Annotated in this window: 100 protein-coding genes (2 of these 100 only partly in view); 28 read left to right on the forward strand and 72 right to left on the reverse strand. The window is 44.0% G+C overall.

Translation table 11 applies throughout. The annotated features are described in order from the left end of the window. From rpoN to H509_RS0120200, 3 genes are all read right to left on the reverse strand, one after another. Nucleotides 1-971: the 5' portion of an RNA polymerase factor sigma-54 gene (gene rpoN, locus H509_RS0120190; RefSeq protein WP_028546675.1), read on the reverse strand. The gene continues 367 nt to the left of window position 1, outside the view; the window shows 971 of its 1,338 coding nt (coding positions 1-971); it begins with the start codon at nucleotides 969-971; the stop codon falls past the left edge of the window. A gap of 83 nt (nucleotides 972-1,054) precedes the next feature. Beyond that, nucleotides 1,055-1,804, reverse strand: coding sequence for a YEATS-associated helix-containing protein (locus H509_RS0120195; protein ID WP_028546676.1), 750 nt, complete (start codon nucleotides 1,802-1,804; stop codon nucleotides 1,055-1,057). A gap of 340 nt (nucleotides 1,805-2,144) precedes the next feature. Continuing rightward, nucleotides 2,145-3,737: an FAD-dependent oxidoreductase gene (locus H509_RS0120200; RefSeq protein ID WP_036698245.1), complete on the reverse strand. Its 1,593-nt coding sequence runs from the start codon at nucleotides 3,735-3,737 to the stop codon at nucleotides 2,145-2,147. Between the two features lie 255 nt (nucleotides 3,738-3,992). Between H509_RS0120200 and H509_RS28650 the strand changes: the two genes are divergently transcribed. Then, nucleotides 3,993-5,030, forward strand: a complete 1,038-nt coding sequence (locus H509_RS28650; RefSeq protein WP_036698248.1) for a collagen-like protein — start codon at nucleotides 3,993-3,995, stop codon at nucleotides 5,028-5,030. A gap of 181 nt (nucleotides 5,031-5,211) precedes the next feature. Here H509_RS28650 and H509_RS26145 read toward each other — a convergent pair whose 3' ends face one another. The 25 genes from H509_RS26145 to H509_RS0120335 form a co-directional block, all read right to left on the reverse strand. Beyond that, a complete protein-coding gene (locus H509_RS26145) occupies nucleotides 5,212-6,462 on the reverse strand; it encodes a Kelch repeat-containing protein (RefSeq protein ID WP_036698251.1) in 1,251 nt (416 codons plus the stop codon). A gap of 249 nt (nucleotides 6,463-6,711) precedes the next feature. Beyond that, nucleotides 6,712-7,059, reverse strand: coding sequence for a hypothetical protein (locus tag H509_RS0120215; protein ID WP_028546678.1), 348 nt, complete (start codon nucleotides 7,057-7,059; stop codon nucleotides 6,712-6,714). Between the two features lie 388 nt (nucleotides 7,060-7,447). Further along, on the reverse strand, nucleotides 7,448-7,891 hold the full coding sequence (locus tag H509_RS0120220) for a hypothetical protein (RefSeq protein WP_157277853.1): 444 nt from the start codon (nucleotides 7,889-7,891) through the stop codon (nucleotides 7,448-7,450). A gap of 484 nt (nucleotides 7,892-8,375) precedes the next feature. Further along, nucleotides 8,376-9,704, reverse strand: coding sequence for a type I glutamate--ammonia ligase (gene glnA / locus H509_RS0120225; RefSeq protein WP_028546680.1), 1,329 nt, complete (start codon nucleotides 9,702-9,704; stop codon nucleotides 8,376-8,378). Between the two features lie 33 nt (nucleotides 9,705-9,737). Further along, a complete protein-coding gene (locus H509_RS0120230; protein WP_028546681.1) occupies nucleotides 9,738-10,148 on the reverse strand; it encodes a MerR family transcriptional regulator in 411 nt (136 codons plus the stop codon). A gap of 236 nt (nucleotides 10,149-10,384) precedes the next feature. Next, on the reverse strand, nucleotides 10,385-11,641 hold the full coding sequence (locus H509_RS0120235; protein WP_028546682.1) for a methionine gamma-lyase family protein: 1,257 nt from the start codon (nucleotides 11,639-11,641) through the stop codon (nucleotides 10,385-10,387). 62 nt (nucleotides 11,642-11,703) lie between these two features. Continuing rightward, nucleotides 11,704-12,993 carry a GTPase HflX gene (gene hflX, locus H509_RS0120240; RefSeq protein ID WP_028546683.1) on the reverse strand — a complete coding sequence of 430 codons (1,290 nt, stop codon included), beginning with the start codon at nucleotides 12,991-12,993 and terminating at the stop codon, nucleotides 11,704-11,706. 122 nt (nucleotides 12,994-13,115) lie between these two features. Continuing rightward, entirely contained in the window at nucleotides 13,116-14,123 is a 1,008-nt protein-coding gene (locus H509_RS26150) for an AAA family ATPase (protein WP_051287470.1), read from the reverse strand. A 159-nt stretch (nucleotides 14,124-14,282) separates the two neighbouring features. Continuing rightward, nucleotides 14,283-14,942 carry a YdcF family protein gene (locus H509_RS0120250; RefSeq protein WP_028546684.1) on the reverse strand — a complete coding sequence of 220 codons (660 nt, stop codon included), beginning with the start codon at nucleotides 14,940-14,942 and terminating at the stop codon, nucleotides 14,283-14,285. Nucleotides 14,943-15,039: 97 nt separating this feature from the next. Continuing rightward, nucleotides 15,040-15,750 carry a peptidylprolyl isomerase gene (locus tag H509_RS0120255; RefSeq protein WP_245596204.1) on the reverse strand — a complete coding sequence of 237 codons (711 nt, stop codon included), beginning with the start codon at nucleotides 15,748-15,750 and terminating at the stop codon, nucleotides 15,040-15,042. A 39-nt stretch (nucleotides 15,751-15,789) separates the two neighbouring features. Continuing rightward, nucleotides 15,790-18,531, reverse strand: a complete 2,742-nt coding sequence (locus H509_RS26155) for a PBP1A family penicillin-binding protein (protein WP_245596205.1) — start codon at nucleotides 18,529-18,531, stop codon at nucleotides 15,790-15,792. Nucleotides 18,532-18,884: 353 nt separating this feature from the next. Continuing rightward, nucleotides 18,885-19,124, reverse strand: a complete 240-nt coding sequence (gene hfq / locus H509_RS0120265) for an RNA chaperone Hfq (RefSeq protein ID WP_028546686.1) — start codon at nucleotides 19,122-19,124, stop codon at nucleotides 18,885-18,887. Nucleotides 19,125-19,173: 49 nt separating this feature from the next. Further along, complete coding sequence (miaA, locus tag H509_RS0120270; protein WP_051287472.1) at nucleotides 19,174-20,127, reverse strand: tRNA (adenosine(37)-N6)-dimethylallyltransferase MiaA; 954 nt, start codon at nucleotides 20,125-20,127, stop codon at nucleotides 19,174-19,176. Continuing rightward, nucleotides 20,111-20,896, reverse strand: coding sequence for a class I SAM-dependent methyltransferase (locus H509_RS0120275; protein WP_028546688.1), 786 nt, complete (start codon nucleotides 20,894-20,896; stop codon nucleotides 20,111-20,113). The genes miaA and H509_RS0120275 overlap by 17 nt, the downstream gene beginning before the upstream one ends. An 80-nt stretch (nucleotides 20,897-20,976) precedes the next feature. Beyond that, nucleotides 20,977-23,256, reverse strand: coding sequence for a DNA mismatch repair endonuclease MutL (gene mutL, locus H509_RS0120280; RefSeq protein ID WP_028546689.1), 2,280 nt, complete (start codon nucleotides 23,254-23,256; stop codon nucleotides 20,977-20,979). A gap of 143 nt (nucleotides 23,257-23,399) precedes the next feature. Further along, on the reverse strand, nucleotides 23,400-26,222 hold the full coding sequence (mutS, locus tag H509_RS0120285) for a DNA mismatch repair protein MutS (protein WP_028546690.1): 2,823 nt from the start codon (nucleotides 26,220-26,222) through the stop codon (nucleotides 23,400-23,402). A 203-nt stretch (nucleotides 26,223-26,425) separates the two neighbouring features. Further along, on the reverse strand, nucleotides 26,426-27,961 hold the full coding sequence (locus tag H509_RS26160) for a putative amidoligase domain-containing protein (protein WP_051287474.1): 1,536 nt from the start codon (nucleotides 27,959-27,961) through the stop codon (nucleotides 26,426-26,428). Nucleotides 27,962-28,106: 145 nt separating this feature from the next. Beyond that, nucleotides 28,107-28,667 carry an outer spore coat protein CotE gene (locus H509_RS0120295; protein ID WP_028546691.1) on the reverse strand — a complete coding sequence of 187 codons (561 nt, stop codon included), beginning with the start codon at nucleotides 28,665-28,667 and terminating at the stop codon, nucleotides 28,107-28,109. A 332-nt stretch (nucleotides 28,668-28,999) separates the two neighbouring features. Next, nucleotides 29,000-30,331, reverse strand: coding sequence for a hypothetical protein (locus H509_RS26165; RefSeq protein ID WP_245596206.1), 1,332 nt, complete (start codon nucleotides 30,329-30,331; stop codon nucleotides 29,000-29,002). Between the two features lie 103 nt (nucleotides 30,332-30,434). Then, nucleotides 30,435-31,430, reverse strand: a complete 996-nt coding sequence (locus H509_RS0120310) for an aromatic acid exporter family protein (RefSeq protein WP_028546692.1) — start codon at nucleotides 31,428-31,430, stop codon at nucleotides 30,435-30,437. 119 nt (nucleotides 31,431-31,549) lie between these two features. Next, entirely contained in the window at nucleotides 31,550-32,188 is a 639-nt protein-coding gene (locus tag H509_RS0120315; protein WP_028546693.1) for a GTP pyrophosphokinase, read from the reverse strand. A 140-nt stretch (nucleotides 32,189-32,328) separates the two neighbouring features. Then, the gene (locus H509_RS0120320) at nucleotides 32,329-32,832 is read right to left on the reverse strand and encodes a GNAT family N-acetyltransferase (protein WP_028546694.1); all 504 of its coding nucleotides are present in this window, start codon (nucleotides 32,830-32,832) and stop codon (nucleotides 32,329-32,331) included. 144 nt (nucleotides 32,833-32,976) lie between these two features. Then, complete coding sequence (locus H509_RS0120325) at nucleotides 32,977-33,810, reverse strand: ABC transporter permease (protein ID WP_028546695.1); 834 nt, start codon at nucleotides 33,808-33,810, stop codon at nucleotides 32,977-32,979. Beyond that, complete coding sequence (locus tag H509_RS0120330; protein WP_028546696.1) at nucleotides 33,803-34,597, reverse strand: ABC transporter ATP-binding protein; 795 nt, start codon at nucleotides 34,595-34,597, stop codon at nucleotides 33,803-33,805. Before H509_RS0120330 ends, H509_RS0120325 begins: the two co-directional genes overlap by 8 nt. A 36-nt stretch (nucleotides 34,598-34,633) precedes the next feature. After that, on the reverse strand, nucleotides 34,634-35,647 hold the full coding sequence (locus H509_RS0120335; RefSeq protein WP_028546697.1) for an ABC transporter substrate-binding protein: 1,014 nt from the start codon (nucleotides 35,645-35,647) through the stop codon (nucleotides 34,634-34,636). 284 nt (nucleotides 35,648-35,931) lie between these two features. On the opposite strand from H509_RS0120335, the gene H509_RS0120340 reads away from it, so the two are divergent. Beyond that, nucleotides 35,932-37,014 (forward strand): nitric oxide synthase oxygenase, encoded by a 1,083-nt coding sequence (locus H509_RS0120340; RefSeq protein WP_028546698.1) that lies wholly within the window; start codon nucleotides 35,932-35,934, stop codon nucleotides 37,012-37,014. A 121-nt stretch (nucleotides 37,015-37,135) separates the two neighbouring features. Here H509_RS0120340 and H509_RS0120345 read toward each other — a convergent pair whose 3' ends face one another. Next, on the reverse strand, nucleotides 37,136-38,647 hold the full coding sequence (locus H509_RS0120345; RefSeq protein ID WP_028546699.1) for a carboxypeptidase M32: 1,512 nt from the start codon (nucleotides 38,645-38,647) through the stop codon (nucleotides 37,136-37,138). Between the two features lie 124 nt (nucleotides 38,648-38,771). Here H509_RS0120345 and H509_RS0120350 point away from each other — a divergent pair, with 124 nt between their 5' ends. Together H509_RS0120350 and H509_RS0120355 are read left to right on the forward strand one after the other, a co-directional pair. Further along, nucleotides 38,772-39,119, forward strand: coding sequence for an iron-sulfur cluster biosynthesis family protein (locus H509_RS0120350; RefSeq protein WP_028546700.1), 348 nt, complete (start codon nucleotides 38,772-38,774; stop codon nucleotides 39,117-39,119). A gap of 11 nt (nucleotides 39,120-39,130) precedes the next feature. Next, complete coding sequence (locus H509_RS0120355; RefSeq protein WP_028546701.1) at nucleotides 39,131-39,760, forward strand: beta-class carbonic anhydrase; 630 nt, start codon at nucleotides 39,131-39,133, stop codon at nucleotides 39,758-39,760. Between the two features lie 334 nt (nucleotides 39,761-40,094). Here the strand turns inward: H509_RS0120355 and H509_RS0120360 are convergent, their stop codons facing one another. Beyond that, nucleotides 40,095-41,216, reverse strand: coding sequence for a CobW family GTP-binding protein (locus H509_RS0120360; protein WP_051287476.1), 1,122 nt, complete (start codon nucleotides 41,214-41,216; stop codon nucleotides 40,095-40,097). Between the two features lie 214 nt (nucleotides 41,217-41,430). Here H509_RS0120360 and H509_RS0120365 point away from each other — a divergent pair, with 214 nt between their 5' ends. Beyond that, entirely contained in the window at nucleotides 41,431-41,973 is a 543-nt protein-coding gene (locus tag H509_RS0120365) for a PadR family transcriptional regulator (RefSeq protein ID WP_028546703.1), read from the forward strand. Between the two features lie 86 nt (nucleotides 41,974-42,059). Here the strand turns inward: H509_RS0120365 and H509_RS0120370 are convergent, their stop codons facing one another. Then, nucleotides 42,060-42,602, reverse strand: coding sequence for a DUF309 domain-containing protein (locus tag H509_RS0120370; RefSeq protein WP_028546704.1), 543 nt, complete (start codon nucleotides 42,600-42,602; stop codon nucleotides 42,060-42,062). A 130-nt stretch (nucleotides 42,603-42,732) separates the two neighbouring features. Between H509_RS0120370 and H509_RS0120375 the strand changes: the two genes are divergently transcribed. The 4 genes from H509_RS0120375 to H509_RS0120390 all read left to right on the forward strand — a co-directional run bounded on the left by H509_RS0120375 (nucleotide 42,733) and on the right by H509_RS0120390 (nucleotide 44,650). After that, nucleotides 42,733-43,176: a hypothetical protein gene (locus H509_RS0120375; protein ID WP_028546705.1), complete on the forward strand. Its 444-nt coding sequence runs from the start codon at nucleotides 42,733-42,735 to the stop codon at nucleotides 43,174-43,176. Continuing rightward, nucleotides 43,176-43,466 (forward strand): YxcD family protein, encoded by a 291-nt coding sequence (locus H509_RS0120380; RefSeq protein ID WP_028546706.1) that lies wholly within the window; start codon nucleotides 43,176-43,178, stop codon nucleotides 43,464-43,466. Before H509_RS0120375 ends, H509_RS0120380 begins: the two co-directional genes overlap by 1 nt. 227 nt (nucleotides 43,467-43,693) lie before the next feature. After that, nucleotides 43,694-43,927 carry a hypothetical protein gene (locus H509_RS0120385; protein WP_028546707.1) on the forward strand — a complete coding sequence of 78 codons (234 nt, stop codon included), beginning with the start codon at nucleotides 43,694-43,696 and terminating at the stop codon, nucleotides 43,925-43,927. Nucleotides 43,928-44,320: 393 nt separating this feature from the next. Beyond that, nucleotides 44,321-44,650, forward strand: coding sequence for a helix-turn-helix domain-containing protein (locus H509_RS0120390; protein ID WP_028546708.1), 330 nt, complete (start codon nucleotides 44,321-44,323; stop codon nucleotides 44,648-44,650). Between the two features lie 24 nt (nucleotides 44,651-44,674). Here H509_RS0120390 and H509_RS0120395 read toward each other — a convergent pair whose 3' ends face one another. After that, nucleotides 44,675-46,717, reverse strand: a complete 2,043-nt coding sequence (locus H509_RS0120395) for a sensor histidine kinase (RefSeq protein ID WP_245596207.1) — start codon at nucleotides 46,715-46,717, stop codon at nucleotides 44,675-44,677. 170 nt (nucleotides 46,718-46,887) lie between these two features. On the opposite strand from H509_RS0120395, the gene H509_RS0120400 reads away from it, so the two are divergent. The 4 genes from H509_RS0120400 (at nucleotide 46,888) to H509_RS26175 (ending at nucleotide 50,654) form a co-directional block, all read left to right on the forward strand. Beyond that, nucleotides 46,888-47,580 carry a response regulator transcription factor gene (locus tag H509_RS0120400; RefSeq protein WP_028546710.1) on the forward strand — a complete coding sequence of 231 codons (693 nt, stop codon included), beginning with the start codon at nucleotides 46,888-46,890 and terminating at the stop codon, nucleotides 47,578-47,580. A gap of 142 nt (nucleotides 47,581-47,722) precedes the next feature. Continuing rightward, nucleotides 47,723-48,586, forward strand: coding sequence for a class I SAM-dependent methyltransferase (locus H509_RS0120405; RefSeq protein ID WP_028546711.1), 864 nt, complete (start codon nucleotides 47,723-47,725; stop codon nucleotides 48,584-48,586). Between the two features lie 5 nt (nucleotides 48,587-48,591). Continuing rightward, nucleotides 48,592-49,326, forward strand: coding sequence for an RluA family pseudouridine synthase (locus H509_RS0120410; protein WP_028546712.1), 735 nt, complete (start codon nucleotides 48,592-48,594; stop codon nucleotides 49,324-49,326). Nucleotides 49,327-49,346: 20 nt separating this feature from the next. Then, nucleotides 49,347-50,654: a CapA family protein gene (locus tag H509_RS26175; RefSeq protein ID WP_245596208.1), complete on the forward strand. Its 1,308-nt coding sequence runs from the start codon at nucleotides 49,347-49,349 to the stop codon at nucleotides 50,652-50,654. A gap of 81 nt (nucleotides 50,655-50,735) precedes the next feature. Here the strand turns inward: H509_RS26175 and H509_RS0120420 are convergent, their stop codons facing one another. Next, a complete protein-coding gene (locus H509_RS0120420; protein WP_028546713.1) occupies nucleotides 50,736-51,203 on the reverse strand; it encodes a MarR family winged helix-turn-helix transcriptional regulator in 468 nt (155 codons plus the stop codon). A gap of 215 nt (nucleotides 51,204-51,418) precedes the next feature. Here H509_RS0120420 and H509_RS28060 point away from each other — a divergent pair, with 215 nt between their 5' ends. Next, on the forward strand, nucleotides 51,419-51,586 hold the full coding sequence (locus H509_RS28060; protein ID WP_169450970.1) for a hypothetical protein: 168 nt from the start codon (nucleotides 51,419-51,421) through the stop codon (nucleotides 51,584-51,586). A gap of 57 nt (nucleotides 51,587-51,643) precedes the next feature. Here H509_RS28060 and parC read toward each other — a convergent pair whose 3' ends face one another. From parC to leuC, 15 genes are all read right to left on the reverse strand, one after another. Beyond that, a complete protein-coding gene (gene parC / locus H509_RS0120430; protein WP_028546714.1) occupies nucleotides 51,644-54,076 on the reverse strand; it encodes a DNA topoisomerase IV subunit A in 2,433 nt (810 codons plus the stop codon). Nucleotides 54,077-54,089: 13 nt separating this feature from the next. Continuing rightward, on the reverse strand, nucleotides 54,090-56,081 hold the full coding sequence (gene parE / locus H509_RS0120435) for a DNA topoisomerase IV subunit B (protein ID WP_028546715.1): 1,992 nt from the start codon (nucleotides 56,079-56,081) through the stop codon (nucleotides 54,090-54,092). 146 nt (nucleotides 56,082-56,227) lie between these two features. Beyond that, complete coding sequence (locus H509_RS0120440) at nucleotides 56,228-57,217, reverse strand: ABC transporter permease (protein ID WP_028546716.1); 990 nt, start codon at nucleotides 57,215-57,217, stop codon at nucleotides 56,228-56,230. Continuing rightward, nucleotides 57,210-58,190: an ABC transporter ATP-binding protein gene (locus tag H509_RS0120445; protein WP_028546717.1), complete on the reverse strand. Its 981-nt coding sequence runs from the start codon at nucleotides 58,188-58,190 to the stop codon at nucleotides 57,210-57,212. The genes H509_RS0120440 and H509_RS0120445 overlap by 8 nt, the downstream gene beginning before the upstream one ends. Before the next feature lie 114 nt (nucleotides 58,191-58,304). Next, entirely contained in the window at nucleotides 58,305-59,114 is an 810-nt protein-coding gene (locus tag H509_RS0120450) for a GDSL-type esterase/lipase family protein (RefSeq protein WP_028546718.1), read from the reverse strand. A gap of 193 nt (nucleotides 59,115-59,307) precedes the next feature. After that, a complete protein-coding gene (locus H509_RS0120455) occupies nucleotides 59,308-61,128 on the reverse strand; it encodes an ABC transporter ATP-binding protein (RefSeq protein WP_028546719.1) in 1,821 nt (606 codons plus the stop codon). A gap of 50 nt (nucleotides 61,129-61,178) precedes the next feature. Beyond that, nucleotides 61,179-62,954, reverse strand: a complete 1,776-nt coding sequence (locus H509_RS0120460; RefSeq protein ID WP_028546720.1) for an ABC transporter ATP-binding protein — start codon at nucleotides 62,952-62,954, stop codon at nucleotides 61,179-61,181. Nucleotides 62,955-63,225: 271 nt separating this feature from the next. Next, on the reverse strand, nucleotides 63,226-67,098 hold the full coding sequence (locus tag H509_RS0120465) for a dynamin family protein (RefSeq protein ID WP_084159313.1): 3,873 nt from the start codon (nucleotides 67,096-67,098) through the stop codon (nucleotides 63,226-63,228). A 75-nt stretch (nucleotides 67,099-67,173) separates the two neighbouring features. Next, nucleotides 67,174-67,446: a hypothetical protein gene (locus H509_RS0120470; RefSeq protein WP_028546722.1), complete on the reverse strand. Its 273-nt coding sequence runs from the start codon at nucleotides 67,444-67,446 to the stop codon at nucleotides 67,174-67,176. 27 nt (nucleotides 67,447-67,473) lie between these two features. After that, the gene (gene nth, locus H509_RS0120475) at nucleotides 67,474-68,142 is read right to left on the reverse strand and encodes an endonuclease III (RefSeq protein WP_028546723.1); all 669 of its coding nucleotides are present in this window, start codon (nucleotides 68,140-68,142) and stop codon (nucleotides 67,474-67,476) included. 129 nt (nucleotides 68,143-68,271) lie between these two features. Beyond that, nucleotides 68,272-71,034 carry an S-layer homology domain-containing protein gene (locus H509_RS0120480; protein ID WP_028546724.1) on the reverse strand — a complete coding sequence of 921 codons (2,763 nt, stop codon included), beginning with the start codon at nucleotides 71,032-71,034 and terminating at the stop codon, nucleotides 68,272-68,274. A 138-nt stretch (nucleotides 71,035-71,172) separates the two neighbouring features. Further along, entirely contained in the window at nucleotides 71,173-71,781 is a 609-nt protein-coding gene (locus H509_RS0120485; RefSeq protein WP_028546725.1) for a GerMN domain-containing protein, read from the reverse strand. 66 nt (nucleotides 71,782-71,847) lie between these two features. Continuing rightward, a complete protein-coding gene (locus H509_RS0120490; RefSeq protein ID WP_051287483.1) occupies nucleotides 71,848-73,293 on the reverse strand; it encodes an N-acetylmuramoyl-L-alanine amidase family protein in 1,446 nt (481 codons plus the stop codon). Nucleotides 73,294-73,697: 404 nt separating this feature from the next. Beyond that, nucleotides 73,698-74,312 carry a 3-isopropylmalate dehydratase small subunit gene (leuD, locus tag H509_RS0120495; RefSeq protein WP_028546727.1) on the reverse strand — a complete coding sequence of 205 codons (615 nt, stop codon included), beginning with the start codon at nucleotides 74,310-74,312 and terminating at the stop codon, nucleotides 73,698-73,700. Nucleotides 74,313-74,327: 15 nt separating this feature from the next. After that, the gene (leuC, locus tag H509_RS0120500; RefSeq protein WP_028546728.1) at nucleotides 74,328-75,752 is read right to left on the reverse strand and encodes a 3-isopropylmalate dehydratase large subunit; all 1,425 of its coding nucleotides are present in this window, start codon (nucleotides 75,750-75,752) and stop codon (nucleotides 74,328-74,330) included. A 130-nt stretch (nucleotides 75,753-75,882) separates the two neighbouring features. On the opposite strand from leuC, the gene H509_RS26180 reads away from it, so the two are divergent. Next, nucleotides 75,883-76,866 carry a LysR family transcriptional regulator gene (locus H509_RS26180; protein ID WP_051287485.1) on the forward strand — a complete coding sequence of 328 codons (984 nt, stop codon included), beginning with the start codon at nucleotides 75,883-75,885 and terminating at the stop codon, nucleotides 76,864-76,866. A gap of 20 nt (nucleotides 76,867-76,886) precedes the next feature. Here the strand turns inward: H509_RS26180 and H509_RS0120510 are convergent, their stop codons facing one another. Together H509_RS0120510 and H509_RS0120515 are read right to left on the reverse strand one after the other, a co-directional pair. Beyond that, on the reverse strand, nucleotides 76,887-78,869 hold the full coding sequence (locus H509_RS0120510) for a glycoside hydrolase family 3 protein (protein WP_051287488.1): 1,983 nt from the start codon (nucleotides 78,867-78,869) through the stop codon (nucleotides 76,887-76,889). 21 nt (nucleotides 78,870-78,890) lie between these two features. Further along, on the reverse strand, nucleotides 78,891-79,721 hold the full coding sequence (locus H509_RS0120515; protein WP_028546730.1) for a carbon-nitrogen family hydrolase: 831 nt from the start codon (nucleotides 79,719-79,721) through the stop codon (nucleotides 78,891-78,893). 207 nt (nucleotides 79,722-79,928) lie between these two features. Between H509_RS0120515 and H509_RS0120520 the strand changes: the two genes are divergently transcribed. Both H509_RS0120520 and H509_RS0120525 read left to right on the forward strand, forming a co-directional pair. Continuing rightward, nucleotides 79,929-80,336, forward strand: coding sequence for a type IV secretion system protein VirB6 (locus H509_RS0120520; protein ID WP_245596209.1), 408 nt, complete (start codon nucleotides 79,929-79,931; stop codon nucleotides 80,334-80,336). A gap of 109 nt (nucleotides 80,337-80,445) precedes the next feature. Beyond that, nucleotides 80,446-81,636: a pyridoxal phosphate-dependent aminotransferase gene (locus tag H509_RS0120525; protein ID WP_028546732.1), complete on the forward strand. Its 1,191-nt coding sequence runs from the start codon at nucleotides 80,446-80,448 to the stop codon at nucleotides 81,634-81,636. Between the two features lie 31 nt (nucleotides 81,637-81,667). Here the strand turns inward: H509_RS0120525 and H509_RS27830 are convergent, their stop codons facing one another. Further along, on the reverse strand, nucleotides 81,668-82,084 hold the full coding sequence (locus H509_RS27830; protein ID WP_157277855.1) for a hypothetical protein: 417 nt from the start codon (nucleotides 82,082-82,084) through the stop codon (nucleotides 81,668-81,670). Between H509_RS27830 and proB the strand changes: the two genes are divergently transcribed. The 6 genes from proB (at nucleotide 82,076) to mtnB (ending at nucleotide 88,130) form a co-directional block, all read left to right on the forward strand. Beyond that, nucleotides 82,076-83,176, forward strand: coding sequence for a glutamate 5-kinase (gene proB / locus H509_RS0120530; RefSeq protein WP_028546733.1), 1,101 nt, complete (start codon nucleotides 82,076-82,078; stop codon nucleotides 83,174-83,176). The genes H509_RS27830 and proB overlap by 9 nt on opposite strands. Nucleotides 83,177-83,263: 87 nt before the next feature. Next, entirely contained in the window at nucleotides 83,264-84,511 is a 1,248-nt protein-coding gene (locus tag H509_RS0120535) for a glutamate-5-semialdehyde dehydrogenase (RefSeq protein WP_028546734.1), read from the forward strand. 136 nt (nucleotides 84,512-84,647) lie between these two features. After that, complete coding sequence (gene proC, locus H509_RS0120540; protein ID WP_028546735.1) at nucleotides 84,648-85,523, forward strand: pyrroline-5-carboxylate reductase; 876 nt, start codon at nucleotides 84,648-84,650, stop codon at nucleotides 85,521-85,523. Then, nucleotides 85,520-86,734 carry a 2,3-diketo-5-methylthiopentyl-1-phosphate enolase gene (locus H509_RS0120545; RefSeq protein WP_028546736.1) on the forward strand — a complete coding sequence of 405 codons (1,215 nt, stop codon included), beginning with the start codon at nucleotides 85,520-85,522 and terminating at the stop codon, nucleotides 86,732-86,734. Before proC ends, H509_RS0120545 begins: the two co-directional genes overlap by 4 nt. Further along, entirely contained in the window at nucleotides 86,734-87,408 is a 675-nt protein-coding gene (locus tag H509_RS0120550) for a 2-hydroxy-3-keto-5-methylthiopentenyl-1-phosphate phosphatase (RefSeq protein WP_028546737.1), read from the forward strand. The genes H509_RS0120545 and H509_RS0120550 overlap by 1 nt, the downstream gene beginning before the upstream one ends. A gap of 83 nt (nucleotides 87,409-87,491) precedes the next feature. After that, nucleotides 87,492-88,130: a methylthioribulose 1-phosphate dehydratase gene (gene mtnB, locus H509_RS0120555; RefSeq protein ID WP_028546738.1), complete on the forward strand. Its 639-nt coding sequence runs from the start codon at nucleotides 87,492-87,494 to the stop codon at nucleotides 88,128-88,130. Nucleotides 88,131-88,373: 243 nt separating this feature from the next. Here mtnB and H509_RS0120560 read toward each other — a convergent pair whose 3' ends face one another. The 4 genes from H509_RS0120560 to thrS form a co-directional block, all read right to left on the reverse strand. Further along, a complete protein-coding gene (locus H509_RS0120560; RefSeq protein ID WP_028546739.1) occupies nucleotides 88,374-89,546 on the reverse strand; it encodes a sensor histidine kinase in 1,173 nt (390 codons plus the stop codon). Further along, nucleotides 89,539-90,231 carry a response regulator transcription factor gene (locus tag H509_RS0120565; protein WP_028546740.1) on the reverse strand — a complete coding sequence of 231 codons (693 nt, stop codon included), beginning with the start codon at nucleotides 90,229-90,231 and terminating at the stop codon, nucleotides 89,539-89,541. Before H509_RS0120565 ends, H509_RS0120560 begins: the two co-directional genes overlap by 8 nt. Nucleotides 90,232-90,355: 124 nt before the next feature. Continuing rightward, entirely contained in the window at nucleotides 90,356-90,742 is a 387-nt protein-coding gene (locus H509_RS0120570; RefSeq protein WP_028546741.1) for a hypothetical protein, read from the reverse strand. A gap of 246 nt (nucleotides 90,743-90,988) precedes the next feature. Next, the gene (thrS, locus tag H509_RS0120575) at nucleotides 90,989-92,905 is read right to left on the reverse strand and encodes a threonine--tRNA ligase (protein ID WP_028546742.1); all 1,917 of its coding nucleotides are present in this window, start codon (nucleotides 92,903-92,905) and stop codon (nucleotides 90,989-90,991) included. Between the two features lie 651 nt (nucleotides 92,906-93,556). Here thrS and H509_RS0120580 point away from each other — a divergent pair. Continuing rightward, entirely contained in the window at nucleotides 93,557-93,757 is a 201-nt protein-coding gene (locus H509_RS0120580; RefSeq protein ID WP_028546743.1) for a hypothetical protein, read from the forward strand. Nucleotides 93,758-93,879: 122 nt separating this feature from the next. Here H509_RS0120580 and H509_RS0120585 read toward each other — a convergent pair whose 3' ends face one another. The 7 genes from H509_RS0120585 to H509_RS0120615 form a co-directional block, all read right to left on the reverse strand. Then, a complete protein-coding gene (locus H509_RS0120585) occupies nucleotides 93,880-94,332 on the reverse strand; it encodes an SRPBCC domain-containing protein (protein WP_028546744.1) in 453 nt (150 codons plus the stop codon). 425 nt (nucleotides 94,333-94,757) lie between these two features. Continuing rightward, nucleotides 94,758-95,225, reverse strand: coding sequence for a nucleoside-diphosphate kinase (locus H509_RS26185; RefSeq protein ID WP_051287491.1), 468 nt, complete (start codon nucleotides 95,223-95,225; stop codon nucleotides 94,758-94,760). Nucleotides 95,226-95,330: 105 nt separating this feature from the next. Then, nucleotides 95,331-96,221 carry a radical SAM protein gene (locus H509_RS0120595; protein ID WP_028546745.1) on the reverse strand — a complete coding sequence of 297 codons (891 nt, stop codon included), beginning with the start codon at nucleotides 96,219-96,221 and terminating at the stop codon, nucleotides 95,331-95,333. Nucleotides 96,222-96,446: 225 nt separating this feature from the next. Then, a complete protein-coding gene (locus tag H509_RS0120600; RefSeq protein WP_051287492.1) occupies nucleotides 96,447-97,178 on the reverse strand; it encodes an ABC transporter permease in 732 nt (243 codons plus the stop codon). Nucleotides 97,179-97,242: 64 nt separating this feature from the next. Continuing rightward, a complete protein-coding gene (locus tag H509_RS0120605; RefSeq protein ID WP_028546747.1) occupies nucleotides 97,243-98,022 on the reverse strand; it encodes an ABC-2 family transporter protein in 780 nt (259 codons plus the stop codon). 5 nt (nucleotides 98,023-98,027) lie between these two features. Continuing rightward, nucleotides 98,028-99,041 carry an ABC transporter ATP-binding protein gene (locus H509_RS0120610; RefSeq protein WP_028546748.1) on the reverse strand — a complete coding sequence of 338 codons (1,014 nt, stop codon included), beginning with the start codon at nucleotides 99,039-99,041 and terminating at the stop codon, nucleotides 98,028-98,030. 88 nt (nucleotides 99,042-99,129) lie between these two features. Next, nucleotides 99,130-100,665 (reverse strand): nucleotidyltransferase family protein, encoded by a 1,536-nt coding sequence (locus H509_RS0120615; protein ID WP_028546749.1) that lies wholly within the window; start codon nucleotides 100,663-100,665, stop codon nucleotides 99,130-99,132. Between the two features lie 293 nt (nucleotides 100,666-100,958). On the opposite strand from H509_RS0120615, the gene H509_RS0120620 reads away from it, so the two are divergent. After that, complete coding sequence (locus H509_RS0120620; RefSeq protein WP_028546750.1) at nucleotides 100,959-101,741, forward strand: Cof-type HAD-IIB family hydrolase; 783 nt, start codon at nucleotides 100,959-100,961, stop codon at nucleotides 101,739-101,741. Nucleotides 101,742-101,917: 176 nt separating this feature from the next. Here H509_RS0120620 and H509_RS0120625 read toward each other — a convergent pair whose 3' ends face one another. The 6 genes from H509_RS0120625 to H509_RS0120650 form a co-directional block, all read right to left on the reverse strand. Then, nucleotides 101,918-102,598, reverse strand: a complete 681-nt coding sequence (locus tag H509_RS0120625; RefSeq protein ID WP_028546751.1) for a DnaD domain-containing protein — start codon at nucleotides 102,596-102,598, stop codon at nucleotides 101,918-101,920. Between the two features lie 186 nt (nucleotides 102,599-102,784). Next, nucleotides 102,785-104,080, reverse strand: coding sequence for an asparagine--tRNA ligase (gene asnS, locus H509_RS0120630; RefSeq protein ID WP_028546752.1), 1,296 nt, complete (start codon nucleotides 104,078-104,080; stop codon nucleotides 102,785-102,787). A 60-nt stretch (nucleotides 104,081-104,140) separates the two neighbouring features. Then, nucleotides 104,141-105,358 (reverse strand): acetate/propionate family kinase, encoded by a 1,218-nt coding sequence (locus H509_RS0120635; RefSeq protein ID WP_028546753.1) that lies wholly within the window; start codon nucleotides 105,356-105,358, stop codon nucleotides 104,141-104,143. After that, nucleotides 105,355-106,227: a 3-hydroxyacyl-CoA dehydrogenase family protein gene (locus H509_RS0120640; protein ID WP_028546754.1), complete on the reverse strand. Its 873-nt coding sequence runs from the start codon at nucleotides 106,225-106,227 to the stop codon at nucleotides 105,355-105,357. The genes H509_RS0120635 and H509_RS0120640 overlap by 4 nt, the downstream gene beginning before the upstream one ends. A gap of 143 nt (nucleotides 106,228-106,370) precedes the next feature. Continuing rightward, nucleotides 106,371-107,894 carry an AAA family ATPase gene (locus tag H509_RS0120645; RefSeq protein WP_084159316.1) on the reverse strand — a complete coding sequence of 508 codons (1,524 nt, stop codon included), beginning with the start codon at nucleotides 107,892-107,894 and terminating at the stop codon, nucleotides 106,371-106,373. Then, nucleotides 107,866-108,426, reverse strand: a complete 561-nt coding sequence (locus H509_RS0120650; RefSeq protein ID WP_028546756.1) for a hypothetical protein — start codon at nucleotides 108,424-108,426, stop codon at nucleotides 107,866-107,868. Before H509_RS0120650 ends, H509_RS0120645 begins: the two co-directional genes overlap by 29 nt. Before the next feature lie 352 nt (nucleotides 108,427-108,778). Here H509_RS0120650 and H509_RS0120655 point away from each other — a divergent pair, with 352 nt between their 5' ends. From H509_RS0120655 to H509_RS0120665, 3 genes are read left to right on the forward strand one after another with little or no spacing between them, the layout of a single operon-like run. Further along, entirely contained in the window at nucleotides 108,779-109,036 is a 258-nt protein-coding gene (locus H509_RS0120655) for a FeoA family protein (protein WP_036698264.1), read from the forward strand. After that, nucleotides 109,033-109,764 carry a FeoB small GTPase domain-containing protein gene (locus H509_RS0120660; protein ID WP_028546758.1) on the forward strand — a complete coding sequence of 244 codons (732 nt, stop codon included), beginning with the start codon at nucleotides 109,033-109,035 and terminating at the stop codon, nucleotides 109,762-109,764. Before H509_RS0120655 ends, H509_RS0120660 begins: the two co-directional genes overlap by 4 nt. Continuing rightward, nucleotides 109,742-111,148 carry a nucleoside recognition domain-containing protein gene (locus H509_RS0120665; protein WP_028546759.1) on the forward strand — a complete coding sequence of 469 codons (1,407 nt, stop codon included), beginning with the start codon at nucleotides 109,742-109,744 and terminating at the stop codon, nucleotides 111,146-111,148. Before H509_RS0120660 ends, H509_RS0120665 begins: the two co-directional genes overlap by 23 nt. 143 nt (nucleotides 111,149-111,291) lie before the next feature. Here the strand turns inward: H509_RS0120665 and H509_RS0120670 are convergent, their stop codons facing one another. The 4 genes from H509_RS0120670 to H509_RS0120685 form a co-directional block, all read right to left on the reverse strand. Next, nucleotides 111,292-112,263: an ETX/MTX2 family pore-forming toxin gene (locus H509_RS0120670; protein WP_028546760.1), complete on the reverse strand. Its 972-nt coding sequence runs from the start codon at nucleotides 112,261-112,263 to the stop codon at nucleotides 111,292-111,294. A 238-nt stretch (nucleotides 112,264-112,501) separates the two neighbouring features. Further along, complete coding sequence (locus H509_RS0120675; RefSeq protein WP_028546761.1) at nucleotides 112,502-114,055, reverse strand: HAMP domain-containing sensor histidine kinase; 1,554 nt, start codon at nucleotides 114,053-114,055, stop codon at nucleotides 112,502-112,504. After that, the gene (locus H509_RS0120680) at nucleotides 114,036-114,725 is read right to left on the reverse strand and encodes a response regulator transcription factor (RefSeq protein ID WP_028546762.1); all 690 of its coding nucleotides are present in this window, start codon (nucleotides 114,723-114,725) and stop codon (nucleotides 114,036-114,038) included. The genes H509_RS0120675 and H509_RS0120680 overlap by 20 nt, the downstream gene beginning before the upstream one ends. Before the next feature lie 351 nt (nucleotides 114,726-115,076). Beyond that, nucleotides 115,077-115,343: the 3' end of an SDR family oxidoreductase gene (locus tag H509_RS0120685; protein ID WP_036698269.1), read on the reverse strand. Its footprint extends 651 nt past the window's final position; the window shows 267 of its 918 coding nt (coding positions 652-918); the start codon falls outside the window, past its right edge; its stop codon occupies nucleotides 115,077-115,079.

A 115,343-nucleotide genomic window follows, 5' to 3' on the forward strand; every position in this document is an offset into this window, starting at 1 on the left:
AAAAATAAAAGCTGTTCCTCAACGATGCTCTGCGCTACTCGCAGCAGCGTCTGCTTGCGCTGCTTAATACTTCTTAGCAGCCATAGGGCACTAGCTCGTTGATGACGAATATATTCATGTTCCCCCTGCAAGTACAGTCCCTTCTGTACGCCTGCTGCTGCATATGCAGGTTGGAGACTAAGCATCGGGGCTGCCCAATCGTGCATAACGACAATATAACGACTGCCTACTTGTTGAATGGACATATCAGGTCTAACAACAGGGACGGCAGTATGGAAAAATAAATTTCCAGGTTTAGGATTAAAACTTTTAATGATTGAGATCGCTTTCATTATTTCTGGTGTGGATGTCCTTAATTGTCGTGCAAGGGCCGTTATTTTTTGTGCAGCAATGTCGGGTAGATGATCCTTAATAAGTTTAATGACTAACGGATGAAGATCCGGTATCGTATTTGCTTGAATTAGTAAGCACTCTTGCAGCGTACGAGCTCCTACTCCGGAAGGTTCAAGTGTATGGATAAGTAGCAGCGCTTGCTCCACTTCTTCAAGCTTAACCTTTAGCTGATCAGCAATCCAGCTTAATGACAACTGCAAATATCCTTGCGGACTAAGATTGCCGGCTATATATTTCATAATGGCACGAAGGTTGTCGGACAAGTGAGCTATCATATTCATTTGATGAGACAAATAATGCTCTAAAGTCATTTCACGTTCCAGGTCATACCACGGCGTGTGCGTATTCTCACTTCTGCTGTCCTTCGCCCTTGTACGCGTATAACTAAAGTCCCATTCATCTGTTGTATGCATCGGATGACCTTCGACATTCAGTTCTAGCAGTGGGTTGGTCTCTACTTGTTCCTGTACATACTCCCACAGTTCCAATGAGGACATTTGAAGAACATTTAGCGATTGCTGCATCTGCGATGTCATCTGTAACGTTTGTCTCTGATGAAGTCCGTACCGATAATTCATCCTTTTCACCACTTTACTTTTCAAAATTGAAATGAAAGGTGTACTACCTGCTACGTTATGCTGATATGGCATAATATGAAGCTTTAAGAAATCTGCTCTTCTTTTTGCGATAACCCATCCATCCTCAACTGATCATGATGGGCTGTATATTTGCGACCGGCGGGTGTAATGTGATATCGGATACCGGCTTCCCGCTCTGTGCGAACTACGTTTCCCAGTTGTATTTGCTCTTGCAAAATACGAAGGATACAGCTTTCCTCTAATTCAGTCTCTTTACAAATACCGGTCACTGTACGGAACACATAATCCCCCTCCTGAAGCGCCTGAAGAACTTTTAAGCTTGGGTCCGCGTGTAATACGGGAGATTGCTCAAGCTGAATTGCATCTGATAACGTGCCGCGATGCAGCATTCGAATTTCATAAGGATCAGCAGAAACAACGGAGTCTTCCGCTTCCGTGTTTTTTTCTGTCAAAGCTTCGACGTCTTGCTTTACATGGTCCACCTGATGCTGAACGTCATGTAATTGTTGCATAAATTTATCCGAAACGGACTTAATAAATCGATTGGAGGAAATGGAGGCAATAAGACAGAAGCCTGCAAATACAAATAACTGGGTGCCGTCTTGTTTGCTTTCGAGAAGAAGATTGCTAGATATCGTATTTAAAAATAGTGGAACGAGGAACGAGGCCGCGATGCCAACAAAGACCGCCTTATAGAGCATCCTATCTTTGTAATACACCGTTTCATACTTCCCTACAATTAAATAATTAACTCCTCCACCCATAATACCTGCTGCTAGCATAATCAAAAACAAGGTCAGTCCATGTGACATGTAAGAAACCTCCTTTTAAAGGTAGTTACATTATCCAATATACTTCATCGCTGCTACTATTCTTTTATAACTATCCTGATTAATAGTGTACGGCTTTTGCTTTGCATAAGCTGTCTAACGATGTCAGTCGAACGCTAAACGTTGGTGTAAAGGTTTGTCACAGTAATTGTCATACATTTGTCCAAGCAGGCTATGCATCTGTTTTCTCTTAAAGCGACAAAAAGCATCTCCACACCCACTACATGCAATGGATATGGAGACGCTTGAGTACGATTATACTATCTTTGATATTGGCAATTCATGAACAAGCAGCATGCTGATCCCCACTAATAGCGGTTTCTTACGGTAGCTGTATGTCCTCTGGCCAGTGAAGCTGCACGCCTCGCTGCTCTAGCAGATGTTGATAAGCTTGCAAATGGACTGGATCTTCCCTGACATCATGTGGATCAAGTTGATTTTCAAGCGCATAGGCAACCAAATAACCTACCGATTCACCAATGTTCCACTCTGTTGGATGAAGGCGGTAACATCCATTTGAAATTTGAGTCGTACCGATATTTTTACAAGCAGGCAAAATATTTTTGACACGTATCGGCAGCAATGCGCCCAGTGGAATCTCGTATGGATATGTGGGCACATACAAGCTCCGAAACGACACCGTAGTCATATGCAGATCTAAATAGTAACTGCCTACGCCTACACTGTCTTCATACGTCCGAATGCCTTGATCACCACGTATTTCCTTACTGACATCGTGCTCGGTAATCCGGTATAACGACTGTATACGTCTGGATTCCCGAATGTAAGGTGCTTTGGCAAAGCCGTCATCAGTGCCAAGCGCATCCTTTCGCAAACGAAGGCCTGGATATCCTTTGCCACCGTCAAGTCGCGGCGCTTCTGTTTGCAGCCAGTACAGCAAGCAGAGGCTGAGCTGACGTGCACCTCTTAAATGCTTTCGTCTCTCATGACTCGATACGCCGTAAATAGCACCAAGATGGTAGTCATTTTGTGGCCAGTTAATAAGTGAGATATCGCTCTTGTAAAGTTCGTTCTGAAATAGAGACTTATCGATTATCCGGCGGTAATTAAACAACGATTCCCACCATTCTCCGCGTTTACCGCGAAATAACCCATACTCTTTGATCGTGCCGTTTTTGCTAATTTCTGGTACAAACCAGCCTAGTAGTGGCAATTGCTCATAATTTTGAGGGACGTATTGTCTCCAATAATCGTATTGGGCTGGACGATCAATCGTATGATCTCCACCGTCTTCATACTCCAGCGCAAATACATGCGTGATCGATTGCATATCTAACGGATCCGCGTTGTCAGCTGCGTGAGGTTCATTTGTATCTGATCTCGCTTCAGCGCCCATAACATGCTCTACTCCAGCAAGCGGCAGCACATCCCCACACTCTGTAGCATCCGCAAAATAATGGCCTTGCAATGTAACTAACTCGTCATCTTCATTGATCACTTTTACACTGACGCAACGGTCGCCTTCCATATCGGATGATACAATTCGATGTTGATATAAAATGTGGATACGACCGCTGTTCGTGTAGGCTGCAAGCATATCTATTAACACTTGTAGCGCTACTTTAGGTTCATGGCACAAGCGGCTGACCCAACCATTACCAGGGTTAAGAAACTCATTTTTCATAGCTGCATCGACCAGTGGATAATTCGACTTATAATAGTCCCGCACTCGACGACGAAATTCAGCATAACTTCGCGTACACCCGAATTGCTCAATCCAACGATGTTCGTCTGGTGGAACAGCCTGGGCTGTGAGCTGCCCGCCAATCCAGTCCGTTTCCTCCGTCATAATGACAGTCAAGCCTGACTTCGCCGCTGCTAAAGCAGCCATACAACCGCCGAGACCTCCACCTAACACAATAAAGTCTGCTTTGAGTTTACGATTTGTTCGCAAAATACCACTTCCTTTCCTATGGAGTTAAGTGAGTTGTCTTACATTAGTACTTACCCCTTATTAATAGAAATGTCGTGGTTAATTTCGTATTGTTAAGGAAAATTTTAGAATTGGAGTTCAACGGTCATTAACAGTACGCTCATCCCAATGACGTCAGGACGTAAGCTAGCAGATGAATCAAATCTTACTCTACCTAGAACCTTCTGCAAAATAAATCATATATTAAATTATTACTAGATTTGGAGGTGCCGAGAAATGTCTCAAGCAAACCTACCTAACATCACACCTAGCATTACTCTTACTAGAGATGATGCATTAAACCTACTTTTATCGTCAATTGCAATTGAAGAACTTGGATTAGGTCATATCATTAACGCTGAAGCCGAAAAAATTCAGTATGCTGTCGGAACCTTACCAGGGCTATCCGTCCCAGCAACGATAAGTGATCTTCTAGCTATAGATGCAAGCGTCAAAAGTACACTGCAAGATATCGTAAAAAAAGAAATGCTGCTGCAATTTAAGCTGGAAAACATATTAAACGCACCTTCTCTTACAGGTGCTACCGGTGTCACAGGCCCTACTGGTCCTTCTGGCGGACCTATTGGTCCTACAGGTCCGACTGGAGCAGTTGGAGCTGACGGGCCTTCTGGTCCTGCGGGTGCAACCGGTGCCACAGGAGCAACTGGCATTGGAATTACTGGACCTACTGGTCCTTCTGGGGACACAGGACCTACTGGTCCTTCGGGCGGCCCCCCTGGAGCTACCGGTGCAACAGGACCTACTGGTCCTTCTGGCGGTGCAACAGGGGCTACAGGAGCAACTGGTATTGGAATTACTGGACCTACTGGACCGACAGGGCCTATTTTGCAACCATTTGCCAACCCAAACATTTCACCTCAAACGATTGCTGTAGGTGGTTTAGTCCAATTCCAACCACCTGTTGGTACTAATGGAATAACTTATAATGGCGCAGGCACGTTCACTATTGTTTACCCAGGGCTTTATTTCTTAGAATGTGTATTAAACTATGCACCAGGAACACCAGCCAGAAGTGAATTTGCTGTCTTATTAAATGGCACTATAATTGCAGCTCCATCAGCCAATGCGGATACAGTAGGCCAAATATCGGTAATTCGTGTCAATAACTATGCCGCTGGTGCAACGATCGCAATTGTAAACAATTCACAAAATGCAGTTACCTTGCAAGCGGGTATTAATTCTAATGGAGCAGTAGATAATTCTAGTGGAGGGCACTTTATCCTCTTTAGATTTGCAGATGGTCCGCTCGTGTAACCCCGTGCAGAGCAGCCATTAGCGTAAATCAAATCTTCATAGACCGTACGCACAATGAGCCAAACCTTAAATCAGTGGCTCATTGTGCATTTTATGCGCAATGGACCACAAGCCACTTGGATAAACAGGCTCTATTTCATATAAAATTAAAAAACCGCCCCAAACAGGAGCGGTCATAACGCTATTTAGTTGAATATTCGCTTACTTCAAAGGTTAGAATTTTATCGAAAATAACATAATCTTTACGACTGCTGAATGGCCCTTTGTTATTGTTGTGCTTGTTTATTGCATAGGAAGCGGTTCCTGATCCAGCTTGTTTGTTTTCATACCAGGTGATGAATGCATTGACTTCTTGCATGCTAAGGTCAAACTCTTTTTCGAGACCCGTATTCATTGTGACAACTAAAATTGCCCGTTCTCCTTGTGGTTGCTCTGGCACTTCAGGTTTGGGAACTTCTTTATTTTCAAATGTATACATCTCTACAGTAGTAATTATCTTTTCACTAGTTGTTCCCCCGATGATATACAAATTATTGTTAACAACAGCAGAAACAGCCTGAGTTCTAGGGAATGTTAATTTATCAAAGTTAGTAAGTGTATTGGATTGGGGATCGTACACCTCGATTTTATCTACCGCACCGGAAGAACCATTTGTTGACCCACCTAAAACGTATATCTTCCCCTCGACTACTGCAATGCTCATAGCATTTCGAGCAACTGAACTATGCTTACTTTGAGTCCACACATCTTGGACAGGATCATATTTTAAGATTACACTAGTAGAATCAGTAAAATCCCAACCACCAAATGCGTATATTTTCCCGCCTACTTCAGCAGCTATTATTCCATTACTTGTAATAGGCATGCTCGCTTTTTTGCTCCAAGTATTTGTAATTGGATCGAAGGATTCAGTTACAGATAACGCATTTGTGTTATCTCCGCCTCCGATCACATATATTTTGTCACCAATGACAATGGAAGACGCCCATGATCTTGGTGTAGGCATATCTGCCGCTTGACTCCACGAGTCTAATTTAGGATCATAAACCTCAACTTTATTCGTTCTTTCCACTTTACCATTTAGATCATAATACCCACCGAATACATAAATCTTTCCCTTAAATACAGAGGCTGTTGCACCAGCCCTTATTGACGGCATGGCTTTCTTTTCTAACCAATTATCCGGCGCAGTATCATAAACATACGTATTGTTTCGTTTTATTCCTCCATAGGCTGCCTTACCATCAGATGAACCACCAAACACGTATATTTTCCCTTCCGTTGTTGCTACGGCTGCACCAGCTCTCGGCTCTGGCAAATCACTTTTTTTGACCCAATTCATACCATCAGTTGCAGAAACAGAATTTGTCGGTAATGCAGCTAAAAAAATGGTTAGAACGAAAAAGATAGTACTAAACTTAAATTTATTCATTCTAGTTAGCCTTCACTTATGTTGTGTCTTAAGCAAGACTACAACATAAGTGACGGATTGTCTAAACATTAATAAACATATTTTTCAATATATTATAATGGATTCTATTTATCTCAATTCTTAGACAACTTAGCTTTTTTTGATCACCTGCTCCGCCTCCGTTCTATTCTGATTGGTCTTCTCTTGTCTTTGAATGGTCCCACACCGTCTGTAGTATCAATTTTAAATTAGTTATTTAATTAGTTATTTTTAGTGTTCACTGCCCCTTTTATAAATGTATCCTTCATAATACACAGTAATTTCTCGACCACCTTTTATTTCTTTTGTTTTTGTTTTATCACGGTTCTGTTCCAATCTACCTGACCAATAGTTTCCTTGTGAATCAGTTTCTTCATACTCATGGTAACCTATGCCAGTAACGCAAGGGTCGTTACCTTTACACGTATACTTTTTTGAGACACTTTTCCATTTCTTTGTTGATAGAACTGTAATGTTAGTACTTTGTTTTTGCTGAGCATCAATTGGCTGCGCTGTAATATATGACGCTGATGCAAATAAAATTAAAGCAGATGCCATTGTGACAATAGTTTTTTTCATTGTTTTCCCTCCTACTTAATTTTTGTGTTAAATACAGCCCAAATGTATGATTTTGTATTGAAATTTTAATAACTTAATTTGGTGGTCTCATGACTTTTTGATAAATGAACCCTTTGACACACCACATCTAGTGAGTCTAATGAACTATTATTTTCCGGATTTAGGTTCTCTTCGCACCCTCTCATCGATGGCAGCCCTAATTATAGTGCGCTTTCTGATAGGTAATTTGACAAAACTAGTTGGGCAAGATACGGAGTTTGTGTAGCGCATAAGGAATTTGGTAGTCAAAAATGTGAAGGGGCTCTATCCCTACGATATCCGATCTATAAGCGAGGCACAAAGGCAAATTGAACAATAAATTAGTTGAATTGCAAAGAGTATTTTATCTTCAGTTAGCTTCAAAGAAATCAATAGTATAATCGAAGGAAGTATCATGCATAGTCTCTACGCCGATATAATAAACCTGATCTTTAGTTAATTGATAGTCAAATCTCAGCTCGTTTCGAGAATTCAATTTTTTGCTTTTCAAGACCGCTCCCGTCTTGGAATAGAGTACAACCTCCAATTCCCCAGCAGGAACATCTTGCAATATGCCACAATCGATTGTAAAGGTTCCGGTATTGGGAGCTTGAAACCTAAAATAATCGAAATCAGATTCACTAGACATCTGACCATCAAGAATAACGTAATCTACAAAACTAAAGTTTGTAGCTTTTGTGAAACTGTCATTCGGTTCAATTTCGTTAACCCGCTTAATTTCTGCATAAGCTGATGAGGACATTCCAACTGCCATTACAAGTGTTAAAATACCGGCTACGATCTTCTTTTTCATACAAAGCACACAAAACCCTCCTAGTATATGGGATATAGTTGTCCTGCAATATCATTATTTAACATAGACAATTACTCAGCAATAGATTTGGGTTAAATAGTAATCAAAGCACTAAAGAAAGTCATCATCCTACCATAAAAAACTACTAAACAGTAAACATTTTATCTCCTTTACAATCAGTCATTTTTCGTATTCTCTGTGTAACCCCTATAAACATGCCTGATCTAATGATAGCGCTTCTAAACGCTCAATTTTATTTAACAAAATTTCAAATCTTATTCATGGCCCCATACGCTTAACTTCATGTATTTGTCATACGGATGTGTGTGGATAAGTATGAAAATTGAATCCATTAAATATTTCTTGGAATACAAAAAATAGTTGGGCATTTGTTGGGCGAGCAGCAGATCAACTCCTCATTAATAATCATGCACCCACAAAAAGAAAAACCCCAGAAGCCTTATGGCTCCTAGGGTTCTAGGTACTAGTACAACGTCATATATTGATCGCGTTCCCATTGGTGAACTTGCGTTCTATACATATCCCACTCAATCTCTTTCAGCTCCAAGAAGTGCTGCAACGCGTGCTCGCCCAACGCTTCGCACATCGTCTCATCGCTCAGCAACGCTTCCAGTGACTCCTTCAAACTGGATGGCAAGCTTGGAATGCCTTCAGATACGCGTTCCTCTTCTGTCATCACATAGATGTTACGGTCTGTTGGAGCAGGCAACGCTGTACGGTTCTTAATTCCATCAAGTCCTGCTTTAAGAATAACAGCCAGTGCCAAGTAAGGGTTAGCGGATGGATCTGGGTTCCGTACTTCAACGCGTGTACTCAAACCGCGGGAAGCTGGAATACGGATCATCGGACTACGGTTACTCGCGGACCAAGCTACATAACATGGAGCTTCATAGCCAGGTACAAGGCGCTTGTAAGAGTTAACTGTTGGATTCGTAATTGCCGCAAAGCCGCGCGCATGGTTCAATACACCTGCCATAAAGGAGCGTGCATCCGCACTAAGACCACTTGCATCCTGCTCATCCACAAATGCATTTTCTGATCCGTTAAACAGAGAAATATTACAGTGCATACCAGAGCCATTTACGCCAAACAATGGCTTCGCCATAAATGTAGCATGCAGACCATGTTGACGAGCAATCGTCTTCACGACCAGCTTAAACGTCTGAATTTGGTCAGCCGCTTTAATTGCATTTGCGTATTTGAAATCAATCTCATGCTGACCTGGTGCAACCTCATGATGGGAAGCTTCGATTTCAAAGCCCATTTCTTCCAACTTCAACACGATTTCACGACGGCAGTTTTCACCCAAATCAGTTGGTGCAAGGTCAAAATATCCACCCTGATCATTTAATTCCATTGTTGGGTTGCCCTTCTCATCTGTCTTAAATAAGAAAAATTCAGGTTCAGGACCGACATTCATCGCTGTGAAACCAAGCTCTTCCGCTTCTTTCAGCGCACGCTTTAAAATACCACGTGGACAACCAGCGAATGGAGTACCGTCCGGCATGTACACATCACAGATCATTCGTGCTACACGATCTTCAGTCACCCAAGGGAAGATGACCCAAGTGTCAAGATCAGGAACAAGATACATATCCGACTCCTCGATCCGTACATATCCTTCGATAGAAGATCCGTCAAACATCATCTTGTTGTCCAACGCCTTCTGTAATTGGCTCGTTGGAATTTCTACATTCTTGATCGTTCCAAGCAAGTCAGTAAATTGCAAACGAATGAAACGAACATTTTGCTCTTTAGCGATACGGATAATATCTTCTCTTGTGTAACCCACGTGTAACCTCTCCTTTATATTCATGTATGATGCTTATTTCGTAAAGAAACGGGACAATTCTCCTTGAATTAACGAGACTTGCCCAGGTCTCTTGCCGGCCATTAATTGTTGCTTAAGCATACGATGCAGTTGAGCATCGGACATTTCCTTGCGCTTAGACTCCGAGTCAGCGCTTAACACCGTTGCTTCGCTAGATTCCTTGGACATAGGATTAAGCACTTGCTTAATTCCTGCAATGTTAACCCCCTTCTCAATGAGGGCTTTAATCTCTAACAGTCGTTCAACATCGTTAAATGAAAATAAACGCTGGTTTCCCGAGGTACGAGCCGGCATAATGAGTTCATGTTGCTCATAGTACCGAATTTGACGAGCCGTCAAATCCGTTAACTTCATTACGATGCCGATTGGAAACAACGCCATGTTTCTGCGAATGTCATCACCCATCGTTCATCAACCTTCCTCATCGTAATACCGAATTAGGTTTATTCTAACCTTCGGAAGCAAAGGTGTCAACCCATGTAAGCTAAACTAACAACAAAAAAACGCAGGTTGATGAAAAAAAGACCTCATCCTAACTAACCTGCGTTTTTGGCTATTCTATTCTTACTGAATAAGACTGTTCTACAACAAAAAACTATCAGTCATCAGTACATATAAACTAAAAAATGAAGGCTAAGAGACTACACACTCAATAAGCCACGATCAATCATCGTTTGTAAAGCCCGTAACGCCCCCAGCTTAGCATGCGCGTACGTAAGCCCACCCTGCATGTAGGCCGTATAGGGCTCACGTATTGGCGCATCGGCGGACAATTCAAGGCTCCCCCCTTGAATAAAGGTGCCCGCAGCCATAATAACAGGATGCTCGTATCCTGGCATGTCCCACGGCTCGGGTACGACGTGGGCATCTACCGCTGACGCTTGCTGCACCCCTTGCACAAAGGCAATCAAATGCTCTGCTGCATGAAAACGTATCGCCTGAATGAGATCCGTCCTTGGCTTAGACCAATGCGGCGAAGTCTCAAAGCCAAGTTCTTTGAATAACGCTGCTGCAAACACACTTCCGCGCACAGCCTGTCCAACAGTCGTTGGCGCCAAAAACAAGCCTTGATACATGGCTCGTGTCATTCCAAGCATAGCGCCTACTTCTCCGCCAATTCCAGGCGCAGTTAAACGTTGTGCGGCAAGCTCCACATAGGCTTTATGACCTGCAATGTATCCGCCCGTGGAAGCAATGCCGCCACCAGGATTTTTGATTAAAGAACCCGCAATCAAATCTGCACCGACTTCGGTTGGTTCTAACAATTCCGTAAACTCACCATAACAATTATCTACAAATACGATCAGATCAGCGCGAATCTCTCGAATACGCTTAACCATCTCCCCGATTTGATCAACCGTAAATGATGCACGCCAGTCATAGCCGCGCGAACGTTGTATCCCGATAACTTTCGTATCCTTCGTAATGGCAGCAGCAACTGCCTCCCAGTCCACTGCGTCCTGCGCGGTTAATGGCACTTCATTATAGGATATGCCGAAGTCGCGCAATGAACCTGTTCCATCCCCCTCTTTACCAATCACCTTGTGTAAGGTATCGTAGGGTGTCCCTGTAATATACAACAATTCATCTCCAGGGCGTAATACTGCAAATAAAGCCGTTGCAATAGTATGTGTGCCCGACACAAAGTGTGGACGAACTAATGCTGCCTCTGCACCAAAAACAGTCGCATACACCTCGTCCAGCACTTCACGACCTCGATCATTATAGCCATAACCTGTGGAACTGGCAAAATGATAATCACTTACACGATGGGTTTGAAAAGCATCGATCACTTTCCATTGATTACGTTCTGCAATACGCTCAATATCACGTACGCTGCCTGCTATTTTAATTTCGACTTGTTGTTCAAGCTGCTGTAAAGCGGATGACAAATTCATTTGTGCTCGTTTCCCCTTGCTGATCATGTTATTAAATATATTAAAGAGATACCTAATCCAGACTAGTCCTGCTTCTCGAACGCTCTCAACTTATGACCATGAACTTCAGCCGCCGCGCGGTCCAGCCGTACACGCAGCAGCAATTGTTCGTCATCTGTCTGTTGGTCTATGACTTCGCCCATTCGATAAACAAGCGCAGCCAGATCCCCACGCGAGACTGGAATCGAATACGTAACCGTCTGTCCGATCAGATGCTCCTGCACTACAGTACGTATCCGTTCCATATCCTGCTTTTCATAAGCGCTAATGAGGAAATGCGTACCATCTTGATGAAGCAATTGCAATTGTTCTGCTGTGCAAAGATCCTTCTTATTGTATAGCACAATTTCCGGCTTCGCTCCTGCGCCCAGCTCCTGCAAAATATTGGCGACCACACGCATTTGATCGTCGCGCATCGGCGAAGAAGCATCGACGACGTGTAAGATCAAATCTGCTTCATTTACTTCCTCTAACGTCGCCCGAAACGACGCTATTAAATCATGAGGCAAATTTTGAATAAACCCTACCGTATCTGTTAATACCACTTCCTTGCCGTTTGGCAGCTCCCACGTTCGGGTCGTCGGATCTAACGTAGCGAACAACTGGTTTTCGATATAGACGTCCGCAGCTGTCAATTGTTGAAGCAGTGTTGATTTGCCAGCATTTGTGTAACCTACAAGCGCGATCTGAATGACTCCGCTCTTCTTTCTACGTTCCCGATGGAGATGGCGATGCTTTACGACTTCTTCCAATTGGCGCTTCAGCTCCGCGATACGGTTACGAATGTGACGCCGATCCGTTTCCAGTTTGGATTCACCTGGACCTCTTGTCCCTATGCCTCCCCCTAATCTGGACAAATTTTTCCCATGACCAGAAAGACGGGGCAGCAAATAAGAGTGCTGTGCCAGCTCTACCTGAATGATACCTTCTCTTGTTTTGGCACGCTGCGCAAAAATATCAAGAATGAGCTGGGTCCGATCTATAATTTTAGCATCCAGCGCTTGTTCCAGGTTACGTACTTGCGCACCTGACAATTCCTGATCAAATATAGCAGTATTGGCTGCTAACTCATCCATAACAGCCTTTAGCTCCTGAACTTTACCCTTGCCAATAAACCACTTCGGGTCCCGCGTATCACGCGCCTGTGACATCGTAGAAACCACTTCCACACCTGCTGTCTCAGCCAGCTGCACAAGTTCATCCAACGAATACTGGGCATCGATGCCGCTTCTTTTTACTTCATCCGTTATGAGAGTAACCAAGACAGCGCGATCTGGAATCGCCTCGGTTGTGTTGTATGTAGTCGTTCCCATGTAACAGCGTAAGCTCCTTCGTCTGACAGTATCCATTTAACGGACCTATTTTGCAGTGCAATACGATATACAGTATACCTCATTTTGGCTCGCAATTTAAATGTGCTGCTCTTTGTGTCTCTCTATTCCTTCGTGAGCAAATGAATATACCGATCAAATGGATCAACCGACTGGCTAGGAGCTGGTTCATTCTTTTCAAAGTAATGAAAATCTTCGTTCGTCAAATTTATCAAATTGGATTTATTTATTTTGCTTGAGGACCACTTTCTAGTTAGTCTTACAGCATGGTTTCGTATTGCTTTTTCTAACATATTTCTAATAAATCGAGCGTTACTGAAATTTTGCTTTATCTCTTTTTCTTTCACAATGTACTCTTTAATCTTATCAATGGCTGACGGTTGGATAACATACTCCTTTTCAAACGCCATTTTGAGTAAAATCTTGATTAGTTCGTCGATCGAATAGTCAGGAAAATCTACATGCATCGCAAAACGAGAAGGCAGTCCAGTATTTAATTCCAATAAGTCATTCATTTCCCGTGGATATCCCGCAATAATCAAAATAAAGTCATTTCGCCGGTCTTCCATTAGTTTCACCAAACAGTCGATCGCTTCTTTTCCAAAATCTTTTTCCCCACCACGCGCCAAACTATAAGCTTCATCTACAAACAGTACGCCGCCCATTGCCTTTTTAACCACTTCTCTCGTCTTCTGAGCCGTATGACCAATGTATTCCCCAACCAGATCAGCACGATCCACTTCAAGCAGATGACCTTTAGAAATGACTCCGAGTTGGTGGAACATCTTTGCTACAATTCTAGCCACTGTCGTTTTCCCTGTGCCCGGATTACCTGAGAAGATCATATGATACACTTGCGAATTTGCCTGCAACCCCTCGGCTTGCCGAATTTTTTGAACACGCAGCATCGCGTATATTTCAAATACAATTTGTTTTACTTCATCAAGACCAATCATCTCGTCAAGCTCATTAAACGCTTCGGGAAACTCTTCAGCAATGGAGGTGGTCATCGATTCCTTTGGCTCAGGCGGTTGTATCGATTCCGAATAGTTATTAAAGACGATACTAATTTTTCGATCTTGAGTAGTAATAGAGCGATTATCACTTGTCACTTAAAATCACTCCTTCATTTAAAGCTATACCCTCTGAATCACTTCACCTATATTACAATTGATCCTCCCGACGTGTCGCCCTATGACATTCGTTATTTAGCAAACTAATTCATGCCGCTTATCCAACATATTCTATTGATAGCAAGGATATTAGCAGATTTAGAGCCACAGCTCGTCCCATTTCCATTTCGTATAAGCAAGTGTCTCTCGGCCAAAATGGTAAACGGTTGACAGAACCTTACTTGCTACTGTTTCGACATGCAACTGCTCGTACCCCAGCTTTGCCGCTATTTCATACGCCCTATTACCGTGAAAATTATGTGTGACAATCGTAACCGATGACCACTGATGCTCACGAACAATAGGCTGTGCGAATTGTAAATTTTCCAGTGTGCTTGTAGATGAGTTTTCCAGCCATATAACTGACTCTGGAATGCCATGTGCAATTAAATAACGTTTGCTGCCCTCCGCTTCTGTATAAGTGGCCGTAGGCGTATCTTTGCCGCCTGTGACGATAACTTGCTTGAAGCGACCTTCATTGTAGAGCTTCACCATCAGATCAAGGCGCTCCTTTAATCCAGGGCTTGGCTCATCCCCCCACAAAGACGCCCCTAGCACAATGCCAACATCACTTGTTGCAAGCGGAGTTCCATCGCTTGTGCCTGTTATTTTCCACAGGACGTAACCTGTCCATAACAACCCTAACAGAAGCAATGCGCCGATCAACAACACTATTCTACGGATTAGCCCCGCTCGTTTCGGTTTATTTTGCCGTGTGCTGCGCGGAGGCGTTGCTGCATGATCCAACATTTCTGTCATATTATGGTCCCCCTTTAGGTAAAAAGAAAGCACGCAATTCAATTATTGCATGCTTCCTTTTGGTCAATTGATGTAATTCTATTTAATTCTATATCCTTTAAGACTTATGAATCGTAACCGACTCAATCTTTACTTCTTCCTTCGGCTTGCTTATTTCTGTCGTATCGGGATTCTCCACCACAGGTGTTTTGGCAATTGCCGTCACAACGTCCATCCCGCTCTTCACTTTACCAAAAATCGGATATACAGGATTCATGTTTAAGCTCCCTGCATCATCACCCGTGCAAATAAAGAACTGACTGCCAGCACTATTGGGCTGACTAGACTTTGCCATCGCTACCACTCCAGGCTCATAGGAGCGCTTGCTATCCAGTTCATCTGGAATCGTATAACCTGGCCCGCCCATACCAGTGCCGAGTGGATCCCCAGTTTGCACCATAAACGTCTCCATAATCCGGTGGAACGTAATACCGTCATAGTAGTGTTCGTTTGCTAGGAACACAAAGTTGTTTACGGTCTGCGGTGCTTCTTTGGCAAACAGCTCGATTTCAAACGTGCCTTTTGTTGTTTTTACTTCGGCCACATAGCTGGCGTTTGGATCAATCGTCATTTTGGGCATTTCAGCCCATGACTTCGCTTTGTTCTCGACAGGAGCTGACCCACTTGCCGTGTTGCTTTCCGTTGGTGCAGCAGGTGTATTTTTTTGCCCACAGCCAATCACACTGATTAATAACATACTTAATATCAGTACACTTCCTGTTTTTATTACTGTCTGACGTAACAACGGGTGTGGACGATTTGATTTCAACGTTTATTCGCTCCTTATGAAACGGATCAAGTGTTTGATTTAAGCTGCTGGCGGGAAGGCAGCGGAATCCGCACCTTGCCCACCTCGCTCTTTATTTTTGTCAAGCTTGCCGTTTGAATTATCATGTTTGCCTGTATTACTGGAAATGGTTCCACCCGTCTCGTTGCTTGATCCATTACCCGACTGGCCGGAGGTAGAATTGTCAGTCCCATTGTCTGGTTCTACGGTGCCACCCGTGTCTGGCGGGATAATACCTCCGTCTCCATTTCCATTGTTGCTGCCATTTCCTTCACTACCGTTGCCGTTATTACCGCCACCATTATTGCCATTTCCATTATTCCCATTGTTACCGTTCGGATTATCTATCTCTCCTCCACCAGGCACATTAGGGTCCACAGGATCGATCACTGGCGGATCAACAGGTTTTGTCGGTGGTTCGACATTCTCGGCTTCAATCTTGATCACCGCTTCATTGGACTTGGCAGACTCTTCTGGTTTATCCTCACTCGTAGCTGTCACATAGTACGTGTACGTTTCTCCCGCAAATACACCGATGTCCTCGGCTTCGTTCGCTTGAATGCCAGCTAATATTTTCGTAAATTGCGGATCAGCACTTGCTTTACGGTACAAGTTGTACTTTACATTTTTTCCTTCAACGGCTTTCCAAGTTAACGAGATCGACTTGGTGTTCTCTGAATAGGAACCCTGCAAGCCCGATACTGTCGCTGGCGGTTTCGGTTTCTCTTCTTCTTTAACGTCCTCTGGCTTGTTGAACGTTTGACTGTCAACACCTTTTAGCGCTTGAGTCATTACTTTACTGAATAGTGCGGCAGGCTGACCGCTGCTGCCGACAAGAACATGATCTCGGTCTGTCTTGTCGTATCCCATCCATACAGACCCTGTCCACTCCGGCGTGTAGCCTACAAACCACAAATCACGATTACCTGGGCCATCATAACCAGGTACAGAGTGTTGTGTAGAACCTGTTTTCCCTGCAACAGGACGATCCATCTTGGCCGCTTTACCTGTTCCACTGTTAACTACTTCTTGCATCATTTGAGTCATATAATAAGCCGTCTTCTCTGACATTACTCGCTCAGGCTTAGGCACAGTGTAAGTATACACATCCGTATTTTTACGATCTTTAATTTGCTTGATCGTATAGGCAGGGAAATAGTTACCTCCGTTGGCAAATGCATTGTAGGCCTCCGCCATCTCGATAGGTGTTGTGCCTCTTGTCATACCGCCAAGCGCAATAGAAAGGTTGTAATCACCCTTGTCCAACTCAATTCCTAGCTTCTCTGCAAACTGAGTCCCGTTCTTTATCCCAATTTCATTTAGGAGCCACACTGCTGGCAAGTTAGTGGAACGTTTAAAAGCCTCAGTCATTTCAATCGGTCCCACGTACTTGTTACGTCCCAGATCGGTCGGGCAATAGTTACCAAAACACTGCTTGTCATCCCGCAGTGTTGACCAAGGGAACCACTGTCCTGTTTCTATTGCTGGCCCAAATGATACGATTGGTTTAAAGGCAGACCCTGGTTGGCGTTTTACATTTGCACGGTTCCACCCTTTTTTTACGTAATCACGTCCGCCTACCATCGCCATCAGCGCTCCACTCCGATGGTCAGATATGACCATCGAACCTTGTGATTTGATGTCATCCTTACTTTTCTCAAAGTTGTCATCATCACTAAATTCTTTAAACACAGCACGTTGGGCATCTCCATCCATCGTCGTATAGATGCTGAACCCGCCACGCAGCAATTCATCCTCTGTTAACCCCGTACGTTCCTCCGCTTCCTGCACCATATAATCTACAAAGGCCATATATGCGGCATCGCCCTTTTCAGTCTGATCATTCACGCCATTAGACTTAGGTGGCACATAATCAACTGCCGCTGCCTCTTCCATTTCTGACAGTGAGATGTATTTCTCCTCATACATGAGTGTTAAGACCACTTTACGACGTTCCTTGGAAAGATCCGGATTTGAGATCGGATTGTATCGGGACGGCGCCTTCGGCATTGCCGCCAATGTCGCCATTTGCCAAACTTTTAACTTGCTCAAATCACTTTCGCCAAAGTAACGAATAGAGGCAGCCTTCACACCATAGGCACCTTGACCAAAGAAAATACGATTCAAATACATCGTAATAATTTCGTCTTTTGTATAGTGATTCTCCAAAGCTAATGCGATCGACACTTCCGTTGCTTTACGGAAAAATGTCTTGTCACTCGTCAAAAACATGTTTTTGGCTAACTGCTGCGTAATGGTGCTGCCGCCTTCCTTCAGGCTGCCGTGCATAACGTCTTTTACCATTGCACGCCCAATTGACCACAGGTCTACTCCTTGATGCTCTTTGAAACGGCGATCTTCCGTTGCAATAAACGCATTTTCCAACATATCAGGAATTTCTCCTGCTTCCACCACTTCACGATTGCTAGCCCCATGCCCCAGCTTCGCAATCTCATTTCCTTTGCGGTCAAACACAGTAGAGGCTTCCGCCATTTGGAACATATCTGCTTCTTTATATTCTTTCATGAGTCGCTCGCCATTTAGCAAAATAAACAAATAGCCGCCTACCGCACAAAAGATTGCAAATGCGGTCGTAAAAAACATAAGCCACCAAGTCTTCTTCCATGACCACTTCTTCTTCGGCTTGGACATGTTGCCGCTCCCATTACCACGTTGACCAGAATGGTTGCTAGTACTTGTATGACCGGTACTGCTAGTTCGTTGTCCTCGATTGCTGCGAGACAACTTATCATTGTTAGACATTGTTTCCGACTCCCTTTTCCGTGAAGATTTCTCTTTATTGCGCTGCTGGAGAAGATGAGTGTTATTACCCTTTTGTAGGCCGTCTAGTAACGGCAGCAAGCTGCACATCGCTCCAACCTTTCTCTTTACGCAAGCTATACGGTTAAGATTCGACGCACTCGGCTGGCCGCTGCCCTTCAACATAAGACTAAAACGAAGCCGTCAAGCGGATGGAGCAGACGTACCGCACACTCCAACGAAAAGAACAACCCTTGTAGGGTTGTTCTTGACCGTACTATACATGTAGACGTTGCAAAGCCTGAAAAAGTTTCATTTCATTCTCAAGGAGCTGTGCCAGCACCTTAAGCAACGGATTAAGATTCGTTCTGATGGTCCTGCATCAGGGATACGTTGCGCATCGGCGTGAATGTGGAGATCGCATGCTTAAATACCATTTGCTGGCGTCCGTCACTGTCAATAACGATTGTGTAGTTGTCAAATGCGCGAATGATACCGCGAATCTGGAACCCGTTCGTCAAATATACAGTTACCGGAATGCTCTCCTTGCGTAGCTGGTTCAAGAACGTATCTTGGATATTAATGGATTTATTCATCGTCCGTACCCCCATAATCTTGATATAGTGTTGAAATATATTCAACCTCTTAGCGAAACTTTCCTGCTACGATGCCACAAATTTGTGAGAAATGTTCATCATATCGTGTACTGTCCGTCACGTCGATCCAATGAATGTCCTTCATACGACGGAACCATGACAGTTGACGCTTAGCGAACCGACGGGTATCGCGCTTAAGCAGTGTGACAGCGGCCTCATAGGACGTCTCTCCTGCTAAATACGCAGCTATTTCTTTATAACCGAGACCTTGCATCGAAACAAGTGATCGGGAATACCCTCGCTGCAGTAATTGCTCAACTTCTTGTACAAGCCCTTCTTCAAGCATCTCATCAATTCGGGCCTCTATTCGTTTATATAGCAATTGCCTGTCCATTGTCAAACCAATAAAACATAAATCATATTGCGGTTGACGCTGTTGGACTTCCAACTGTTCTGACATTTTCTGTCCAGTTAAACGAAATATTTCTAAAGCGCGAATGACTCTCCGTACATCATTCGGGTGCAGTCTTTCAGCCGATTCGGGGTCTACACGCCGCAACTGTTCATGCAGAATCTCGTTCCCCTGCTCCTCTGCTAGCTGGGCCATTTCTAGTCGGAATGGCTCGTCAGATCCTTGTTCGCTGAACTCAAATCCGTAACACAGCGACTCCACATAAAGACCTGTCCCACCAACAATAAATGGAAGCTTATAGCGGCCAGCTATATCGGGAATCAGCTCACGACAACGATCCTGAAATTCAGCAACCGAAAATGGCTCATCAGGCTCATGAATATCCATCATATAATGTGGAATCCCATCCCGCTCAGCTAAAGGTAACTTAGCTGTCCCGATGTCCATATGCCGATACACCTGCATGCTATCTCCCGATATGATCTCAGCATCCCAATGATGGGCCAATTGCAAACTTAACTTTGTCTTGCCGACCGCCGTAGGACCGACTAAAACAAGCAGTCGATGTCTAGGACTATTCGTTGCCGACAATGTCAATCACTCCATATGCTAATTTAGAACCTGTACGCTCGACGCGGGAAAACCCCAGTCGAGTAAATTCCTCACTGCCGCGCAGCTCTTTCATAACTACTGTCTTGCGTGCTACACGTATCGCCTCCTGCACCGCCTCTGCTGCTAGCGGTTCGTGATTCGCCAAATGACGCAGCGGATCAATAGCAGCTGATTCATGTACAGGCAGACGAAACATCGGATCAAAATAAATCGTATCCACCGATCGATCAGGCAAACGTAATAACATGTCCAAATAAGGACTGTGCTCCATGCGGATACGTCTCATCGCACGATTGATCTCCTCAACCTCTGATACGTAGGCACGCAGCCCTTCTCTGACGAGTACATACAACGGCAGTTGACTCTCACATGCCGTAACACTGCCTGTGTCGCCAACAGCCATCGAAAAAACGAGGGCATCGCCCCCTAAGCCTGCCGTACAGTCCAACACCACATCACCTGGTTTCGTGCGTGCCGCGCGAATCATCGTATCTGACTCCCCATTTAGCAGCCGCTTTGATCGAATAAATGCCATGCTTGGATGATAGGTTAGATCCGCCTGTCCAATCTGTGTATAACGAATACCGGAGTCCATCATAATTAGAAATTGGTCGTCACCGTAACGTTTCCGCAGTTGGGGAAACGATTGCTTTCTCCGAGTCGTATACAGGCAACCCAGTTCCTTCGCCAGCGATTGAGCTTGAGCAATAACATGAGGCGAAGTCGAATCACCTGTCGTAATAATCATAGGTTCCTCCTCATTATAAACGGTACAGAAACGTAAATACAAATGCTCATGTACCCTAAATCATATATGATATGTGTTCCTTACATAATACGCTTAAACATTTTTTCCAGATCATGATTTGTGAACTTGATAATGATTGGTCTGCCGTGCGGACACGTAAATGGCTGCTTGCAAGCGCCTAGTCTTGCGACTAACATATCCGCTTCCTCTTGTGTAATGCGCTGATTCGCTTTAATAGACGCTTTACAGGAACACATTATGGCTGATGCTTCACGCATTGTCGTAATGTTTGGCGCTTTTTCACTTAGCACCCAGTCCATCATGTCTTGAATGAGACCCTCTTCCTCCCCGTTTGGAAACCAGTAGGGGTGAGAGCGAATTAGAAATGTTTGCGCGCCAAACGGCTCTACAGCAATTCCTACCTGTTCTAGCAGCGGCAAACGCTCTCGAATACGAGCCGCTTCATTCGGTGTCAGCTCAATTGTTAAAGGAATAAGCAGTTCCTGAAAGGCGTCGATCGGTTTACCAAACTTGTCAACATAGTATTCATAATTGACCCGCTCATGTGCTGCATGCTGATCTATTAAGTATAATCCTTCTTCGTTGCCGCAAATCAAGTAGGTACCATGCAAAGAACCAATATAAGACAAAGCCGGAAACGGAGGGAGCGCAGCATCCGTAACAGCGCTCTGCTCCATTACTTTGTTCCACGCGGCTAAGGTTGTACGGTTAACAGGTAAACGTTCCTCTCGCTGCGATTGCCGACGGTAGAAATCGTCCGCCTTGCTTGATTGATCGCGGTTGTTTGATCCCTTATCACTACTCGATGATACCCTATCATCTGGCCTTGTACCCGAATGCTGAACTTCATAATTAGCCCCATGCTCACGTTGTCGATTATGCGTGAAGGATGCGCGGTTTGAATGCCCACCCTCCCCAATTTCCTTCTGGTCTGTTGAAATGGAAACTGCCGAATATGGCGCATCATCCATAACATGAATAGGCCCCGCTTGCTCATCAGCGACGTGTGGCGCATTGTTCTCTAGCTGCTCTGCTTCAGCAAACTTTGTAGAGGCCGGCTCCTGAACAGCGTTTGGCTGCTCTATTCTAGTAAGGGGATCAGACATTTCAGCTGCCACAGCAGTTTTATTCGCATTTCTGTCGTCAGAAGCAGAGCTTTGGTGTGTTATCTCGGGCAATCGCTCATTATGGCCTGAGGAACGCTCTTCCTTGGGCGCATGAAACACTAGTGAGCCGCGAGCCTGCATCGGAATACCTTGCTCATTAGTAGAAGCAGCCCAGTCCATTTGAGCTTGCTCGACATACGTTTTGACTTTCGCTTTCGGTGTAGGAACAGCCTTTGGAATAAGAGTCTGTCCGACAAGCCCCTCGCGGAAAGCCGATTCCACAAACTCAGACAGTTCAGCCTCTTTGCTGAACCGTACCTCCATCTTGGACGGATGGACGTTCACATCTACCAAGGTCGGATGCATTTTCACCTGCATAACGATGACCGGATAACGATTGATAGGAAGTAACGTGTGATAAGCCCGCAGCGCCGCCTGGTTTAATGGAAAACTCCTCACATATCGACCATTCACAAACCAAGACATTGCATTTCGATTAGAGCGTGTAAGCTCAGGCTTTCCGATATAACCTTCTACATCGTAATCCAAATGCTCTGCTTTTACTTTAATCATCTGCTTGGCCGTTTGGACACCATACACCGCAGCAATAACTTGTAACAGGTCACCATTGCCTAGCGTTTGCAGCAGCATATTTTCGTTATGTTTAAGCGAGAAACTGATCTCTGGATATGACAAGGCTAAACGATACATCAAATCAGATATATGTCCAAGCTCTGTCTGAATGGTCTTCATATACTTTAAGCGTGCCGGTGTATTATAAAACAGTTCTTTGATCGTAAATGTTGTCCCCTGCATGGACTGGGTCGGCTCATGTGTCAGCAGGTGTCCACCTTCAATGACAATTCGCCTTCCCAAGCCAGTAGACTCTGTAGAAGTAACGACTTCTACCTTAGCTACCGCGGCTATACTCGGTAAAGCCTCGCCGCGAAAACCTAGACTGCGAATCGCAAATAAATCACGATTTGAACGAATTTTGCTCGTCGCATGCCGTTCAAAAGCAGTCTCCACATCATCCTCCGCAATTCCAGATCCGTTGTCCTTTACTTGTATGAACTGGAGGCCGCCCTCTTCGACGACCACATCAATATGTCTGCTGCCAGCATCAATTGCATTTTCAACTAATTCCTTAACTACAGATGCCGGACGTTCCACCACTTCTCCAGCAGCTATCTGGTTCGCAAGCTGATCATCCAGCACATGGATAATAGCCATCGTCTCACCCCGTCCCTTTACGCATACGATGCGGATAAAACTTTGATTTCTACAACTATAACTATAATTATAACTACCATCGTATCACGCGCACTATTTGTGGTACTATCTTCCTTTAGGATACTAAAATGATACAAACAAGCTTACTTCATCTTCCTTGCAGCTCGCATCAATTCATGCAGTTGATTCATCGCTTCAAGCGGTGTCATTGACATCACATCAACCTCCTGCAATGTTTCAAGAAGCTCTAGCGCTTGCTCTGTACGAGGATCTGTCTGCCCCTTACTCGAAGCTTTCATAGCAGCTGGATTACTAGTTTCCCCGTCTTCAAGCCGTTGATCAGGAGTGAAAGGTGGCTGCATGTCGTTAAGCGGATGGTCAATTTCAGTAGCCACTGCCGTTTGTCTGCTTGCCGTACCCCCATCCTCAGCTTTAGCCTTTGTATTGGCAAGCGATTTCGAATTTGCAGCTTGAATTGCTGCTTCATCACCGAATAAGGACAGCTGAACCAGCTTCAATTCGCTTTCACTTGCAGGACTTGTTAGTTGCGAACTATCCCCAGCCGAAACTTTTGGCGCTTCGCCCTCGTAATTTGTGAGCAAATCATATGCCCTTGTTATAATTGAATCCGGTAATCCTGCCAGACGTGCGCAGTAAATCCCATAACTTGTGCTCGCCGCTCCTGGAATAAGTTTACGAAGGAAGGTCACGTCGTTTCCGTTCTCTTGCACAGCCATGCAGACATTTCTCAAACGTGTCAATCTGTCCTCCAAGTGCGCCAGCTCATGAAAATGCGTAGACACCAACGCCTTGCAGCCGATACGATGATGTACGAATTCGATTACGGCCTGCGCGATTGACATCCCTTCACTAGTGGAAGTGCCTCGACCGAGTTCATCAATGACAACCAGGCTCCGTCTTGTTGCCTTTTCAGTCATAACTTGAATGTCCATCATTTCAACCATAAACGTGCTCTGTCCGCCGATCAGATCGTCTGCCGCACCAATCCGTGTAAAGATACGATCTACCAAAGGAACAGAGGCAGCATCTGCCGGAACAAAACACCCAATTTGAGCCATAATACATATTAACGCGACTTGGCGCATATAGGTGCTTTTGCCGGCCATATTCGGCCCGGTAATGAGCAGCATGGAAGAATCCTGCTCATGAAGTGCAGTGTCATTGGCCATAAAGCTGCCTTGCTGCATCACAGCCTCTACGACCGGATGTCTACCATTGGTCACATCCAAGTCATAGCCGTCATGCAACGCAGGCTTCACAAAGCGCTGCTTGGCACTTACGGTCGCAAGCGATTGGTACACATCCATCTCAGCCAGCGCTTCCGCCAACGTTTGCAAGCGTCGGATATGATCATTAATACGTTGACGCAGTTCACTAAACAACTCATACTCAAGACCAACCATTTTATCTTCAGCCTCTAAAATCAAGGCTTCTTTTTCCTTTAATTCAGGTGTTACATATCGTTCAGCATTGGCAAGCGTCTGCTTGCGTTCATATCGTCCTTCAGGCAGTGCTGCCAAATTAGATTTCGTAACCTCGATGTAATAACCAAACACTTTGTTGTAACCAATCTTAAGCGACTTGATCCCCGTCGCTTCACGCTCTTTTCGCTCCAACTCCGCAATCCAGCGTTTCCCGTTTACACTCGCTTCGCGGAGCTTGTCCAAATGGGCGTCATAGCCCGTCTTAATCAAATTCCCTTCGCGTGTAGATACTGGCGGCTCTTCAATGATCGCTTGCTCAATCCACTCCGCAATATCTTGACACGCGTCCATTTGATTAGCAACTTGCTGCAGCGTTGTAGAGGACATACTCAGGCACAGTTCTTTTAGCTGTGGCACACGTTCCAATGACAGCTTCATCGCGATCAAATCCCGACCGTTCGCCGTACCAAAAGCGATACGCGCAACAAGACGCTCCAAGTCATAGATCGCCGAAAGCTGCTCACGCAACTCCTCACGCCAAATAAGCTGGTGATACAATGTATTTACCGCTTCAAGTCGTGCTTCGATAGTTGCTCGGTTCAGCAGCGGCTTGTCGATCCAACGCCGCAGCAGCCTCCCTCCCATCGAAGTTTCAGTTTTATCCAGCAGCCAGAGCAGCGATCCTTTCTTGACCCGCTCTCTTACCGTCTCCGTTAACTCCAAATTCCGGCGCGTAAATGGATCAAGCACTAAATATTGATCCGGCTCCAACTCACGAATTGTCGTTAATTGGCCAAGCGATCGCTTCTGCGTTGTTTTTAAGTAAGCCATCATCATACTGATGACATGCTGCCGCTCAATTTCAAGCCGTCCCCATACCGATTCGCCAAATTGCTGCCGTGCCAATAAATCATCTCGCTCTGGCCATGCCGTGAACAGCACATTACGATTCCAGACAGCGGTCAGAGGCTTGACCTCTCCCAACAAGGCCTCGTCTCCAATCATTTCATTAGGCGCATACACATTTAGCTCATCCATGAGCCAACCAGTTCCCTTTGGCGCAGAGGATACTAACAATTCACCTGTCGTCAGATCGCAAGCTGCGAGGGCATGCTTGCCGTTAAGCTCAGTTATGCCGATTAAATACCGATTGGATTTCTCATCTATTGATTTGCCTTCCATCACAGTTCCTGGGGTAACGATACGTACGATTTCCCGCCGCACAACCCCTTTAGCTGCAGCAGGATCTTCCACCTGCTCGCAAATCGCTACCTTATACCCTTTCTCGATCAAACGTTGAATATAATTTTCGGCAGCATGATAGGGGACACCACACATCGGAATTTTCTCTTCTGCGCCACCGCCTCGTCCAGTTAGCGTAATTTCCAGTTCCTTGGATGCCAGTAAGGCATCCTCAAAAAACAATTCATAAAAGTCACCTAATCGGAAAAATAAAAAGGCATCCTCTGCCTGTTTTTTTACGGCCAAATATTGTTGAATCATTGGTGTATAAGTGGACATCATATACCTCCATACCGGGTCATCATTAATTTATGAGTATAATAAGAACGTTGCATGCTGCTGTTCATCTTGATTGCGCTTTATAGTTTACATGTTGCTTTACGTATCAAATACAATTGCCTCTAAAAGTCCTATTTGTTATCATAGCAAAAAAAGAGCGATTCCTCACCCTGTAGATGATGACAGAACACAAAACATCACTGTCACAACCATACAGAGCGTATATCATCGCTCTCATTCCAAGTCCAATTCAGCTCGATTTTTCTTATTAATCGTGTAATACTTATTCGATCGCTCTCGTTTGCCAACACATATACATCAAGTAAACCTTCTACCGCTTCATCCCTGTATACGTCTCGTGCTCCCCGCTGAAAGGCTTCCGATACAGTTCGCGCCGCGCCGCTACGTCTGTTCAGCTGCTTATAATGACGGACGACCACATCAGTAAGCACAAGTACATCTAACGTTAATTCAGGACAAAATGCAAAGTTTGGCAGCGTGCGATACTCGAAACCACCTGCCCCCCCATGCTCTTGCTGCCTGACATCTCCGAGTGCCCCATACCTAGGCCTGCGGCGTAGAGCAACAGTTGGCCCATCCTGCTCGAGAAGACTTATGGGAAGTGCCACATAGGAATCGAGCGCTCGTATAAGCTCACCCGTAACTGTCATTCCAGATACGTGAATATGACCTCCAAGCGGAAACTTGCCACGAGGCCGCCCACCAGCATGCCACAATAAGGAACCGCCACTATTAGCCTGCTCTGCTTTTACAGTTCCATCTATTTGCTTGGTCATTTTTAATCCAACAGCTCTGTCAATTGCCTTAGCAGCAAAACGCATCGCTCCATCTAATTCTCGCACAAGCCCTGCTGGCGTAGATGACGGCAATGGCCGTAATTCCATAATGGGGTAACACACATTTCCATTCAATCGAACCGCATCACATCCAGCAATGCCGCCGCGCGGCAAATATTTGGAGGCCGCTACAAGTTTACGTCTCGCCGCATCGTAAAGTATATATTCCATATCCAGTCCATATAACAGGTTCTGATGTGCCCTTCGTTCCTCATGCAAAATGGTGCTTGCAGCCGCATGCAATTGATTTGTGTAAGCATCCCACACCCACGTAGGAACCCCTGAACGAGACACTGGACTCGTTTGTACAACAACGTCACCTGCCTGAACATCGTCAATAGAGTTTACTTCAAATACCTCCTGCTGAGTCCCACTATGTACATATTGAATCGTTACTTGCAGCGTATCCCAACCGAGCGCATATGCCGCTCGAATAGCCAAATGAGCCAGTCTTTTGTACGGTGGCTTGCTCCAGTCATCAAGCTGCCGATGCATAAATTTGCCGCTCGGCTGCAACAAGCTATATCCTGCTGCTGCAACTTCTAATTGGTTAACCCAAAAAGTGATCGTTCTTGCGTATGTAGTGGCAGCAGCCGCATAATGACCTGCCCATACCGCTTGTTCGGATACAGGTATGTCAAATAATTTCAGGCATCGCCGCATCGATTGATCTGTCCAATCACGACTATATCGATTTAAAATGAGACACCTAGACTGCTGCTTCAACTCCAGTTTAGCCAAGTGCTGCATCCATTTTTTCCGCCAGCTTGCATTTCCAATGAGCCAATGAAAGAGAGCCCCACCTTCGGACAGAGGAAGGACAGGCATGATGGAATCGCCTTCCTCCCAAAAATGAATGTACGATGCCGTCTGAACCGTCACGACGCTCCCTCCCATCTGCCTCAAGCCCATTTCCTTACTTTCAAAAAAAAGGAGGGCTATCGCCCTCTACGTTATGCACCTTTGTGCATATGGTAAAGTATGCCTTAGAAAAGAGAAACCGCCGCAAGGGCTTGCGGCGATCTGCTTACACTTCCTCGTCTGTCAAATCCGGATCCAAATCATCGAATTCGCTAGTATCCCCGCCAAAATCAAATGTTTTGTCATCCAGGTCCAGACAGCCGTTCGGGCTAACTCTCACACATACCTTTGTTTCTGCAACCATTTCCACTGCAAATTCACGCTCCACGCGAATTGCAACACTCGTTCCGCTTGCCGAAACCGTAGCTTCTACGCAGTTAGGCTCCTGTGTGGATTCAGCAGATACTTCCTCTGTTGACGCACGGTGTCTCGGATCAACATACGATAAAGGAACGAGGTCTACATACGAAACTGTTTCTTTGGCAACATCTGTTTGAGAGTTGTTATTGTACGAATACCAGATGTTAATGTCGTAAGTACCGATAACCTCAATCCCATCCCCCGCCCGCACCGCCTCATATTGATGGTTTATAATCCATGCCCCCAATATGCTGGTCGGATTGTGAGGCGGAGTGACCGTATGTGTGACGACGGAGAACTTACGACCTTTGCCGCAAACTGCTTTCGTGATAATCTCCCGGCAATGGTTGTGATCTGAAATTGCCATCCTTTGGACCTCCTCCATACAATCATTCAATTAAAGTGTATGCGCGATGTGGGCTTATGTTACTACTCCAACAAAATTATCCGAAAAATAATAGCCCTGTCGCCCAATACACCATAATTATTTAGAGCGATACCTGCAATCATCCTCTTATGACACGATACACGGATTGACCTACTTACTAATTAATCTTATAGAACTGATGCATAAAAAATGAGTTTAAACGCACGAATTCACATGATGTTCGTATGACGTTCGTTAAATTATGACGTGTCTCCCTTTATTTCCACTACGAACAAGCACTAAAAATGAAAAAATTCGTTTATGCCTACCCATTAATATTTAGAAATACACACCTGTGCAGACGTAAATCCCTGACCCAAATAACCATACACACCATAATCGGTATACGTAGCATTAATTGCACCCAGTTGCTTAATTGTACCGTCCTTGAGCACACCTTTAACAGCTACGATCAACGTATTAGATTTGTTCCACGTCGCGTCTGGATACAACATATTAAAGTCAGTGACGTTTACGATGTCTGCACGGACCGCAAAGATGGCAGCAACCGATTTCCCCATTAGCTTGGCTTCACCTGCTTGTGATATTTCAAACACGTCTATCCAATTTTCTACCTTGGGCTCTTTATGCTTGCTCAACAGGCGCCACACCCACTTGGTATTGTCAAGCAGCGCCCGATTGGAGTCTGGATTGTATGCCCCTGTATCATAAAAATCGAGTGGGCTGACCATCCCCCAAAAGAAGCTGTTATATTTATACTCATCCATATTCCACATACCATGCTGAGAATTCCACATCGATCCATTGTATGCATATCCGTAGTCCACGTAAGCCCGGTTCGGATCTATGCTGCCACCACTGAACTTCCCTAGTGACACCCTTTTAAAAGGCGACACTCCCGAGCCGTCAATTTCTAGCCCGCTGCCGCCAATCGTCATCCCTCCATAACTATCACACATAAAGACGTTGTTCCAGCCAAGCATGATGCCAAACTCACGCCATCCACCTTGCCCATCAGGTGCGCCGATATCCTCTCCCGTCAACTCCCGCATCGGATCGCCTACCGAGTACGCCTTTTTTCCATTTGCTTTCCACAAGCTAACCCCTTGGTTCATGGGATCACCAGTAAGCTCTTCTCCAGGGTATGTCCCTCCCCCCTGAAGCTGCCAGCCAAAGCTAAAATTGTTAACGTTAATCCGCTTAAAACGTTGTGTGGCGTAGTCATACCAAGCATTAACCAAAATCCAAAGTTCGGTGTACTCCACCCCACCGCGTATCCCCGTCAGGACGACAAAATTGTATTTCGACTGCTCGCTTTCGTCCCCGCTTTCCCGTATGCCGAGACTCCGATCTACCAAAGCATTTTCCAGCCACACGGATCGAAACGCATCTGGTAATGTCGGAAGCTCATCACCTGATAAGTAATAGGTGCCTAGGCAAAAGCCTGCGTCCGTACCATTTGGGAACAAGCACAACACACTATCGTTAACGGCAGGTAATGAATAAGTGCTGTGCTGCACGATCACAGGCAAATAACCACTAAGTTGATTCGGCTGGTCATTAAACACAACACGGACAGCCGCTCTTTGCGGGTGAACCGAAAAAACAAACCCAATCCGAATCAGGTTGTTGAGTTGAGGCATGCTAGCCACCCCGCCTTATATCAAATAAGGGACTATACTCACAAAGAGCATAGTCCCTTTACTCATATATTAACGATAGGTGTTAAATATTCTTCCAGTACCCTTATGCATGGACTTCGCCATCCATCGTATCCTTCTTATCCTTCTTTGCTATTTTCAAATAATCTCTTAGCTCGCGAAACACCTGCAAAATAGCTGCCCGTACTTCAAATTCTTCACGCGTCTTAGGAAGCTCCAACTCCCGAATTTGGGGCTCCAGTTCGTTCAGAAGCCGTTCTGTTTTTCCGGTGTAACGAGGATTTTTTACGTCCTCGCTCAACTGTTCAAATAAATCTGCAACTAGATGACAATAGGGTAGTGACTGGTAAATTTGAGCCAGAAGCAGCAACATACTTTGAATGGAATCCAGCTGCGATTTTCTCATATAAAAATAAAGCAGCCAATGCTCTTCAATTTTCGTTTCCTCAGTAGGCATAATGCGGTTCTCCAACGCTTTTGAAGCTACCTCAATCCCATCATCAATCTTTGCTGCCGCCTCCATTAATTCATGTCCGTCCCATACATATGTTGTATCCCGCAAATTGTAGCTAATTTGCAAAAAAATGCTGGAAAAGCTATTGTCTACGTCTGTTCGATCCTGAATCAGCTTCTCATCCTCTTTGGGCATATAGGCCATGTTCACAAGCGTAGCAGAACCTAGACCACACACAAGCAGCAGTACCTCATTCCAGACGGACGCAAGCGTCGCCTCTCCGGAAGCATATAGATGAAATACAACAACCGCACTGGTTACAATGCCTTGTTTAAAGTTCATCTTAGCCACAATAGGAAATGTTAACAAAATATAAGCGGCTAACACCCATAGTGAAAACCCGAACACCTTAAATAAAAGCCAAGCGACCAGAAGACTGACAATAGAAGCAAAAAACCGTGACGATACTGAGCTCAAACTTTTTTTACGGGTGACATCTACTGCCAGTATTGCTAAAGTTCCAGCTCCCAAATGGCTGTTTAGCCCGAGCTGCTCTGCCACAAGTATAGCCATAATAGCAGCAATCGCGGTTTTGATCACACGAAAGCCAACAAATCCAAACAACATGATGCGTGCTCCTTCGTTCAATAGCATGATGTAATTGATGGTGTCGATAGAGGGTACTATAGCTTGACACGAACAGGTGATAATGTGAAGTAACGCAGAAAAAGCGAGCTTAGCGCTCGCTACTTCAGCAATTGATTACGAAGCTCCGACATCTGCTGATCCCAAGAGAAAGATGCCTTTGACAACTCTACCAGCTGATCTTTTGCCTCCTGCGGAACTGCCCCGCCCTGATATTTGTAGTTTAATTTGTGTTCCGTAGAAGCCCAGAAGTCCATCGAAGAAGTACGCAATTGGATTTCGGCAGGTACCCACAACACATCTTCAGATAAAATAACTTGCGTCTCTACGACCAAGTGCAGGCTCTTATAGCCGCTTGCCTTCGGATTCTCGATATAATCCTTCACTTGAACGACACGCATATCTTCACGATTCTCGATGTGCTGCTTCAGCATGTAGACGTCATCAATAAACGTAGTAACGATTCGCATTCCTGCTATATCTCGAATTTGCTCACATACAGCCGCTTGATTAAACGGGATGTTCTTCTTCTCCATTTTCTTAAGAAGTGACAGCGGGTTCTTTACCCGTGCCTTCATATGCTCGATCGGTGAATAACCGAATTTGGTTTTCCACTCTAGGTCAATAATTTGGAAATCACTTTGGAGTTCATTTAGCGCCATCTCATACTTATGGAAAAACGCACCCCAAGATTTCTGAATCAATTCAAACATTTCAATTCGATTTACCTGCAACTTCATCCTGCTGACTCCTCCATGATGCTGCCTTTGCAACTAGGCTCCGTTATCATTATTCCCATATTATTTCTTAACGAGATGCCGCTATTATAACATGTCTGACTTGCGGTTTTCTCGAAGCAGTTGTTAAGCTTTCTTGAAGATTACCCGACTCTTTTTCCTACAATAATCAAATCTCTTTCTATCCCGTCAAGCTCCGCAACTTGCGGTAAACAAGCCCACTGCTCAAAGCCGTATCGTTGAAACAAAGCCAAACTCGGCTCGTTATGCCCAAAAATAAAACCTAACAAGGAACGAATCCCCAGTTCAGGGCAGGCTTCCATTGCACGTTCCAACAAGTATTTACCGAGACCATGTCCTCGGTAGCGCTCGTCAATATAAATACTCACTTCTGCCGTTGCGTTATAGGCAGGTCTGCCATAGAAGGATTGAAAACTGAACCATGCGCATATTTCTCCATGCTGTTCTACAATCCACAGCGGTCTGAAATCGGGTGTATGCTCCTGAAACCATGCTTCACGACTCTGTACCGTTACAGGGCTAGTATCAGCCGTAACCAATCGACTTGGGATCGTTGAGTTATAAATATGTACAATCGCAGCCAAATCGTCCATTTGCGCGTCTCTTATTGATAAGTTGTCCAACATGTGTTGATCACGTCCTCCATCTGCATACTTGTCCCATGAGCACGATACTCACTTAAACATATTATAACAGGAATCATCTAATTGGAACCGCTAACGCACGAAAGCCCCGCAGCTTCATAAAATAGATGCAGGGCATTCAAAAAGCTATTTTCGCAGCCATCTTCGCTCCAGATGCTCCACAACGACATACATAAATGTCGCTACAATTGCGATAAGTACAAGCGACGCCAGGACCAACGTGAAATTAAACACTTGAAAACCGTATATAATCAAGTAACCAAGACCAACCTTGGATACGAGAAACTCGCCGACGATAACACCTACCCAAGATAAACCAACGTTAACCTTTAACGTGGATATGATTGCCGGATATGACGAGGGCAAAATTACTTTCTTAAATATAACGCCTCTTCTGCCACCAAATACTTGAACCACCTTTACATAGTTCGGGTCAACTTCACGAAAAGCGTTATAGACAACAAGCGTAGTAATCATCACCGTAATCGATAGCGTAGTCACTACGATGGCCGTAAAGCCAGGACCAAAACCAACAATAAACAATGGCCCCAGTGCTACCTTGGGCATACTATTAAATACAACCATATAAGGATCAAGCACTTTAGCAAGAAAACGGGACCACCATATGATAATAGCAAGCAGCGTGCCCAAAATCGTGCCCAGCATAAAACCAACGATCGTCTCACCTACCGTCATCCCAAGATGCGGCCATAAGCTGCCGTCCATCATATCTTTCCAGATCTGGTACCCTACCTTGCTTGGGTAGCTGAACAGCAAAGGGTCAATCCATTTGAGACGCCCTCCCAATTCCCAACCAATTATAAATGCGATGAGTATAAATAATTGTGTTGCCGATACACGAAGTTTAAACTTACGCTCTTGCTTGCGAAAATCGTCGTATGTCTTCTTCACAAGGGCAGCTGAACGATAGGGGGCTCCAGACGTATGATGGTTAGGCATTGTTTCTCCCCCTGACCTTACGATCGGACGCCTCTAGTTCTTTCCACACCTCATGGAACATATCATTGAATCCATGCTGCTCTCTTGCATAGAAAGGCTGAGCAGAACGAATCGGTTCTGGCACTTGAAATGATCGCCTTACACTACCCGGGTCACGGTTCAAGACGACGACACGATCACTGACGGCAATTGCTTCTGACAAATCATGTGTCACCAGTACGGCTGTTTTCTCACGTGCCTTAAGTGTCTCCACAATTAAATCCTCTAGCTGCAACTTGGTCTGATAGTCAAGCGCTGAAAACGGTTCATCAAGTAACAGCAGCTCAGGCTCCGTCGCCAGCGTCCGTACGAGCGCTACACGTTGCCTCATCCCACCAGACAATTGATGAGGGTAAAGCTTCTCCGTCCCACCAAGCCCCATACCGTCAAGCAAATTAAGGACACGTTCCTTAGTGACCTCATTTAGCTGCTTCGTTAACTCTAAACCTATGCATGCATTGTCCATAATCGTCCGCCAAGGAAACAAATAATCTTGTTGCAGCATGTAGCCTATATATTGCGTCGTTCCTTTTATCCGATCACCATTAATAAATACATCTCCCTCTGTTGGTTCAACTAGGCCTGCTATTATAGACAACAGTGTCGTCTTTCCACATCCGCTCGGTCCAACAAGAGAGACAAATTCGCCGGGCGCGATCGAGATCGAAAGCTGCTCGATAGCGAGCTTCGCTTCTCTCTCATTGACGTAGACATGCGTTACATTACGCAGTTCGACCGTCGGAAGCACGGAGACCGCCTCCTTTTTTTATTATCCGCTTGTTTCTCATTTCACATTAGCCTTTGCATACTGTGCAAATTGATTATCTACGAGCTTCTCGATCTTAACCTCTTGCTTGAGTTCGCCTGCTGCCCGCAATACATCCAATAAATTGTTCCACTCCTCTTGGTCAAAAGAAGGATCACTCGCATACGACCCCTGCTCTTTGTACCGATCCACTGCACGAATGACTATGTTACGATCTGCGTCTTTGAAGTAAGGAAGAATAGCATCTGCAATTCGCTCGGGACTATTGTCAGCCACCCAAAGCTGCGCTTTATAGAGCGCATTCGTAAATTTTTGCGCTATGTCTGGATGTTTTTTGAGGAAACTCCCTTTTGACACATAGGCAGTATATGGCAGTTTACCGCTCTCTACCCCGAACGAAGCAACTACGTATCCTTTTCCTTCTTGTTCAAAGATGGAAGCCTGTGGCTCAAACAGCTGCACGTATTCTCCTGTTCCAGAGGCATATGCAGATGCAATATTTGCAAAATCAATATTTTGAATCAATTTCAGGTCTTTATGGGGATTAACACGGTGCTTACGCAGCGTAAATTCACCTGCCATTTGCGGCATGCCGCCTTTACGTTGTCCTAAAAATGCTTTTCCTTTCAGATCCTTCCACTCAAAATGAGCATGTTTGTTTCGCGCCATTAGAAATGTACCGTCCGTTGCCGTTAATTGTGCAAAGTTAATTACGGGATCATCCGCCCCTTGCTGGTACACATAGATAGACGTTTCAGATCCTACCAAAGCAACATCGATAACTCCTGATAAAAGCGCCGTCATCGTCTTGTCGCCACCTGCTGTTGTTTGCAGTTCCACATCCAGACCTTCTTCGGCAAAAAATCCTTGAGTGAGCGCAACATACTGAGGAGCATAAAAAATCGTTCTCGCTACTTCGCCTAGTCGAACTTTTTCACGTTCTCCCGAGCTGTTACTGCATGCGCTCAGCACAACCGTAAAGATCAGGACTACAACTACTACAGCATTTCCAACTGCTTTATAAGCCCGCATCCTGAACCCCCTTCTCCAGCTTACCTTCCTTACACCTGCAACTCCTGTTGCGTGGCCAGTTGTTCGTCATGTATCGTATGCGGGTAATTGCCTATTGGTTAATCGAGCTTGCTGAGGTATAAACAAAATTGTATTTGTATACTAAAACGGGCATACTGCCATGCAGTACACAACACGTCAACCTGTCATTAATTTGTGTCATTTTTGATGATTGGGAATCGCTACTTTATGTTAATCTGTCAATATGATTTTAATGTCACAGGGAGGGGAACCTAATAACTTTAATACCAGATAAAGCAGCCTCTCTTTATAGACATGCAGAACCGTTTATTCGCGCATGCCATTCTGAACTGCTGCTCGCCGCAGATTATACTGAACAGAGACTTGCTGAGATTCGAGCAAGTATAGATGACACCGGAACGTATGAACATACTAACGAGGAGCTTATTCATGGAGCTAAAATGGCATGGCGCAACAGCAATCGTTGTATCGGCAGGTTATTTTGGAACACGCTGCATGTAGTAGACAAGCGACATGCGACTACAGCCGATGAATATTTTGAGGCTCTGCTTGAACATATCCGTTATGCCACTAATGGCGGGCAAATTCGACCCACGATTACGATTTTTAAATCATATCAAGCTCATGAGGATGGCTGGCAAATTTGTAATGATCAGCTAATTCGTTATGCCGGATACAAGATGGCTGATCACGTGATTGGGGACCCTGTTTCTGTTGAGTTAACAGCGCTTTGTCAAAGACTGGGCTGGCAGAGCCAAGGTGGAGCCTTTGATCTGCTGCCGCTAGTCATTCGCTGGGGGCAAGATGAACCAGTGTGGAGAAATATTCCTAAACAAGATGTACTGGAAGTGCCGCTTGTCCATCCTGAATATACATGGTTTGGTACGTTTAATTGGAAGTGGTACGCGGTGCCTATCGTGTCCAATATGAGGTTGGAGATAGGTGGATTATGTTACGAAGCCGCACCATTTAATGGCTGGTATATGGGAACCGAGATTGGTGCCCGCAATCTGGCAGATGAAGCACGTTACAATTTGCTGCCGGTAGTTGCGGAGCAAATGGGCCTATCTACCCATTCCAACATCAATTTGTGGAAAGATAGGGCGCTAGTTGAATTAAATACAGCAGTTCTTCACTCTTACAGACAAGCTGGTGTTAGTATCGTTGACCATCATACGGCTGCCCGCCAGTTCATGCAGTTTGAGCAGCGTGAACTAACAGAAGGACGGACGATAACGGGTGACTGGACTTGGCTTATCCCTCCCATGTCACCAGCTGCAACTTCCATTTTCCATCAAAGTTATGACAACACCTGGAATACACCTAACTTTTTCTACAAAAATTAATACACTCTATTGATGGATGGGGACAAGCCTGTACTTGTCTATACACATAAAACCCTGCTTATCGGGCTTGTTTCCGACAGGCAGGGTTTTATTAATACAGCATAGAGCCGCAGTATTTTATTTACAAACCGTATACATCCTTCGTCTTAGCTGTCAAATAGTCAACTAGGTATTGTGGATTTAACGCCTCACCTGTCATACGTTCAATAATTTCAGACGGAGTCAGCAGTTTGCCGTACTGATAGACGTGCTCGGTCAACCACTCTTTGATTGGCAGCAAATCTCCCTTAGCAATACGCTCATCAACGTCAGGCATGACCTGACGCAGCTTGTTCATCATTTGCGCTCCATACATGTTTCCGAGCGAATAGGAAGGGAAATAACCAAATCCGCCGCTAGACCAATGTACATCTTGCAATACACCCTCACTATTGTGTGAAGGCTTCACACCTAGGTAGCTTTCATATTTCTCATTCCACACAGCTGGCAAATCATCTACGGACAAATGGTCATTAAACAGCATCTTCTCAATCTCGTAACGGATAATAATATGCAGGTTATAAGTGACTTCGTCCGCCTCGATCCGAATAAGAGACGGCTCGATCCGATTGATTGCTCGGTAAAACTGTTCAACTTCAACGCCACCAAGCTGCTCCGGAAATACTTTTTGCAGGTCTTCATAGTAACGCGACCAGAACAGCCGACTGCGCCCAATCAAATTTTCCCAAAAACGGGATTGTGACTCATGAATCCCCATAGAGGTACCTGTGCACAAAGGTGTGCGCGCCAAATCTTCACGAATATTTTGCTCATACAGCGCATGTCCACCTTCATGGAGAGAACTGAATACCGCACTAGCTACGTCATTTGGCAAGTAATTCGTTGTAATTCGCACATCACCCGGATTGAGTCCCGTCGCAAATGGATGGACACTTTCGTCAAGACGCCCTGCATCAAAGTTAAATCCAATTTGCTTTAGAATAAAGTTGCTAAATTGCTTCTGGCCTTCAATGTCAAATGTCTGATCCAGAAAACCGTGCTCAGGCTTACTGTCCGAATGCTGAACGGCCTGCACCAATGGAACTAGCTGGTCACGAAGCTTGCCGAAGATTGCATCCAGCTTAGCTACGGTCATCCCTGGCTCGTACATGTCAAGCAGCGTATCGTACCTTGTCTCCTTTGCGCCCCAATAGTCGATAAATTGTTGATTCATCTTTACAATGTCTCTTATGTATGGTTTAAACATATCAAAATCTTGCTTAGCCTTTGCTTCTTCCCACACCGTCTCCGCATTGGAGGTTAACACGATGTATTCTTGATAGAGCTCAGGGGGAATTAACTTGTTCCGGTTGTATTCTTTTCGTGTCTCTATAACCAGCTTACGTGTTACTGCGTCTAGTTGCTCTAAATCTGCTTCCAGCGCATCCAAGCATTGTCCCATCTCTTCGGAAATGCCTAGCTTAAACATATCGGTGGACAACATCCCAATCGTCTCGGAACGCATCTGCGCACCTTTGCGTGGCGCGCCTGTACGCAAGTCCCAATACATCAGACCTATCGCTTCTTCGTAAGACTTTAACTTCGTCACGATATCTCGAAACTTCTGAATTGTCGCTGATTGTGTTTCACTCATGCTTCGATCACCTCAGTATCAAATTGAACCTGCCTCTTGATGATACGCTGTGTAAGCTTTATAATCAACTTTCAAAAGCACATGAAATTTTCAATGCTGTTACATAAAGGAGCTGACCTCTTGTATGAATATCGATCTACAGCTGAGTGCAGCCGCTATCGAAGCGATTGAGCAGCAGTTGAATGGGACAGGAACCTTAAAGCTTGTTTATGATACTGATGGCTGTGGCTGTGCCGTTAACGGCGTTCCTAGTCTGTGGCTAGTATCTGAACTATCAGCATTTGACGTTCCGATCCTCACCAATGCACCCTTCCCTATCGTCATTGATCGACATCAGACGGTCTTCTTTGAAGAGCAGATGCGATTACATGCACAAGGAAGCGGATACTATAAATTATGGAGCAGTCAGCAGATTTATTCGGTGCATGTAGCTTGTACAGACAAACGCCATACCCAATTCACGAATGCCTAGGAGGGAAATCAATGTCCAATATGTTTGAAATTTTAGAGTACAACGAGCAGTTTGTTAGCAACCGCGAGTATGAGCAATATTTAACGAACAAGTTTCCCGACAAGAAGATGGTTATTTTCACATGTATGGATACAAGACTTGTAGAGCTTCTTCCTAAAGCGATGAATTTGCGAAACGGCGATGCGAAAATTATTAAAAATGCCGGTGCCATTATATCTCAGCCATTCGGGAGTGTCGTGCGAAGCGTATTAGTTGCAATCTACGAACTCGAGGCCAACGAGGTTATGGTTGTTGGCCACTATGAGTGTGGCATGACGGGTTTGAATTCGCAGCATATTATTGATCAAGCTAAAGAGCGCGGGGTTGATGATGTCGTCCTCGATACTTTGACGAACTCTGGCATTAAGCTGCATCATTGGCTGCGCGGCTTTGACAATGTGCATGAAGGGGTGCTGAACAGTGTGCGTATTTTACGCAACCACCCGCTTCTCCCTTCTGACATTCCCGTACATGGCATGCTCATCCATCCCGAGACAGGTGCTTTAGAATGGATCGCCGACGGCTATCGTTATTTGGAAGAAAAGAAAACGAATGACGGTTCGTCATCAGATGTTTCACCTTCCCCTTCAGCAACTCGATAATTTCTGTCGTGTACACATCAAAAAGGAGTTAAACGAAGCTCCTTTTTGATGTGCATTTGATTTGTAAATACATTCATATTTTATGAAATAAGACGTAACCGTTACGCCTCATCACGTTTCACAGGCTCCCATTACGTTACCGCGCCTGCCTGCTTGTCCTCATTTTTCCTAACGAACTTTCTAACCATTTCATCTGTAACCGCACCGGCTCATACACAAAGCTCTACCAAATGAAATAACCGCCCAGAGCTCTCAACTTCTAAAAGAAGCTTCGCTCTTGACGGCTATTTGGCACCTCCATAACAACTCACGTATTAGGCTTTATTGATACCTATCAGGCATTATCCATACATGCTGACAATCGCTTATATAACTCATCTGCATTCATTTGCTCCCCGATTAGCACGATCACATCATCCACCTGACCTTGTGGCATGATCGGAATAAATTCAGTAGCACGATACGCGTATTGGAACATGTAGCGTTTAGAAGTATCTGTAAAGCTTACAATTCCTTTGGCGCGGTATACTTCTTGCGGAAGGTCCATTAGCCACTGCTCGAACCGTTCACTGTTAAGCGGCTTCTCGATCGGGTGCGTCCAGACCGTCACATGGGCATGGGCAGATGGACGGGAACGATGAATTAAACATTGTTGCTCCGAGCCTGCGTCGCCCCTAGCTTCAGCATGCTGCTCGTCATTATCCATATGCATGCCACACGTGCAACTGCTGTGTTCGCCTGCAAGCTCCTGTGGCACTTGTGCTGCCACGAGGTTGTCACTTAGCTGCTGTGACGTCAGCAAGCTATGCTCCCACACGGATCGGGGCACGATAGCCTTGCTTGTTCGTATCCTAACAGCCGTGTCATTCCAAGCACGCAATTGGCCCTCGACACGATCTGCTTCTGCTTCAGATAGCAGATCACACTTATTCAACACAAGCACGTTAGCTGCACGCACTTGTTCACGCAGAAGCCGCTCCAATTTCTTAGATGGTGTTTGCATTGCATCTGGTGCTAGAAATACTTGATCAGCTAACTGGACGGTGTCTGCCAGCGTAACAATCTGGGTCAATTGCACAGGAGCATATAACGAAACCTCTGTTAACGTATCTACAAGCTCCATCGGCTCTGCAATACCCGTACACTCTACATATATAACATCTGGAGCCTGTTGAGTCACGAGCTCGTGGAGCTTGATGCCAAAGTCGCCACGAATAGAGCAGCATATGCATCCGCTCAGCAGTTCCTCCATTGGAACCTGCTCGGGCAGCAGCTGACCGTCCAAATTCACATCTCCGACTTCGTTCATAATGACAGCCGGAGTGAGTCCAGCCTCCAAGCTCCAAGCCACAAGCTGTTGCAGCAGTGTCGTCTTGCCGCTTCCTAGAAACCCTGACAAAATAATAACAGGTATATCCTGTCTAACTGCATTCTCAGCAGATATGGATGAAATCATATCATTATCCCCCATCATGTTGTACAATAAAGTCTCATCACATGATACAATCTTCCTCGTTGGCAGCGCAACATACATTGCCCTTATTAGACTATTTTTGCATGACCCATTGAATTCATGTAATTTCTTTCATATAATCAAAATGAATATTATGTTTATTTATCGAGCAGGGGAATTTCAGCGGCACCAACAGTTGAATTGGGGGGATTCATTTATGTTAAACACTTTGTCGTATGGACTGCTTGGACTACTAGCTAGAGAGTCTTGCTCCGGCTACGATTTGATGCTGCGGATTCAACCATTCTGGCAAGCCAAGCACAGCCAGATCTATCCACTTCTTGCCAAGCTAGAACGCGAAGGCTTCGTCCAATTTGTTCGTATTGAACAAAGAGATAAACCGGACAAAAAGGTATATTCCATTACCGACAGTGGCCGTAAGGCTGTAATGGATTGGCTCGGAGAAGCACCAGCGGAGGCGGCCACGCGGGACGAGCTCAGTCTGAAGGCACAATGTATTTGGATGACAGATCGTAACATTGCCATCCCGTTGTTCTTAACGCGACTGAAGCAGCTCGACACTAAGATTGCTTATTATGAGAAGCTGCTTTCTCGTATTCCAGAGAACGAGCGTCATGCACACTCTTTGCACTTCGGTGATTATATATTGCTGAATCGCGCGATCACTCTAGCGGAAGCTCAAATAAAATGGTGCCGCTGGGTCGTTTCTATGCTAGAATCAACTAACGAAGACGTATAACATCCATAAATGATAAAGACCGCAGAGTGAGCATAATGAACTCTGCGGTTATTTGATATTCGGGCAGCCTGTTTCTTATAAGGTCATCAGTCACGAAGTCTACGATTAAGCGCAACCTGTCTTGCTGCTATCACATCTGAACGATCCCGAAGGCGATGACGATGGATTAGTTCGTCCGTAAAGTTCGTGTCCGCTAAGTTCCAGCCTAAGCCGAGCTTGTTACAATAAACTTGGCACTGCTTTAGTAAGTTTGGATCATCAATTGGCAAGTTCATCGTGTCAAATACACGATCCACGCGAACTCGTTCTGAGGACATCATTAGATGTTCAGCATTCTTCAGCCGCTGCCCCACCATATAGGTTAGCTTATCCCCTTCTATGCCGTGACGCTTCCAATCAATCGACTGTACACTAGCCTCGACTTGACGATACATCTTCTCTGCCCCAGGCATGTTCCCTCGTCGTTCATGATATAGTCCAACCGCCAAACGTATGAGTAAAAGCCAAGTCTGTTGCAGATCAGCATCTGTTTCCTGCTTCCACATCTCTTCCATAATCTCATGGCATTCAAACCAGTCACGTGTGACGTGGAATTCCACCAAATATTGGACATAACCCTCTGCATACATGGTGTTTACCTCCTTGGCAGTTACCGTCTATGACCATTGTAACAAATACCATCATCTTTTTGAAACCATTTGTATGTTGAAAACGTAAAGCATGACGAAACGGTAAACATTCTTCTAGAGGAGGCAAATCATGCGCAAATGGATGTCGGTCTTTTTGGCAGTCGCACTTCTGTTCGCTGTAACAGCACCAGGAGTTGTAGATGCTAAACGGGGAGGATTCAGCTCAGGGGTCAAGAAATATAACCCATCTACGAGCAAATCCAATTCAGGTACTTCTAATTCCACCAACAACAAGTCGAATGTCAACAATTCGACCAATACAAACACAAATACGGGAACAACAGCTAAACGTGGTTTCTTTAGTGGTGGAAGCTTAATGAAAGGCTTAATGATTGGTGGTCTTGCCGGGCTTCTATTTGGCGGGCTATTCGGCAACATGGGAATGATGGGGGAAATTCTAGGCTTAATGCTGAATGTTATCGCGTTAGTTGCCTTAGTTATGGTCATCTCGATGTTTGTTCGCAGATGGCGTGAACGTCGTAAGCCAGCATCTAATGACGGACGGTGGAACTAATGAATTTAACCTTGACGATGGATGAAATTGTGAACGCAATCTGCCTTAATATGGCGATGCGCAGACAAGTTCAGCCTTCTGAGATCGAGGTTGAACTGTGTTGGGATGAGGAACATGGATTTTCTGCTCAAGTATGGGTACAGGGCAGACATCAATATATTGTCGAGAGTAACATGTTGGAAGCATTGGAGCAATATGTTTATAACAATCATGGACAGCGTGTCTTCCGTTCACAGATTCAACTTCAAGTAAACGATGAAGATATGTGGGCAGACGTTCAATTGAACTAGTCCCATTCACTTAATCGCCTAACACGGCTGCATCCTAGATGATTGTTGTTCATCAAGGATGCAGCCGTTTTCTACTATTCGCAATCGCTTTACTCTATGAAAATGACGAAATTTTTTCAAAAACAGCCGTTTTGTAACAACATTGTAGCCAGTTTTTAAGGTGAATTTAATGTTCAGCCCTTAATATAATAACAAGAGAAATAGAATGAAACAGGAGGCCGATATGAATGAAAACTGTATATATTGATTTCCAAGATCGTAAGATTCCCGTATTCTGTACAACCGTGTCCCACAAAAATACATTTTCACTACTTAAAGACGCACTAAATCGAAAGGTCAATTCTGGTAAACGAGCCATTAAGACATGCTTGGAGACTTTAATTAGTATCGAGATTATAGGTTCAGAAGCGATACTTCATTCTCGCAGAGAAAACGACACACTAGCCCTCTCGCTCTACTAATACACACATGATCAGGTTGTATACTGCACGACCGCACCGAGGTTGATTCGGCAGTTGGATAAGGCATAATGTAATCTTTGAACGTATATAGCTAGCTTACATGCTAAGCTGACTTATGTACATGAACACAACTATTATTTAACCATTGTACAAATTATTTTGCAAACATTCGGCGTACCTTCTTCTGGGAGGTACGCCGTTTTTGTGTGCAGTCACATTTGGATACGAAGCTGAGCACTTTGGGACATGGTAAATATTATCCACCTCTAATGAAACCCGCATTTCTGCTATTCATAAATAATTTCCTTGACACGATACATATTGTATCATACATTACAAATAGTGCCCTATTCCTACAGCAATATTATTATGAACAAAAAAGGAGTAAAGTGAATGACAATTGGAGAGCGCTTACGCCGACTGCGGATGTCTCGTAAATTGTCACAAGAAGAAGTCGCCCGGCATATTGGAGTTACACGTTCCGCATACAGTCACTACGAGATCAATAGTCGTCAGCCTGTTTACGATACAATTCGTAAACTAGCAGTTCTATTTGACGTATCGATTGATTATTTAGTAAATGCGGATAATCAGGATAAACAGCCGGTTGAAACACAGCGACTTCTTCAATTGTGGCAATCGATGGACGAACATTCACGTGAGCAAACGTTAAGTATGATGCAGCACGTCATGAAGCATTCCGAGTTAAAAAATACACGCTAATACCTGCTGGACAACCTTAGTTGGCTACTGCATTCGCGCAGGCAGTTCAATATGAAACGTACATCCCTGTCCCTGCATACTTGTAGCCCAGATGGAACCATGATGAAGTTCTACAATTTCTTTCGCAATAGAAAGTCCCAATCCGCTACCTCCGGAAGATGAATTTCTTGATTTGTCCTTTTTGTAGAAACGATCAAAGATGTAAGGTAAATCTTCTGAGTCCACTCCGATTCCCGTATCGGTAACTTCCAAGTGAATGCACGATTTGTACGCAACATATTGAACCCGGATACTGATTGTGCCGCCGGCAGGTGTAAATTTGACTGCATTATAAATAAGGTTGTCAAATACCTGGGTCATCCGATCGATATCAATACGCAAATTTAAGCTTACCGGCGGTGCATCCCGATAGGTCAAGTTATAACAAGCAAACAAGAAGCCTCGTCTACGTAATTCCAACTCGTAATGTTCTTCAATGTGTGAAATAAAATGCTCAAGCAGCATATCCTCCATCGTTACTTGCACTTCCCTCGCTTCCAGCTTAGACAGTTCAAACAAATCACCAATAAGATGATTCAAGCTATTAATTTTGTTAAGCATCAGTTTGACATATTTTTTTTGCTCAGCAGGTTCATTAATGACATCGTCATGAAGCGCTTCTAAATACCCCCGAATTAACGTCATCGGTGTTCTAAGATCGTGTGATATATTCGTGAGTAAATGTCTTCGCGAATTTTCCATTCGTTCCAGTTCTTTATTTTTCTGTTCCAAATTTTCATTCATATGAAGCAATTCACCTGTGCGAAGTTGAATCCGCTGCTCTAGGCCCGTATTTAATTCTCGCAGCTCGCAGGACACGGACTCCACTTCCTCCATTGCATTAGAGTAACGCATCGAAATCATCAGCGACTGCATAAATACACATATAACAAGCCCGATAGGAGACAAATCCCTTATTGGAGCCAACTCCTGATAATATAATAAATCATTAATAATGAGCACACAGAACACGGTAAACCCGATCAAAGCAATCGTTGCACCTAGATGCTGCCTCAATACAGCCTTAATTGTTACAGACAACATAAACAACATCCCAATTACGATATAGATCTGGTAAAAAAGTAGCCAAGAGGTAAACACAATCGTGGATAAGGATAGGGTTAGACCGATCAGCACCAAACCCATGATCAGAACGAAGCGATACAACATACGATGTGATTCATTTATAAACAGTGTCTTGACGTAGCTGACACCACATATGACAGCGCATATCGTCAAGCAGTAATCTAGTCTAATCACGCTGTTCCACGGAATCCACGGAAACCAGTTATACAGCAGCATGTCACCAACGGCTAACATACGAAGGGAGATCGCAATACATAAAAGTCCAAAATGAAACGTGAATACATCCTGCCTTCTTTCCAGAAACATGCCCAGATGATATAAACCAACAATGAAGAGACATCCGAACAGAACTGCATCTCGCACCGTTTCCATTTTACTTTTGCGAATCATCTGCTCGGTAGATCCAATCTCAGGTGCTTGCCACATTCCGCCTTTGACATAGGAATAATTAGATACCTGAATGACAATATCCAATACTTCCTCATCTGATACCATCATAGCAAGTCGCTGCTTCATGCTTGGAACAGCTTTTGCTGGTTCATCCCCCACCTTGCCCTCACTAACAAAGGGTTGGCCGTTCATCCATACTTTGTATGATGTGTATATAGAAGGCAGCCAAATACCTAGCATCCTCGCTTCCTTGTCTTTTAAAATCTGTATCCGATAAGTCGCATACCCCGTCCCACTTAATGGCCAATCGTTTAGAATCATTTGATTCCATGACGTGGGTACTTGCACATATTGGCGCTCCTTCATTGGATTAGAAAATTGATCCGGACGCAATAGTTCTTTCCACGTAAACTCCCACTTGCCTTTTAATGACACTGAACCGTCCTTGGCAAAATCCCAGGAACGAAGATCCATCACGCCAAATAAGGATTGAGGTGCAAGCTTACGTTGAGATACATCGCTGATGAGTTGAACTAGCAATATAGTAACCACTACGAGGGCTACAATTATATGAAAAGATATACGTCTAATCGTTCTGCACCTCCCACTTTTTCTCATTGTATATCACCGCAATTCATTTGGCGAGATCTTCCAATCCTATCATTGTCATCTTCTACCAACATTCGCTATAATGGTGATGATAGTGGAGGTGATAGCTTCATATGGCTGAACACAAAATATTGATTGTGGATGACGAACTTGAAATCACTGAATTAATTTCACTGTATTTGAAAAGAGAAGGATTTAAAGTCTATGTAGCGGACAATGGACATGCTGCACTGGAATTAGCAAGAACCGTCAAGCCGGATCTGATCGTACTCGATATCCTGTTAAAGTCATTGGACGGTATCGAAGTATGCAAGCAGATCAGAAAAACATCCACCGTGCCGATCATATTTATTAGCTGCAAAAGTGACGATGTCGATATTATATTAGGGTTGACGATTGGTGGAGACGATTACATTACGAAACCATTTAGTCCGAGTCAGCTTGTTGCCCGGGTCAAGGCTCAGTTAAGGCGACGTTTGATTCAGGAACATGCCGCTTCCGAAGGCGATATTATTTCCTATCCAGGTTTGGAGCTTGATTTGAACAGCCACACCGTCAAGGTTGACGGACGTGTCATCTCATTGTCATCCAAAGAGTTTGACTTGTTAACCCACCTTGCGCAGTCTCCTAATAAAGTGTTTAAACTCGAACAGCTCTATCAACTCATTTGGAACTCAGAAAGCTTTGGTGACACCCGCACACTAATGGTACATATCAGCAATTTACGCAAGAAAATAGAACCCGATCCCGCCAATCCCCGCTATATTCTGACCGTACGCGGTGTCGGCTACAAGTTTACTTGTTGACCGCTCACGCATAACCAACTTATCCTGCATGTCCCTAGTGTTACATGCACCCTCTTGAGCTGCTTCCATAGCTTCGCGGCGCATTTTGTAGTACAATAGCGGTTAGCGACTTTGTGAAGATAAGGAAGGTAGAATTATCGTGATGTACATGGCTCAAGATTGGAAAGACTATGAGGTCATCGATACAGGTGGCGGAGAGAAGCTTGAACGTTGGGGAGACATCGTGTTACGTCGACCTGACCCACAGATTATTTGGCCAATTGCGGAAGAAACGAAAAGATGGCACAACGTACATGGTCATTATCACAGAAGTTCCTCAGGTGGCGGACAATGGGACATGAAGAAGCCTGTACCCGATCGCTGGACAATCAGATACCGTGACCTCCAATTTTATATTCGTCCAACAAGCTTTAAACATACCGGATTATTCCCGGAACAAGCGGTGAACTGGGCCTGGATGATGGACAAGATTAGTGCAGCCAAACGCCCTGTAAAAGTGTTAAATTTGTTTGGATACACGGGCGGTGCTTCAGTTGCATGTGCTTATGCGGGTGCAGAAGTATGCCATGTGGATGCAGCCAAAGGTATGGTGCAATGGGCGAAGGAGAACGTGCAGCTATCAGGTCTGTCCGACCGCCCTGTGCGTTATATTACAGATGATGTATTTAAGTTTGTACAACGAGAACAGCGCCGCGGCAGCAAGTACGATGCAATCATTATGGACCCACCGTCCTATGGGCGTGGAACGAACGGTGAGACTTGGAAGCTAGAGCAAAGTCTTTATCCGTTCCTTGAATTGTGTATGACTATTATGTCTGACAACCCGTTGTTTATGTTGATAAACTCTTATACAACAGGCCTGTCACCAGCAGTATTAGATAACATGCTTCATTTGACTATGAAGAAACGGTACGGCGGTACAATAACGTGCGGTGAAATTGGGCTGCCTATTACGCAAACGGGACTTGCCCTTCCGTGTGGTATACTTGGTCGCTGGGAGGCATAGCGCTTATGGGATATGATACAGCGCCTGTGATTCCAATTCTGTACGAAGACAATCATATCCTCGTTGTAGAAAAGCCTGTGAACGTGCTGTCACAGGCTGATTCTACACAGGATGAGGATATGCTTACGCTGCTCAAAAACGACCTCAAAGTACGCTACAGCAAGCCTGGGAACGTCTACTTAGGGCTTGTACACCGACTTGATCGCCCTGTAGGCGGTGCAATGGTGTTTGCCAAGACATCCAAAGCAGCTTCTCGCCTTTCAGATACGGTGCGAAAGCAGGAGTTGAACAAGCGTTATATAGCCGTTGTTCACGGTATTCCGGCACAGTCTCGAGCTTCGTTGCGGCATTATTTGCTGAAAGACAGCCGCACCAATACTGTACGGGTTGCAAGTTCAAGCACGCCAGATGCAAAAGAGGCACGCCTGGATTATGAAGTACTTGGCCAGCATGATCAGCTATCACTTGTGCTTGTACAATTACACACGGGAAGACCGCATCAAATTCGTGTTCAGATGCAGGCCATTGGATGTCCTTTGTTTGGTGATCAACGTTATGGAGCTGCTCTTAACAAAGCAGGCCAACAAATCGCTCTATGGTCCACATCGCTTTCATTCGATCATCCCACAACGAAAGAGTTCATGGCATTTAGATCTATCCCGCCTCGCTCTTATCCGTGGAATAACTGGAATGTAGTAGACTTGATAAACGACAAATTAAATACGTTAACTGACTGCTAGACCGAAAGGAACGATGCCACGTGGAATCGTCTCAATGGAGGCAAGGGCTGTACCTTGTCTCTATTGCTATGCTGCTGATGTTAACGGCAGCGTGTCAATTAAATATTGGTCCATTAAAGCAATCACAACATGGATCACAAGCCGTTCAGCAAGAGTCAGGGCAAGACAGCCAATCCCATCATACCGTGCAATTGCCGGCAACGACGGCCCCTGGCACTAATTCATCAGCCTCAACTCATCCAAGTGCTGAATCAGCGAACCGCAAAGATCATCAGCTTAAGCTATTAGCTGTCGGAGACATTATGATGCATAGCCCCCAATTTCCAGCTTACTATAATCGAAAAACCGGAAGCTATTCATTTAATAGTTACTTCGATCTGGTCAAACCTTATATTACACAAGCTGATCTTGCATGGGCCAACCTGGAAACACCACTTCTAGGCGGCGAAAAGGAGTATACTGGTTATCCGAGATTTAATGCACCGGCGGAATTAGCAGATGCACTGCGTTATGCTGGATTTGATATCGTTACGAATGCGAACAACCATTCATTGGATCGATCCGAAAGAGGCGTCCTGAAGACTTTAGAGGTACTTAAACAGCGTCAATTTATTACGAAGGGTACCTATGCTTCCAAATGGGAATCCGAGCAACCAACGGTTATCGAGAAAAATGGGATCAAGCTTGGTGTTCTCGCTTACACATACGGAACAAACGGAATATCACTTCCCAAAAATAAACCTTACATGGTTGCGCTTATTGATGAAGACAAGATCATCAAAGACATCCGCAACACCCGTCAAGCAGGAGCGGACGTTATTGCCATTGCACTCCACTTCGGGAATGAATACGAGCCCAAACCGAATGAGCAGCAAATCAAGCTGGCACGCAAACTGGTCGCTGCTGGAGCAGATATTATATTAGGTTCGCACCCTCACGTGCTTCAACCTTATGAACGGATATCCGCCCTTGCTGCTGACGGTCACAAACGCGATGGTATCATTATGTATTCAATGGGCAACTTTATATCCAACCAGCGTGGAGAAGGTAAAGACGTTGGTGTTATGTTACAACTCACCATAAAGAAACGTGGAACCGATGGCACGATTCAAATTCTGGATACCGAGGTTCATCCTACGTGGGTATACAGAGCAGGCACAAAATCCAAAAGAACTTATAAAATCATTCCTTTAAAAGCGGTTGCATACGAGAAACAAACGGGTTCTTGGAGCAAAAAACAAAGAGATGACATGAAACGGATGCTGAATTCCGCCATGAAACATCTCAGATCCCGCCCTGATACTGCTGTCGTTAAAGCAACGACGTAAGTAAGTAATGAAGTAGCTCAGGAAGAACGGACTTATATCACTTTTATATTCTTATTACTTTCATTTCGTAAAAGTACAGTGTTACTGTGAGTTATTCCCTCTTGTACCTGTTGCTGACGGTTGCAATGAAGCTCCTGGAGGGGCTCCGCTCGTTAACTTACTCAGCAATAAAATTAGCAGCTGCTGGTTATGCGTCGAGATCCGATTCAAAATGTCGTTCCAATACGACTCGCGAATATGGATGCCTCGGCGCATTTCTTGTTGTCCAAACGGTGTCAAGCTAACCCAGACTATTCGGCGATCGCCCAGATCACGCTCACGTATAATAAGCGCATTCTTCTCCATACGATCCAGCAGAGTGGTGACCGCTGCCGGGGTTGTTGCCAGATGCTGAAGTAAATCAGAGGGCTTCACGCGCTCATATTCGGAGACACGCTCCAGCACGATGAGCTGACTTTCGGTCAAACTTGGTGCAAGCGCTTCATCCATCACGCCTTTATAATCCTTTGATAATTTCGACCATAGCTTCGAGAAATCGTTCGCGTTCATCGTATAACCCTCCTACATCTCATCCCGTTTCTCCAAAACAACTAAATTATACCACAGCCAGCATGCCTTGGTCATCATTCGTTATGATAGATGTACAAATAGGGTGCATAAACCAAACGACTATGGGCAACATTCGGCACACTTCACTCTCTTTTTTCATAAGATGGGATGTAGGCATTTGTACGGGGTGACACGATCAGGAAAGGAGTATGACGATGGACAATTGGAAAAATGAACTGTTCAGGAAGGCCTGGGAAGCTGGTATTATAAAAGACCCGCAATGGTGCACCCGCCTCGACGAGCCGGCCCCATTGTGGGTCATGTTGGATATTGCCCTGAAATTAAACGAAATGTTTGATCCTCCGCATAAACCGTTTGATTAACGGATCAGCAGAAAGGAAAACGATGCACATATGTCGTATTACTCGTTGGATAACATGTTATAGGACGTATGCTTTAACCAGATATTCCTCTTTCTCTAAAGAGACAAGTGACTTACCGATAGATTTGCGATCCATTAAAGGAGCATGCTCTGTAATCAGCTGATGAGCCGCGTGGGTGCTGCTAAGCAGTATGATCGAGTATGCTTCCTTACTATAAAATGCACCAATCAACTTAGACCCGTTAGGTTTGACACGTTTGCCTTCTTTGAATTCAAACGTCTGCATGCCCTTGCCTCCGCGGCCTTGCAGCTGATAATCAAGCAGCAAAGAACGCTTGCCCCAGCCGATATCCGTAATAACTGTCACTTCACCTTCATCTCCACTTACCCTCATGACAGCTGCAAGCTCATCCTCTTCACGCAATTGGATGCCACGTACACCACTCGCCGCTCTTCCCATTGGGTTAATTTCACTTTCGTGGAATCGAATGGACATCCCTAGCTTCGTAATAAGCAACAATTCCTGTGCAGCGTCTGACAGCATCACTTGCAGCAGTTCATCCCCATCTGACACTTTACACGCAACTACTGCGGCTGAACGATTCGTTTCGTATTCTTTTAACAGTGTTCGTTTCACTTGACCTCGTCTTGAAACAAACATTAACGACAAAGCTTCATCGTCAAACGACTTCACCGGAATTACAGCGACAATCTGATCTTCCTTGGCAATTGAAATAACATTGACGATTGCTGTTCCGTTATCTTTCCATTTGAATTCAGGCACCAGATGAACAGGAAGTGAGAAATATTGTCCCTTCTGTGTGAAGATCAACAGCTTGTCCAGCGTGTTCACTTCGAACACATGACGAATATGGTCTCCTTCCTTCACCCCTGAGCTATGCAGTTCCCCACCTGAGCGCGTAAACGACAAAAGGCTTGTCCGTTTAACATATCCATCATTGGATACCGTGACGATTACATCCTCCGCATTCACCATCACTTCGAGATTTACTTTGATCTCCTCAATCTCACCTTGCACAGCAGAGCGACGATCGATGCCAAAACGCTGGCGGATGTCTGTTAGCTCTTTCTTGATCACAGACAGCAGTTTGCGTTCACTGGCTAAAATCGCTTGCAATTCGGCGATCTTTTTGCGAATCTCGTTAAGTTCCTTATCCAGAGATGATAGTTCAAGATTCGTAAGGCGATACAATTGCAGCGTTAATATAGCATCCGCTTGTCGTTCAGAGAAGCCAAACTTGTCCACCAAGTTCTGCTGTGCATCCTGACGATTGTTTGATGCCTTAATAGTTGCGATAACATCATCCAGAATATCAAGTGCCTTCACTAAACCTTCCAGAACATGACCCCTGTCTTCCGCCTTCTTGAGATCATACTGTGTTCGTGCCGTCACGACTTCTTTCTGATGATTAATATACGCTGTCAGCATAGGCATAAGACCTAATTGCATTGGCGTCTTATTAACGATGGATACCATGTTGAAGTTGTAAGCGGTTTGAAGATCTGTCTTCTTGAACAAATAGTTCAAAATACCTTGTGCATCCGCTTCCTTTTTTAATTCAACGACGATTCGCAAGCCTTCACGACCACTTTCGTCGCGTACCTCTGCTAAGCCATCTACTTTTTTCTCCAAACGAATATTTTCCATTGCTGTGACCAGTCGAGATTTCACCACTTGATACGGAATTTCCGTAATGACGATCTGCTGGCGGCCACCACGCATGTCTTCTATTTCCGTTTTGGAGCGAATATATATGCGGCCTTTACCTGTCCGATACGCTTCACGAATGCCCTCTTCACCCATAATGATACCGCCCGTCGGGAAATCCGGACCCTGAACGATGTTTAATATATCATCCAGCTCGATATTTGGCTTATCAATTAAAGCTACACAGGCATCAATAATCTCACGCAAGTTATGCGTCGGTATCTCCGTGGCAAATCCGGACGATATTCCGCTTGAACCGTTTACGAGCAAGTTCGGAAAACGAGCGGGCAGTACGGCCGGCTCCTCTTCTGTATTGTCAAAATTCGGACGGAACAACACGGTATCCTTCTCAATATCACGCAGCAACTCCATCGCAATCGGCGATAAACGGGCTTCTGTATAACGCATAGCCGCTGCTGGATCATCGTCCATAGAACCCCAGTTACCATGTCCGTCAACTAACACATGTCCCATCTTCCAAGGCTGAGCCATACGTACCATACCGTCATAGATAGAAGAATCTCCATGAGGATGGTAATTCCCCATGACGTCCCCGACCGTCTTTGCAGACTTGCGGTATGGCTTGTCAGGCGTGTTCCCGGATTCATACATCGCATACAAAATTCGCCTTTGAACTGGCTTGAGACCGTCCCTAATATCGGGAATAGCTCGATCTTGGATTATATATTTGGAATAACGGCCGAACCGGTCGCCAACCACGTCTTCCAAAAACGCAGGCTTGAACTGTTCCGATACGCTCATCTATATCACCTTTCTATTCTTCAAACTCCGTGAAGTCAACGTTCTCTACGATCCAGCGTTTACGAGGATCAACCTTATCTCCCATCAAAGTTGACACTCGGCGTTCTGCCTTGGCTGCATCCTCAATCTGAACTTGAAGCAGCGTACGTGTCTCTGGGTCCATCGTTGTTTCCCACAATTGGTCGGGATTCATCTCACCAAGACCTTTATAGCGCTGGATTTCTGCTTGATTTCCGAACTGTTTTAAATAACTGTTTAATTGTTCGTCCGTCCAAGCATATCGAACCGTTGAAAGCTTCCCTTTCTTGTGTGTAATCTTATAGAGAGGCGGCTGAGCAATATAGACCTTACCTGCATCAATTAGTGGCTTCATATACCGATAGAAGAACGTCAGCAGCAGCACCTGAATATGTGCGCCATCCGTGTCGGCATCGGTCATAATAATAATCTTGGCGTAATTGCTCTCGTCAACCTCGAATTCAGGACCTACGCCTGCACCAATAGCATGTATAATTGTGCGGTATTCATCATTTTTCAAAATGTCAGCAAGCTTGGCTTTCTCGGGATTCATCGGTTTCCCTTTTAAGGGTAAAATGGCCTGCACCTTCGAATCTCTCCCCTGCTTCGCAGAGCCTCCGGCAGAATCCCCTTCCACGATAAACAGCTCATTACGTGAAAAGTCCTTCGATTGGGCCGGCGTCAGCTTCCCGCCCAAATTCGAGCTCTCGCTGCGCTTCTTGCCTGTTCGCACTTCCTCACGGGCCTTGCGTGCAGCTTCACGCGCCCGCGAAGCTTGAATCGCCTTCTTTACTAACTGCTGCGCTACTTGCGGGTTCTCCTCAAGGAAGATCTGCATCTGCTCGGACACGATCGCATCTACTGCACTTCTCGCTATCGCACTTCCGAGCTGATCCTTAGTCTGGCCGACAAACTCTACTTCAGACATCTTCACGTTAATGACAGACATCATACCTTCACGAAGATCGTTGCCGTCCAGATTTTTGTCTTTCTCTTTAAGCAGTGCATTTTTGCGGGCATACTCATTCATTACCCGAGTATAGGCAGTCTTGTAACCTGTCTCGTGTGTGCCCCCGCCACGCGTCGGAATCGAGTTCACAAATGAAGCGATCGTCTCGGTATAACCATCGTTATATTGAAGTGCGATCTCTACCTCAATGTCATCTTTCTCCCCTGTAAAATGAATGACATCGTGCAGTACACTTTTGTTCTCATTTAAATATTGAACAAATTCGCTTGCTCCACCTTCATATCGGAACGTTTCCTGCTTGCCTGAGCGCTCATCCTTCAAATTCACCGTTAGACCCGAATTCAAGAAAGCAATTTCCTGCAAACGCTCGGAAAGCGTGTCAATGTTCATATGAATACTGCCGTGAAATACTTTCTTATCAGGCTTAAATGTTACTTTAGTTCCTGTCCGATTGGTGTTCCCGACTATCTCCAGCCCGCCAACAGGCTCGCCAACATGCTCAACGCCGTTGTCTTCCGTCCACGATTCAAAACGTTGGCGATGAATCTTGCCATCACGGTATATCTCAACGACTAGCCATTCTGATAATGCATTTGTCACGGATGCGCCTACACCATGTAGACCGCCTGACTTCTTGTAGCCAGAACCACCAAACTTGCCTCCGGCATGCAAGATCGTAAATACGACTTGTGGTGTCGGGATGCCTGTCTTATGTAATCCTGTTGGTATTCCTCGTCCATTATCACGAACCGTTATAGATTGGTCCGCATGTATCGTCACATCAATGACGGAGCAATACTTGGCCAGATGCTCGTCTACTGCATTGTCAACGATTTCCCATACCAGATGGTGAAGACCCGATGAGCTTGTGCTTCCAATATACATCCCTGGTCTCTTTCTAACCGCGACAAGCCCTTCGAGCACTTGAATGTCGTCAGCGCCATAATCCGAAGCGCGGTGCTCTGGTGTTCCTTCCTGCTTCGGAAGCTGACCGAACAAATCGATCTGATCGACCATTCGTGCTCCTCCTTCAATTGTACATATTATGTCTTTCTAAATCCGTCGGCAAAAGAAAATCTGCCGCACTAAACGTACTCATGAGATGACCTCACACCCCACCAGTTCGTTCAGATGCAAACAGATGTTTCGCATTCTTGTCTATTTTAATTCAAAATGTCCTGTTTCGTAAAGACGCGGAATGCAATGAATAACGCAGCCGCTCCCCAAACCGACAACACACCTAAGGAAAATAGCAGTGACATTCCCTCGACTGGCGCTGGTGTTCCAGCCAAATAATCTGTCAGCTTCAAATTAATCATAAATAAATACTTCGCTGTTGGCCATGCTGAAGCCATGTTATATAGTATCGTTCCTGCGATTAGTGTTGCCATCAATGTTACGATACTGGCAGCAGTACTCCGCACAAGTACGGATATCATAAATCCGAGCGCTGCAACCACAATGCTGGAAAACCATATTAATCCGCACTGCATCAACAAGTATAACCATGAAGGCAGCATATGTACAGCCTCAACGTTCACATTTGTCCCTGATACATTAAAACCGGTAAACAGCGGGAAATTCCAGCCTCCGTACCCAAACACAGCACCGGATATGAGGTAAGACAACAAAGCTGTCATAAGAACGACTACCCCCGTAAACAGCATAAGCACCAGCCATTTACTCATTAATATTTTCCACCTTCGTACAGGTCTTGTCAGCAGCATTTTAATCGTACCTGTTGAACGCTCAGAGGATACGATATCACTTGCGATGGCCATCACCAGCAGCGGAATAAATAAATTTACTGAGTTGTCCATAAAGGTACGCGTAAACGTAACACCGTTAGGCTCATTAGGATTTACGTCGTGATCCAAATAATATTGCAGCTGCTGAAGCATGATACGACGGAACTTTTTCCATTCTTCAGGAATCCGGTCGCTGCCGAGTGTATTTTGATAGTCCGTAATTTGTTGAGTAATTTCCCGCCGCCAATCCTGATCGAACTTCTCGCGGCTATTTTGGGCGATTTTCATTTGGGCGTATGTAAATACCGGAATTAAAATAACGAGAATAAGCATAACGACATAAAATCGTTTCTTTTTTAGCACTTTTAGCGTTTCGTTATGGATAAGAGCCAACATATTATTCAATGTGACCTCCTTCCGTCATTTCCAGGAAAAGCTGCTCAAGCGTTGGTACAACACGCTGAATGCCTTCTACGGCTACTCCTGCATCTGTCAACGCCTGATTTAATCCAGAAATATGCTCTGGTGCCGTTTCTGTAATAATAAAATGCTCTGGCAATCCGATAAGTACAGACTCATCGATAACCGCCTTATCCGCCTCCAGCACTTTCGCTTGTTCACTAGCCTGCAACATTTGTAATGCCTTATCCAACGGCTCTGCTATCCAGATGACATACTGGCTACGGCCTGTCAGTAACTGATCAACATCATCTACAGCAAGCACACGGCCATTGCTTATAATAGCAACCCGATCACACATTAATTGAATTTCGCTCAGCAGATGGCTTGATACAAATACAGCCATACCGCTGTCAGCCAGCAGTCGAATAAATCCTCGCAGCTCCTTAATACCAAGTGGATCAAGTCCATTCGTCGGTTCATCAAGGATCAACAGCTTGGGCTGTACAAGTAATGCCTGAGCAATACCAAGCCGTTGCCGCATGCCAAGTGAATACGTTTTGACTTTATCATGGATTCGCCTCGTCAAGCCGACTACGTTAACAACTTCATGAATGCGGATGGAATCAATACCAGGAACCATTCGCGCAAAATGTTCCAGATTCTCCCACCCAGTCAAATAGTTATACATCTCCGGATTTTCAACAATCGAACCTACAAACCTCAACGCTTTCTCAGGCTGGCGGTTCACATCATAACCGCATACTTGAATGTGACCAGAAGTAGGCTTGATCAGATCCACGAGCATACGAATGGTTGTTGTCTTGCCTGAGCCGTTTGGACCTAGAAAGCCAAATATTTCGCCCGCGCGGACATCAAAGCTCACATCATGAATGATCCATTTACGACCTATTTTTTTCTTAATTTGTTTGACGGATAATATGACAGGACGATCCGCTAATGTATGTTCCGATTCCATCTCAGTACCTCCTTAATTCAGCAACATAGATTACACACTCGCAACTCAAGCAACCAAACTGCTGTTTAAGTTCTGTCCATTGAAGTGGATACAGTTTATTTGACTTCACTATCACTACTTCATGCTTTGAACGATACGCTCCGCAATTGCTGCGTAGCCATCCCCGTTCGGATGAAAATGGTCAGAGGATATATAAATTGACATATTACGCTCAAAAAGATCCTGTGTCGGAATAAGCAGCATATTAGAATCTTTATTTATGATCGATGCTGCCGCATTGTTCCAGCTTTGAACGACTGAACCACCAATAACCCGCATTTCTTTGACGTCAGAGAACGGATTATACAATCCGACATATACAATAAGTGCTTCGGGATTCCATTTACGGATCCGGTTAAGTACCGATTCTAACGAAGTAACACCTGATTTTGCTTTAGCTTGCAAAGATTCCTCATTTAATGGCTCATTTCCCATCTGTTCCGAACGGGCGCTCTGAAATAAATCGTTGCCCCCTATCGTCAGCAAAATGACATTAGCTTGTTTCAAGGAATAACCGATGCTCTCTTCTTTCAGCTTGTCCACTAATTGATCTGCACGCAGTCCGTTCACCGCCAAATTGTTAATCAGCTTTACCGGCTTCGCTTGTACCTTCCGTAACTGGTTGACTGTACGTCGTACATACCCATCACCTGTGGCATCACCAGTGCCTCTTGTTAACGAGTCGCCAAGTGACACAATACGAATCTCCTTTATAGCTTCGTCTGGTATTACTTCCGGTGTTTTGACTTGTGGCTTTTCGGCAAATGGCACACTGCCTGGAGATATAATGTCGGCTACACCAAATCCGAACCCAACGAGGAACAACAAGGTCGAACCCACTCCTACAGCAGCGATAAATCCCCATAAGCCTGATCGCTTATTCATCTCGTTTCCCTCTCTTCATCGTTATGTATAGGGCTTGTCCAACAGATCAGATTACGATACATATGTAACTTCTGTATGACTAGATATAACTAATGCTGACAACATTTCTGTCTACACTTACATTACTGATTTATAGAACAGAAAGCAAATAAAGCTACGAGGCGCTCCCGTGTCATCAAGAGCGCCTCGCAGCTTACATGTATTTATATTGGGCGGCTACTAAACCATGATAAATGCCACGTTGCTCCATTAATGCATGGTGGTCCCCTTGCTCCATAATTCGTCCATGATCCAATACGATAATGTTATCACAATGTCGGATAGTTGATAAGCGGTGCGCAATAATAAACGATGTCCGCCCTTTAAGCAGCGTTTTTAATGCTTCTTGAATTTTAAGTTCCGTCTCCGTATCGATACTTGCTGTTGCTTCATCCAGTATAAGAATACGCGGATCTGCAAGCAGCGCGCGGGCAAACGAAATTAATTGCCTTTGGCCCATCGACAACACGTTGCCACGCTCCTGAACTTCGGTGTCATACCCCTCCTTCATTTCACAAATAAATTCGTGCGCATGAACAGCCTTGGCAGCCGCCTCTACTTCCTCGTCCGTCGCATCTAACCGTCCAAAACGAATATTATCTCTTATCGTGCCTGAGAAAATGAAGGTGTCCTGTAGTACAATTCCAACCTGAGATCGCAAGCTATGCAGCTTTACATGCCGAATATCAAAACCATCAACTAGCACGCGGCCCTCGGTTGGATCATAAAATCGGCATAACAAGTTAATGATTGTACTTTTGCCTGAGCCAGTATGCCCTACCAATGCAATTGATTGCCCTGCTTGCGCATGTAAGGATATCCCTTTAAGTGCGGCACGTCCCTTTTCATATTCAAACCATACCTGGTCTACTTGAACATCCCCTTTAATTAGCGGGAGCACCATTGCTTCCTTACTATCATCAACGGATGGCTTCTCATCCATAAATTCAAAAATACGTTCTGAGGATGCCATCGCGATAAGCATTTGCGAGTACATCTGTCCCAGTCGATTAATCGGCTCCCAGAAGTTCCCCACGTATTGGGCAAAAGCAAACAATACACCAACCGTGATTGCACTCGTTTCTACGAGGTGTGTACCGTACACAAACAAAATAAATGCTCCGACGGCGCTCGTAATTTCAATAACAGGACCAAACGTCTGATTTAACGCCGAAGCACGGTTCCAAGACTTGCGATTAATCGTGTTCATGTGATCAAAGAACGTCATATTCTCTTGCTCTTGAGTGTAGGCCTGTGTTACACGCATCCCTTGGATAGCTTCATTTAAGTGCGAATTAATACGGGATTGCTTAATACGGACATCCTGCCATGCCATACGGATATAACGACGCAGCTTCGTAGAAACAAGAAACATGATCGGAACCGTAATCATAACGGCAACAGCAAGCTGAACGTTCAAAAACAACAAAATAATGACAATACCTATTAACTGGAGCATATCAATCAGTACATTTATCGCTCCGTTTGTAAATAAATCTTGCAACGAGTTGATGTCATTGGTCACACGCACCAGCACAGACCCTGCAGGGCGTTTGTCATAAAATCGAAACGATAGCGACTGAATGTGCTTAAACAAATCGGCACGTAAGTCGTAAATAATACGCTGTCCGATCATATTCATAAACTTGATCCGGTAGGTGTTGGTCGCCCATTGGACCAAATATAACCCAAAAATGCTGCCCGTTATAATATACAACATACGAAGTGAAGCTGGCCCGCCGTCAGTCGGTTGTATGGCATGATCAATCGCATAACTGATCAGAAACGGAACAGCCAACTTCGTCAACGTACCTAAAATCATTAACAACATCAGTACAGGGAGCAACTGCTTGCGATAAGGCTTCATATAAACCAACAAGCGCCGCATCTGTGCCCAGTTAAACGGTTTTTCAATTAACTCATCGTCTTGGTAAACAAAGCGCGTTTTTTTATCATAGCCAATAGGGTTATCGATATCCTCGCCTAACCTCTGCTGTCTGGACGCATCTGCCGTATTCGCTTGACTCACGTTCTCACCTCATCTCTTGTCTCTGCTGACTCCTCCACCTGCAAATAGTCCGCATATTGAATTTGATACACATCTCGATAAGTACCTGGTGTCTGAATGAGCTCATGATGCGTGCCACGCTGAACGACTTTACCTTTATCTAATACGAGTATTTCATCAGCATGACGCAGTGACGAGATGCGATGTGCAATAATAAATACGGTGCGACCGCGCATAACCTCGTTAAATCCTGCTTGAATCTCATGCTCTGTCTCCATGTCAACTGCACTTGTTGCATCATCCAAAATTAAAATCTTCGGATCGTTCAGCAAAGCTCTAGCAATCGCAATCCGCTGCTTCTGACCTCCCGACAGTCCCATTCCTCTCTCGCCTACTATCGTATCGTAACCTTCAGGCAGTTCCATAATAAAATCATGTGCCTTGGCTAACTGCGAGACACGTATAATATCTTCTTCGGATACATCGTGACGACCATAAGCGATATTGTTGCGAATCGTGGACGAAAACAGAAACGTCTCTTGAAATACAGCTGCAATTTGGCGTCTCAGGCTTTTAAGGTCAATTTGACGAATATCGTGCCCATCCACCCGAATTGAACCCTCTTGCACATCGTAAGCACGCATCAACAACTGAATAATGGTTGATTTGCCCGCTCCCGTTCCTCCCAACAGTCCTATCACCTTGCCTGGTGCTGCATCGAGGTTAATATTATGAACAGCATGCAGTTCACCTTCATAACCAAACGAAACGTGATCAAATTGAATATGACCTTTAACTTCTTCTGGACTCAGCTTTACCGCGTCAATGCAATTTTTCACATCTACCTCGGAGTTTAATAATTCCAAAACGCGTTCACCTGAGGATTTGGCTTGCGTATAGTTGTTAATATGGAATCCGATTCCCCACATCGGACCGATAATGTACCAGATCATGCTGAAAAATGCTACAAGCTCACCTAACGACAGCGTCCCCTGAATAACAAATGTTCCACCCGCTCCTAGCAAAATGACAACACTTAACGACGCCAATATTTCCATCACAGGGAAGTAGCTCCCCCATAGGTTCGCCACGTGAATTTGATTGTCTTTGTAAGCGATGTTTCGCACCGAAAACTTGTCGACTTCATGTTCTTCACGGGCAAATGACTTAACCGTACGCACCCCGGTAATGTTCTCCTGCACAGCTGTGTTTAAGGAACTGAACGTCTTGCGCATCTCACGAAATGCCGGATGAATTTTCGATTCAAACTTGATCGCTACAAATACGAGCAATGGGATACAAATTAACGTAATAAGCGTTAACTGCCAATTGATGGAGATCATCATGCCTGCTCCAAACAAGACCATCAAAATCATATTTAATATTTGGGCAAAACCAAAACCAACAAAGTTACGAATCCCTTCTAGGTCGGCCGTTAATCTGGACATCAAATCCCCGGTTCGAGCTTTGTCATAATAACGGAAAGACAACGATTGCAATTTGCGGTAACACGCATTACGCATCTCGTAAGCGGTATAGTTACCTAGTCTCCCCCCAAAATAACCGTGTAAAAAGGTGAGGGTGCCTTTAATGCTAACAACGGTCACTACCGTTAATGCTAGCCAAGGCACCCATTCGTATTGCTGCTTCGCGATGACGTCGTCAATGAGAATTCTTAGCATGTTGGGATACACAAGTCCCAACGCTGTGGCGACAATCAAACTAGCAATGGATGCAAACAGCAAACTTTTTTTAGGCCAGTAATATGGCGCTAACTGTTTGAATATGTTCATCGTTACTCCCCCTCTCCTCCGTTGCAAACGATATGTAACGCAGTTTATCATCAGGCAATTTCAACTTCAAAACGGGCATTTACCCATAATAACGATTGTAAGCCGATACAGTGACATTTATGGGTAAGAATACGCTTTATTCTTTTAAATCATCCTTTTTCCTTACGACCGTAGCACATTAGAGAAAAAAGAAACCCACATCCCTTAAAGGGTGCAGGTAAATGCTCATTGATATCATTTTGATATAGAAAACGTTAAAATCGTTCTCAACTTATCTCATTTCATGCACTAAAGTGAGCAATTGAGCCGTTATTTCTTCCAGTTGCGCCGTATCAACATCTTCCCTCATAGCCGCTACCAGCGCTTCTTGGTAACGGGTAACGGAATCGATGCCGGATTGCAGCTGAGCTTTTAAAGTTTGTTTAAAATTTAAAATAGCTGCTTCCACTGCGGCTGCCTGAAACGCTTCATTGGTCCGCATTATATTTTGTATCGCGAGTTGCTCCATCAACTGTTTTAAAGAAGCCCTGCCTGAACCTTCAAAGAAATGCTTATTGTTCTTGTAAATCGAACGTAGCTTCTTGCCCGTTAATTCGCTTTCTGCATGTTGAATTTGAATGTTAGGTGTTGGCCAGGCTGTCATGGCGACAGAAACAGGCTCATATCCAGGCAGCCACTGTTTGGCTTGATCCACAGCCTTATTATAGTGCACCAGCACGAGACGTTGGGCCATCTGTTCAAGCCGAAGTGAGGTAGATAACAGTTCGTTTGTCAGTTCCAATTCGCTTGAGCGCTGCCAATCTCGATAGCACTGCAACAATGTTCGCTCAACGTCCTGATCGTCACTACGCAACGCCGCAGGACTGAATGAATAAGTAAAGGTGTCACTAAATCGAAACTGAATGCGCTGGCGTACATGATACAACAGCTCTTCCGTTTCTTGTTCCAGCATGCGGCCCTCATCCACGTCCATACTTGCCGTGAACCCGCTTATCGCAGCTTCTCCTGCTGCTGTCAGCTGTTGCAGTTGTCGTTCTCGCTCCGCTTCATCTGATCTAGCTGCATTTAGTATTGCTGTCAGTTGGCCGCATGCACGCTCCACATCAGACACTGCACTGTTGATCGCCATAGCTGCCAATTCTTCACTTGCGAAATGTAAAAACTCTGCTTCAAACTTTGTAAAACCTGTTGTGATCAACATCGCTTCGTCATTGGCAAGTTTCGCTTTCAGCGCATTCAAGCTGGAAATTGCACATAATCGCGGGGAGCGAATACCAAATTCAAGTAAACGGTCACCGACATACTGCATCACGTCATCTAATTCTTGTGAAGAGGAAGCCAAGTCTGCGGCATTTACTAAAAAGAACATCTTATCCAACTCAAACGCATCTTTTACACGTCCCAACTGCGTTAGGAACTGACGGTCTGCCTGCGAAAACGCATGATTATAATAGGTGACAAACAATACAATGTCAGCATTTTTGATATATTCAAAGGACACTCCGGTATGACGTGCATTAATGGAATCTGCACCAGGCGTATCTACAAAAGTAAAGCCCTGTCTCGTCCAAGGACTATCAACAAACAGCTGAACATGGTCTACAAAAGCCGATTGGCTCTCATCCGCCACAAACTGTCGATATCGCTCATAATCCACATGAAGCTCCTGCCCCAATAAGGAACTGAGTTCTGAATAGCCGCGTTTGACAGCGTGTATAAAGCTATAATGCGGTCTCCCTGAAGGATGGAGCATCGAAGGCTGCCAGCGGTCAACGGCTTGCAGCGCCTCAGACATGCTCCAATTGGCTGTCTCTGGTTCACCAATACAAGCTAAGGCATATTGAATATCGGCGAGAAGTTGACTCTCGCTCTTCATACGAACAAGCGCTGTCTGATGCGGATACTTTTCTGTAGGTGCTCCGATCATATTAATGGCAGCGGTCGTAGGGTTAGGTGAAACAGGTAATACATTTGCGCCAATAAGTGCATTCGCAAACGATGACTTCCCTGCACTAAATGCGCCAAATAACGCCACAGTAAACCGATTGTCCCGCAAACGCTGCGCCTTTGCTCGCAAATTGGGCACATAAGCATTCATCAACTGGAGAGGCACTAACGCATTAGCTGCTGATTCAAGCTGCATGGCTGCTGTTTGCAGCTTATCACTCATTTGTTCAACCGTAGGCCGCCAAGATGTGTTAACATCATCTACCTTATTGAGCATAAGATGAGCTGTATCACACGCCGCTACTGCATGAAGATGAACCCTGTCATCTTGCTCACTTAGAGAAGAGAGATTAGGTGTTATAAAAGGAGAAACGCCCTCCTCTGCTGTATGTTGTGGTAGATGATTTGCATCTATTGCTGCAATAGGCTTTGGCGCAATCTCACTTAAATCCGGCATCGCCTCTTGAGCCGTCCTTGCAGCGTTCATTTCATACGAAACTTTCTCCAATTGCTTTAGCATGACAGCGTGTCGTTCTTGAATCCGATACATCGTCTGCCGTGTGTTCGCTTCAATAGCAAGGTGACCTTGCAGTTCCACTATTCGCTGCTCCAAGCCCGATAAGTTCTGCTTATCTTGAGCATGAATCTGCTCGATGTACTGATCCGCTAGGCGAAGCGCTGTCTTTCGAATTAACGATTTCGCTTCTTCTGCGCGTCCACGGCAATAATTTATCGTATATTCACCTGAACCAGCTGAGGTGGTCTCAACAGCATCCGCAAACCAGGCGGGCGCAAAGGAAGGCAGAGAAGCTTCAAGCTTATTTACTACGTCTGTACCACTCTGGCCCGCACGCTCAGCCAACTGCCGCATCATCGGTACGAGGTGAGCTGTAACATTTGCCTGAATCTCTTGTGCCCATAACGTCACCAGTTGTTGCAAGCGCTGATCTCGTTCTGCCTCCGTCTTTGCGGCTGTAAATAATAAGCCTACCTTAAACCCAGGTTTACGACTGTCCAAGTATGATTGGGCACGGTCACGCAATAATGCAGGTGTAATATTAGCGTCCCTCAACAATCGACCTAACGTGTCCGCAAATGAATCCCGTTCACGCAATGAGCGCTCGCTTGTCAATTGGTATTCGTCTTCACAGCGTTGCAGCTCCGATCGAAGCTGCGCCACTTGCTCTTCTCCACCGATTCCGCTTGCCCATTCCTCATAGGCTGCTGTTACAGGCTCTTCTAGCCATGCGGTATGCTCAGATAACAAGACTCTCGCCGCCTGCTCAATGCCGTAACGAACCAAACGTTCCCGATTAAGCACAAGCTGGTGCAATGCTAAAGTAACCTGCTTCCATTCATTGTAAGGATGGTCTGGTTCACGCATCGATACATAATAAATAGCTGCTGGATGTATGCCCCACGCGGCCAATGCATGATCTACATCGTTGCGATAACGTTCAAATTCGATTTCCTGTTCCCGATGCTTATCAATTTGGTTCACAATCCAAATGATTGGCTTACCTGCCTCTACTACCTCTTTTGCGAATGTAAAGTTAAGCTCAGATTGAACATGATTATAATCAGTTACGTATACAACGACATCTGCCATATGCATGGCTGCTTCTGTAGCGGCTCGATGCTTGTCATCCGTCGAATCAACCCCTGGTGTGTCCAGCAGTGCAGCACCTGCTTTAAGCCAACTGACCTCGTCATATAGGTTTACACGCTCGACCTGTTCACCATCCTTACAAACAGCTTCAAGTTGGTCTAGTGGCACGACCTCTGCGATTGCGCTAGGGCCGTGTTCGGTTCTGCGATAAATTTCGGCACGACTTGTACCATAACGAACTGTAACAACATTCGCACTCGTAGGGATCGGACTGGATGGCAGCAATGATTTACCGCACAGCATATTAATAACGGTCGATTTGCCAGCAGAAAAGTGTCCGCACATCGCAATCATCAGCATATTGTCACGTTCTTTACCTACAAGCTCATGTAACTTGCGTGCTGCTGCTTCATTGTGCTCGCTTGCCATCTGTGAAGCCCAAGACTCCAGCACTTCACCTAACGGTGTTGATGTCGTTTCTTGCAGCTCTGTACGCAGCGCAGTTATGGACGCGCTTGTCTGCTGCCCCTCGTTTGTATTGTGATGCATAATACCTCTCGTGCCCCCCACATCAATGTAATCCTTCATTCACACTTTATACGCTTATAAAAAAAGAAGAAACCGAGATGCTCGGCTTCCTCAATTTGCCTGCAAACTCGGTTTCTAGTGTACCATATTTTGCTCTACAGGGAGAATAATTTCGAATTGTTTTCCATGCTGCAAAATGGTAATATCTTTATTTTTTACACGCATTACAACTACATCACGCTTTTGACGCATACGGTCTATGTACTGCTCAGGCACTTCACCCGCACCATATACGGTCACACCGTCGACTACAATTTCTTCATCGTCCTGTACGGTTTGCTGCATTAATTTCTCATAAATATCCGAAAACTGTTCAAAATTGTCTGTGTATACCGAAATACATTTCAATTCAACCGCCCACCCATTCAGCTTTATTTATTTTCCATTGTTTCTCCGCTGCTCCGCTTTCATACGTGTTTTCCCAAATTTACACATATCCAATAACAGACAGACTTCACATCTTGGGGATTGTGCTTTACAGTGATATCGACCAAAAAAGATGAAGCGATGATGTGTTAATGTCCATTCCACACGTGGAACTTTACGCATCAACTTCTTCTCCACTTCCAGTACACTATCCGTCTCATCCGCCAATCCCAGACGCTTCGACACCCGCTCTACGTGTGTATCCACCGCAATGGCAGGTACGCCGAACGCTGTAGACATTACGACATTAGCCGTCTTCCGTCCTACGCCAGGAAGCTCAGTTAATTGTTCATGTTTCTGAGGCACTTCACCGTTATATTTGTCAAGCAGGATCTGACATAACTTTTGAATGTTCTTCGCCTTATTGCGGAACAAGCCAATTCGACGGATATCCTGCTCTAATTGCTCCAATGGAACCGCTAAGTAGTCTTCCGGGGTCTTATATTTATGAAATAAGTTAACCGTTACTTTGTTGACTGTCTCATCGGTGCACTGAGCAGACAACAGTACGGCAATCGTCAATTCAAACGGATTCGAATGAATTAATTCACAATGCGCATCCGGAAACATTTCGCCAAGCGTATCCAGAACACGGCGAACACGAGCGCTTGTCGCCACTCTTTATTCCTCCTTATAAAGTCTACTTTAGCATTATAACACCGGATTAACATTAAACCTACAGAAACTAAAAAACCGTTCCACCCAATTATTGGACGAAACGGCATTCTAGGTAGCTACACGTATCGACTACTGCTTCTCAATCTCAATAATTTGTCCATTTAAGAAGTACAGGACGATCTTGTCATCACTCTTCAGCGAAGAGATTGATAACGTCTCACCCGTCGTATTACGAATAACAACATTTGCATTTAGTGTCCAATAATATTCGGTATCTGACAAGCTGCTCCGCTTCACATACAACTGCTTGGCACCCGCGTCATATTTCCAGAAATCATGCTTACGGCCAGCCAACACCTTCAAGTTGGTGCCATTTTTGGCATCTTTACGAACTTCAACACGATCACCGACTTTGAGCGCACCAACAGCAGTTGTTGACGTAGTGTCCAAAATTACGGTCAACCCACTTGCTGACTGATGAGATGTCGTTTGCCCATTATAATCCTTTACAACAACTATACCATTTGTCGTATCAACAGATTCTACTCGGCCTGCTGTAACGGCAACTTTACGCAGTTCAACTAACGAACGACCATCAAAGACGGCATTCAGCACGTCATTAGCATTTAAATTGCTTAACGTAAGCTTCTCATTGTTCACACCATAGATGGGTGTGGAGCTAAGTGAAAATTCTTCAACTTGACGATTTGTGGCATTACGCAACGTAATTCGATTAGTTGAAGTATTGAGGGAAGCAACCTCAAATTGATGGTAGCTGCGGACAGACAACGACATTACTGAATTTTGATCGCCGGATAACATCGCAGTTACAAAATCACCATTTTTAATGTCAGTAATTTTGGCACTGGAGTTGCCGTACATTTCGATACCAATCGTATTAGACTGGTATGGCAGTGTCACAAAATCATCGTTAGCTAGCTGCAACGTAATCGTTCGGGATGAAGGGCTTGCCACGATCAGCTTGCCTTCATATTTGTATACATATTGTACTACAAGAGCTTTCTTATTAATATGTTTTACATTTACTTTACGGTTGCTCGTGAGCATGGAAGTAATCGTTGATGCAGGTACTTCGCTGCCGTTAAATTCATATTTTGTGCCGTCATTTAATGTCACAACATAAGGTGTATTTTTATCGTCTACAACTGTCAGCAGCTTCTTGGCAGCATCATAACCAATAACAGACACACCGTATAAGTTCTCTACTTTACGGCTAAGCACTTCAATCCGAGCTACTTTGTCCTCACCGTTAACCGTGAGTTTTACTCGATCCCCATACTCACCTGCAATTAACTCACCCAACGACGGATTAATTAGTCCTGGAATTACAACTGCAACTTGGCTCGCTAACACTTTAGCTTCCAACTTGTTATTATCCTTTACGACGGTAATAGATGTCATATTCGGACTAAAGCTGTCTACTCGACCCTCTACGCTAGTCGCTGGCGCAGTTGCCATAACGATTGATGAAATAGCGCTGTTCTTCACACTAAACGTAATTACATCGTTCACTTTGAGATCCTTTATATCTTTTAGGACGTTATCATAGCGTACCGTCACATCTTCTGCTATCCGGTAAGTCTCTGAATCCCCTTGCTCAAGCTTAATCGTAACCATCCGGCTATTTACATCAACCGATGTAATCGTTCCTTTGCCTGTCTTATTAACCGGGCCAGACTTCACTTGAATCTCCAACACTTTACGATCTTTGGAAAACGTCTCACGAGTAATTGTTAACTCCGAATCAGGAGTCAGTTTATCTGTGGTGATCACGGCCCCGCTAGCGTCCTTAATCAACGTGTTACCTTCATATAACACAGTGTCTAAATCTTCACGTCCACTATATTTAACATAGAGCTTCTTCTCACTTGGAACAGCGTATTTCAATGTAGTTTGCACCGTTTCGACTTGCTGCTCTGTACTAAGCAGCTCCACGTATGAAGCACTGCCCAATTGGCCAATGACACGAACTTTAGTATACATCGGGATATCTTTTGCCGAAATAGATTTGTCGTTGTCCGCTTTGTACCACATCGTTTTGTTGTCGATGCGATAATTAGCCCATTTGTTATCTTCCGTATAAAGTCTAAGCTCGCTATCTGTGACAGCACCAACGATACCGGCAACAACACTACTATATGTTATATTTGCTATCGCTTCGCCGCGGCTGAAAAAAGTGGCAATCTGGGCGCGATTGACATTACCTTGCGGTTCAAATTTGTTATTGCTCATTCCGGTAGTCAGTTGAAGATCCAGTGCTACATTTACATAACCAAGCGCACTGGCACTGATCTTGCTGTTGTCAGCAAAGGAAGTCGGCTTATTCTTTACCTCTAGCGCAGCACTTTCTTTGCCAACTGCACGGACCAAAATTTTGGTGATCCACTCCCGAGATGCTTTTTGATCACCCCAAGGTTTCTTCGGGTCTGGATTCTTTAATTCCTCGTTCTTATCCAGTAGTCCTTTCTGGAATGCAAGTACGATGTACGGCTTAAAGTAATTTCCAACTTTGAAATCAGCTGGCAAGGCAACTGATTCGTCATTACTCAGTTGACCCTCCAAATTCATAAATCGAATCGCCAGTGCAATCGCTTCCTGCTGCGTAATGTCATCCCCTGGTCTGAACTTGCCATTGTTACCTTTGAGGATGCCTTGTGCAGCCAATTTATGTATATGTTTTTCCGCCCAGTGACCTAACTTCACATCACTGAATACTGGACTAATGCCTGAATTTGCTGTATTTTGCGTACTATTGATACCAGCTTGTCCAGCCTCGGCAGCTAAAGCCGCTGGAACTACTGATAACGTCAATGATAAAGCTAAAATAGCACTAGTCACTGCCCGTACAGGTTTGCTGGAATTATTATGCATAATCGTTTCTCCTTTGTATTAAAAATCCGTTAAGAACTTTATAATTCGACAGAAACAGGGGCATTTCCTGCCCCTGTTCGGTAATGTAATACGCAAATGTAATTAAATTACTTCTTCACTTTTGCTTTTGGGCTCATATTAGGGCCGTTTAATTGGATGATCAAGTGTGACATGACCCATTAAACTTTCCTCAGACTTTCCATCCACAAGAATGTCGATCGCTTTGACCTCTTCAAATTGGAATAACGTCTTCGTAAGAGCGTCAATTGCAAATGCTTCTCCGCCCGCTCCCAAATGCCCGTGCTCCGTAATGTGAACGTCTACCGTTAATATCCCTTTCTCGTCAAGCTTGTGGGATTTAAATTCATTTTGATCCCACAAAGGGACATACTTAGCATCGTCCGACTTCTGAAGTGCCTTCAAAGCAGCCCCGATCTTCTCTCCATCATCTTTAAATGTAATCTTTGTTGTATAGGACAACAATTCCATAATCTGATCATCTGTTGCATAAACGGTAATTTGCTGTTCTTTCTGTTCAGGTTTCTTGACTGGCTCTTTATCTACAGTAGGTTGCTCCGTACCCGGCGTAGTTGTCCCCGTTCCAGTCGTCGGCTGTTCAGTGCCAGCAGTAGGTGGATCTGTTACACCCTTCCCGTCACCGTTGGATAAATTCTTATCACCACAGGCGGATACAAGCCCCACCGCAAGAACTAAAGTTACAAGACCTAACCAATTGCGTTTCTTCATCTAAATGACCTCCTTTAGTCGTTATAACGCAGCAGTGCCTGTCCAGGTTGCAAAATGTGCGAACGATTATGACAATCCAAGCTGAGCCTTCAAACCGTTCACGATCTGCTGCGCAACACGATATTGGAAATCTTCAGTAAACATAACAGCCTCTTCGTCAGGGTTCGTTAAGAACCCGATCTCAAGTAGAATGCCAGGCATCTTTGTGTTGCGAGTTACATGATGATCAGCAACCTTGGCGTACCGGTCTTTGAACTGCGTCCCTTTAAGCAAGTACTTATGCATAAGTTCTGCAAACGCCTTGCTTTCGTTGCGATAATAGTAAGTCTCTGTTCCGCTAACTGTAGGCTTATTGTCAATACTGTTCGCATGAATGGACACAAACAAGTCTGCCTGCAGGTCGTTTGCAATCTTTGCCCGTTCAGACAATTCTAAAAACACGTCTGTACTGCGCGTCAGCACGATATTAAGCTTCGGTTCCTTTACAGCCAATTCAGCGACCTTATTTGCAATCTGCAAATTCAAGTCTTTCTCATATCGCTTGCGAACACTCACCGCACCAGAATCATGTGCACCGTGTCCGGCGTCAACCACAACGGTGTACTTCCCATCCGGCTTAGTAGGCTTGGTCGGATTCGTTGGATTGGTAGTTTCCCCCGTTGAAGCACTCAATTCGATTGAAACTAGACCTTGTCCGTTTCTTGTTACTTTGCTATCCAGCTTGTAATTTCCATCGATGACAAAACGCGTCGTATTCGGCGATGTGCTAAACATCGCAAAGCGGACTTTCTGCACATCTGGATAATCCGTAATCGGCATCTCACCCTGCCCATTATTATCAAAGCCAAACTTTTCATTAAATTCATTAGAAAAATTTGAGTTAGGGAAATCAACAACGACCCGATCAGGATTTGTCATAGTCATAATCTTCGGTTCAACATCACGACTTAATGCAATATGTAACGTGTTCGAGAAAAAATCAAAGTCTTTAACTAATACATCGCCAGTTGCAGGAGGTGTTATCTCACCTGAGTTCCCATTGCCTGTATCAGGAGGATTAACTACTGCGCCTTCATCTGATGTAAATAAATACACAGACTTTGATTCGTTATCCCAGTCAACCTTTAATCCTAAGCTTTCGCCAACAAACCGCAGTGGAACAAGCGTTGATCCATTCTTCACCATAGGAGCCACATCTAGTTGAGTCGTCTTGCCATTAATGGACGCTGTGTTCTTGTCAACGGTTAGTAAAATGGTACTAGTTCCGTTCTTTATAGAAATCGTTCGCGCCTTCTGATTCCAGTCAACCTTGTAGCCTAATTCCTCCGACACAACGCGAATCGGTATCATGACAGAATTGCTAACCATTATAACTGGTTCGGGAAGCTTGATTGAACTCCCATTCAGATATAATGTGGGCTGTGTGGCAGCCGCCCCCGTCTGGGGAAATACAAGACAAAACAACATGGTCAACAACATACTTGCTAGTAAATGGATTTTTTTATGCTGCATCTTCACCTCTACATCCTTTCTTGTTGTTCTGACTCTTTGAAACTATGAGAAACCGTTCAAAGAAACAGACGTTATTTTAGACGTTAAATGCAGACAAAAGTTGCGCTAATTCAACATAAAGATAACAAACTAATTCTACCATTTACATGCAAAATTCGATAGTCCTGACACGAAAATAGATTCAAATAGTTGTTGCAAATTGGCGATCGCGTAACACCATATTAAAGCTGGCAACATCATCTGTCATTGGCACTACTTAACTCTCCTGATGGAGGTAGATCAAGCAGTGCCCACAATACCTCCCCAACTCAAAGCGGCACATAAAAAAGAGTGCTGTGCGAGAATACGAAATACGTTTCCCCGCCACAGCACCCTATATAAAGGTGAAATGAAACCCGATGAAATTAGGCTTGGACCGGATAAGCAATGGTGTCGGCATGCTGAGCTTCATATTTAGCAATAGCCTCATCATGCTTTAATGTTAAGCCGATATCATCCAAACCTTGAAGCAAAAATTGACGGCGGTGCTCGTCAAGGTCAAAGGAATAAACTAAACCGTAGTCGTCCTTTAACTGTTTGTTCTCAAGATCAATCTCCAAATGATAATTCGCATATTGAGCTGTACGCTGGAACAACTCTTCCACTTGTTCTTCGGACAACTGAATAGGCAGAATGCCATTTTTAAAGCAGTTATTGTAGAAAATGTCGGCATAAGATGGCGCAATTACACATCTGAAACCAAAATCCAATATGGCCCACGGGGCATGCTCCCGCGAAGATCCACAACCAAAGTTAGCACGAGAAATCAATACACTTGCGCCCTGGTAAGCCGGTTGGTTTAATGGAAACGATTCAATCTTGTTGCCCTGCTCATCAAAGCGCCATTCAAAAAACAAAAATTGACCAAATCCACTACGCTCTATACGTTTTAAAAATTGTTTCGGAATAATCGCATCTGTATCCACGTTGACCCGATCTACCGGAGCGACAAGTCCTTTTAATGTCGTAAATGGTTGCATCACGATGACCTCCTTCTAATTCATAACTTCCGTTTTAATTTCCCAGCCACGTACATCTACGAACCGTCCTTTGATAGCCGCTGCCGCTGCCATTGCGGGCGACACAAGGTGCGTACGACCGCCACGACCTTGACGCCCTTCAAAGTTGCGGTTGGACGTCGAAGCACAACGCTGTCCGGGTTGAAGGACATCCGGATTCATTGCAAGGCACATGCTGCAACCAGCCTCACGCCATTCGAATCCCGCTTCGGTAAATACTTTATCCAAGCCCTCCGCTTCAGCCTGCTGCTTTACACGCCCAGAGCCTGGTACTACAATTGCGGTTACACGTTCACTCACTTTGTACCCTCTAGCCACCTCTGCCGCAGCACGAAGATCTTCAATTCGACCATTCGTACATGAACCGATAAACACATAATCAATCTCGATTTCTGTCATCGGAGTTCCAGGGAGCAAATCCATATATTCAAGCGCCTTCTCGGACGCCTTTCGCTCATTCTCGGTCTGAAAGTCTGCTGGGTTCGGAACTGATGCGGTAATGTCCGTACCCATTCCTGGACTCGTACCCCAAGTTACTTGCGGGATAAGCGACTCTACATCAAATTCCACCACTGTATCATAGGCTGCGCCTTCATCTGTAGTAAGCTGTGCCCATTGTGCTACAGCCTTATCATATGCCTCGCCTTGCGGGACATACTGGCGTCCTTTCAAATAGCTGAATGTAGTTTCGTCAGGGGCAATCAACCCCGCCCGAGCGCCACCTTCGATGGACATGTTACATACCGTCATACGTTCTTCCATCGTCAGTTCGCGTATTGCCTCGCCTGTATATTCAATGACATATCCCGTCGCAAAATCAGTTCCGTACTTCGCAATAACACCTAGAATCATATCTTTTGCTGTTACACCTGGCTTGCGCTTGCCAACAAAGCGCACCTCCATCGTCTTGGATTTAGCCTGCTGCAAACATTGAGTAGCCATGACATGCTCTACTTCACTTGTTCCGATACCAAACGCGAGTGCGCCAAATGCGCCATGTGTTGACGTATGGCTGTCACCACATACAATCGTCTTGCCTGGATGCGTCAATCCAATTTCCGGCCCCATTACGTGCACGACACCTTGATCTAAATTGTTCAAGTCAAACAGCTTCACGCCAAAATCAGCACAATTTTGCGATAGAGTGTCAATCTGCTGCTTGGAAATCGGATCTGTAATATTAAACCGATCCTTTGTAGGTACATTATGATCCATCGTCGCGTATGTCAAATCAGGACGTCTCACTTTGCGTCCGCTAAGACGAAGACCTTCAAAAGCTTGCGGGGATGTAACCTCATGTACTAAATGTAGATCAATATACAAAATGCTCGGCTTTCCCTCTTCTTGTACAATTACATGCTGATCCCAAATCTTTTCAAATAACGTTCTCTTCTTGGACATAATCCTCACCTCTCGCGACGTATTCGTTTCCTTCGCTTCTCTATGTTGACATCAATATAGCATTTCCTTCTTCATTGTTCCAAGATATAATATCTATAGAGTTAATAGGTTTTGACTATAAGGAGGCGCTATGGAAATACGTCAATTGCAATACGCACTGCAAATTGCAGAAGAACGCAACTTTTCAAGAGCGGCGGAAAAGCTTCATATTGCACAGCCCTCATTAAGCCAGCAATTATCCAAGTTGGAAAAGGAAATCGGTGTACTGCTGTTTCAACGCACGACCAATTCCGTAGAAATGACTTATGCAGGTGAAGTGTTTATCGACCGTGCCCAGAAAATTGTTGATTCACTCGAACAACTTAAACGAGAAATGTCAGATATTTCACAAACGAAAACAGGTAAAGTTGTAATCGGCACGATGCCCATTACCGGTTCACATATTTTGCCGCACGTAGTTCCGTCTTTTCACAAAAGATATCCCGACATTGAGCTTGTACTGACCGAAGAACCCTCCACATCTAATTTAGTAAAGTTGACAGCACAAGGTAAAACGGATTTTTGCCTCTTGTCGCTGCCAATACAGGAACCCTCACTTACCTACGAGCCAATCGTAGATGAAGAGATTGTAATATCGGTTCCGCATGACCATCCTTTGGCAGCGTCTACATTAGAAGGTCTCACGTCCAGTCATCGCAGACCGATTTCGTTGCACGAAGTGAAACATGAGCCTTTTATTTTTCTAAAAAAAGGACAGGGCTTCCGTCAAATTACACTGGATATGTGTCGTAATGCTGGCTTTGAGCCCCGAGTTGTATTTGAGAGCAGCAACATGGAAACTGTACAGTCACTTGTCGCTGCCGGTATGGGTATTTCATTTGTGCCTTCTTTTATCGCATCCGCACCACGAAGCGAGTTCGTACCGGCGTATATTCCGATAGAGGGGCGTCCAGCCCGTACACTAGTGCTGGCTTACCGATCAGGCCGGTATATGTCCAATGCTGCGCAAGCGTTTATGCAAACGATAAAAGAAACGGTTGCCGCGCAATTCGGCAACCGTGTCATTTCTTCTCCAGTTCAAGCGCTGCTCCAACTGGAACCAGAAGAAGAATAAATTGGGCTGAGCGCTGCTCATTACGCTGAGTGCTCAATTGGCAGCGTTCCGCCAGAACGCTGCCTGCTCCATAACATGTCTATAGCAGCCCGTATATTAGCCTCCATTAAACCATAGGTTGCTACTGCGAAAGGATAGTCCTTTAGTTTGTTGATGTCATAAGGCGAGGAGGAAGCAATAAGCCCAAATGCGACCTCCTTCTCCTTTAGCAGTTGGATTACAGCTTGTACCGTCTTTTGTTGCGCGGGTTGAAGCTGTGCATCTCGAGAAACGACAAGCACAGCATCACTGGAATGCAAAGATTTGAACTGTGTTAAGGCACGAAGCTGCTTAATGTTCATGCCTGCCTTGATTGTAGTCGTCTCGGTACTTAGCGTACGTGTTCCCGCTGCTGGATGGCGCGAGATCGAATCAAGTAAAGCTGCATTCATCACCTTTAACGCATAGGAATCCGTACCTACGAGTATGACGCGTTTTGTTGCTGTGCTAATAAAAGGAAGATTGGAGTCTGGACCAACAAACGTAACGGCTTGCTCTGCTACCTGTTGAGCAAATTTCTTGTCACCATTACTATTTAACCACTGTTCGGCTGTTGCTAATCGTTCTTTCACACCAAGCGGTTTCGTATGATCAAGCACTCCATATCTCGCTTTAACTGTTAATATACGAATGACGCTTTCCTGAATCCGCTCTTTTGTTATACGACCCTGTTCAACTGCCGCAACTATCGTATGCTTAAGCTTGTTAGGCTGTGTTGGCATCAACAGCACATCAGCGCCTGCCTCAATCGCCCGCATAGCCGCTTCCTCAGCTCCAAAATGCTCCGTAATTGCCCCCATATTTAACGCATCCGTCATAATTACACCATCATAGTTTAATTGCTCCCGCAGCACTCCTTGCAAAATAGGCTTGGACAGCGTAGCAGGCAGATAAATCTGACTGTTGTCTTTCTTCGATGAAACACGAGACGCATCCATAGCTGGTACGGTCATATGTGCCGTCATCATGACGTCAACCCCGGCCTTAATTGCCGCGCGAAAAGGAGGAAGATCAACCTCTTCCATTTTGCCGATCGTGTGCCTCAACTCTGGAAGCCCTAGATGTGAGTCCGTATTCGTGTCTCCGTGTCCTGGAAAGTGCTTAACTACCGCAGGAATATTAGCTTGATGCATCCCTTCTATATAAGCTTGCACAAAGTCACGTACACGTTTAGGTGAAGAGCCAAAGGAACGAATGCCTATGACCGGATTGTCCGGATTTACATTTACATCTGCGACAGGCGCAAAATTCATCGTAAATCCTAGTTTCACAAGGTTGTCATTCATACGCTTTGCTGTTTCGCGTGCAAGCTCTAGTTTACCTGTCGCTGCAAGAGCCATATTCCCATTAAATGGCGACATAAAAGAAAGCCGTGTTACCAAGCCGCCCTCTTGGTCTACACCTATCCAGACAGGCACTTTTGCAACGAGATGCTGGAGCATCGTTGTATGCCCCACCGTCTCTTCCACCGTGCGCAACTGATCGCGAAACAAGATTACGCCACCTGGCTGAATTGTTTCTAGCGCCTGCTCTATTGCCAAGTCTGGTTGTTCTGACTTGACCGCTGATACGTCAACCATAAGTAGCTGTCCAATTTGTTCATCCAAAGACATACGAGCTGCAAAGTCCGTCGCTTGTTGCCTAGCTAATCCAAGCTGCTCTGCGTCGTGCGGCACATCGTTAGGTGTTAGACCATTAACACCATTAGATACATCCGGTTGCGTTTGATCAATGGGTGGAGCTACTCCTTCTGACACTTGGTCTGATGATTGCTCATTGAAGTCAGTTTGGCGCGTTTCTATTCCTACAAGCTGTTTGAAACGCTGAACCCCGTTTCCCCACACGCCGTATATGAGCAACGCCATACAGAGTAATGAGAGTATACTTAACACGGCTGTTAATGATTTCGGTTTGCGTTTAGGTTTGCGTTTAGGCTTGCGCCTGTGGCGCGCTGCGTGGTTCATAGACACGTTTCCTCTTCCCTATTACACATTTTCCGTTAATTGGTATATCGATGCTTTGCGATCCTGAAATACTGGAATACGCCCGCGAACTTCTTGTACAAGTGATAAGGAAAGGTCTGCCTGTATAATTATGTCTTCCTCCCCCGCGTTTGCTACTGTGTCCCCCCAAGGGTCGAGCACGACAGAATGACCAAAGAAAGAAGTCACTTTGCCATCAGCACCGATGCTTGAGCCTACTCGGTTACACGCAACTATGTACAGTTGATTCTCTATAGCACGAGCAGTCAACAGCGTTTGCCAATGATGCAGTCTTGGATGCGGCCACTGGGCTGGGACAAATAACACTTCAACCCCTTGTAACGCCAATGAACGAGTCAATTCCGGAAATCGAAGATCATAACAAATAATAACAGCACACTGTATACCCTCTAATTCAAAGCGGCCCAACTGTTGCCCCGCTTCTAAATAAACATGTTCATTCATTAATCTAAACAAATGAATTTTAGCGTATTCACCAGCTAGCTGCCCATCCTTGTTATAAATGTAAGTGACATTTTGAATGCGCTCGTTCTCTTTTATGGCGACTGAGCCGCCAACTATATGTACTTGATACATGACAGATAATTCTTGCAGCAATTTGCGAGTTCTATCCCCGTTTTCATCCGCAATTTCGTGTATACGTTCTAATGCGTAGCCCGTATTCCACATTTCCGGCAGTACAATTACATCGGGCTTTGGATCAGCGCTTACTGCTTGCTCGATTTTGTGAATCACTTCGTCGTAGTTACGATCCGGTTCGCCAATTTTCACATCCATTTGAATTACGCTTACATGCCATTGTTGATCTGCCATGTTCCCCACCCTTTCATCGTGTCACTTTCTTCCATCATAACGCTTCATGGAATTACGTCAAGTTGGACAAAGTAAGACAGCATCCCCAATATGCGGGCAGCTATTCTATAGATAGATGAAGGGAGCCTCATTATGCGTGTTTTTCCAATTGCACCTGTACGATTCCTATTTGTTTCAGCCTTTTGCTTGTTCTGTACCTTGTTCCACATGACCCCTGTGAGCGCTTTTACACAAAACACACAAACATTGCCACCTGTCCAAGTATTCGATATGGAACAAGAACGTATTGTGAAGTCTGTATCTAATGAAGCGAAATACCAAATGGCCGCGCAGCAATGGCTGCAATCTGTCACTGGACTTTCTCCGCAAATTACGATCGGCAAACGTCCAGGCTACATCGTCAGAATTCCTTTAGAGAAGCCTTTTACTGTACGCCTTGCTAATCAGCAAATTGACACAAGTGATGTTTTTCTAATTTACAGTCCAACGAAGCAGCCGCTGCTTCTCATATTCTCTGCTGACCGCAAGCCTTATATGCTGGAGTTCAAGGCTGACGTGAAACCTTTTATGGAGCAGCTGCTCACGCCGTCACAACCAGGAGCCAACCGACAATAATTCGAGACTCATTGTTAAAAATAAGTATACACTCCCGCCAAAACATGCTAAATTATCGTTATTATTTGGAATACAGCATGCATATAAATTTGTTTCGGAGTGGATGAAGATGGTACAAGCAAAGCCGCAATTTCAAGTTGTTCCCGCAGATCGCATGATGCATCTGCCAACACAATTTTTCTCCAATCTAGTAAAGAAAGCAAACGCACGGATTGCCGAAGGCCATGATGTCATTAATCTTGGCCAAGGCAATCCGGATCTGCCTACACCTGCTCATATTGTGGAATCCCTGCAATCGGCTGCTGCTAATCCTACATATCATCGATATCCGCCATTTAGTGGGTTTCTCTATCTTAAAGAGGCGATTGCGAATCGCTACAAAGAAGATTACAACGTTGATCTTGATCCGGAAACTGAGGTCGCGATCCTGTTTGGAGGCAAGACAGGTCTGGTGGAATTAAGCCAAATTTTGTTGAATCCTGGTGATGTGTGCTTAGTCCCTGATCCGGGATACCCTGACTATTGGTCAGGCGTTGTCTTGTCCGGTGCCGAAATGGTCATGATGCCACTTGTAGAGGCCAATCATTATTTACCTCAATATGAAGACCTGTCTCCTGCTGACTTGGAGCGCGCCAAGCTGATGTTTCTGAATTATCCGAACAACCCTACATCCGCCATTGCCGGCCGCCAATTTTATCAGGACACGGTTTCCTTTGCAGCAAAGCATAACATCATTGTAGCAAGCGACTTCGCTTATGGCGCACTCGGCTTTGATGGGCAGCGTCCTGTTAGTTTCCTGGAGACACCAGGTGCAAAAGAAGTGGGCATTGAGTTCTACACCATGTCCAAGACGTACAACATGGCAGGCTGGCGAGTTGCTTTTGCGGTGGGCAATAAAGATATCGTTCGCTTGATTAACTTGATGCAAGATCATATGTATGTCAGCTTGTTTGGAGCCGTGCAAGAAGCGGCGGCAGCGGCGCTCACCGGACCTCAAGATTCTGTTTATAAGTTGTGCACTACCTACGAGTCACGACGCAATGCAATGTTTAGTGCATTACAAGAAATCGGATGGAAATCGACCCCCTCCGCAGGTTCCTTCTTTGCATGGTTGCCTGTTGCTGACGGTTATGATTCGGTTGCATTTGCAAACAAATTGCTGGAAGAAGCCAATGTTGTCGTCGCAGCAGGTGTTGGATTTGGTAAACATGGTGAAGGATACGTTCGAGTAGGCTTGCTCTCCAGTGAGGAGAGACTAAAAGAAGCGATATACCGGATTGGCGAACTTAAATTGTTTTAAGCGTATTTCGTTAATTCGTTAACTACTGGGCTTAAATTCCGCCCTCGCAATCTTTACAACGGTCAGGATCACGTGTAAACTGATGATTAATAGTTTGCTTGAACTTGATACGTATGACACGTAATGACAGGACCAGTACGCAAGTAACGTCACGTCCAGAGATCAGATGCCAGAGGCTGCAAGCATCTGTCGTGTACAATTGCGGAACCCTACCCTTGAACGGTCTTGACGTCAGAATTTCGGAATCTGGCGTCACCTGAACGGTAAGCCCCGTTATCGGCATTAAGCAGGAAGGCCATACCCAACGCTGGTTGCAATCGGCTGGTTGGAGCATGCCTTCAATGAAGGTGGTACCGCGGAAGCTAAGACTTTCGTCCTTTATAGGATGAAAGTCTTTTTTGTATTCAGATGAACGATAGATGTGAAAAAGGTGGTAGCCATGAATCAACGAATCGTAGTTAAAATTGGCAGCAGTTCTCTAACCTCGGAACATGGCGGATTAAACAAAAATCAAATTAAATATTATGCACATGAGCTGAAATCACTCATTGACTTGGGGTTACAAGTTGTGCTGGTAACCTCTGGTGCTGTTGCGGCAGGATTTCGTGCCATCGGCTACGAAACGCGGCCAAAGCAATTACATGAGAAGCAGGCCGCAGCAGCCGTTGGTCAGGCGCTGCTTATGCAGGCTTATCAAGAAAGCTTGCAGCCTTATGGAATTACGGCTGCACAAATTTTGCTCACACGTCAGGATTTCGCCAATCGCAAGCGCGGGCATAATGCCCACATGACTATTGAGGAACTTCTAAAACAAGGAATGATTCCAATCGTTAATGAAAATGATACGGTCTCCGTCGACGAATTAAAATTCGGTGACAACGACACCTTGTCTGCACTTGTCGCTAATTTAGTGCACGCTGAAAGTGTCATTATTATAACAGACACAGACGGACTCTATACCGCAGACCCTAGATCGAATCCAGATGCACGCCGATTTGAGCGGATCGAGCAAATTACGGATCAAATCTATGCTTACGCAGGAGGGGCGGGCACTTCCGTAGGCACCGGCGGCATGCGTTCCAAGCTCGACGCAGCGCGTATCGCTATGCGTGGAGGTGTCCGTGCGTTCGTAGGGCGTGTACATGAGACAGGCGATCTTCTTCAAGCGGTGAATGGCTCTGGCAAGGGAACTTACTTTGAGACCCAACTGCATTCGCTTCCCGTTAAGAAGCAATGGCTTGGCTTCCACTCTACCCCACTTGGCCGTATTAGCGTGGACGAAGGGGCAGAACATGCTCTACTTATTAAAGGATCAAGTCTGCTCCCAGCAGGAATAACCGACGTACATGGGCAATTCCATCCGGGCGATGTCGTAGAAGTAATCGGTGTGGATGGCCGTCTTATTGGTCGCGGTATAGTCAATTATGACTGTGCACAGCTTCGCAAAGTAGCAGGCTGGTCAACTGCTGAAGTGCTGATGGCACTAGAAGTAGCTAGAATTGAAGTCATTCACCGGGACGAATGGGTCACCCTGCGATAAGCAAAAGCAAGCAACTTCGTGCCTTTTTTTGAGCACCAACTATATGGGTTGGATAGGAATTATATTTTATTAAAGGAGGCTGCAACCATGAGTGAAGTAAGAAGCAAAGCTCAACTGGCTAAACAGGCTGCAATCGGCATGAACAAGTTAACAACAACGCAAAAAAACGAAGCACTCCTGCATATGGCTCATAAGTTGATCGCATTACAGGAGACTATTATTGCCGCAAATAAGCTAGATCTGGAGCGCGGTCGTCAAGCTGGCACATCAGAGTCACTGCTTGATCGACTAGCCTTAACTGAAGCCCGTATTCACGAGATCGCGGAAGGGCTGCGCCAAATTGCCACACTGCCTGACCCTGTTGGAGACGTACTTGCAACGTTTGATCGGCCAAACGGTTTGCACGTCGAGCATATTCGTGTACCGCTTGGTGTAATCGGCATGATCTACGAAGCACGTCCCAACGTTACAGTTGATGCAGCAGGTCTATGTCTTAAAACAGGAAATGCTGTGTTGCTGCGAGGCGGCTCGGCAGCCTTGTCTACGAATAAACGTATTGTAGAAGTGCTGCATGAGGCACTTTTAGACACAGCTATCCCTGTGGATGCTCTTCAAATCATCGAAGATCCTAATCGGGCATCCGTTGATGAGATGTTAACCTTGAACGGTCTGCTGGATGTTGTCATTCCACGCGGAGGAGCTTCCCTCATCCAAAATGTGGTGCAAAATGCAACCGTCCCCGTAATTGAAACGGGTGCTGGTGTATGCCACACTTTTATCGATGCATCTGCTCAGCCGAATATGGCGGCTGAAATTGCCTGGAACGCCAAGGTACAGCGTCCTTCCGTGTGTAATTCAATGGAAACATTGCTTGTGCACCGTCAATACGATCTTGAACAAATAAAGTTATTACTGGCGCGTTATCATGATTCTGGTGTCCGTATTTACGGCTGTTCCTATACACTCGAGATCGCACCGTTTGCAGAGCAGGCGACTGAACAGCATTACAGTACGGAATATAACGATTTCAGCCTCAACGTCAAATTTGTTGACGATATAGACGAAGCTTTGCAGCATATTACGAAACATAGCACAATGCACTCCGAATGCATTGTAACCGAAAACGAGCATCATGCCGCCCGCTTCCTTCAAGAAGTTGATGCGGCAGCAGTTTACCATAATGCTTCAACTCGCTTCACGGACGGATTTGAGTTTGGCTTTGGCGCCGAGATTGGCATCAGCACACAAAAGCTGCATGCTCGTGGACCTATGGGATTGCCAGCCTTGACTTCCAGTAAATATATTGTCTATGGCACAGGTCAGATTCGTAGTTAAAGATGTAAATAAATGAAATTTATATAAGCAAAAGTTAAATAATAGAGACAACATAAACATTGAGCCTCGTACACCAGTTATGATCACAAAAGGATAGAACTGTGGGTCGAGGCTCTACGGATAGGAGTCATAAACGATGAAGCCAACAATTGAGTCAAATCAAATCATTCACACCGCTAACCCTCGATATTGTTTTTTTGGAGCTGGTTCTGCGGCCGAAGCCTTTGTTAAAGGTATGCTGGATAACCACATCACAACAGCCTCTCATGTTACGATGATTAATCGTAATAACGAAGATAGGCTTCGATATTTACGCGAGACATACGGCGTCAGCGCAAGCAATCATGATGAAATCAAAGCTAAATGGCTGCATGAGGCGGATGTCATTATTTTGGCCATGAAACCTAAAGATGCAATCGAAGCTTGTAAGGAGCTGCGTCCACTCCTGCACAACAAAAGCTTGATCGTTTCCATTATTGCAGGCTTGTCCATCTCAACAATTCAACAAATTGTTGGCGAAACCCCAGTTGTACGTACGATGCCCAACACCTCCAGTACGATAGGACTTGGCGCAACAGGTGTATGCTATTCTGCGGAAGCTAATGCAGCGCAACGTTTCATTGCCGAACAAATGCTGAAAGCGATCGGGATTGTGGCAGAAGTGGAAGAAAGTTTACTAGATGCTGTGACAGGGGTATCCGGAAGTGGCCCTGCTTATGTATACTATTTAATGGAAGCAATGATCGAAGCAGCTGCGGAAGAAGGCTTAAGTATGCAGCAGGCGCATGAATTAGTCGTCCAGACTGTTCGTGGTGCTGCCGAGATGGTTCGCTTGACAGGTGAAACTCCTGCTGTTCTACGGCAGAAAGTAACTTCACCTGGAGGAACTACACAAGCAGCTCTGAACGTCTTAAACGAACGCGGCGTAAAAGAAGCTGTCAAAGAAGCAATCGTTCACGCACGCGCACGCGCTGCCGAGATGGGAGAACAGATAGGGAGGGAACTCAGGTGAATCATAACTGCATTGCCACATATCGCTTATATGATGATCGCGCTGATTTTCACAAAAAAGCAGAAAGTATTGCGATTGGGCTTACAGTAGGAAGTTGGACCGATCTGCCGGAACTACAGAAAGAATCTATGCGCAAGCATCTTGGCCGCGTAGAAGGGGTACACATATACGAATCGGATCAACCAGGTGAGCGTTACGCAGACATTGCCATCGCCTACCCGGACGTTAACTTCAGCCATGACATTCCAGCACTGCTTGTGACCGTGTTTGGCAAGCTGTCAATGGACGGTCGGGTAAAATTGATCGACTTGCAATGGTCAGATGACTTCCAGCAAGCATTTGCCGGACCAAAGTTTGGTGTGGATGGCGTACGCAAACTGCTTGGTGTCTATGACAGACCATTGCTGATGAGTATATTCAAGTCCGTCATCGGCCATGATCTGCCAACTTTAAAGGAGCAATTTTACCAGCAGGCGCTAGGCGGCGTTGATCTGATCAAGGATGATGAGATCTTGTTTGAGAATCCACTTACTCCGATTCAGGATCGGGTGCGTGCATGCATGGAGGCAGCTCAGCAGGCCGAGCAAACCACCGGCAAGAAGCTGCTGTATGCCGCCAACTTGACGGGCTCAACCTTTAAGCTGCGTGAACAAGCACTCCGTGCGATTGATGCAGGGGCGAATGCGCTGCTGTTTAACACGCTAAGTTATGGCTACGACGCCCTTCACGGCTTAAGCGCCGATAAAGATATTAACGTCCCGATTCTGGCACATCCTGCAATGGCAGGCGCCCTGTACCCTTCACCGCATTACGGCATATCCGCATCATTACTGCTCGGCAAGCTGATGCGGCTAGCTGGGGCAGACCTGATCCTCTTTCCGTCACCTTATGGCTCGGTAACGATGCCGCGGGAAGATAACCAAGGCATTCGAGCAGCTTGTCTGGATACTCATATGCCGATGAACCGCAGCTTGCCAGTTCCTTCAGCTGGCATTCATCCTGCACTCGTCCCGCTTATTATTAAAGACTTCGGCACAGATGTTGTTGTGAATGCAGGCGGTGGTGTGCATGGACACCCCGATGGCACAGCAAGCGGTGGTCAAGCCTTTGTCCAAGCGATTGAAGCTACGATGCAGGGTATTCAACTAGCTGACTACGCCGCATCACATGCAGAACTGCAAGCGGCATTACATATGTGGGGGAACAAATAATGCACACCAAGAAACGTCGAGTCGTATTTTGCGATTTTGACGGCACTATTACTTTAAATGATAACATCGTCGCACTTATTAAGCATTTTAACCCAGATGGCTGGTCTACTATAGTTGAAGATGTCATCCATGAACGGAAGTCTGTTCGTCAAGGGGTCGGAGAAATGTTCGCCCTGTTACCTTCTTCTTTAAAAGAGCAAGCAGCTCAGCAAGCTATCGCGCAAGCTCAAATCCGCCCTGGCTTTGCACAGTTTCTTCAATATTGCCAGGAGCAAAATATTGACTTTTATGTCACTAGCGGAGGGATTGACTTTTTTGTCTACCCGCTATTGGAGCCGTTTGGCATTCCCGCCGACCATATTTATTGTAATGGCAGTGATTTCAGTGGAGACACGATCCAAATTACGTGGCCTAATGCCTGCCAACCGCCATGCACAAATGATTGCGGGATGTGCAAAACTACGATTGTAAGGCAGTTTCCATCTGAAAAGTACGAACGAATTGTGATCGGCGACAGTGTAACCGACTTTGCAGCGGCCAAGCTAGTAGATACTATTTATGCCCGCTCTCATTTGATTGATAAATGTGAACAACTGCAACTGCCATTCACACGATTCGAGACGTTTTTTGATATTATTGAACATATGTCTATTAACGCAGTCGATAAAGCATAGAAATCGAGATAACTCTATCTTGTTGCGCCTGCTACTTTATGCAGGAATCGTGTAAGCATTTCCTATTTAGGAGGAACTTAACAGTGAGCCTAGAAATCACATTAGAGCACAAACAGCAGGCATTCCATGAATTACGATCCGTCAAAGAGTTATTTGCAGCACGCAATTGGTTTCCTGGTACAAGCGGCAACTTGTCAGTACGTGTAGGCGATATTCAAGATGAACGGTTTCAGTTTGCGATTACCGCAAGTGGTAAAGACAAAACCGTTCATACGCCTGAAGATTTCCTGCTTGTAAACGAGCTTGGTCAGCCTACAGAGCGTACTTCGCTAAAGCCAAGTGCGGAGACGTTAATTCATTGTGAAATTTATCGGCTTACAGGCTGCGGCGCTATTTTCCATGTGCATACTGTTTTTAATAACATCGTATCTGAGCTGTATGGAGAAGAAGGCTATATTCCTGTCCAAGGTGTCGAGTTGATCAAAGCGTTTAACATATGGGAAGAAAATGCAAAAATTGAGATCCCGATTGTACCCAACTACACCCATATTCCGAGTATCGTTCCCTATGTGACCGAGAAGCTAAATCCCGCTATTCCGGGCATTATTTTGCGCAACCACGGCATATATGCGTGGGGGGCCAACAGCTTTGAAGCCAAACGACACTTAGAGGCGTTTGAGTTTCTGTTTGAATATGTGTATCGTATGAAAGCTCTTCGTTAGCAGCGCACGCACTTTTACATCAACTGATGATGCTAATCAGAAGAAAATATTGCTGCTTGGCAAATGATTGAACTTTAATAACCGGAATACCTGTCGAGGTGTTCCGGTTTTCAAGGTGTCCATAGGTCCAACTGCTCATGCAGCCAATAGAATCAACTAAGTGTGCTTAACATCATTCTGAAGCAGGAATTCCAGTACATCTCAACACAGTTAATAGCATCCCACTGAACTCCCCTCTTCTCTTTACTCTTGTATGACCTGTCTTATAGGCAGTGTAACTTGCATAGTAGTTCCCATTCCTTCAATACTTTGTACCTGAATAGTTCCATGGTGCTTCGCTATAATCGTTTTGACGAGCGCAAGACCGAGACCTGTACCTCCAATGGCACGTGAACGTGATTTGTCCACCCTGTAAAAAGGCTCAAATATGAGGTCGAGCTCCTGCTCTGGTATGCCGATCCCTTGATCACTTACGGTTAGCGTTAAATCCTCGCGCGTAATGAAAGCTTGCAGTTCAACCTTGCCACCAGCTTTATTGTATTTAATGGCATTGGTCGCGAGATTACATACGGCGCTGTACAACATGCTATAATTCCCGTTCATATGGCACGCGCAGCTATGGACAACTATGCTCACTTGATGGTGATCCGCTAGTGGTTGCAGCTCGCTCGTAACCCGCTTACACAGTTCATAAATCTCGATTCTATCGTCAAAAGTCGTATGATCTTCTACAGCCAACTCAAGCAAATGGTCTGCCACTTGAATTAATCGATCGGTGCTTTGCTGTATCACTTCTGCATTCAGCTTATAATCGTCCAACGTTGGGGAGTGATCCAACTGTAGAACTTGCAAGGACGTTTTAATTGTCGTCAACGGTGTTTTAAGTTCATGAGCTGCATCTGCTGCAAACCTTCGCTGTCTGGCAAAAGAACGATCTAACCGATCAAGCATCCGGTTAAATGAGACAGATAAACTTCCCAATTCATCTTTACTGCCTAGCACAGGTATTCGCTGTTCCAAGTTAAGTTCATGTATGCCCTTTACCGCCTCGTTCAGCTTGGTCAGTGGTCGTAATGCTCTGCCGACGAGCAAATAGGTTGTGCCAATGCCCATCACGATAATAATAGTCATCATGGCAAGGCTCTGGTTCGAAAATTTCTTCTGCGCTTCCACAACACGTGTCGTAACCGAAATGTTAGAGAGAGAAGAATTGTTTTCCTGTTGACCGTACATCTCGTGCTCCAAACGAAATTTTTTACTATATTCATCATCTACAATTGTTTTGTTTAACATCGTTCCAGAAAAATAGTCTTGCGCCCCTCTAATGGAAGCCATTGTAAGCACAACAGAAATTAGAATCACTACAATACCAACAAGTGCCGTTATTCTTACTCTTAAAGAAACGTTATTAATCACTGACGTCCTCCACTGTATAGCTCATCACATACCCATGTCCCCTGTAATTTTTAATGATTTGGTTGTTCCCAATAACTGCCGACAGCTTTTTCTTCAGAGAATGAATGTGGTACTTCAATGAGTTAGAGAACAAATCCGCCTCACTGTCCCAGACGTGTTCAATCATTTCCTCTGCACTAATCACTCTGTCCTGATGATACAGCAAATACTCCAATAGACCGTATTCTTTTTTAGTAAGCTCTAACGTTTGCTGATGAACGGATACTAGCTTTTTGGCTGTATCCATTCTAACAGGTCCACAGGAAAGTTGTGTCTGCAGCTGAACAAATGATCGTCTGAGCAAATTACGAATGCGAGCCTCCAGCTCAAAGAAATCAAATGGTTTGGTCAAATAATCGTTAGCCCCAAAGTCAAGGCCTGTAATCTTATCCTCTACTGCACTGCGTGCAGATAAAATAATGATGTTGATCTCCGCGTCTAGCTGACGAATAGATTGCAGCACTACTATCCCATCCACTATAGGCAGGTTCAAATCTAATATGATCACATCGTAAGTGTTTATATCGTATAAGGCCAACGCTTCTTCTCCGTCAAATGCGCAATCAATAGCATATCCGCACTTCCTAAGCCCTTTGCTGATTACCGAACTAAGCAGTTCTTCATCTTCTACCAGTAATATTTTCACGAATACCTCCTGCTTATCCTCTACTTGTCGTATCGCTGACCGAAAAGCCGCACAAGCAGTGCGGCTTTTTTAGGATGGTGTAAGATTGTTATGTCATCATGTTCATGTTCCTATTTTGTTGTTTTTATTGTTTGTTTAGCTGTACTTTACCTGTCATATCTTGCGATAATTTCCCCGGTGCCAGCACCTTAATATCCACCGACAAGTCTTTTACCTCTTGCTTGTTCATAGGCGTTCCCTTCACTTTCGTATCCATTGTACCAAGTTCAAACGTTTTAATTGTTGTGGTAACATTTTCTGTAGTAACGTTGTTCTGTTTTTTGTTTACTTGTTTTAGCTTTTCTTTTCCTGCTGTCTGAATACCTAAAGCGTCAGCTGTTATTTCAGTAATCTTAGCAGAAAGGTGATTCAAAGAGCTACCAGAGCCTGAGCTAGCAGCAAACGCCGACGCCGAGCCTCCTACTACCAAAAATGCACTAAGCAACCCAATAACCGATTTTTTCATTTTCATTTTCGTTTCCTCCCCAAATTTAAGTTGTTATATCTTACATCCATGCCTCTATTATAAAAAGCAGTAAGTTAGGACAAGGTTAGTAAATAATTCGTCAGTTCATTTCGCTTAAAACAGAAAAAGAGCGACCAGAAGTCATGCTGGTCGCCTGAAATAGTGAACTGCTATTTATCCACCCAACGGATGGACAATCGTGCTGTGTAATAGAGTTAGGAGGAATAAACGACTAGAATGGATTCGCATTCCCTATCCCTTTTTACTCGTTATTTCTTGCTTCATCTGTTCAATTAGTTCTCGAATACTTTTCATTCCTAAATCCCCTTCGCCACGTTTGCGAACGGATACGCTATTTGCATTTTTCTCATTTTCCCCAAGCACTAACATATAAGGTACTTTTTCCAGCTGCGCTTCACGAATTTTGTAACCAAGCTTTTCATCTCGTACATCCATCTCGACCCGAATACCCGCCTCAGCCAATATCTTTTTAATAGCGTAAGCATATTCGTTATAATGCTCTGACACAGCCAGCAGCTTCACTTGAACAGGAGCAAGCCAAAGTGGAAATGCACCTGCATAATGCTCAGTAATAATGCCTATGAAACGATCGATAGAGCCATAAACCGCTCGATGGATGACGACAGGCCGGTACTTCTGACTGTCCTCGCCAATGTAAGTTAGATCAAATTTTTCTGGCATTTGAAAATCGAGTTGGATCGTTCCACACTGCCAGCTTCGTTTCAAAGCATCTAAAATGTGAAAGTCAATTTTTGGACCATAGAATGCACCGTCTCCTTCATTAACGTGATATGAAATACCACGCTTATCCAAGACGTGTTGCAGCGACTTTTCCGCTTCATCCCACAGCTCATCTGAACCCATGTAATCCTCAGGTCGTGTTGATAATTCGATCTTGTATTCAAACCCAAACACTTGATAAATATGGTCAATTAAGGCGATGACCTGACCAATCTCCTCCTCAATCTGACTTGGCAGTACAAAGAGATGAGCATCATCTTGACAGAACGTACGGACACGCATCATTCCGTTAAGTGCCCCGGAATATTCATGACGATGCACTTGACCGTATTCAGACAGACGAATGGGCAATTCTCGATAGGAATGCATGCTGTTCTTGTACACTAGCATATGCCCCGGGCAGTTCATCGGTTTTAACGCAAACGTATGATCATCCACATTTGTAAAGTACATGTTATCTTTATAATGATCCCAATGTCCAGACTGCTCCCATAGGCGATTATTTAACATTAATGGGGTACGCACCTCGTCGTACCCTCTTTGTTGCTGTATATCGCGTGCAAAGTTTTCTAGCTCTGTACGAATCGTCATCCCCTTTGGCAAATAGAAAGGCATGCCCGGCGCTTCTTCGGAGAACATAAACAACTCCAGTTCTTTCCCCAGCTTGCGATGGTCACGTTTTTTAGCTTCTTCTACCAATTGCAAATGTTCTGCTAGCTCTGCTTTTTTAGGAAATGAAGTGCCATATATGCGCTGTAGCATCTTGTTGTTTGCATCTCCGCGCCAGTAGGCACCTGCTACGCTTAGCAGTTTAAATGCTTTAATTTTTCCTGTCGAAGGAAGATGTGGACCTCTGCACAGATCAACGAATTCACCTTGCTCATAGAGGGTGATGACCGCCTCATCCGACAATCCTTGAATAAGTTCAATTTTTAACGGTTCCTCTAATTGTTCAAACCTACCCATCGCCTCTGCCCGACTTACAACACGACGAACGATCGGCAAGTTTTCCTGTATAATGTTTTCCATTTCGCGTTCGATACGCACCAGGTCTTCACTTGATACTGATGTATGAATATCCATATCGTAATAAAATCCGTTATCGATAACGGGTCCGATTCCAAGCTTAATGTTTTCATTTCCGTAGATCCGTTTCAAAGCTTGAGCCAGTATATGTGCTGTCGTATGTCGGTAAACCTCCATACCATCTTTGCTGTCCAACGTTACAATCTCTACACGACATTCAGCTGTAATCGGCTCATTCAGATCAACTAGCTTCTCGTTGATTTTACCAGCTACAGCATTCTTTTTTAAGGCGATGCTAATTGATTCCGCTACTTGCGCTATCGTAGTTCCTTGCTCATACCCCTTTTTTGTTCCATCTGGCAATGTTACATAGATCTCCATGACCTCGTCTCCATTCTTTGTAATTATGAAATTGAACGCAAAAAAACGCCTCTCTCCACTAAGGGACGAGTGCGTTCAGCTCGTGGTTCCACCCTAATTCGACCATTATTTAATCATACCGAGCTAATGCCCGTACACGAAAGATAAGGTCCTTATTAGTATCCGTTATCGAGGATAAATCGGTGCCACTTACTGTCAAGATCATCAGATCTAGTGTTCAATGCCACAGCTACAAAGGGGTAATCTCACATCCGTAACAGAAGAAGCTTTCAGCTTACACTTCTCTCTCTGGGCAGTCCGTGAAGGAGATCATATCTCTGATCAATGCCTCATATATAATTATTGGAATTAACATTAGCACCGATATTATTCAAAGTCAACACCCGATAAAATGGCTATAGCAAATTAATGTATATTTTTGGTATAACTATTATAATTAAATATAAAAGAACAACTACCATTTCAGTCTCAGTTGTTACCTTTAATTGGTTTAATATAAACCTCAACCAGATAAGGAAGCGATTCCTTTGCGCGATCATTCACCTAAATATGCTTGGAAGTCAGCTCACATTTGCGGAGCATTCATTTCCATATAATAACTTTTTATGTTACACTTGCTTTATTCACTTCCTTATGTGAGGAGACATTATTATGAAACTTGTGCGCAAATTTTCGCTGCTCGTGATCAACTTGATTGGAGAGCTGTGGATAGGCGGAATTAGACGAAAACCTGACTTTTACGACACCCATACAGATCAGGTGACACACACCAAATTCGGCTATTACTCGTTTCTCGCATTCATAACAATTAGTGTAACAATGGCGTTATATTGGTTCATTTACAAAAATTAAACAGCGTCTGCCTCTTACGCACAGTGAGGTCCCTAGACTGGACCTCACAGTTGATTATGCAGGCGCGAATCATTTATATTTTAATACGGTATAGCTTTATTCTCACATCTCTTCTAACACAATTAGAATGCTAGCGGCTTCCCTGTCTCGATCAGTGTCTTCATACTGCTTAACACCATCCACCATGCTCTGGCACTGTTACGATAAGATGGATCTTGATCATGCCATTGATCATGTCGAAGCTCGAGCTTCGTGCATGTTCCCACCGCTTCTAATCGATAGGTTATCCTAGATCCATACCGTTCCACACCAGCATAATAAGAAGGACCTACCTTATGCGTGATGCTGAATACGTGCCCCGGCTCATATTCTAATATGTTACCGAATACATGAACCGTGTTGTCCCCATCTGCGCCAGGACCAACATAAGCAAACGGTGCTCCTTTTTCAAAAGTTGACTCGATAATACAACCACCGTAAATCGCTTTTGTTCCAGCCGGGGAAACAATCGTGTCCCATACTTGCTCTAATGAACCTGCTATATACAGTTCATAATAAAGTTCGCTTAATCCCATTGTAAATAGGACCTCCTCTATGTTTGATCGTACACACTAATCGATTGTTAGCTGCTGTCAGCATACCACGACTTTGCTGACAGTTACGGTCAGGGAAGTCAGTTAGTCCAGTCACTTTAGATTTATATTCTGCGGCACAAAAAACCGGCAAGAAATTATCCTGACCGGTTTAAAGAGACCCTTTAAATTTTGGTGCACACGCGAGATTCTTCAGCAGTTTGAATTTTGTTGCGGGTCCACCCCATTAATTTATGACTCGTAACGATGATTAATTCTAACAGTAAAATAGTGCAGTTCATCTCTTTATACACGTTATATGTATATTTTAAACATTAATCATCGTTATACGCTCCCAACATTGTTCTTTACAATCAATTTTGTTAGAGAAAAATACAGCAAACTAGATTAAGTTCTACTCATATATGTTACAAGGTAGTGATAACGTCATGCTGATTCGCTATTATCCATTGATCTAATACCTTCGTATAATTATTGATTTCTGCTAATGAGAAAAAAATTGATGACTCTCTGTGACCATCTCCAGGTGAGGAACAATGAAGAACTCCCCTTGATGGATGAGAGGAGAAGTAAAACCTAACCGTCCCTGCAATATCATGTTTCCCCTGAAGATCCTTTAACAACTCAGCTGAATCAATGCCCAATGGAGATTCAACCGTAATCGCTACAACTGGACCATCTAAACAACAATTGATAAGAACTCCATAATGAGCTGAAGCTTTATGACCCTCATATAGTTCTTCAATTTGTTCTCTAGTTGCTGTAATCATTTTTAATCCAACAATTTTAAGACCCTTGTCCTCGATGAAACATATAATTTTACCAATTAAATTTCTTTGAACAACTTCTGGTTTCAAAAGTATAAAAGCCCTCATTTAAATCCCTACTTTCACAAGATTGCTAGTCTCCCAAATTTCATAGTATGTTGAATCTAATTACCTCTCTCTTAACTGTTGAAACTCTCAGTTACAATTGTCAGTTTAGGTCGTTTCAGCTAATTCGTGATTTACGAGTAAAGACAAAATACTATTCACCGCATCCTTTTCTGCTATATTTCCAAGCAATATTCTCTCATTATTCTCGTCTTCAGATAACCAATAATCATGATTATTTTGTTGTGGCACCCATACTATACCTTCACCATCTATTAACAGGTATTTGTTTTTTCGATTCAATCTTGATTTTAATTGAATTTCAATCGAAGTATTATTAAATGAAGTTAAAATTTTTTCAAGGCTATTGAAATCTTCATCAGATAGCTCATATTTAAGTCTATTTTTATAACCTCCCGGACCAATTGGCATGAACTGAAATAATTGCCATTTCTTAATGTTTTGATATCCCTTTATAAGATTAAAAATATTTATAATATCATCTATATTATTTTTATGAACAACTGTATTAATGCATAAGTTAGCACCTTTAAGACTAAGCTCCTCTAAAATCCTTATTATTTCATTCACTTTTAAATTACGTCTAAAATGATTTATTATATAGTCAGTGGAACCGTCAAACGGAATGCCGATTATATCAACTGAATGTACGATATCCTCTGCAGAAATTTTATTGACTATTTTATTCGTACCTATCTCAACATCCTTTATTAGAGAGAGACCTACCGTATCGAGGTTAATTCGATATCCCATTTTCTTAAGATTCCGTAAAATATAAGGCATATCCCATCTTGCCAATGGTTCACCGCCGGCCATTGTAATTTTAGGTATCCCCGTTCTCTCCTTTAACTCAAATAAAAAATGCAATAAATCTTTAGTTAAATAATCTTTGTTACTAAAAAAGTTGTAACAACCCGGACACCTAACAAAACACTTATTACCACCACTTAATTGTACACTCCTGTTAATCATTTTCATTTTCCCAACCCTCTCGAGATAATAAATTTCAACATTATTTTTGAGCAATATCTGTACAGAAGATTCAAGTTGAAAGGGAATTTGAGGCAGAACAAAAACCATTAAATAATAATGCGCAGGATTGAACATTTTCAATTTAAATGAAGAATAGGATTTATGATTCTAAGAGGCAGAAGATTATCCATAAAAGACGATATTAAAATTGCTATATCCGCTTTAATATAATTAACTACCGGAGCTTTGATAATTATTGAGCCCTTTTTTCCAAATAAATATGGAAACCAGCAAAACCAATGGTCCTACTAAAGGTGCAAATAATAACAACAGGTTTGTATCTTTACCTAATAGGTACAATGCAGGATAGTAATTAATAAAAGCTAGGGGCAGAACCCAGGTTAAAAAGACTTGAATAACACTTACATATACGGATATTGGATATGAGATAAAATCTTTTATTTTAAAATATAATTCAGCTAAATAGCTAGATTTCATAAAATAAAAGCTCCAACTTCCAATTAGTATCAGCCCACCTGCTTGAAGCATAGATCCACCTGCAAGTGTTAATATTAAGTAGAAAACCTTTGAGGAATTCCAGACAATGCTTAACTCTTCTAAACACCAGATTAAAAGCGCTCCTGAAATAAGAATATGGGCAATATATCCGAAATTAAACAAACTAGCTATTAAATGAGGGAATATGCTAATAGGTTTAACCAAATATTTATCTAGCTCTCCCTTAATAACTAATTGTTCCATACTCATCATAGGTGTATATGTGAAAGAGGCACCAATTGCATACGTTAAGATATTGATACTTATCAGAAATGCCATTTCAGGCCATGTCCAACCTGAAATGGAATGAAAGTTATTAAGTAATAACCAGACAATCAAATAATTGGATGCGTACCATATAATTTGAGAAAAAATGCCCAGTATAAAATCTGCACGGTATTCCATACGTGTTCTCATTATTATTTTAAGGAAATGAATAAAAACATTTATCGACAAGTGATCACCTCATTTATCCACCTTGAATTACGAGTCGTTTAATAGCTCTCCACCACAATAAATTAACAATTAATAATAGCCCGATTACCCATCCCACACCTTCAAGTATGATATAATAAGGATGTTCAACTTTTCCTAAATAAATTGCAGAAGGAACAAACCCTAGATATTGGAAGGGTAATGTGCTAGTTAAATTAGCCCAAAATGGGTTGAAAAACCATAAAGGAATTAATGAACCTGAGAAAATACTGATAAGAGCAGTTATTGTCCAGTTAAGTGCAAAGGTAGTAAGAAACCAGAAAGAAATTAGAGCAATTAAATATCCAAGTAAATAGGAAATGATCATGGCCAATAATAAACTTATAATAAATGGGACTATATTGGGTGCATCAGGATACTGTATACCAAATAGCAGAATGGAGATACAAATTGAGGGGATTGTAGTAAAAACCACTTGGAACCCAACTACCCCCAGTTGTTCCGCAAATAAATATAATGGGTAACTTATTGGTTTTTGGAGATCAGTCGATATGTCCCCTGATTTTAATTTGTGATCGATAGACAAAAATACCCTTGTCATTAGTAGATTCATTACTGAGGTTGTAATAACTGAATATGTGATCATGTTTAATAGAGTGATTCCGTTTGACTCTGAATTGCCTATTAGTGATTTCCAAATTGAAACCTGTATGAAAATGAGAACCATATTACCAAGTATACGTAACCATACTTCAGAGCGATAACTCAGCCCTCTTATAAATGACTTGTTACAAAATGCGATATACACCTTCATAATTATCACACTCTAATTTCTATATTTTGGTTAAGATTCACAAAAACTTTGTGTATTATCTCTTCAATACTCATTTCTTCAATAGAAATATCTTTAATTTTATCTTGATGTTTAATTCCCATAATTGATTTCATGACTCCTGCTCCCTGAATATCTGTATGGATAAACTCATATTTTTTTCTAACTCCTTCATCACTAATTAACTTGGCATTTGATATTTGAAGTTGTCCAGGATCAGTATAGAATTCTATTGTTACTCTTTTGTTCATCGTGCCAGTATCTTTTTTTAATTGCAAAATATGGCCGTCAAAAACCGATTTTCCTTGGTTAACAATAATAATACGGTCACATATCTCTTCTATATCCTTTAAATCATGTGTAGTTAAAAACACGGCTACATTTTTCTGCTTATTAATATTACGAAGAAATTTTCGTATATTGTGCTTTGCTAACACATCTAAACCTATAGTAGGTTCATCTAAAAATAATATGGTTGGACTATGTAATAATGCGAGTGCAATTTCCGCTCTCATTCTTTGTCCTAAGCTTAACTGTCGAACTGGTTTGTTTAAAAAATCCTTCATATCCATAAGTTCGACAAACTCTTCAATTTTAGATCGATAATCGTACTCTGAAATCTTATATATGTATTTATGTAGTTCAAAGGAATCAATAACAGGAAGATCCCACCACAATTGGCTTCTTTGCCCAAATACAACTCCGATTTTTTTTGCAATTTCCTTTCTATTTTTGTATGGAATCATACCATTAACTTGTATATCACCTGAAGTTGGTACTAAAATACCAGTAAGCATTTTAATCATAGTTGACTTGCCTGCCCCATTAGGTCCAAGATACCCGATTGAATCCCCCTCATTAATTACAAAAGATATTTCATCTACCGCCTTGTTACAAATGTACTCTTTACTAAACAAAGTTTTTAATGCACCAAAAGTACCTGTGTATCGTTTATTGGTTCTATACTCCTTTACCAGTTTATTTATCTTAATAATCTCCATTGCCCAACCCCCAAAAATGAATATAGTCACGCTATTGATCGTAATAGAAATACCAGAATAATCTCTCATAAGTCGTGACGTTTATAAACTATGAAAGTTGCATCACTGGCATTTTAAACCAAAGATCCTTATCGTAATAAAAATTTGGACTTAATAAATGATAAAAATGATGTAACATTTTTTCTTGCAAACCAACAACAAATACAAGTTTATTATTTAATGATTTAAGAGCATTCTTTGGAATACTGACAATAAATTCTTCCCCGGTTGAAGATTTTGCATCCCTAATAATTCTATCTCTTAACATATACGTTCTATCTATTAAATTTAAATTTATAGTTTCAAATATTAACTCATTTTTAGAAAAATCAGGATCAAAAAAATCTATTACAATCTCGAATCTATCAAGTGAAGCCATCATTCTACTATCCAGATGAAATATAAAAAATAATGTTGAATGATCCATATAAATACGATATTTAGTATCAAAATTGTACTTGAAGTCATTAAGTTGAATGTTTGAATGAATTAGGTCATGTCCTTGTTCATTAATTATTATCGGGTGTTTCCAATAATAGTTTTTATCGCCATAGCAAACCGTTTTAAGATACCGCTGCAACTCCTCTACTCTATCCTCATTTTTACTGAACAATCTTGATGTTATGCTATCCTTCCATTCAATTGAAAATGGTTTTGATATAGGAAAATTAAACTTCTTCATAATCGATTCGTTAATGCCCGTATCGAATATTTGATTAGTAAGATTCAACGTATAATACAATATTTCAATTATGTTGTATTCTTGTGCAAGTTGTATTAATCTATCCCAATTTAAATCTTGATTTGATATAAGTACAAACACATCGTAATATTTATTAAGCCTAGGTCCTCGATAAAACCACTCTGAGTCAGTATATAAGCTTTCCAATAAATGTATTATCATATGCTCATTATCAAGGGTTTTTATATCCATACCATTAATGTTTATAATTCTCCATGAATTTAGAAATTTACTCATTTTTTCTCTTTCTGTAATTGTTCCATGTACGCTCTTTTGAAGCTCAAGCTCAATATATTTTCCTTGATCATACTCGTAATAATATTCAAAGTACTCATGATGTTTATGCGCTTTCATTACTGGGCGTTCAAGTTTCATGATTCCTTCAGAGGTGTCATAAGGATCATGTATTCCGCATCCGTGTATATATCCGTTTTCCAACAATAAATCATGCATTCGGTTTACATCTTTTTCATCAATTAAGATATCTATATCATAACTTTTTCTTATACTTATATCGTTATGTACTAATTGTGATAATATAATACCCTTGTGTATGAGTGCACTTAAATTATTTTCATTTATCATTTTAGCTACTTTCATTACTTCATTTATGCGAACCTTCGTTATTTTATTATGTTCCTCCCAATTTTTATAATATTTAATTTTAAATTTTTCTGGAATTACGTCACTATAGTGCTTATAAAAAAAAGGAAGTAGTTGATTTTCATTTAATAGATTAAAAAGTATTTCCCAATCAATTTTATTTCTAAGATCTTCATTCATACGATTAAATTTTAAAATTTCTAGTAAAAATTCCTGTTCCATAGTTATAAACGCATTCATTCCCTCGTCCTCCTTTTATTTATAGTTAAATATACTGGAATAATATCACAGTCAATAAGCTATTCACAGTTATTTTTTGTAAATATATAACTGTAACTCTCACATATGAACAAATGTAGCCTCAAACTAAAGATTTATTCTTGCTGAAACATATTTTCTAAAAAGGTTCACTGAGATGAGAAAATATGATGGCATGATAGATGATATAATACATTTGCATCATTAAAATCTGCTTAAGTCATGCTTTCTTCTTTTGTTATATAAAAATGCCTACATGAAAAGGAGGAACAACATTGAATATAAAAATGGTATTTTTTGATTTAGATGGCACTATTGTTGATAATGAATCTGAGCAGGTGCCTACTTCAACTATCCAAAGTATTAAAGCCTTACAGCAAAAAGGGATTCAAGTTGTAATCGCCACTGGACGTTCGTATCTTTTTACTAAATCAGTCGGTAAATTACTTGGCATACATAATTTTATTAATTGCAGTGGTTCCTATATTAGGTTAGGCCATGTAGAAGTTTACAAAGATCCAATTTCTCAAATGGATGCTGATCATATATTGCAGATATGTAATACAAACGGAGACCATTTGTCTTGTTTTGGTGTCGAAGAAAGTTATTCAAACGGGTTAGCAAAAGAGATGGCTCTGCCTATTTTAAAAAACATTAATTGTCACGAAGTTCCAAGTATGTTCCCAAATAATAAAGTTGAATATATGGGGATGTGTTTATTTTTAAATAATGGAAACATTCATGATTATTTTAAAATTTCCAACGACCTTCAGTTTTACCATTGGGGAGAGAACTTTCCAAACGCATATAATATAGAGAAAAAGGGAAACAACAAAGCAAAAGCCATTCAAAAAGTATTAGACTATTTCAATGTTAGTTCAGATGAAGCTATTGCTTTTGGTGATGGGATAAATGATATCGAAATGTTACAGACGGTTCGAATTGGAATTGCGATGGGGAATGCAGGAGATCAATTAAAAGAAAAGGCTGATTTCATAACTAAAACTGTTGACAATGACGGAATACATTATGCATTAAAAACATTACAAGTAATTTAACAGAGGAATCGTTTATTGGCAACAAGGATATCAAGGCACGACTGCGTAAGCATATGGCTACGTGTTACATGAACTTTCAAAGTAACTATAATCAATCATGACACAATCACATGATTGATTATAGTTATAATTGCATAATTCTAATGAAATGAATAAGTAATAGAGCTGGCTTGACCTTACCGCGACCCTCTAAATTTTTGAGTATGGGCCCGCGCTTCTTCAACAGTTTGAATTTTGTTGCGGCTCCACTCTAACAAAATACGGTCGATGTATCGGAAATGGATTTTACCTGCAAACACCGCTTCTTTTAAGGCGAGCAGAATAAGCTCCAGTGGGTAGCGATCATCATCTATCCAGCCCGCTATCGTCTCATATTCCATCGGAGACAAAGGACGGCCAAATTCCTTTTCGAATATTTCGAATAGGTTTAAAGATTCTTGCTCTCCCGCTGCTGCCCCAGCGGCACGCTGACGCTTACGCTCCGCGATGGCCTCGTCCGTTAACAGATGGCCCAACTTATCGTACAACCCTGTTAAATTGTATCGTTCAAATTGAACACCAGACTCCGGCTCAATCTCCTCATCAATGGTCAGAAAACCATCCTTCATCATACGTTGCAGGGACGTAATCACATGGCTTGCTGGAACGCTCATTCGCTCTTGAATTTCTTCAATTGTAGGAAAATCGTTCCATTCACTTTGTTTAAATGCACTCAAATGGATAATCACCATCGTATCTGTATCCGTAAGCCCGAGTTGTTTATAGTGCTTAAGCAACAAATAAGGCAGCGATACCTGACCCGTCATCAATGCGTGTGATATACCTTTAGCATAAGCCCGGTAAGCTTCTCCGCTCATGACCGCCCCCCCTTTATGTATGTTAAATAAGTTTATTCTTATTCTGATGGTCAATTCATCTCTGTTCTTTCTTTACAGCCTTTACATTGTCTCATACTTCGACAAGTTTAGTAAGTCCCGATTGCCATATAGACAACACATCCCGTACCACAAGGAGTGATACGGGATGATAAGTACTATATAAGTTTAAGGATATAAGCGGTAGAGCATACGTGGGAACGGTATAGTCTCACGTACATGATCGAGTCCGCAAATCCAAGCTACTGTACGTTCTAACCCAAGCCCGAAGCCGGAATGAGGTACTGTACCGTATTTACGTAGATCCATATACCACTGATAAGCTTCAGCTGCCAAGTCATGCTCACGGAAGCGCTCTGCCATCAATTCAGGATCGTCAATCCGCTGCGATCCGCCAATGATCTCACCATAGCCTTCAGGCGCAATCATATCCGCACAAAGCACAACGTCTGGATTCGAAGGATCTGGCTTCATATAGAATGCCTTAATCTTTGTCGGATAATGCGTAATAAAGACAGGTGTTTCATACTGTTCGGCAATTGCAGTCTCATGCGGCGCGCCGAAATCCTCGCCCCAAGGAATGTCAAAGCCTTTCTCCTGCAAAAACTTAATCGCATCGTCGTACGTAATACGTGGGAAAGCACCGACAACCTTTTCCAGTTTCGATGTGTCACGCTCCAACGTTTCCAGCTCAGATTTGCAGTTAGTTAAGACGGATTGTACGATATGAGACACAAATTGTTCCTGCACACGCAAGTTCTCATCATGATCAACAAACGCCATCTCCGGCTCGATCATCCAAAACTCGATCAAGTGACGTCTAGTCTTGGATTTCTCCGCGCGGAACGTCGGTCCGAAAGAGTATACTTTGCCAAGCGCCATAGCCGCTGCTTCCATATAAAGCTGGCCGCTTTGCGTCAAGAACGCATCTTCTTCAAAGTATTTTGTATGGAACAGCTCTGTTGTCCCTTCGCATGAAGATGGTGTCAAAATTGGAGGGTCCATCAACGTAAACCCACGATCATTAAAGAACTGCTGCACAGCGGCAATAATTTGGCCACGGATAGCCATTACAGCACGCTGCTTAGGTGCGCGCAGCCACAGATGACGGTGATCCATCAAAAAATCAACGCCATGTTCCTTAGGCGTAATCGGATAGTCCTGCGTAATTTGAATGACTTCTACATTTGTAACTGTCAATTCAAAACCGGACTTGGAGCGCGGCTCCTCCCGTACAACCCCTGTCACATACAGGGAGCTTTCTTGAGTAAGGCTTTTCGCCGCTTCCCAAGCTTCCTCTGACAGTTCTGTCTTTACAGCGACACCTTGCATAAATCCCGTACCGTCGCGTAATTGCAGAAATTGAATTTTACCGCTCTTGCGCTTGTTGTGCAGCCAGCAGCCAATGCGGACTTCCGCGCCCACATGTTTGCTTACTTCACGAATGACACAAGTTGTCGCCATCGTTTCGATCTCCCCTATTTGTTAATTCGCCACAGCCCAAATGGCACCGAAAGCGTATGCTTATGCTTGATTCGCGTTAGCTTCTTGAGCAAGGCGATACGTATCACGTGCAATCATAAGCTCCTCATTCGTAGGGACAACAAGTACCGCTACTCGTGAGTTAGGTGTGGAAATGACACGTGGTTCCTTTGAACGAACCTTATTCAACTCTTGGTCAATTTCTACGCCCAAGAACGTCAAGTTATCACACACGTGCTTGCGAACAATCGCAGAGTTCTCCCCTACACCAGCAGTAAAGACAATGACGTCAACGCCGTCCATTGCTGCCGCATATGCACCGATATATTTACGAAGACGGTACTCATACATCTCAAAAGCTAGAGTCGCATTCGGTTCGCCTGCTTCCATGCCGTCTGTAATCTCACGCATATCACTGGAGATGCCAGATACAGCCAACAAGCCGCTATGCTTGTTAAGCATAGAATTCACTTCATTAACCGTCAAGTCTTCCTTCATCATCGTAAATGGTACGATTGCAGGATCGAGGTCCCCACTACGGGTACCCATCATCAAGCCTTCAAGCGGTGTCATCCCCATCGTCGTATCAACTGACACGCCGCCTTTGACAGCCGTCAAGCTGCCGCCGTTACCGATATGGCAAGTAATAATCTTCAGATCCTCCAGTGGACGATCCACAACTTCTGCTGCACGTTTGCTCACATAATCGTGCGAAGTTCCGTGGAAGCCGTAACGACGGATCTTGTGTTTCTTGTACAATACTTTAGGAATGGCATACATATACGCTTTAGCAGGCATCGTCTGATGGAAAGCTGTATCAAATACTACTGCTTGCGGCACGTTAGGCATGTTGGCTTCAGCCGCTTTAATTCCCATCATACAAGCTGGGTTATGTAGCGGTGCCAAGTCAAACAAACGGCGAATTTCCGATTTAACCTCGGAATCCACGAGCACAGAACTTTTAAACGTCTCGCCGCCGTGAACGACACGATGGCCAACCGCCTCAATTTCGCTGATCGAGCCAACAACACCAACTTGAGGGTCAGTCAACTTATCAAGCACTTTACGGATTGCTGTTGTGTGGTCAAGTATTTCACTAACCTCAGTAATCTCGTCTGTGTGATGTGGTTCGTGAACGAGGATGGATGAATCCATACCAATACGTTCTACACGACCTGCTGCCAATACTGCTTCTGTAGTCATGTCATAAATTTGATATTTAAGCGAGGAGCTTCCTGCGTTAATTACGAGAATTTTCATAGTCTATCCCCATCCTTGTCATACTTGAAAAATCCGACGCCGGTCTTAATACCGAGTTGGTTAGCGCGAACCATCTTTTTCAACAACACGGAAGGACGATACTTGATATCTCCGAATTCACGGAACATACGCTCCATAGCCGCCAATACCGAATCTAAGCCAAAACGATCTGCCATTTCAAGCGGACCATATTGGAAATTATATCCGATTCTCATCGCATTGTCGATGTCTTCTGCAGTTGCAACGCCTTCTTGAAGCACATGCAGCGCTTCATTGATAAGAATGCAAATAATCCGTGTAGTAACGAAGCCAGGCGATTCATAAACCATGACGCCTTTCTTCTGGACAACTTCCTCTACAAAACGTTTCGTTTCCGAGAACGTTGCTTCTGAAGTCTTCAACCCACGGATAATCTCAACCAAGTCAACCTTGGATACTGGATAAATAAAGTGCATGCCAATGACACGCTCAGGATATTTAGTCGTACTTGCAAGCTCAGTCAACGACAACGTTGATGTATTACTTGCCAGAATAATACTGCTAGGGCAGACACGATCAAGCTCTGCGAAGATCGCTTTCTTCGCTTCCAAATCTTCCGAGATCGTCTCAATTACCATGTCACAAGCGCTAAGTTCAGCGAGATGAGTTACTTTGTGAATGCGGGACAAGATAAGCTTCTTCTCGGCTTGCGTAATGGCCCATTTCTCCAATTGCTTGTCCAAGCTTGTTTCGATCATTTCATAAGCATGGTTTAGCTTCTCCGACGTTTGCTCCACCAACAGCACGTCCAGGCCTTTCACAGCAAGCATTTCTGCGATGCCTTGGCCCATTGTACCGCCGCCGATGACGCCGATTTTTTTGAAAAACATGGTCTCTTCCACCTTTCATGTTTCTATGCTCTTCTGATATTGTACCCGAACATGGGGTATCGTTATCAAAAGGATTACTGCATAGGTACCTAACGATATCTTAACATGTTTAAGGCTAAAAAAAGGAGAAAACCAGCGCATTTTCACGCTGGTAATTGTTTACTTTCACATATTAGACACCGGAAATCGTCGCCCGAAAGCTGCTCATCCTGTATCAGCTTCTCCAACGAATGCTGGAATGTATCCCGATGCTGTTCCAACATCTGTCTGGTGCGTGTCGTTAATTGTTCCATGATCGTATTCATCTCACCTGACAAAGCTTCAATGGATACATGCTTCATTTTAACTATCCCTAGACTGGTCAAGCCTGCGTTTACCATCGTCTCCACGATGTTTAGTGCCTGATCAAAGTCTCCTTGTGAGCCGGTACTACGATGTCCATAAAACATTTCCTCAGCAACAGCGCCGCCAAGTGAGATCATAATTTGTTCTTCCAAAAATGGGAGCGTATATAAATATTTTTCCTGCTGCGGTTGATGTCGAACGTACCCTAACGCTTGCCCACGCGGACTAAGTGATACTTGGGACACACTGCCCGGCCGAACTAGTTCTGCCACAATGGCATGTCCAAGTTCATGCAAAGCGACACGACGCCGTTCTTCCTGATTGGTTTCCCGATCCGTCTTCTCACCCATCATCACTTTATCAATTGCAAGTGACAAGTGCCGCATCTCTATTTGTTCTTTTTCTTCACGCATCGCATAAATAGCACCTTCGTTTAACACACTCTCAAGCTGTGCACCGGAAAATCCAAATGTTTCTTCCGCGATTTTCTCAAGCTGTACTTCATCGGCAAGCGGCTTGTTTTGGGTGTGTAATTCCAAAATATGCTGTCTGCCTTTCTTATCAGGAAGATCCACCTGAATATGTCGATCAAACCGTCCTGGGCGCAGCAAGGCACCGTCAAGCATCTCCTTGCGATTGGTTGCCGCCATAATGAGGATACGCGGCGTCTCATCTGCGTACAATCCATCCATCTCAGTAAGCAACTGATTTAACGTCTGGTCATATTCCTTCTGCTGACCGCCCTCACGTTTTCCGCCAATCACATCAATTTCATCTATAAAAATGATCGCATTTTCCTTCTTTTCTTTGACAGCGAGCTGACGTGCATCCTTAAATAAACTTCGAATGCGTCCTGCGCCAACACCCACGTACATTTCTACAAATTCACTTCCTGATGCGCCAAGGAAAACCGCATCTGCATAACTTGCTGCGGCTTTTGCCATCAGTGTCTTGCCTGTACCGGGTGGTCCTGTAAGCAAAATCCCCTTTAAGGGACGAATGCCAAATTTCTTAATGGCTTCCGGTCGGACTAAAAAATCCAACGCTTCAATAAGCTCATGCTTTGCACGATCTTGGCCGCCAATTCTATTAAATCCGATAGATTGCACTTTAGCCGATCTCGATTTAGAGCGAGCACTGCCGCTCCCATCGGTCATGCTCGTAGCTTTACTGCGATATTGTGCAGCAAAAGCCAAAATGCCGATAGCCGCGGCAGCAATAACAATCGGCCACACATTAATACCAATGTATGCCAAAAAAACAAGTACAACTATTGACAACCCGATCGCGAACTCAGGCCAAGCCATCGTCCGATTTCGCATTTGGCCACACCCCCATTGGTTGTCCTTTTAATGGCAATAACACAACTTTGCTGTTGCCTTCATGATCCTTAACCGTTACATACACATACTGATTGTCCATTTCGGTCTGAACATTAACCTCTTTATGTTTGGCAAGTCCAGCCAGCTTATTAGGAATATCTCCATAACGCTGGTGTGCCATTGCCTCAGCCACTGGAAATAAAGCTTCGGACCACCACTGTTCTAGCTTAGGTGATGTTTTATCGTTGATGACCTGTATATCTATCGTACGCTGCTCAGCTTGTTTTGACGTTTCTTTATATACACTTTGTACAATCTCGCGTATATCACTATCGGGCTTTACTCGCAGCTTAATCGCTACCTGCTTCGGCTGCCAATTCACTTCCGCTTGCTGCACGTGGCTTATATTATTAATTTGGGTCTCAAGCGGCGCTTCCATAAGTTGATGTCGGTAAATATACCAGCCTCCAAACAAGAGAATGCCACTAATAAGAATAGTTGATATCAATGGAACCCAACGAATTTGTTTCAATCTGTATCACTCCTTTATGGACTAATAAAAAACGAAGATCGACGGCTATATTGTAATTGAATGTTTATCACGATATATCATTTAACACAAGTAAAAGTATATCACAATCGTATATTATTCGAGCTATGTAATGATTGGTAAGCAAAGTAAACTTACACAACTCACTCTTTTTCTCAGAACCGTATTCACGGGTCAGTTTTGCCCTTGTGAAAGATTTTGTTGTCATGGAAATACAATTGCCCTATACTAAATAACAAATTACTTCGTATGTACATATACCTATAATACAATTTAATTTTTGCCCTTGGTAAACACTTTGTCCCTAAACTAACACGAAAGGATGGATCCGCTTATGACAACATCATCAAGTCTATCTTTAGCTGATGCAAGCACAGGCAGCTATATCCGTTTGGAACGGATCGAAGTCCAAGGCGTCCTGCGAAGACGGCTGCTTGATCTTGGATTCGTGCCTGGCAACGTGATCGAAGTGATGCAGAAAAGCCCACTTGGCGATCCAACCGCATTTCGAGTGAACAATACAACGATCGCACTGCGAATTGAAGAAAGCTCCCTCATCTTTGGGTATTACGAGGAGAGTGATGAACGATGAGGCCTTATACAGTAGCTTTAGCAGGCAACCCCAACACGGGGAAGAGCACCCTTTTTAACACATTGACTGGGCTTCGACAGCACACTGGAAATTGGGCCGGAAAAACGGTTGTGTCGGCTGAGGGTGAATTTATCCATGAGGATACTGCATTTCGAATGATCGATCTGCCAGGTACTTATTCCTTATACTCCAATTCCGCGGATGAGGAAGTGGCACGAGATTATATTATTTTTGAGCAGCCTGATGTGACAATTGTTGTTTTGGATGCTACTTCGTTGGAACGCAATTTGAACCTGGCACTCCAAGTACTCGAGATGACTTCACGTGTCGTTGTATGTATCAATCTGATGGATGAAGCGAAGAAGCTTGGTATTCGAGTAGATACCGACCAGATTGAGAGACAACTCGGCGTGCCCGTTGTAGCCGTATCTGCTCGTAATAAGACAGGTATCGATACTTTATTAGACAAAGTTGCCGAGATCGCTTCCGGCAGTCATGTCCCGAAGCCAGTTCCAGTTATTTATAACGATGACATTGAAAAGAAAATTGCCCAACTTGAGCCGCTGATCCGCCAAACTCTAGGTGACAGATTTCCAGCTCGCTGGGTAGCTTTAAGACTATTGGATGAGGATGAGAGCTTAATTTCTTCGTTAAGAGCAAAGCTTCACGAGCAGCCAGCAACAGAGCAGAAGGAGGAGATCCGTTATGGACGCACCGCTTGCCACTAATACTGCTGATCCGCTTGATTCGCTGCTTGGCGCAGCTCGCACGATTTCGCACGGAGCTCCCATTCGGGATGAACTCGTTAGTGACATTTACAGCAGAAGCCGGCAAATCTGTAAATTGGCTGTCCAATATGAGGACAAAAAGAAACTACAGAGCACTTATAAATTAGACAAAATACTCACATCTAAAATATGGGGCTACCCGATTATGTTTGCTATTTTGGGTGTTGTTTTCTGGATTACGATTACTGGAGCAAATGTTCCGTCAGGCTGGATCGCCGACTTCTTTGGGGTGATCGAGGGCTACTTAACAGCAGGCTTCCAAGCTGTTCATGCGCCTGCTTGGCTGCACGGGGTACTCGTTCTTGGCTTTTTCCGCGGTACTGCGTGGGTCATCAGCGTCATGCTGCCGCCAATGGCTATCTTTTTTCCCGTGTTCGCCTTATTAGAGAACTTCGGATACTTGCCACGTGTCGCTTTTAACATGGATCGCCTGTTCAAAAAATCAGGTGGCCATGGCAAACAAGCTCTGACGATGTCAATGGGATTTGGCTGTAATGCCGCAGCCATATTGTCGACTCGAATCATCGAGTCACCACGTGAGCGGATGCTCGCTATTTTGACGAACAACTTTGTACCGTGCAACGGACGTTGGCCTACATTGATTCTGCTCTCTTCCTTGTTTATGGCAGCAGGAGTTGGCGCTGGTCTCCACTCTCTAGCGACAGCTGGAGTTGTTATGGGGATGGTTTTGTTTGGCATCATTGTGACTCTTACTGTGTCTTGGGTGTTGTCCAAGACGGCACTTCGTGGGGTTCCTACCCATTACACGCTTGAACTGCCGCCTTACCGCAGACCGCAAATTTGGAAGACCATTTTATTGTCGTCTCGTGACAAATCGTTAAATGTGTTGACGCGTGCTGTCGTTGTAGCCGCGCCTGCTGGAGTGATTACATGGATATTAGGGAACATCTTTATCGGTGGTGACAGCATTCTGGCGCATATGGCCGGATTTTTCGAACCATTTGGACACATGATCGGACTTGATGGCTACATTATAATGGCTTTTTTGCTAGGCCTGCCTGCGAATGAGATCGTGCTTCCTATTTTATTAATGGGTTATATGTCTTCTGGCGCAATGGTTGACGCGGATGGTCTTGACAACATCAAAGACATTTTCCTCCAGCATGGCTGGACTTGGCTCACTGCTCTAAATATGATGCTGTTCTCCTTGCTTCATTATCCATGCGGAACAACGTTGTTTAACATTTATAAGGAAACTAAAAGTGTAAAATGGACGGTGTTATCTGCTGTAATTCCATTAGGTATTGCCATCGCGGTTACGTTTATTGTTGCTCAGACAGCAAGATGGCTTGGCTGGGTATAATCAAACGGTAAACCAAACAGACCACTTACATGTAGAGCCATTTGGCTGTTGTAAGTGGTCTGTTTGGTTAATACGATTAATTGCGCTTATTACCTCTACTCTTTTTTTCACATTTGCATAGGGGCTTATAATTATCTGTTGATTTAATCGCCCAACAGCTTAAAATCTGTTTTCATCGTAAATGTGTTCACTCCTGTATACTTGCCAGAGACGGTTTCTTCCACCTTTTTGCCTGGATATTCAATGTCGAACGTAACCGTATAAGGGACATCAATGATCCCCTGCAGTAAAATGGCAGAGACTTCAATTGATTTGCGGGGCGGCAATACAACTGGAACCTCTGTCGTTATTTCTTGGGTATCTTCTTGTGTGTTGGTTTCAGAATAGGTGCGCGAACCCTCAACCACAATTTCAACTTCTGACTCGCCTACCAATGGCAAGCCTCCTTTAAATTTAACCGTTTCTGATATTTTAATTCCTCTTTCACGCGTAAAACTGTAGGTATACCCTTTGGAAAAGGAAAGGGTGACTTTCTGGGTTTGCTCTGTATCCGTATGGTTGCTAACGATTTGTTTGGAGGAAACAATGGGCACACTATTTAATATGATTGCCTTATCCATTTGGAAGTCCATTCTCTTCACACTGATTGTTTTTTTGTCAGGAACAAATACCCACAGCTCATTCGGCTGCCCTTTGGACCACTCCCAAGTTACCAAGCCATTTCCATCCGCATAGGGGCCGTGTCCAGGTATATTCACCTTTTGTTCCCAATCGACATAACTATTAATTGCGTTGTGTGTTCCTGACACGTGATCATCCCGCCACACCATTAAACCGTTTACGTCTGCTTCGGAGACGGATTCCAAGTATAGTTTGGAACCATTAGTGGCGTCCTTCCTACCTATACAGGTGCCCGCTGCCTTGTTCACAAGCGCATACGCATTAGTATCACCGCTGCGCACCAGTCTTTTTTCCCAAAGTTGATAGTCATTTCCATACTGCTGGGGAGATACATATAGTTTCTCTTCTTTTTCAGATGCTGTGATGACTAATAACTTATTGTCATGAGTTCTCGCCTTTGACACAATTGTAAAGTACTCAACCACATTTGGCATAATATTAAAACCACCTTTCTAACTTTGTTAGCATTTAAGAAATCCACTATATACGTCAATTAAATGGGAGTTATCAAGATATTAAGCTCGCTTCTATTTACATTTAGACAATCATTAGTACCACCTCCGACACGATATTGAATATTGAAACGGTTCGAACAATTTCAGAATAATAGGATCATGTGGCAGCAATGTGGCAGAATCCGAATCGATTTCATTTATTTCAAGTGAATTTATCTTAAACACAGTTTGATTGTGATCTGCTGTTTCTGTTCTCTGAACCTTTAGAAAAAAGCAGCTGAAAAGTTGTTCCTTGGGAAGAGCTTGCTAGCAAAATCAGTGTCCCGCCCATCGCAGTCGCTAACATCCGGCTTATTGTAAGCCCAAGCCCTAATCCATGCACCGCATGCTTCTTGTTATGTCCCCGGTAATAGCTCTCAAAAATATGGAGCTGTTCGTCTACAGGAATACCTGAACCGTTATCACTAAACTGGACTTCATAATGGGTGCTTGAATACTCCGATAACGAAATGGTGATAATACCGTTGCTGCTGATCACTTGACGGCTGTTATGTAGAAGATTGACGATAATTTGTTGAATCCGGCCGATATCCCCATACACCATCTGTATGCGATCAGGAATATCAATCTGTATGACGAAGCTGTCGTCCTGATAGATCAGACTCCATTGATGGACAATATCACTCAACAGCTTGCCTAGATCGACAGCTTGTAAATGAATCCTTATGTTGCCGGAGACAAAAGAATTAAAATCAAGCAAATCTGATACCAGTTGCTCTAGCCGCTTCGTTTCATTAAGCGAAATATCCAGAAATTCGTCCGCTTCGTTAGAGGCAACAACTTGATCTCTAACGGCACGCGTAAGTCCCCTGATCGATGTAATCGGTGTTCGCAGTTCGTGAGTCACTCCCGCAATCAATTCTGCTCGCAACTGCTCCAATTGCTCCAGTCTTGCTGCCATTACGTTGAAGTACACAAGAAGATCGTAAATCTCCTGCTCTTTCACATGCTCCTGCAATAGCAACCGGTAGTCTCCTGCCTCGATTCGTTTGAACGCCTGCACTACCTCATGAATCGGCTTCGTTAATTTCCGCAGCAATAAATAAATAATCAGCCAACCAAGCAAACCCGATAAAAGCAGCAGCAAGATGATCAGTCCATACTGTTGGCTGATATCGGTCAGCTCCTTCTTGGCATAAGATATGGCAATTGTCCCTATCACGGAATGCTGAACACGAACTGGTACAATAATCTGATAATAATAGTCGGCATCATTCACGACTATCCGATCTTCAAGCGGCGGCGGAACTGGAAATGCCGGGTCAAATCGTGAACCTTCATTGGTCTTTGCGTCTGGCCGATATGCAGCAGGAACTTGCTTACCAAGGTTATAGGGGTGTGGAGCATGTTTTGCTCCTTTTAAGGAAGGTTGATTCTCTCTAGTGGGGGCGCTTTTATAGAACAAAATATCGCCTGCTTGGTTAAATAGGGTTAATCCGAACTGAGCGGGAAGTTTATGACGCCTTTGATTATGATCAATCCATTCATAGAACCGGTCTGGCACAACAATGTTGCCAGTATCAGTGGTTACATAGTGTGCTGCTTCCTGAGAAAAGAGCTGTACATGATGTAATCGTCGTGTCAAGGCCTCATGTTTGAGCCATGAGATGGAACAAATTCCAATAAGAAGCAAGCCAATACTTAATGTGATCACATAACGTACAGTCCAATATCGAAGCAAAGTGCTTCGATTAGTCGTTATTGTTGGCATAGAACTGATACCCCGTTCCCCGCAAAGTCCGAATTTCGGCTTCTCCAGGCGGCAAATGAACAAGCACTTGGCGCAGACGTTTGATGGCATGGTCCACAGCGCGGTCACTTCCATCGTAATCCATTCCCCACACACGTTCGATCAACTGCTCACGGTGAAAGATTTGATTGGGATGTTCCGCAAGGAAGAGCAGCAAAGCCAAGTCTTTGGGGGTCATTACCAAGCTGGCCCCGTTCAAGTAAACCGTGCGAGTCTTGAAATCGATTCTAAGACTTCCATAATGTTTCTGATGCTCTGTAATTATAGTCTGAGGCGGCCTACGTAATACGGCCTGGACTCTGGCTACAACCTCTTCAGGTTCAAATGGTTTCGTAACGTAATCATCAGCGCCATTATTTAGTCCCAGCAGGCGGTCCCTAATATCTCCTTTAGCCGTGAGCATGATGACGGGACAAGCGTTTCTGCATCGTATCTCGTGCAAAATCTGCCATCCGTCCATCCCTGGCAGGATGACATCAAGTAAAATAAGTGCGGGCTGGATCGATTCCAACTGCTCAAGTGCTTCATTGCCCTGCGCAAAGACCACGCAGTTATAACCAGCCTTCTGGATATAGGCTGACATAACTCGTGAAATAGCCATCTCGTCTTCAATAATCATAATGGTTTTCATCATTAAAACTCCTTATAAAAGAGATGCTGAAGCAATACTTGATCCTAGCTTGATCCCATCATAGCATTCACATTTTATTCCACATAGAGTTGAATTTTTGGGCGATGTATGGTCATCAAACACCTTCAAGCTCGTTAAGTCATCCTCCCGATTACTAGCATGTAGTAACGCAAAAAGGCATTACCAAAAGGATGTACCAAGTGGTGCACCCATTGATAATGCCTATTGAATCATATCTCGCCTCAAACAAGTAAAGTGCGAATATTTCTACTTCACACGTCTGAGATGGCGCTCGTAATGCTGGCAGAGAATGACTATAAAGCAATCGATTCCCCCTCAGTGTTGCAGAACTTAGCTATGATGAGCCCGAGCCGCTTCAATATCCACCAAATGCCCAATGCCACGCTGCTCCATCGTACGAAATTGCAACCGTTCCGTAGCTTCATTTATAGTCGCAACACCGGGATCCATCCCAACAACGGTGCGTAATGGTCTTTCTCCAGCCGGAGTTTGAATCAGCTCTGACACTGCATCTGCGACCAATTGAGGATTGGTTGGCAAGTTGGGATCACGTGTGATCTGTTCAAACTCTTGTATGATCTGTTGAAATATCGGAAT

The sequence above is a fragment of the Paenibacillus taiwanensis DSM 18679 genome (genome assembly GCF_000425125.1).
Classification (GTDB): Bacteria; Bacillota; Bacilli; order Paenibacillales; family Paenibacillaceae; genus Paenibacillus_B; species Paenibacillus_B taiwanensis.

Coding starts and splice junctions, on each gene's coding strand:
- H509_RS0120195 (WP_028546676.1), bottom strand. CDS start 1,804: ATGTCACATGGACTGACCTTGTTTTTGATTATGCTAGCAGCAGGTATT.
- H509_RS28650 (WP_036698248.1), top strand. CDS start 3,993: ATGTCTCAAGCAAACCTACCTAACATCACACCTAGCATTACTCTTACT.
- H509_RS26145 (WP_036698251.1), bottom strand. CDS start 6,462: ATGAATAAATTTAAGTTTAGTACTATCTTTTTCGTTCTAACCATTTTT.
- H509_RS0120215 (WP_028546678.1), bottom strand. CDS start 7,059: ATGAAAAAAACTATTGTCACAATGGCATCTGCTTTAATTTTATTTGCA.
- H509_RS0120220 (WP_157277853.1), bottom strand. CDS start 7,891: ATGAAAAAGAAGATCGTAGCCGGTATTTTAACACTTGTAATGGCAGTT.
- H509_RS0120230 (WP_028546681.1), bottom strand. CDS start 10,148: ATGGGTGATGACATTCGCAGAAACATGGCGTTGTTTCCAATCGGCATC.
- H509_RS0120235 (WP_028546682.1), bottom strand. CDS start 11,641: ATGAATTTGTCATCCGCTTTACAGCAGCTTGAACAACAAGTCGAAATT.
- hflX (WP_028546683.1), bottom strand. CDS start 12,993: ATGGGAACGACTACATACAACACAACCGAGGCGATTCCAGATCGCGCT.
- H509_RS0120250 (WP_028546684.1), bottom strand. CDS start 14,942: ATGACAGAAATGTTGGATCATGCAGCAACGCCTCCGCGCAGCACACGG.
- H509_RS26155 (WP_245596205.1), bottom strand. CDS start 18,531: ATGTCTAACAATGATAAGTTGTCTCGCAGCAATCGAGGACAACGAACT.
- hfq (WP_028546686.1), bottom strand. CDS start 19,124: ATGAATAAATCCATTAATATCCAAGATACGTTCTTGAACCAGCTACGC.
- H509_RS0120275 (WP_028546688.1), bottom strand. CDS start 20,896: ATGATTATTACGACAGGTGATTCGACTTCGCCTCATGTTATTGCTCAA.
- mutL (WP_028546689.1), bottom strand. CDS start 23,256: ATGGCTATTATCCATGTGCTGGATGATCAGCTTGCGAACCAGATAGCT.
- mutS (WP_028546690.1), bottom strand. CDS start 26,222: ATGTCCACTTATACACCAATGATTCAACAATATTTGGCCGTAAAAAAA.
- H509_RS0120295 (WP_028546691.1), bottom strand. CDS start 28,667: ATGGCAATTTCAGATCACAACCATTGCCGGGAGATTATCACGAAAGCA.
- H509_RS26165 (WP_245596206.1), bottom strand. CDS start 30,331: ATGCCTCAACTCAACAACCTGATTCGGATTGGGTTTGTTTTTTCGGTT.
- H509_RS0120310 (WP_028546692.1), bottom strand. CDS start 31,430: ATGTTGTTTGGATTTGTTGGCTTTCGTGTGATCAAAACCGCGATTGCT.
- H509_RS0120315 (WP_028546693.1), bottom strand. CDS start 32,188: ATGAAGTTGCAGGTAAATCGAATTGAAATGTTTGAATTGATTCAGAAA.
- H509_RS0120320 (WP_028546694.1), bottom strand. CDS start 32,832: ATGTTGGACAACTTATCAATAAGAGACGCGCAAATGGACGATTTGGCT.
- H509_RS0120325 (WP_028546695.1), bottom strand. CDS start 33,810: ATGCCTAACCATCATACGTCTGGAGCCCCCTATCGTTCAGCTGCCCTT.
- H509_RS0120335 (WP_028546697.1), bottom strand. CDS start 35,647: ATGCGGGCTTATAAAGCAGTTGGAAATGCTGTAGTAGTTGTAGTCCTG.
- H509_RS0120345 (WP_028546699.1), bottom strand. CDS start 38,647: ATGAGTGAAACACAATCAGCGACAATTCAGAAGTTTCGAGATATCGTG.
- H509_RS0120350 (WP_028546700.1), top strand. CDS start 38,772: ATGAATATCGATCTACAGCTGAGTGCAGCCGCTATCGAAGCGATTGAG.
- H509_RS0120355 (WP_028546701.1), top strand. CDS start 39,131: ATGTCCAATATGTTTGAAATTTTAGAGTACAACGAGCAGTTTGTTAGC.
- H509_RS0120360 (WP_051287476.1), bottom strand. CDS start 41,216: ATGATTTCATCCATATCTGCTGAGAATGCAGTTAGACAGGATATACCT.
- H509_RS0120365 (WP_028546703.1), top strand. CDS start 41,431: ATGTTAAACACTTTGTCGTATGGACTGCTTGGACTACTAGCTAGAGAG.
- H509_RS0120370 (WP_028546704.1), bottom strand. CDS start 42,602: ATGTATGCAGAGGGTTATGTCCAATATTTGGTGGAATTCCACGTCACA.
- H509_RS0120375 (WP_028546705.1), top strand. CDS start 42,733: ATGCGCAAATGGATGTCGGTCTTTTTGGCAGTCGCACTTCTGTTCGCT.
- H509_RS0120380 (WP_028546706.1), top strand. CDS start 43,176: ATGAATTTAACCTTGACGATGGATGAAATTGTGAACGCAATCTGCCTT.
- H509_RS0120385 (WP_028546707.1), top strand. CDS start 43,694: ATGAAAACTGTATATATTGATTTCCAAGATCGTAAGATTCCCGTATTC.
- H509_RS0120390 (WP_028546708.1), top strand. CDS start 44,321: ATGACAATTGGAGAGCGCTTACGCCGACTGCGGATGTCTCGTAAATTG.
- H509_RS0120400 (WP_028546710.1), top strand. CDS start 46,888: ATGGCTGAACACAAAATATTGATTGTGGATGACGAACTTGAAATCACT.
- H509_RS0120405 (WP_028546711.1), top strand. CDS start 47,723: ATGTACATGGCTCAAGATTGGAAAGACTATGAGGTCATCGATACAGGT.
- H509_RS0120410 (WP_028546712.1), top strand. CDS start 48,592: ATGGGATATGATACAGCGCCTGTGATTCCAATTCTGTACGAAGACAAT.
- H509_RS0120420 (WP_028546713.1), bottom strand. CDS start 51,203: ATGAACGCGAACGATTTCTCGAAGCTATGGTCGAAATTATCAAAGGAT.
- H509_RS28060 (WP_169450970.1), top strand. CDS start 51,419: ATGGACAATTGGAAAAATGAACTGTTCAGGAAGGCCTGGGAAGCTGGT.
- parC (WP_028546714.1), bottom strand. CDS start 54,076: ATGAGCGTATCGGAACAGTTCAAGCCTGCGTTTTTGGAAGACGTGGTT.
- parE (WP_028546715.1), bottom strand. CDS start 56,081: ATGGTCGATCAGATCGATTTGTTCGGTCAGCTTCCGAAGCAGGAAGGA.
- H509_RS0120445 (WP_028546717.1), bottom strand. CDS start 58,190: ATGGAATCGGAACATACATTAGCGGATCGTCCTGTCATATTATCCGTC.
- H509_RS0120450 (WP_028546718.1), bottom strand. CDS start 59,114: ATGAATAAGCGATCAGGCTTATGGGGATTTATCGCTGCTGTAGGAGTG.
- H509_RS0120460 (WP_028546720.1), bottom strand. CDS start 62,954: ATGAACATATTCAAACAGTTAGCGCCATATTACTGGCCTAAAAAAAGT.
- H509_RS0120465 (WP_084159313.1), bottom strand. CDS start 67,098: ATGAAGGATTACATTGATGTGGGGGGCACGAGAGGTATTATGCATCAC.
- H509_RS0120480 (WP_028546724.1), bottom strand. CDS start 71,034: ATGCATAATAATTCCAGCAAACCTGTACGGGCAGTGACTAGTGCTATT.
- H509_RS0120485 (WP_028546725.1), bottom strand. CDS start 71,781: ATGAAGAAACGCAATTGGTTAGGTCTTGTAACTTTAGTTCTTGCGGTG.
- H509_RS0120490 (WP_051287483.1), bottom strand. CDS start 73,293: ATGCAGCATAAAAAAATCCATTTACTAGCAAGTATGTTGTTGACCATG.
- leuD (WP_028546727.1), bottom strand. CDS start 74,312: ATGCAACCATTTACGACATTAAAAGGACTTGTCGCTCCGGTAGATCGG.
- leuC (WP_028546728.1), bottom strand. CDS start 75,752: ATGTCCAAGAAGAGAACGTTATTTGAAAAGATTTGGGATCAGCATGTA.
- H509_RS26180 (WP_051287485.1), top strand. CDS start 75,883: ATGGAAATACGTCAATTGCAATACGCACTGCAAATTGCAGAAGAACGC.
- H509_RS0120510 (WP_051287488.1), bottom strand. CDS start 78,869: ATGAACCACGCAGCGCGCCACAGGCGCAAGCCTAAACGCAAACCTAAA.
- H509_RS0120515 (WP_028546730.1), bottom strand. CDS start 79,721: ATGGCAGATCAACAATGGCATGTAAGCGTAATTCAAATGGATGTGAAA.
- H509_RS0120520 (WP_245596209.1), top strand. CDS start 79,929: ATGACCCCTGTGAGCGCTTTTACACAAAACACACAAACATTGCCACCT.
- H509_RS0120525 (WP_028546732.1), top strand. CDS start 80,446: ATGGTACAAGCAAAGCCGCAATTTCAAGTTGTTCCCGCAGATCGCATG.
- proB (WP_028546733.1), top strand. CDS start 82,076: ATGAATCAACGAATCGTAGTTAAAATTGGCAGCAGTTCTCTAACCTCG.
- H509_RS0120535 (WP_028546734.1), top strand. CDS start 83,264: ATGAGTGAAGTAAGAAGCAAAGCTCAACTGGCTAAACAGGCTGCAATC.
- proC (WP_028546735.1), top strand. CDS start 84,648: ATGAAGCCAACAATTGAGTCAAATCAAATCATTCACACCGCTAACCCT.
- H509_RS0120550 (WP_028546737.1), top strand. CDS start 86,734: ATGCACACCAAGAAACGTCGAGTCGTATTTTGCGATTTTGACGGCACT.
- H509_RS0120570 (WP_028546741.1), bottom strand. CDS start 90,742: ATGAAAATGAAAAAATCGGTTATTGGGTTGCTTAGTGCATTTTTGGTA.
- thrS (WP_028546742.1), bottom strand. CDS start 92,905: ATGGAGATCTATGTAACATTGCCAGATGGAACAAAAAAGGGGTATGAG.
- H509_RS0120580 (WP_028546743.1), top strand. CDS start 93,557: ATGAAACTTGTGCGCAAATTTTCGCTGCTCGTGATCAACTTGATTGGA.
- H509_RS0120585 (WP_028546744.1), bottom strand. CDS start 94,332: ATGGGATTAAGCGAACTTTATTATGAACTGTATATAGCAGGTTCATTA.
- H509_RS26185 (WP_051287491.1), bottom strand. CDS start 95,225: ATGAGGGCTTTTATACTTTTGAAACCAGAAGTTGTTCAAAGAAATTTA.
- H509_RS0120595 (WP_028546745.1), bottom strand. CDS start 96,221: ATGAAAATGATTAACAGGAGTGTACAATTAAGTGGTGGTAATAAGTGT.
- H509_RS0120600 (WP_051287492.1), bottom strand. CDS start 97,178: ATGGAATACCGTGCAGATTTTATACTGGGCATTTTTTCTCAAATTATA.
- H509_RS0120605 (WP_028546747.1), bottom strand. CDS start 98,022: ATGAAGGTGTATATCGCATTTTGTAACAAGTCATTTATAAGAGGGCTG.
- H509_RS0120610 (WP_028546748.1), bottom strand. CDS start 99,041: ATGGAGATTATTAAGATAAATAAACTGGTAAAGGAGTATAGAACCAAT.
- H509_RS0120615 (WP_028546749.1), bottom strand. CDS start 100,665: ATGAATGCGTTTATAACTATGGAACAGGAATTTTTACTAGAAATTTTA.
- H509_RS0120625 (WP_028546751.1), bottom strand. CDS start 102,598: ATGAGCGGAGAAGCTTACCGGGCTTATGCTAAAGGTATATCACACGCA.
- asnS (WP_028546752.1), bottom strand. CDS start 104,080: ATGGCGACAACTTGTGTCATTCGTGAAGTAAGCAAACATGTGGGCGCG.
- H509_RS0120635 (WP_028546753.1), bottom strand. CDS start 105,358: ATGAAAATTCTCGTAATTAACGCAGGAAGCTCCTCGCTTAAATATCAA.
- H509_RS0120640 (WP_028546754.1), bottom strand. CDS start 106,227: ATGTTTTTCAAAAAAATCGGCGTCATCGGCGGCGGTACAATGGGCCAA.
- H509_RS0120645 (WP_084159316.1), bottom strand. CDS start 107,894: ATGCGAAATCGGACGATGGCTTGGCCTGAGTTCGCGATCGGGTTGTCA.
- H509_RS0120655 (WP_036698264.1), top strand. CDS start 108,779: ATGACAACATCATCAAGTCTATCTTTAGCTGATGCAAGCACAGGCAGC.
- H509_RS0120660 (WP_028546758.1), top strand. CDS start 109,033: ATGAGGCCTTATACAGTAGCTTTAGCAGGCAACCCCAACACGGGGAAG.
- H509_RS0120665 (WP_028546759.1), top strand. CDS start 109,742: ATGGACGCACCGCTTGCCACTAATACTGCTGATCCGCTTGATTCGCTG.
- H509_RS0120670 (WP_028546760.1), bottom strand. CDS start 112,263: ATGCCAAATGTGGTTGAGTACTTTACAATTGTGTCAAAGGCGAGAACT.
- H509_RS0120675 (WP_028546761.1), bottom strand. CDS start 114,055: ATGCCAACAATAACGACTAATCGAAGCACTTTGCTTCGATATTGGACT.
- H509_RS0120680 (WP_028546762.1), bottom strand. CDS start 114,725: ATGAAAACCATTATGATTATTGAAGACGAGATGGCTATTTCACGAGTT.